The organism is Sinorhizobium fredii, from assembly GCF_002944405.1.
Taxonomy (GTDB): Bacteria; Pseudomonadota; Alphaproteobacteria; order Rhizobiales; family Rhizobiaceae; genus Sinorhizobium; species Sinorhizobium fredii_C.
The window spans coordinates 1,025,035-1,140,377 of sequence record NZ_CP024310.1 but is presented as its reverse complement, the minus strand read 5'-3'; the positions used below and the strand labels follow the sequence as shown (position 1 = coordinate 1,140,377).

General features: G+C 63.3%; 96 protein-coding genes and 1 pseudogene (1 of these 97 running past the window's edge). 60 read left to right on the top strand and 37 right to left on the bottom strand.

Going from position 1 to position 115,343, the window contains the following annotated elements; genetic code table 11:
- Positions 1 to 2, top strand: partial view of a catalase/peroxidase HPI gene (gene katG / locus NXT3_RS28970; RefSeq protein WP_179864677.1) — a 2-nt sliver only. The gene continues 2,197 nt to the left of window position 1, outside the view; just 2 of its 2,199 coding nucleotides fall inside the window; its start codon lies off the left edge, out of view; the stop codon is cut by the window's left edge — 2 of its three bases fall inside, at positions 1 to 2.
- 76 nt (positions 3 to 78) lie between these two features.
- Here katG and NXT3_RS28965 read toward each other — a convergent pair whose 3' ends face one another.
- Positions 79 to 966 carry a helix-turn-helix domain-containing protein gene (locus NXT3_RS28965; RefSeq protein ID WP_037416948.1) on the bottom strand — a complete coding sequence of 296 codons (888 nt, stop codon included), beginning with the start codon at positions 964 to 966 and terminating at the stop codon, positions 79 to 81.
- 152 nt (positions 967 to 1,118) lie between these two features.
- On the opposite strand from NXT3_RS28965, the gene pobA reads away from it, so the two are divergent.
- The 7 genes from pobA to NXT3_RS28930 all read left to right on the top strand — a co-directional run bounded on the left by pobA (position 1,119) and on the right by NXT3_RS28930 (position 8,657).
- Positions 1,119 to 2,291 (top strand): 4-hydroxybenzoate 3-monooxygenase, encoded by a 1,173-nt coding sequence (pobA, locus tag NXT3_RS28960; RefSeq protein WP_104841178.1) that lies wholly within the window; start codon positions 1,119 to 1,121, stop codon positions 2,289 to 2,291.
- A gap of 183 nt (positions 2,292 to 2,474) precedes the next feature.
- On the top strand, positions 2,475 to 3,647 hold the full coding sequence (locus NXT3_RS28955; RefSeq protein ID WP_104841177.1) for an ABC transporter substrate-binding protein: 1,173 nt from the start codon (positions 2,475 to 2,477) through the stop codon (positions 3,645 to 3,647).
- Positions 3,648 to 3,709: 62 nt separating this feature from the next.
- A complete protein-coding gene (locus NXT3_RS28950) occupies positions 3,710 to 4,573 on the top strand; it encodes a branched-chain amino acid ABC transporter permease (protein ID WP_037416953.1) in 864 nt (287 codons plus the stop codon).
- Positions 4,574 to 4,578: 5 nt separating this feature from the next.
- Complete coding sequence (locus NXT3_RS28945; RefSeq protein ID WP_104841426.1) at positions 4,579 to 5,580, top strand: branched-chain amino acid ABC transporter permease; 1,002 nt, start codon at positions 4,579 to 4,581, stop codon at positions 5,578 to 5,580.
- Positions 5,577 to 6,341, top strand: coding sequence for an ABC transporter ATP-binding protein (locus NXT3_RS28940; protein ID WP_097524561.1), 765 nt, complete (start codon positions 5,577 to 5,579; stop codon positions 6,339 to 6,341). Before NXT3_RS28945 ends, NXT3_RS28940 begins: the two co-directional genes overlap by 4 nt.
- Complete coding sequence (locus tag NXT3_RS28935) at positions 6,322 to 7,038, top strand: ABC transporter ATP-binding protein (RefSeq protein WP_037416957.1); 717 nt, start codon at positions 6,322 to 6,324, stop codon at positions 7,036 to 7,038. Before NXT3_RS28940 ends, NXT3_RS28935 begins: the two co-directional genes overlap by 20 nt.
- A 326-nt stretch (positions 7,039 to 7,364) precedes the next feature.
- On the top strand, positions 7,365 to 8,657 hold the full coding sequence (locus NXT3_RS28930; protein ID WP_104841425.1) for an NCS2 family permease: 1,293 nt from the start codon (positions 7,365 to 7,367) through the stop codon (positions 8,655 to 8,657).
- A gap of 117 nt (positions 8,658 to 8,774) precedes the next feature.
- Here NXT3_RS28930 and puuE read toward each other — a convergent pair whose 3' ends face one another.
- A complete protein-coding gene (gene puuE / locus NXT3_RS28925; protein ID WP_104841176.1) occupies positions 8,775 to 10,190 on the bottom strand; it encodes an allantoinase PuuE in 1,416 nt (471 codons plus the stop codon).
- 166 nt (positions 10,191 to 10,356) lie between these two features.
- On the opposite strand from puuE, the gene uraH reads away from it, so the two are divergent.
- From uraH to xdhC, 4 genes are read left to right on the top strand one after another with little or no spacing between them, the layout of a single operon-like run.
- Positions 10,357 to 10,722, top strand: a complete 366-nt coding sequence (gene uraH / locus NXT3_RS28920; RefSeq protein WP_097524563.1) for a hydroxyisourate hydrolase — start codon at positions 10,357 to 10,359, stop codon at positions 10,720 to 10,722.
- 6 nt (positions 10,723 to 10,728) lie between these two features.
- A complete protein-coding gene (gene xdhA / locus NXT3_RS28915) occupies positions 10,729 to 12,210 on the top strand; it encodes a xanthine dehydrogenase small subunit (RefSeq protein ID WP_104841175.1) in 1,482 nt (493 codons plus the stop codon).
- A gap of 12 nt (positions 12,211 to 12,222) precedes the next feature.
- Positions 12,223 to 14,568, top strand: a complete 2,346-nt coding sequence (gene xdhB, locus NXT3_RS28910; protein WP_104841174.1) for a xanthine dehydrogenase molybdopterin binding subunit — start codon at positions 12,223 to 12,225, stop codon at positions 14,566 to 14,568.
- Positions 14,569 to 14,573: 5 nt separating this feature from the next.
- The gene (gene xdhC / locus NXT3_RS28905) at positions 14,574 to 15,458 is read left to right on the top strand and encodes a xanthine dehydrogenase accessory protein XdhC (RefSeq protein WP_104841424.1); all 885 of its coding nucleotides are present in this window, start codon (positions 14,574 to 14,576) and stop codon (positions 15,456 to 15,458) included.
- Between the two features lie 71 nt (positions 15,459 to 15,529).
- Here the strand turns inward: xdhC and NXT3_RS28900 are convergent, their stop codons facing one another.
- A complete protein-coding gene (locus tag NXT3_RS28900; RefSeq protein ID WP_050988214.1) occupies positions 15,530 to 16,261 on the bottom strand; it encodes a TetR/AcrR family transcriptional regulator in 732 nt (243 codons plus the stop codon).
- 196 nt (positions 16,262 to 16,457) lie between these two features.
- On the opposite strand from NXT3_RS28900, the gene NXT3_RS28895 reads away from it, so the two are divergent.
- Positions 16,458 to 16,937 (top strand): RidA family protein, encoded by a 480-nt coding sequence (locus NXT3_RS28895; RefSeq protein WP_104841173.1) that lies wholly within the window; start codon positions 16,458 to 16,460, stop codon positions 16,935 to 16,937.
- 251 nt (positions 16,938 to 17,188) lie between these two features.
- Positions 17,189 to 17,950 (top strand): hypothetical protein, encoded by a 762-nt coding sequence (locus tag NXT3_RS28890; RefSeq protein WP_104841172.1) that lies wholly within the window; start codon positions 17,189 to 17,191, stop codon positions 17,948 to 17,950.
- A gap of 367 nt (positions 17,951 to 18,317) precedes the next feature.
- Here the strand turns inward: NXT3_RS28890 and NXT3_RS28885 are convergent, their stop codons facing one another.
- Positions 18,318 to 19,268 carry a LysR family transcriptional regulator gene (locus NXT3_RS28885; RefSeq protein ID WP_037417012.1) on the bottom strand — a complete coding sequence of 317 codons (951 nt, stop codon included), beginning with the start codon at positions 19,266 to 19,268 and terminating at the stop codon, positions 18,318 to 18,320.
- A gap of 254 nt (positions 19,269 to 19,522) precedes the next feature.
- Between NXT3_RS28885 and NXT3_RS28880 the strand changes: the two genes are divergently transcribed.
- Positions 19,523 to 20,761: a urate hydroxylase PuuD gene (locus NXT3_RS28880; protein ID WP_104841171.1), complete on the top strand. Its 1,239-nt coding sequence runs from the start codon at positions 19,523 to 19,525 to the stop codon at positions 20,759 to 20,761.
- Complete coding sequence (gene guaD, locus NXT3_RS28875; protein ID WP_104841170.1) at positions 20,758 to 22,104, top strand: guanine deaminase; 1,347 nt, start codon at positions 20,758 to 20,760, stop codon at positions 22,102 to 22,104. Before NXT3_RS28880 ends, guaD begins: the two co-directional genes overlap by 4 nt.
- Positions 22,105 to 22,256: 152 nt before the next feature.
- Here the strand turns inward: guaD and NXT3_RS28870 are convergent, their stop codons facing one another.
- Positions 22,257 to 22,736: an Hsp20 family protein gene (locus tag NXT3_RS28870; protein ID WP_097524727.1), complete on the bottom strand. Its 480-nt coding sequence runs from the start codon at positions 22,734 to 22,736 to the stop codon at positions 22,257 to 22,259.
- A gap of 280 nt (positions 22,737 to 23,016) precedes the next feature.
- Here NXT3_RS28870 and NXT3_RS28865 point away from each other — a divergent pair, with 280 nt between their 5' ends.
- Positions 23,017 to 23,322 carry a DUF982 domain-containing protein gene (locus NXT3_RS28865; protein ID WP_104841169.1) on the top strand — a complete coding sequence of 102 codons (306 nt, stop codon included), beginning with the start codon at positions 23,017 to 23,019 and terminating at the stop codon, positions 23,320 to 23,322.
- 77 nt (positions 23,323 to 23,399) lie between these two features.
- Here NXT3_RS28865 and pbpC read toward each other — a convergent pair whose 3' ends face one another.
- From pbpC to NXT3_RS28830, 7 genes are all read right to left on the bottom strand, one after another.
- Entirely contained in the window at positions 23,400 to 25,436 is a 2,037-nt protein-coding gene (gene pbpC, locus NXT3_RS28860) for a penicillin-binding protein 1C (RefSeq protein WP_234828208.1), read from the bottom strand.
- 389 nt (positions 25,437 to 25,825) lie between these two features.
- Complete coding sequence (locus tag NXT3_RS28855; protein WP_104841167.1) at positions 25,826 to 31,276, bottom strand: alpha-2-macroglobulin family protein; 5,451 nt, start codon at positions 31,274 to 31,276, stop codon at positions 25,826 to 25,828.
- 109 nt (positions 31,277 to 31,385) lie between these two features.
- Positions 31,386 to 32,123, bottom strand: a complete 738-nt coding sequence (locus NXT3_RS28850) for an aspartate/glutamate racemase family protein (protein ID WP_037417029.1) — start codon at positions 32,121 to 32,123, stop codon at positions 31,386 to 31,388.
- Positions 32,124 to 32,128: 5 nt separating this feature from the next.
- Positions 32,129 to 32,950, bottom strand: coding sequence for an ABC transporter permease (locus NXT3_RS28845; RefSeq protein ID WP_037417032.1), 822 nt, complete (start codon positions 32,948 to 32,950; stop codon positions 32,129 to 32,131).
- 1 nt (position 32,951) lies between these two features.
- The gene (locus tag NXT3_RS28840) at positions 32,952 to 33,833 is read right to left on the bottom strand and encodes an ABC transporter permease (RefSeq protein WP_234820266.1); all 882 of its coding nucleotides are present in this window, start codon (positions 33,831 to 33,833) and stop codon (positions 32,952 to 32,954) included.
- A gap of 191 nt (positions 33,834 to 34,024) precedes the next feature.
- Positions 34,025 to 35,314 carry an ABC transporter substrate-binding protein gene (locus tag NXT3_RS28835; RefSeq protein ID WP_037417037.1) on the bottom strand — a complete coding sequence of 430 codons (1,290 nt, stop codon included), beginning with the start codon at positions 35,312 to 35,314 and terminating at the stop codon, positions 34,025 to 34,027.
- Positions 35,315 to 35,391: 77 nt separating this feature from the next.
- Complete coding sequence (locus NXT3_RS28830) at positions 35,392 to 36,480, bottom strand: ABC transporter ATP-binding protein (protein ID WP_037417039.1); 1,089 nt, start codon at positions 36,478 to 36,480, stop codon at positions 35,392 to 35,394.
- A gap of 249 nt (positions 36,481 to 36,729) precedes the next feature.
- On the opposite strand from NXT3_RS28830, the gene NXT3_RS28825 reads away from it, so the two are divergent.
- The 14 genes from NXT3_RS28825 (at position 36,730) to NXT3_RS28760 (ending at position 51,342) form a co-directional block, all read left to right on the top strand.
- Positions 36,730 to 37,440, top strand: coding sequence for a GntR family transcriptional regulator (locus NXT3_RS28825; RefSeq protein ID WP_037417041.1), 711 nt, complete (start codon positions 36,730 to 36,732; stop codon positions 37,438 to 37,440).
- 164 nt (positions 37,441 to 37,604) lie between these two features.
- A complete protein-coding gene (locus tag NXT3_RS28820) occupies positions 37,605 to 38,351 on the top strand; it encodes a DeoR family transcriptional regulator (RefSeq protein ID WP_199773462.1) in 747 nt (248 codons plus the stop codon).
- A gap of 147 nt (positions 38,352 to 38,498) precedes the next feature.
- The gene (gene deoC / locus NXT3_RS28815) at positions 38,499 to 39,512 is read left to right on the top strand and encodes a deoxyribose-phosphate aldolase (protein WP_104841165.1); all 1,014 of its coding nucleotides are present in this window, start codon (positions 38,499 to 38,501) and stop codon (positions 39,510 to 39,512) included.
- Between the two features lie 4 nt (positions 39,513 to 39,516).
- Positions 39,517 to 41,901 (top strand): aldehyde dehydrogenase family protein, encoded by a 2,385-nt coding sequence (locus NXT3_RS28810; protein WP_104841164.1) that lies wholly within the window; start codon positions 39,517 to 39,519, stop codon positions 41,899 to 41,901.
- A 133-nt stretch (positions 41,902 to 42,034) separates the two neighbouring features.
- Complete coding sequence (locus tag NXT3_RS28805) at positions 42,035 to 42,490, top strand: RbsD/FucU family protein (protein WP_104841163.1); 456 nt, start codon at positions 42,035 to 42,037, stop codon at positions 42,488 to 42,490.
- Positions 42,491 to 42,530: 40 nt separating this feature from the next.
- Positions 42,531 to 43,463: a ribokinase gene (gene rbsK, locus NXT3_RS28800; RefSeq protein WP_037417050.1), complete on the top strand. Its 933-nt coding sequence runs from the start codon at positions 42,531 to 42,533 to the stop codon at positions 43,461 to 43,463.
- Positions 43,460 to 44,335, top strand: coding sequence for a carbohydrate ABC transporter permease (locus NXT3_RS28795; protein WP_095678078.1), 876 nt, complete (start codon positions 43,460 to 43,462; stop codon positions 44,333 to 44,335). The genes rbsK and NXT3_RS28795 overlap by 4 nt, the downstream gene beginning before the upstream one ends.
- Entirely contained in the window at positions 44,332 to 45,360 is a 1,029-nt protein-coding gene (locus tag NXT3_RS28790) for a carbohydrate ABC transporter permease (protein WP_037417068.1), read from the top strand. The genes NXT3_RS28795 and NXT3_RS28790 overlap by 4 nt, the downstream gene beginning before the upstream one ends.
- Positions 45,361 to 45,407: 47 nt before the next feature.
- Entirely contained in the window at positions 45,408 to 46,862 is a 1,455-nt protein-coding gene (locus NXT3_RS28785) for an extracellular solute-binding protein (RefSeq protein ID WP_097538827.1), read from the top strand.
- 116 nt (positions 46,863 to 46,978) lie between these two features.
- Positions 46,979 to 48,070 carry an ABC transporter ATP-binding protein gene (locus tag NXT3_RS28780; RefSeq protein ID WP_097538828.1) on the top strand — a complete coding sequence of 364 codons (1,092 nt, stop codon included), beginning with the start codon at positions 46,979 to 46,981 and terminating at the stop codon, positions 48,068 to 48,070.
- Between the two features lie 122 nt (positions 48,071 to 48,192).
- Positions 48,193 to 48,621 (top strand): OsmC family protein, encoded by a 429-nt coding sequence (locus NXT3_RS28775; protein WP_097524584.1) that lies wholly within the window; start codon positions 48,193 to 48,195, stop codon positions 48,619 to 48,621.
- Between the two features lie 22 nt (positions 48,622 to 48,643).
- Positions 48,644 to 49,441, top strand: coding sequence for an arginine deiminase family protein (locus NXT3_RS28770; RefSeq protein WP_037417076.1), 798 nt, complete (start codon positions 48,644 to 48,646; stop codon positions 49,439 to 49,441).
- Positions 49,442 to 49,599: 158 nt separating this feature from the next.
- Positions 49,600 to 50,142: a hypothetical protein gene (locus NXT3_RS28765; protein WP_097524586.1), complete on the top strand. Its 543-nt coding sequence runs from the start codon at positions 49,600 to 49,602 to the stop codon at positions 50,140 to 50,142.
- A 423-nt stretch (positions 50,143 to 50,565) separates the two neighbouring features.
- On the top strand, positions 50,566 to 51,342 hold the full coding sequence (locus NXT3_RS28760) for a sulfite exporter TauE/SafE family protein (RefSeq protein WP_037417080.1): 777 nt from the start codon (positions 50,566 to 50,568) through the stop codon (positions 51,340 to 51,342).
- Positions 51,343 to 51,352: 10 nt separating this feature from the next.
- Here NXT3_RS28760 and NXT3_RS28755 read toward each other — a convergent pair whose 3' ends face one another.
- Positions 51,353 to 52,729, bottom strand: coding sequence for an FAD-containing oxidoreductase (locus NXT3_RS28755; protein ID WP_104841162.1), 1,377 nt, complete (start codon positions 52,727 to 52,729; stop codon positions 51,353 to 51,355).
- Complete coding sequence (locus tag NXT3_RS28750) at positions 52,726 to 53,187, bottom strand: DUF4126 domain-containing protein (protein ID WP_097524588.1); 462 nt, start codon at positions 53,185 to 53,187, stop codon at positions 52,726 to 52,728. Before NXT3_RS28750 ends, NXT3_RS28755 begins: the two co-directional genes overlap by 4 nt.
- Before the next feature lie 344 nt (positions 53,188 to 53,531).
- On the opposite strand from NXT3_RS28750, the gene osmF reads away from it, so the two are divergent.
- The 10 genes from osmF to NXT3_RS28700 all read left to right on the top strand — a co-directional run bounded on the left by osmF (position 53,532) and on the right by NXT3_RS28700 (position 63,432).
- Positions 53,532 to 54,449: a glycine betaine ABC transporter substrate-binding protein OsmF gene (gene osmF, locus NXT3_RS28745; protein WP_097524589.1), complete on the top strand. Its 918-nt coding sequence runs from the start codon at positions 53,532 to 53,534 to the stop codon at positions 54,447 to 54,449.
- A gap of 72 nt (positions 54,450 to 54,521) precedes the next feature.
- Positions 54,522 to 55,724 (top strand): ABC transporter permease, encoded by a 1,203-nt coding sequence (locus NXT3_RS28740; protein ID WP_097524590.1) that lies wholly within the window; start codon positions 54,522 to 54,524, stop codon positions 55,722 to 55,724.
- Entirely contained in the window at positions 55,721 to 56,659 is a 939-nt protein-coding gene (locus tag NXT3_RS28735) for an ABC transporter ATP-binding protein (protein ID WP_097524591.1), read from the top strand. The genes NXT3_RS28740 and NXT3_RS28735 overlap by 4 nt, the downstream gene beginning before the upstream one ends.
- Complete coding sequence (locus tag NXT3_RS28730; protein ID WP_097524592.1) at positions 56,659 to 57,396, top strand: ABC transporter permease; 738 nt, start codon at positions 56,659 to 56,661, stop codon at positions 57,394 to 57,396. Before NXT3_RS28735 ends, NXT3_RS28730 begins: the two co-directional genes overlap by 1 nt.
- Positions 57,397 to 57,554: 158 nt before the next feature.
- Positions 57,555 to 58,715, top strand: coding sequence for a Gfo/Idh/MocA family protein (locus NXT3_RS28725; protein WP_097524593.1), 1,161 nt, complete (start codon positions 57,555 to 57,557; stop codon positions 58,713 to 58,715).
- Between the two features lie 11 nt (positions 58,716 to 58,726).
- Positions 58,727 to 59,611: a carbohydrate ABC transporter permease gene (locus NXT3_RS28720; RefSeq protein ID WP_097524594.1), complete on the top strand. Its 885-nt coding sequence runs from the start codon at positions 58,727 to 58,729 to the stop codon at positions 59,609 to 59,611.
- Complete coding sequence (locus NXT3_RS28715) at positions 59,608 to 60,465, top strand: carbohydrate ABC transporter permease (RefSeq protein ID WP_037417102.1); 858 nt, start codon at positions 59,608 to 59,610, stop codon at positions 60,463 to 60,465. Before NXT3_RS28720 ends, NXT3_RS28715 begins: the two co-directional genes overlap by 4 nt.
- Before the next feature lie 28 nt (positions 60,466 to 60,493).
- A complete protein-coding gene (locus tag NXT3_RS28710) occupies positions 60,494 to 61,714 on the top strand; it encodes an ABC transporter substrate-binding protein (protein WP_097538838.1) in 1,221 nt (406 codons plus the stop codon).
- Between the two features lie 84 nt (positions 61,715 to 61,798).
- Positions 61,799 to 62,929 carry an ABC transporter ATP-binding protein gene (locus tag NXT3_RS28705; protein ID WP_104841161.1) on the top strand — a complete coding sequence of 377 codons (1,131 nt, stop codon included), beginning with the start codon at positions 61,799 to 61,801 and terminating at the stop codon, positions 62,927 to 62,929.
- A gap of 2 nt (positions 62,930 to 62,931) precedes the next feature.
- Positions 62,932 to 63,432, top strand: a complete 501-nt coding sequence (locus NXT3_RS28700) for a GNAT family N-acetyltransferase (RefSeq protein WP_037417111.1) — start codon at positions 62,932 to 62,934, stop codon at positions 63,430 to 63,432.
- Positions 63,433 to 63,451: 19 nt separating this feature from the next.
- On the opposite strand, the gene NXT3_RS28695 is transcribed toward NXT3_RS28700, so the two are convergent.
- The 3 genes from NXT3_RS28695 to NXT3_RS28685 all read right to left on the bottom strand — a co-directional run bounded on the left by NXT3_RS28695 (position 63,452) and on the right by NXT3_RS28685 (position 65,966).
- The gene (locus tag NXT3_RS28695) at positions 63,452 to 64,231 is read right to left on the bottom strand and encodes an SDR family oxidoreductase (RefSeq protein ID WP_037417114.1); all 780 of its coding nucleotides are present in this window, start codon (positions 64,229 to 64,231) and stop codon (positions 63,452 to 63,454) included.
- A 74-nt stretch (positions 64,232 to 64,305) separates the two neighbouring features.
- Positions 64,306 to 65,496: an aminotransferase class V-fold PLP-dependent enzyme gene (locus NXT3_RS28690; protein WP_104841160.1), complete on the bottom strand. Its 1,191-nt coding sequence runs from the start codon at positions 65,494 to 65,496 to the stop codon at positions 64,306 to 64,308.
- Entirely contained in the window at positions 65,493 to 65,966 is a 474-nt protein-coding gene (locus tag NXT3_RS28685; RefSeq protein ID WP_037417120.1) for a RidA family protein, read from the bottom strand. The genes NXT3_RS28690 and NXT3_RS28685 overlap by 4 nt, the downstream gene beginning before the upstream one ends.
- Positions 65,967 to 66,076: 110 nt before the next feature.
- On the opposite strand from NXT3_RS28685, the gene gcvA reads away from it, so the two are divergent.
- The gene (gene gcvA, locus NXT3_RS28680; protein WP_104841423.1) at positions 66,077 to 66,985 is read left to right on the top strand and encodes a transcriptional regulator GcvA; all 909 of its coding nucleotides are present in this window, start codon (positions 66,077 to 66,079) and stop codon (positions 66,983 to 66,985) included.
- Positions 66,986 to 67,021: 36 nt separating this feature from the next.
- Here the strand turns inward: gcvA and NXT3_RS28675 are convergent, their stop codons facing one another.
- Positions 67,022 to 68,584 carry a M81 family metallopeptidase gene (locus NXT3_RS28675; protein WP_104841159.1) on the bottom strand — a complete coding sequence of 521 codons (1,563 nt, stop codon included), beginning with the start codon at positions 68,582 to 68,584 and terminating at the stop codon, positions 67,022 to 67,024.
- A 14-nt stretch (positions 68,585 to 68,598) separates the two neighbouring features.
- A complete protein-coding gene (locus NXT3_RS28670; RefSeq protein ID WP_037417127.1) occupies positions 68,599 to 69,087 on the bottom strand; it encodes a hypothetical protein in 489 nt (162 codons plus the stop codon).
- A 113-nt stretch (positions 69,088 to 69,200) separates the two neighbouring features.
- On the opposite strand from NXT3_RS28670, the gene NXT3_RS28665 reads away from it, so the two are divergent.
- The 6 genes and pseudogenes from NXT3_RS28665 to NXT3_RS28640 all read left to right on the top strand — a co-directional run bounded on the left by NXT3_RS28665 (position 69,201) and on the right by NXT3_RS28640 (position 75,985).
- Positions 69,201 to 69,605, top strand: coding sequence for a RidA family protein (locus NXT3_RS28665; protein WP_037417130.1), 405 nt, complete (start codon positions 69,201 to 69,203; stop codon positions 69,603 to 69,605).
- Positions 69,606 to 69,665: 60 nt separating this feature from the next.
- Positions 69,666 to 70,529 carry a MurR/RpiR family transcriptional regulator gene (locus NXT3_RS28660; protein WP_097538843.1) on the top strand — a complete coding sequence of 288 codons (864 nt, stop codon included), beginning with the start codon at positions 69,666 to 69,668 and terminating at the stop codon, positions 70,527 to 70,529.
- Positions 70,498 to 71,325 carry an SDR family oxidoreductase gene (locus tag NXT3_RS28655; protein ID WP_104841158.1) on the top strand — a complete coding sequence of 276 codons (828 nt, stop codon included), beginning with the start codon at positions 70,498 to 70,500 and terminating at the stop codon, positions 71,323 to 71,325. Before NXT3_RS28660 ends, NXT3_RS28655 begins: the two co-directional genes overlap by 32 nt.
- Positions 71,326 to 71,347: 22 nt before the next feature.
- The gene (locus NXT3_RS28650; RefSeq protein WP_104841157.1) at positions 71,348 to 73,267 is read left to right on the top strand and encodes a beta-N-acetylhexosaminidase; all 1,920 of its coding nucleotides are present in this window, start codon (positions 71,348 to 71,350) and stop codon (positions 73,265 to 73,267) included.
- A 10-nt stretch (positions 73,268 to 73,277) separates the two neighbouring features.
- The gene (locus tag NXT3_RS28645) at positions 73,278 to 74,711 is read left to right on the top strand and encodes a M81 family metallopeptidase (protein ID WP_104841156.1); all 1,434 of its coding nucleotides are present in this window, start codon (positions 73,278 to 73,280) and stop codon (positions 74,709 to 74,711) included.
- A 76-nt stretch (positions 74,712 to 74,787) separates the two neighbouring features.
- Positions 74,788 to 75,985, top strand: a pseudogene (locus tag NXT3_RS28640) (MFS transporter).
- Between the two features lie 44 nt (positions 75,986 to 76,029).
- Here NXT3_RS28640 and hutU read toward each other — a convergent pair.
- From hutU to phnC, 11 genes are all read right to left on the bottom strand, one after another.
- Positions 76,030 to 77,703, bottom strand: a complete 1,674-nt coding sequence (gene hutU, locus NXT3_RS28635; RefSeq protein ID WP_172900199.1) for a urocanate hydratase — start codon at positions 77,701 to 77,703, stop codon at positions 76,030 to 76,032.
- Positions 77,704 to 77,815: 112 nt separating this feature from the next.
- A complete protein-coding gene (gene hutG / locus NXT3_RS28630) occupies positions 77,816 to 78,619 on the bottom strand; it encodes an N-formylglutamate deformylase (protein ID WP_037417164.1) in 804 nt (267 codons plus the stop codon).
- A gap of 1 nt (position 78,620) precedes the next feature.
- Positions 78,621 to 80,156 carry a histidine ammonia-lyase gene (gene hutH, locus NXT3_RS28625; RefSeq protein WP_097524605.1) on the bottom strand — a complete coding sequence of 512 codons (1,536 nt, stop codon included), beginning with the start codon at positions 80,154 to 80,156 and terminating at the stop codon, positions 78,621 to 78,623.
- Complete coding sequence (gene hutI / locus NXT3_RS28620) at positions 80,153 to 81,400, bottom strand: imidazolonepropionase (protein WP_104841155.1); 1,248 nt, start codon at positions 81,398 to 81,400, stop codon at positions 80,153 to 80,155. Before hutI ends, hutH begins: the two co-directional genes overlap by 4 nt.
- A 172-nt stretch (positions 81,401 to 81,572) precedes the next feature.
- Positions 81,573 to 82,160: a phosphonate metabolism protein/1,5-bisphosphokinase (PRPP-forming) PhnN gene (gene phnN / locus NXT3_RS28615; RefSeq protein WP_097524607.1), complete on the bottom strand. Its 588-nt coding sequence runs from the start codon at positions 82,158 to 82,160 to the stop codon at positions 81,573 to 81,575.
- The gene (locus NXT3_RS28610; protein WP_104841154.1) at positions 82,157 to 83,296 is read right to left on the bottom strand and encodes an alpha-D-ribose 1-methylphosphonate 5-triphosphate diphosphatase; all 1,140 of its coding nucleotides are present in this window, start codon (positions 83,294 to 83,296) and stop codon (positions 82,157 to 82,159) included. The genes phnN and NXT3_RS28610 overlap by 4 nt, the downstream gene beginning before the upstream one ends.
- Position 83,297: 1 nt before the next feature.
- Complete coding sequence (locus tag NXT3_RS28605) at positions 83,298 to 84,005, bottom strand: DUF1045 domain-containing protein (RefSeq protein ID WP_104841153.1); 708 nt, start codon at positions 84,003 to 84,005, stop codon at positions 83,298 to 83,300.
- A gap of 124 nt (positions 84,006 to 84,129) precedes the next feature.
- Complete coding sequence (gene phnE / locus NXT3_RS28600; RefSeq protein ID WP_104841152.1) at positions 84,130 to 85,647, bottom strand: phosphonate ABC transporter, permease protein PhnE; 1,518 nt, start codon at positions 85,645 to 85,647, stop codon at positions 84,130 to 84,132.
- Between the two features lie 9 nt (positions 85,648 to 85,656).
- On the bottom strand, positions 85,657 to 86,619 hold the full coding sequence (gene phnE, locus NXT3_RS28595; RefSeq protein ID WP_097524610.1) for a phosphonate ABC transporter, permease protein PhnE: 963 nt from the start codon (positions 86,617 to 86,619) through the stop codon (positions 85,657 to 85,659).
- A 106-nt stretch (positions 86,620 to 86,725) separates the two neighbouring features.
- A complete protein-coding gene (gene phnD, locus NXT3_RS28590) occupies positions 86,726 to 87,631 on the bottom strand; it encodes a phosphonate ABC transporter substrate-binding protein (protein ID WP_097524611.1) in 906 nt (301 codons plus the stop codon).
- A gap of 88 nt (positions 87,632 to 87,719) precedes the next feature.
- Positions 87,720 to 88,562 (bottom strand): phosphonate ABC transporter ATP-binding protein, encoded by an 843-nt coding sequence (gene phnC / locus NXT3_RS28585; protein WP_097538854.1) that lies wholly within the window; start codon positions 88,560 to 88,562, stop codon positions 87,720 to 87,722.
- A gap of 330 nt (positions 88,563 to 88,892) precedes the next feature.
- On the opposite strand from phnC, the gene NXT3_RS28580 reads away from it, so the two are divergent.
- Both NXT3_RS28580 and NXT3_RS28575 read left to right on the top strand, forming a co-directional pair.
- On the top strand, positions 88,893 to 90,080 hold the full coding sequence (locus NXT3_RS28580) for an acyl-CoA dehydrogenase (RefSeq protein WP_097538855.1): 1,188 nt from the start codon (positions 88,893 to 88,895) through the stop codon (positions 90,078 to 90,080).
- 11 nt (positions 90,081 to 90,091) lie between these two features.
- On the top strand, positions 90,092 to 91,282 hold the full coding sequence (locus NXT3_RS28575; RefSeq protein ID WP_104841151.1) for a CaiB/BaiF CoA transferase family protein: 1,191 nt from the start codon (positions 90,092 to 90,094) through the stop codon (positions 91,280 to 91,282).
- A 183-nt stretch (positions 91,283 to 91,465) separates the two neighbouring features.
- Here the strand turns inward: NXT3_RS28575 and htpG are convergent, their stop codons facing one another.
- From htpG to NXT3_RS28560, 3 genes are all read right to left on the bottom strand, one after another.
- On the bottom strand, positions 91,466 to 93,352 hold the full coding sequence (gene htpG, locus NXT3_RS28570; RefSeq protein ID WP_097538857.1) for a molecular chaperone HtpG: 1,887 nt from the start codon (positions 93,350 to 93,352) through the stop codon (positions 91,466 to 91,468).
- 163 nt (positions 93,353 to 93,515) lie between these two features.
- Positions 93,516 to 94,991, bottom strand: a complete 1,476-nt coding sequence (locus NXT3_RS28565) for an NAD-dependent succinate-semialdehyde dehydrogenase (protein ID WP_037417203.1) — start codon at positions 94,989 to 94,991, stop codon at positions 93,516 to 93,518.
- A 125-nt stretch (positions 94,992 to 95,116) separates the two neighbouring features.
- Positions 95,117 to 96,385: a 4-aminobutyrate--2-oxoglutarate transaminase gene (locus NXT3_RS28560; protein ID WP_104841150.1), complete on the bottom strand. Its 1,269-nt coding sequence runs from the start codon at positions 96,383 to 96,385 to the stop codon at positions 95,117 to 95,119.
- A gap of 224 nt (positions 96,386 to 96,609) precedes the next feature.
- Between NXT3_RS28560 and NXT3_RS28555 the strand changes: the two genes are divergently transcribed.
- The 5 genes from NXT3_RS28555 (at position 96,610) to NXT3_RS28535 (ending at position 102,850) form a co-directional block, all read left to right on the top strand.
- Positions 96,610 to 97,437, top strand: a complete 828-nt coding sequence (locus tag NXT3_RS28555; RefSeq protein ID WP_037417208.1) for a MerR family transcriptional regulator — start codon at positions 96,610 to 96,612, stop codon at positions 97,435 to 97,437.
- A gap of 347 nt (positions 97,438 to 97,784) precedes the next feature.
- Positions 97,785 to 98,921 (top strand): acyltransferase family protein, encoded by a 1,137-nt coding sequence (locus tag NXT3_RS28550; RefSeq protein WP_104841422.1) that lies wholly within the window; start codon positions 97,785 to 97,787, stop codon positions 98,919 to 98,921.
- A gap of 14 nt (positions 98,922 to 98,935) precedes the next feature.
- Positions 98,936 to 100,039 carry a glycosyltransferase family 2 protein gene (locus NXT3_RS28545; protein ID WP_199773414.1) on the top strand — a complete coding sequence of 368 codons (1,104 nt, stop codon included), beginning with the start codon at positions 98,936 to 98,938 and terminating at the stop codon, positions 100,037 to 100,039.
- Position 100,040: 1 nt separating this feature from the next.
- Positions 100,041 to 101,057: a glycosyltransferase family 2 protein gene (locus NXT3_RS28540; protein ID WP_104841148.1), complete on the top strand. Its 1,017-nt coding sequence runs from the start codon at positions 100,041 to 100,043 to the stop codon at positions 101,055 to 101,057.
- Positions 101,057 to 102,850, top strand: a complete 1,794-nt coding sequence (locus NXT3_RS28535; RefSeq protein ID WP_104841421.1) for an ABC transporter ATP-binding protein — start codon at positions 101,057 to 101,059, stop codon at positions 102,848 to 102,850. The genes NXT3_RS28540 and NXT3_RS28535 overlap by 1 nt, the downstream gene beginning before the upstream one ends.
- 67 nt (positions 102,851 to 102,917) lie before the next feature.
- Here the strand turns inward: NXT3_RS28535 and fba are convergent, their stop codons facing one another.
- A complete protein-coding gene (gene fba / locus NXT3_RS28530; protein ID WP_037417213.1) occupies positions 102,918 to 103,964 on the bottom strand; it encodes a class II fructose-bisphosphate aldolase in 1,047 nt (348 codons plus the stop codon).
- A gap of 752 nt (positions 103,965 to 104,716) precedes the next feature.
- Between fba and NXT3_RS28525 the strand changes: the two genes are divergently transcribed.
- From NXT3_RS28525 to NXT3_RS28510, 4 genes are read left to right on the top strand one after another with little or no spacing between them, the layout of a single operon-like run.
- Positions 104,717 to 106,315, top strand: coding sequence for a peptide ABC transporter substrate-binding protein (locus NXT3_RS28525; RefSeq protein ID WP_050988219.1), 1,599 nt, complete (start codon positions 104,717 to 104,719; stop codon positions 106,313 to 106,315).
- 51 nt (positions 106,316 to 106,366) lie between these two features.
- Positions 106,367 to 107,290: an oligopeptide ABC transporter permease OppB gene (gene oppB / locus NXT3_RS28520; RefSeq protein ID WP_037384901.1), complete on the top strand. Its 924-nt coding sequence runs from the start codon at positions 106,367 to 106,369 to the stop codon at positions 107,288 to 107,290.
- A complete protein-coding gene (locus NXT3_RS28515; protein ID WP_037417216.1) occupies positions 107,283 to 108,413 on the top strand; it encodes an ABC transporter permease in 1,131 nt (376 codons plus the stop codon). Before oppB ends, NXT3_RS28515 begins: the two co-directional genes overlap by 8 nt.
- A gap of 1 nt (position 108,414) precedes the next feature.
- A complete protein-coding gene (locus NXT3_RS28510; RefSeq protein WP_104841147.1) occupies positions 108,415 to 110,016 on the top strand; it encodes an ABC transporter ATP-binding protein in 1,602 nt (533 codons plus the stop codon).
- A 397-nt stretch (positions 110,017 to 110,413) separates the two neighbouring features.
- Here the strand turns inward: NXT3_RS28510 and NXT3_RS28505 are convergent, their stop codons facing one another.
- The 3 genes from NXT3_RS28505 to NXT3_RS28495 all read right to left on the bottom strand — a co-directional run bounded on the left by NXT3_RS28505 (position 110,414) and on the right by NXT3_RS28495 (position 114,300).
- Positions 110,414 to 111,076 (bottom strand): response regulator transcription factor, encoded by a 663-nt coding sequence (locus NXT3_RS28505; RefSeq protein ID WP_234819625.1) that lies wholly within the window; start codon positions 111,074 to 111,076, stop codon positions 110,414 to 110,416.
- 504 nt (positions 111,077 to 111,580) lie between these two features.
- Positions 111,581 to 112,855, bottom strand: coding sequence for a polysaccharide pyruvyl transferase family protein (locus NXT3_RS28500; RefSeq protein WP_050988220.1), 1,275 nt, complete (start codon positions 112,853 to 112,855; stop codon positions 111,581 to 111,583).
- Entirely contained in the window at positions 112,852 to 114,300 is a 1,449-nt protein-coding gene (locus NXT3_RS28495) for a hypothetical protein (protein WP_199773413.1), read from the bottom strand. The genes NXT3_RS28500 and NXT3_RS28495 overlap by 4 nt, the downstream gene beginning before the upstream one ends.
- Before the next feature lie 170 nt (positions 114,301 to 114,470).
- On the opposite strand from NXT3_RS28495, the gene NXT3_RS28490 reads away from it, so the two are divergent.
- The gene (locus NXT3_RS28490; protein ID WP_234828207.1) at positions 114,471 to 115,295 is read left to right on the top strand and encodes a glycoside hydrolase family 16 protein; all 825 of its coding nucleotides are present in this window, start codon (positions 114,471 to 114,473) and stop codon (positions 115,293 to 115,295) included.
- Positions 115,296 to 115,343: the final 48 nt, after the last annotated feature.

Below are 115,343 nucleotides of genomic sequence, written 5' to 3'. Positions count from 1 at the left end.
GATCGCGAGCCGAAAGACATGCGGGCGCGGCCGCCTTGGCCGCGCCCACCTCACTGATGCAGCAGACGGCAAGGCACGTCATACACCGAGCCTTTGCCGCTCGGTGATCCGCCAGGCCCGCGGCGTCATGCCGATGTGGCGGACGAAGAAGCGTGAGAAATAGGCTGCGTCCGAGAAGCCGAGGCGGAAGCTGATCTCCTGGACGCTCGCACGGGTGAAGACGAGCTGGCGCCTCGCGGCGTCCAGCAGCCGTCCGGCGATCACCTCGTGCACGCTCTGCCCGGCGACTGCGCGGACGACGCGATTGAGATGGGTCGGCGACAGGCCCAGCTCGCGCGCATAGTAAGCGGCCGGACGGTGGTCCAGATAGTGCTGCCGGAGCAGGGCGTCGAATCGTTCCATGCGCCGCTCGTTTTCGCTCTCCCCGGCTGGCCCGCTGTCGCGCGGCTCATCCGCGAGCCGCGCCGCCAATCCCAACACCGTCGTCAGATAGGCATCGAGCAGGCCGGTGCGGTGGCTGCGGCGCGCGTCCCATTCCTCGGCCAGGCGCTGCAATGTCTCGGCGATGTAGCGGCCGTCGTCGCTATCGCCGAGTGGCGTCAGGCGGGGTGTCGCCAGCCAGCCGCCGAGCCTGTTGCGGCCACCCGGCGCGACCGGCAGATGCGATGCGAGCACCGTGAACACGAAACCGTCGATATCAGCCGAAAAGCGGAAGCCATGGCTGACGGCGGGCGGGATGGTAATCACCGCCGGCGGCGAAATCGGCCTGGCCGTGCCGTCGAACAGCGCATCGCCTGAACCCTTGGCGATGTAGAGGATCTGAAAGAAGCTCTCGTGGCGATGAAGGCCGATCTCCCAGTGGTGCAGGCGGCTGCGCGAAGGGATTGTCTCGCAATGCAGCCAGAAATCCGGCCGTTCTCCGGATTCCTCGCCATAGAGCTCGTAGGTCGGGACAGGTCGCTTCATCTGGCTCACGCAGCATCGATGTTCGAAAAGTCCAATAACATGGCAGAAATGTCCATTGAGACAAGGGCCGGCGGCGCGCAAACTTCCCTGATAAAGGCAATTTTGCAGCGGGGACATCAACGGCTTCGCCGGCTTGTATGGTGAGGAGATACATGCGAACCCAAGTCGTCATCATCGGTTCCGGCCCGTCCGGTCTGCTGCTTGGGCAATTGTTGACACTGGCGGGCATTGACAATCTTGTCCTCGACCGCGCCAGCAAGGAACACATTCTCGGCCGGGTGCGCGCCGGCGTTTTGGAGGAAGGCACCGTCCGGCTTATGGACGAGGCGCAATCGGGAACGCGGATGCATGCCGAAGGCCTCCCGCATGACGGATTTTCGCTCGCTTTCGACGGCCGTGATCATCGTATCGACCTCAATGGTCTGACGGGCGGCAAACGGGTGCTGATCTACGGCCAGACGGAGCTCACTCGCGACCTGATGGATCATCGCGAACAGTCGGGCGCGTCGTCGATCTACGAGGCGGCAAATGTGAAGCCGTATAACTTTGAGAGCCATGCACCTTACGTCACCTATGAAAAGGACGGAGTCACCCATCGGATCGATTGCGATTTCATCGCTGGCTGCGACGGCTTCCACGGGGTCAGCCGCAGGTCCGTGCCGGAGCGCGCGATCCGCGCCTATGAGAAGGTCTATCCCTTCGGCTGGCTCGGCATCCTCGCCGACGTGCCGCCAGTCGATCACGAACTGGTCTATGCCAATCACCCGCGCGGCTTCGCTCTATGTTCGATGCGGTCCTTGAGCCGCAGCCGGTACTACATCCAGTGCCCGCTCGACGAGAAGCTCGACGATTGGGACGACGAGCGTTTCTGGGACGAGTTGCGTCGCCGCCTGCCGATCCATCATGCCGAACGGGTGGTGACCGGTCCTTCCTTCGAGAAATCGATCGCGCCGCTTCGATCCTTCGTCGCCGAGCCGATGCGCTTCGAGCGAATGTTTCTTGTCGGCGATGCCGCCCATATCGTGCCGCCGACCGGGGCCAAGGGGCTGAACCTTGCGGCGAGCGATGTGCACTACCTGTTCGAGGGCTTGCTCGAGCACTATCAGGACCGCTCCAATGCAGCCGTCGACGCCTATTCGGTCCGGGCGCTCGCGCGTGTCTGGAAGGCGGTTCGCTTTTCCTGGTGGATGACGACGATGATGCACCATTTTCCCGACACCAGCGAATTCGACCAGAAAATCCAGGAGGCCGAGCTCGACTATCTCACCCATTCGCGGGCCGCGGCGACGGCGCTCGCCGAGAATTATGTCGGGTTGCCGTTTTGACCTTGTGCTGTGCCGAGGGAAGGGAGGTTTGATAGAGGAGTATTCATAACTATGCAGTTATGTGGGGCGGCCTATCTTTCATTATTCACCGCCGTCTCAAGTGGCAAACTGACGACGATCAATTCGCAGTTGATCTTGGACGGGCACCGGACGGGAGTGAGCCGAGTGCCGTGGGGAGGAAAAATGAAACGGACTATTCTCGCCGCCTTGGCGGCACTTACGATTGCGGGTGCAGCGCATGCCGACACGATCAAGGTCGGCGTCATCGGGCCGTTTTCCGGCCCGTTCGCGCTGCAGGGCAAGAACTTCAAGGCCGGCATCGATGCCTATATGGCGCTGAACGGCAGCAAGGTCGGCGACGACGACATCGAAATCATCTACCGGGACGTGCCGCAGCCCGATCCCGCTCAATCCAAGGCGCTGGCGCAGGAGCTCGTTGTCAAGGAAGGCGTGCAATATCTCGCCGGCTTCTATTTCACGCCCGACGCGATGGCGGTAACGCCGCTGCTCGAGCAGGCCAACGTGCCGCTCGTCATCATGAATGCCGCAACGTCGGCGATCGTCACCAAGAGCCCGCTGGTCGTGCGCACCTCGTTCACGCTCTGGCAGACCTCGACGCCGATCGCCAAGGTGGCGAAGGACGCCGGCGTCTCGAAAATCATCTCGGTGGTCAGCGACTACGGCCCGGGCGTCGACGCCGAGAACGCTTTCAAGAAGGGGTTCGAAGCCGCGGGCGGACAGATCGTCGAGGCGATCCGCATGCCGCTCGCCACCAATGACTTCTCGCCGATCATGCAGCGCATCAAGGATTCGGGGGCCGAAGGAGTCTTCGCCTTCCTGCCCTCCGGCCCGACGACGCTTGGCTTCGTCAAGTCCTTCAACGAAAACGGCCTAAAGGGCGCCGGCATCAAGTTCTTCGCACCGGGCGACCTGACGCAGGAATCGGACCTGCCGGCACTTGGTGAAGCTGCACTTGGGATCCAGACGACCTTCCACTACGCGGTCTCGCACGATTCGCCGGAAAACATGGCGTTCGTCGAGGCGGCCGGCAAGGCGATCGGCAATCCGGCCGAGCTTTCCTTCCCCTCGGTCGGCGCCTACGACGGCATGCACGTCATCTACAAGATGATCGAGGCGACGGGCGGCGAGCAGGACGCACAGAAGGCGGTCGAGGCCGTCAAGGGGCTTTCCTGGACGAGCCCGCGCGGACCGGTGTCGATCGATCCGGAGTCGCGCCACATCACCCAGAACATCTACCTGCGCGAAGTCGCCAAGGCCGAGGACGGCACCTATTACAACAAGGAGATCGCGACCTTCGAGAAGCAGGGCGATCCCGGTCTGGCGGCGCTGAAGTAGGGCCGTTCGGGGAAAGGGATGCGGGGCCGCTGGCCCCGCCCTAGCGGAACAGGATGGGGTTAATGCAAACCGTCTTCAGCATAGCGGTCGACGCGCTCGCTTACGGCATGGTGCTGTTCGTGATCTCGATCGGTCTTTCCGTCACCATGGGCCTGATGCGCGTGGTCAACCTCGCCCACGGCGCCTTCGCCATGATCGGCGGATACATAGCCTCCTATGCCGCACGCGATCTGGGGCTCGGCTACGGTTTCGCGGTGCTCTTTGCCGTATTCGGAACGATCGCTATCGCCGTGCCGATCGAGCGCCTGCTTTACCGGCGCATCTACGGGGCTCCGGAACTCACTCAAGTGCTGATGACGATCGGCATCACCTTCTGCATCATCGGCATCGCCAATTACGTCTTTGGCCCTACGCTGAAGACCGTTCCCCTTCCTTCGGCGCTTCAGGGGTCGGTCGATCTCGGCTTCCGATCGATCGCCACGCACAGAATTTTTGCCATCCTTTGCGGCCTCTCCGTTGCCGCCGCCCTCTGGTACCTGATCGAAAAGACCGCCTTCGGCGTGAAGCTTCGGGCGGCCGTCGACAATGCCGCGATGGCGGCGGCGCTCGGCGTGCGCACCGAGATCGTCTATGCGGTGAGCTTCGCCGTTGCCGTCGGGCTTGCCGCGCTCGGCGGCGTCGTCGGCGCCGAACTGCTGCCGGTCGAACCCTATTACGCGCTACGCTACATGGTGACCTTCCTCGTCGTGGTTTCCGTCGGCGGCGCGGGGTCGATACCGGGTGCGTTGATCGCCTGCCTGCTGCTCGGCGGCATCGATACCGCCGGCCGCTATCTCGTGCCGGAATTCGGCGAATTTTTCTTCTACCTCGCGGTCATAGCCATCGTCTGCGTCTTTCCCCGCGGGCTTTCCGGAAGGACAAGTTAGTGACCATGGCAACGATGAACGATGCGATGACGAGCGCGCCCGGCAAAGGGCGCAAGCTCGCCCGCGATCTCGCCGGTCTTGCGGCAATTCTGCTCTTGGCCGTGCTCGGCTATCTCCTGTTTCCGAACAATCTGGCGCTGCTGACGCGTATCACCGCGATCGCGCTCCTGGTCCTGTCGCTCGATCTTGTTACCGGCTATTGCGGCGTGGCGACGCTCGGCCATGCCGCGCTCTTCGGGTCTGGCGCTTATGCGGCCGGAATTGCCGCGGTTCACTTCGGCATCACCGATCCGCTGCTGATGCTCGCCTGCGGCATTCTCGGCGGTGCTCTTGCAGGCCTCGTCTGCGGTATCGTCATTCTCAGGGCGCACGGTCTTCCGCAGCTGGTCCTGTCGATCGCGCTCATTCATCTGTTCCACGAGTTTGCCAACAAGGCCTCCTCCTGGACAGGCGGCAGCGACGGGCTCGCCGGCATCGCGCCCGATCCGCTGCTCGCTCACTTCGAATTCGACCTTTGGGGCCGCACCGCCTATGTCTTCGGCATTGTCCTGCTTGCAGTCGTCTTTACGATCTTGCGGCTCATCGTCCGTTCGCCCTTCGGCATGCTCTGCCGCGGCATCAAGGAGGACCCGATCCGCATCCGCGCCATGGGCGCCTCGCCGAAGCTTGCCTTGATGGAGATGTACGTCATTTCAGGCGCGGTTGCCGGAACGGGCGGCGCGCTCAATGCCATCTCGACACAGGTCGTCGGCCTCGACAGCCTGTCCTTCACGCTCTCGGCCGAGAGCCTTGTCATGCTCGTCCTCGGCGGCACCGGCTCGTTGTTCGGCGCGCTCACTGGCACGATCGTCTTCATGTTCTTTGAGGATGTCGTTTCCGCCGCCAACCCGTTTCACTGGCTGACCATGGTCGGCGCCCTGCTGATCGCCGTCGTCCTCTTCGCGCCGAAGGGTCTCTACGGCACCCTTGCCGGTCTGGCGTCCAGATGGCGGAGTACGCCCCGATGAGCGCGATCTTCGAAGTCAGGAACCTGAAGCGATCCTTCGGCGGTCTTGCCGTCACCAACAACGTCAGCCTCGCCATGGCACCGGGCGACCGCGTCGCGCTGATCGGCCCGAACGGCGCTGGCAAGACGACCTTGGTCAATCTCGTGACCGGCAACCTGGCGCCCGATTCCGGCGATGTCCAGCTCGGCGGCGAGAGCATCACACGCATCGACGCGATCGGGCGGGTGCAGCGCGGCCTGGTACGCTCGTTTCAGGTGACGCGCCTCTTCCAGGAGATGACGCCTGCCGAACACGTGGCTCTTGCGGTGTTGCAACGCGACGGACGGGCGGGCCGCCTGTTCGTCCATTTCCTCGCCATGCCCGACGTCATGGCGGAAGTCGGCGAACTGCTCGGCAAGCTCGGGCTTCGCGAGCTGATGCACCGGCCGGTCAGCGAAATCGCCTATGGCCAGCAGCGGCTTCTGGAAATCGCCGTGGCGCTGGCGCTGAAGCCGAAGGTGCTCCTCCTCGACGAGCCGGCGGCCGGCGTGCCGCAAAGCGACACCGGTCGCATCGAGCAGGCGCTCGCAGACCTTCCGGCCGATCTCGCCGTGTTGATGATCGAACACGACATGGACCTCGTCTTTCGCTTTGCCAAGCGCGTCATCGTGCTCGCCGCAGGCACGATAATCTTCGACGGCTCGCCGTCGGACGTCACTAAGGACCCGCGCGTGCGCGAAGCCTATCTCGGGAGCTATGCCAATGCCGGCCACGCCGCTTGAAGTCGAGAACCTGTCGGCTGGCTACGGGCCGACGCGGGTGCTGGAAGGGATCTCCTTTTCGGTGCCTGCCGGGGCGCGGCTCGCCGTGCTCGGCCGCAACGGCATGGGCAAGACGACGCTGCTCGCCACGCTCGCCGGCCAGACGCGGCGTTACGACGGACGCATCCGGATCGGCGAGACGGACGTCACGGCGATGCCGAGCGCCTCTCGCGCGTTGAAGGGCCTCGGTTTCGTGCCGCAGGCGCGCTGCGTCTTTCCGACGCTGACGGTGGAGGAAAACCTCTTCGTCGGCCTCAAGGGACGCCCCAAAAACGCACTCAAGGAAGCCTACGAGATGTTTCCGCGTCTCTACGAGCGCCGCAAGAATCTGGGTTCCCAGCTCTCCGGCGGCGAGCAGCAGATGCTGTCGACCGCCCGATCGATCCTCGGGCGTCCCTCCGTCCTGCTCCTCGACGAACCGCTCGAGGGGCTGGCGCCGGTCATCTGCGAGGAACTGATGAAGGCCTTCGCCGAACTTGCAAAGGTCGGCGACATGACGATCCTGCTCGTCGAACAGCGCATTCAGAGCGCGCTCGATTTCGCCGACCACGTCATCGTTCTCGAGCGGGGAAGGCTCGCGTGGAGCGGAACGCCGGCGGCGCTGACGAAGGATCACACGGCCGTCGAGCGGCTTCTGGGAGTCGGCGGCTTGCATTAGCCGCCGACCGATCGGCGCTGTGGGCCGCTTGGTCGTATCGCCGACTTAAGGAGGATTTTCTCAAGGAAATCCGGCGGGATGCCCTCAAAAATTTGAAAGTCTTTCGCTTTCGCCGTCGAAATGGGCGGCTAGCGATCATGCGCGCGACGCCGCACAATTAGGGCGCTGCATGGGTATCCCATCCGGCGCGGCCCAATGGTCGCCACGACCGCCCGACGAAGAATTCCGGAGAGGGGTCAAAAATGCAACGGCCGGATGCTGGAGGAGCAGCGACCTGGCCTCTGTTGTTCGGCTGCGTCGAGATGACGGCTGCCAAGGGAGGAAATATGCTTGAGCGACTGTTCAAACTGAAAGAGCACGATACGACGATCCGCACGGAGGTGGTCGCCGGTCTCACGACATTCCTGACGATGTCGTACATCATCTTCGTAAACCCCGATATCCTGTCGACCACTGGCATGGACCGTGACGCGATCTTCGTCGCGACCTGTCTGGCGGCGGCGCTCGGTTCCGCCGTCATGGCGCTCGTCGCCAACTGGCCGATCGGCATGGCGCCCGGCATGGGCCTCAATGCCTTCTTTGCCTTCACGGTCGTGGCCGCTCTCGGCTTCACCTGGCAGCAGGCCCTCGGCGCGGTGTTCATCTCCGGCCTCATCTTCCTGTTCCTGACGGTCACCGGGGTCAGAAGCTGGCTGATCGCCGGCATCCCGCATTCGCTGCGCAGCGCCATCGCGGCCGGTATCGGCCTGTTCCTCGGCATCATCGCGCTCAAGAACGCCGGCATCGTCGTCGACAATCCGGCAACGCTGGTCGGCCTCGGCGACCTCAAGCAGACCGGGCCGCTGCTCGCCATTCTCGGCTTTTTCGTCATCGCAGTGCTCGACTCGCTGCAGGTCCGGGGCTCGATCCTGATCGGTATTCTCGTGGTCACGATCCTGTCCATGTTCCTCGGGGTTTCCGAGTTCAAGGGCGTGGTCGCGGCGCCGCCGAGCATCGCTCCGACCTTCATGCAGCTCGACATCATGGGCGCGCTGCATGGTGGCCTCGTTCACGTCATCCTCGTCTTCGTGCTCGTCGAGGTCTTCGACGCTACCGGTACGCTGATCGGCGTCGCCAAGCGGGCGAAACTCGTCGAAGAGGGCAAGCCGAACCGTCTCGGGCGCGCCCTGCTTGCCGACAGCTCGGCGATCATCGCCGGCTCTCTGATCGGCACCAGCAGCACCACGGCCTATGTCGAGAGCGCCTCCGGCGTGCAGGCGGGCGGCCGGACGGGTCTGACGGCGCTCACCATTTCGGTGCTGTTCCTTGCCGCCCTCTTTATCTCGCCGCTGGCGGCCGCCGTTCCGTCCTATGCAACGGCGCCGGCGCTGCTTTACGTGGCCGGGCTGATGATGCGCGAGCTCACCGAAATCGAGTGGGACGATCTGACCGAAGCGGCACCGGCGGCGCTGACCGCGATCGCAATGCCCTTCACCTACTCGATCGCGAACGGGCTGGCTTTCGGCTTCGTGAGCTACGTGGTCCTGAAGATCTGCACCGGCCGCTGGAGCGTCATCCATCCCGCCACGCAGATCGTCGCCGCCCTTTTCGTCGTGCGATTCGCCTTCTTTGGCGGTTGACGGAGTTCTGGAGGGGCGACCAACGCCCCTCTCATGACAAAACGAAATCGGCCGGACCCGTCATATTGCGGGTCCGGCCGATTTTCGTTCAACAAGCAATCGGCTGAAGATGGCGGGTTAAGCCGGCAGCATCTCGCGAAGCCGCAGCAGGGCGATTCTTTCCACCTGACGGCAGGCGGTCTCGAACTCCGTCTCGCGGTTGTTGCGGATGCGGCTTTCGAAGGCGGCGAGGATGTCGTCCTTGCTGCGGCCCCTGACCGCAATAATGAAGGGGAAGCCGAACTTCTCGACATAGGACGCATTGAGCGTCGTGAAGCGCTCGCGCTCGCCGTCCGTCAGGGCGTCGAGTCCGGCTGAGGCCTGCTCGTTGGTCGAGCTCTCGGTCAGGCGCTTTGCCTGGGCGAGTTTGCCGGCGAGGTCCGGGTGGGCGTTGAGCACCGCAAGCCTTTCCGCATCGCTCACCTCTCGGAAGACTGCGGTCAACGCCGCGTGCAGGCCGTTCGCCGTGTCGGTTGCTGGAGAAAGCTCGCCGGCGAAGGCGCGCTCGGCGATCCAGTCCGAATGTTCGAATATGCCGCCGAAGCGGGCGACGAACGCCTCTTCGGAAAGCAGGGACGGGCGGTCGCCGTGCGGCTGGAACGGATAGGCCTCGGCCCAGTAGCGGGCGATGTCGATCCGGCGCGCCAGCCAGACCTTGCCGTGGCTCTTCACATAGTCGATGAAGCGGGCGAGTGCCGCGGCCCGGCCCGGCCGGCCGGCGAGGCGGCAGTGAAGGCCGATGCTCATCATCTTCGGCGACCCTGCCTTACCCTCGGCATAGAGAACGTCGAAGCTGTCCTTCAGATAGCTGAAGAATTGGTCGCCGCTGTTGAAGCCCTGTGCCGTCGCGAAACGCATGTCGTTGGTGTCGAGCGTATACGGAATGACGAGCTGATGCCGGTCCTGATGCTCGTGCCAATAGGGCAGGTCGTCGGCATAGGAGTCGGAAACATAGTCGAACCCGCCGGCTTCGGTGACGAGGTCGAGGGTGTTTTCCGAACAGCGGCCCGTATACCAGCCGCGCGGCCGTTCGCCGGTGACGATCGTGTGGAGCCGGATCGCCTCGGCGATTTCGGCGCGCTCCTGTTCGACACTGAAATCCTTGTGCTCGATCCATTTCAGTCCGTGCGAGGCGATCTCCCAGCCGGCATCCTGCATAGCAGCGACCTGCGTCGGCGATCGCTTCAGCGCGGTCGCGACGCCATAAACGGTGACCGGCACCTGACGTTCCGTGAAAAGCCGGTGCAGTCGCCAGAAGCCGGCCCGCGCGCCATATTCGTAGATCGACTCCATGTTCCAGTGGCGCTTGCCGGGCCAGGCCTGGGCGCCGACGATTTCCGACAGAAACGCCTCCGATGCCGCATCGCCGTGCAGCACGCAGTTTTCGCCACCCTCTTCGTAATTGACGACGAATTGTACGGCGATCCGTGCTTCGTTCGGCCAAACGGCCTTTGGACTGGGGCCGTATCCCAGGAGATCACGGGGATATCTCATGCAACTTTCCTCCTGATTTTGTCGCTGGATAGCCAGTCGTAGCGAGAAATCCGCGGGCTCATTCCCCTCGAAAAATTTGAAAGTCTCGAAGCTCGCGCCCGCTACACAAAGGGACCGGTGCTTTGGATACTTCAGCCGTTGAGAGTGAGTGGGAGGAGCGACACGCATGCGATCTCGAGGCGGAAACCCGGGGCGTCTGACGACCCATGTGCTGGACACGGCAAGCGGCAAGCCTGCGGCGAAGCTGCGCATCGACCTTTACCGTCTGGATGGCGAGTGGCGGGAGCATCTCGTCTCGGCCCGGACGAACGACGACGGCCGCTGCGATGAGCCGCTGCTCAGCGGCGAGGCGATGACGACCGGCATTTACGAGTTGCGCTTCCATACCGGCGAATATCTAGGGGCCGAGAGCGGCAGCAATCCGTTCCTCGATCTCATCCCGATCCGCTTCGGCATTGCCGATCAAAACGCGCATTACCACGTGCCGCTCCTGCTTTCCCCCTACGGCTATTCCACCTATCGCGGGAGCTGACCGGCAATGACGACCGAAATCCGCAATACGATCCGCTTCCTCCTGAACGACCGGCAGGTCGAGCTTGCCGATGTCTCGCCGGTCCAGACGATGCTCGATTTCCTGCGCATCGACCGCAATCTGCGCGGCACCAAGGAAGGCTGCGCAGAAGGCGACTGCGGCGCCTGCACGGTGCTCGTCGGCCGCCTTTACGACGGCAGGCTGAAATACGAATCCGTCAATGGCTGCATCCGTTTCGTTGCCTCGCTCGATGGCTGTCATGTCGTCACCGTCGAGGCGCTCGCCGAGCCGAATGGGCCGCTCCACCCGGTGCAGCGGGCGATGGTCGACACGCACGCGTCGCAATGCGGCTTCTGTACGCCGGGCTTCGTCATGTCGCTCTACGGTCTCTGGATGGAAAACCCAAGGCCCAGCGTCCAGGAGATCGAGAAGGCGCTGCAGGGCAATCTCTGTCGCTGCACCGGATATGCGGCGATCATTCGCGCCGCCCAGGCGATTTCGTCAATCGGCGAGGTCGGAAAGGACCCGCTGGTTGCCGAGCGCGAGAAGATCGCCGGCCAGCTTGCCGCCCTCAGGGACGGCCGCCGCGTCGAGATCGGCAACGAGGCCGATCGCGTGGTGCTGCCGGCTTCGCTCGACGATTTCGCTGATGTCCTGGAAAGCAACCCAAATGTGACGATCGTGGCCGGCTCCACCGATGTCGGGCTTTGGGTAACGAAATTCATGCGTGATATCGCCCCGGTCGTCCACCTCTCGCACCTCGAGGAATTGCGCCGGATCTCCGTCGACGATGAGGGCATCACGCTCGCGGCCGGTGTGAGCTACACCGAAGCCTATACCGTGATCGTCCGCCACCTCCCGCAATTGCGCGAGCTCTGGGACCGGATCGGCGGCGAGCAGGTGCGCAACATGGGTACGATCGGCGGCAATATCGCCAACGGCTCGCCGATCGGCGATACGCCGCCGGCGCTGATCGCGCTCGGCGCCTCGGTGACGTTGCGGAAGGGCGGGGCCCGACGGACGGTGCCGCTTGGATCCTTTTTCATCGAGTATGGCAGGCAGGACCGTCATCCAGGCGAATTCGTCGAGTCCGTCCATATCCCGTTCCTGAGCGGCGCCGACCGGTTTGCCGTCTACAAGGTTTCTAAGCGGCTCGACGAGGATATTTCCTCCGTCTGCGGCGCGTTCCGCGTGACGCTCGATAGCGAGGGCAAGGTTGCGGATGCGACGATCGCCTTCGGCGGCATGGCCGGCACGCCGAAGCGCGCGGCGAATGTCGAGGCCGCGCTCAAGGGGCGAGGCTGGACCGGTGCCGCGATCGAAGCGGCCGTCGGCGCCTTCGAACAGGATTTCACGCCTTTGACCGATTGGCGTGCCTCGGCGGATTATCGCATGCTCGTCGCCAAGAACCTCCTGCGTCGCTTCTATCTGGAGACGCAGGATAAAGGGATTGTCCGTATCGACCGCACGGTTGCGGTGGCTGTCTAGGAGGGTGGACCGATGAATGTGATGCAGCCCATCGACCGCATCCGCGGCGGCGTCCACGAGCAGGAGCGGCACGAATCCGGTCACAAGCATGTGTCGGGCACGGCCGAATATATCGACGACATGGCGGAGCCGGCGGGCACGCTGCACGGCTATCTGGGGCTCTCCCAGCGCGCCCATGCGGAAATCCTGTCGATCGATTTCGAGGCGGTGGAGAGCAGCCCCGGCGTCGTCGGCATTCTCACGGCTGAGGATATTCCCGGCGAGAACGACATCAGCCCGGCCCACAAGCACGACGACCCGGTTTTTGCGACCGGCAAGGTCGAGTTCCATGGTCAGCCGATCTTCGGGGTGATCGCCACCTCGCGCGACGCCGCCCGCCGGGCCGCGGCAAGGGTGAAGATCGAATATCGCGACCTTCCGCATGTGACCGACGTCGTCGAGGCGGCGGCCGCCAATTACCCGCTGGTGATCGATCCCCTGAAACTCGAGCGCGGCGATATCGACGCCGGCTTTGCCAAGGCGAAGAACATCGTCCAGGGCGAGATGCGGATCGGCGGCCAGGACCACTTCTATCTCGAAGGACACATCTCCTTCGCCATTCCCGGCGAAGACGACGAGGTGACCGTCATCGCCTCGACACAGCATCCGAGCGAGACGCAGCACATGGTCGCCCAGGTGCTCGGCATTCCGTCGAACGCGATCACCGTGAATATCCGCCGCATGGGCGGCGCCTTCGGCGGCAAGGAGACGCAGGCCAATCTCTTCGCCGCGGTTGCTGCCCTTGCCGCAAGGAAATACCGTCGCCCGGTAAAAGTGCGTCCCGACCGCGACGACGACATGACGGCGACCGGAAAGCGCCACGACTTCCACGTCGACTACAGGATCGGCTTCGACGACGATGGCCGCATCGCGGCGGTGGACGCGGTCTTTGCGGCGCGCTGCGGATTCTCGGCCGATCTCTCCGGTCCCGTGACCGACCGCGCGCTGTTCCACGCCGACAATTGCTATTTCTACCCGAATGTCCGGCTGCGATCGCGCCCGCTGAAGACGAACACGGTGTCGAACACCGCCTTCCGCGGCTTCGGCGGACCACAGGGCATGGTCGGCGGCGAGCGGATGATCGAGGACATCGCCTATACGCTCGGCAAGGATCCGCTCGAAATCCGCAAGCTGAATTTCTACGGCGGCGAAGGGCGCAACCTGACGCCCTATCACCAGGCGGTCGAAGACAACATCATCGGCCGGGTCATCGAGGAACTCGAAGCCTCGGCCGACTATGCCGCCCGGCGTGAGGTGGTGCTCGCCTTCAACCGCGAGAATCATGTGATCAAACGCGGCATCGCGCTGACGCCGGTCAAGTTTGGCATCTCCTTCACCAAGACCGAATACAACCAGGCCGGCGCTCTCATCCATGTCTATACGGACGGTTCGATCCAGCTGAATCACGGCGGCACCGAGATGGGGCAGGGGCTCTATACCAAGGTCGCCCAAGTGGTCGCGGATGAGTTCCAGGTCGACCTCGACCGCATCAAGGTCACGGCGACCTCGACCGGCAAGGTGCCGAATACCTCGGCGACGGCGGCCTCCTCGGGCTCGGACCTGAACGGCATGGCGGCCGCCAACGCGGCGCAGCAGATCAAGGCACGGCTCGTCGGCTTCGCGGCGCAGCGGTACGGCGCCAGCGAAGCGGATGTTGCCTTCGAGCCGAACGTGGTGCGGATCGGCAGCGAGCGCATCGCCTTTGCCGACTTCATCAAATCAGCCTATGCGGCGCGGGTGCAGCTTTCGGCGGCCGGCTTCTACAAGACGCCGAAGATCCACTGGAGCCGCGCGGAAGGCCGGGGCCGCCCGTTCTACTACTACGCCTACGGTGCCTCCTGCTCCGAAGTCAGCGTTGACACGCTGACCGGCGAGTACCAGGTCGAGCGTACGGACATCCTTCATGACGTCGGCAAGTCGCTCAATCCGGCACTCGATCTCGGCCAAGTCGAAGGCGCCTTCGTGCAGGGCATGGGCTGGCTGACGACGGAGGAATTGTGGTGGGACGCGAAGGGACGGCTGCGCACCCATGCGCCGTCCACCTACAAGATCCCGCTCGCCTCCGACCGCCCGCGCATCTTCAACGTGCGGCTGGTGGAATGGTCGGTCAATCGCGAGGAGACCATCCGCCGATCGAAGGCGGTCGGGGAACCGCCCTTCATGCTGGGGATTTCCGTCCTGGAGGCGATATCCATGGCAGCGGCAAGCGTTGCGGAGTATCGTATTCCGCCGCGCATCGATGCCCCGGCAACACCGGAACGGGTGCTGATGGCGATAGAGCGGCTGCGCGCCGCGACGCGCGGCAAGGCGGATGGGTGACCGGCATGACGGGCAGTGAGGACATTCGACAGTTTCTGAGCGGGGAAGCGGCCTGCATTCTCGTCGAGGTGTCGGGAGCGGCGGGCTCGACGCCGCGCGATACGGATGCCTGGATGCTCGTCTCGAAGGAGCGCACCTTCGCCACGATCGGCGGCGGTCAGCTGGAATATATGGCGATCGACCATGCCCGCCGATTGCTCAAGGGGACGGCCGCCGATGACCGGCTGACGATCCTGCTCGGTCCGGAGATAGGCCAATGTTGCGGCGGGCGTGTGGCGCTGGCGTTCACGGCTGTCGATCCGGAAACCCGGGCGGCATTGATCGAGCGCAGCGACACGGAAATCGCCCGCCGGCCGCATGTCTATGTCTTCGGGGCGGGCCATGTCGGCGATGCGCTCGCCCTGGCGTTGTCGTTTGTGCCGGTCAGGACCGTACTCGTCGACACCCGCGAGGACGAACTGTCGGCGGTCGGCGTGCAGGGCATCGAAACCTGCCTGACGGCGATGCCGGAGGCGGTCGTCCGCGACGCCCCGCCGGGGAGCGCCTTCGTCATTCTCACGCACGATCATGCCCTGGATTTCTTGATCGCCGCGGAAGCGCTTGGCCGCGAGGATGCCTCATATGTCGGCATGATCGGCTCGAAGACAAAGCGGGCCACCTTCAGGAACTGGCTCTCGCGCGATGTCGGCCGCCCCGAACTCTTCGGCCGGCTCGTCTGCCCGATCGGCGGCAGCGCAGTCAAGGACAAGCGGCCCGCCGTCATCGCTGCACTCGCCGCGGCCGAGATCATGACGGCGGTCCTCACGCAGCAGCCAAAGGGCACGTTGGCGGACGAGCCGAAAAAAGCCGACATGCGGGTTTCGACCGGCACCGTCTCCTCCAGGAAATGACGGATGTTCATTAGCCACTGCATGACCCCTTAAATCGAAATCGATTTGAGGATCATGCAGCAATCAAAGTGCTACAGCGACTTTAGCGCGTCCGATTGGACGCGCGGCGCTGTAGGAGTGAGGCCGTCAAGCAGGAAGTCCAGGCCCTTCCTGAAAGCGCCGTCCCAATCATTATCCAGCAGCAGGCGAGAGCGCTCGATCGTTGGGTAGTGTTCGCTGAGACGCGCAAGGCGCTGCTGCGCCGCGGCCCTGTCCTCGTCCGAGAGGTCGAAGTTCGCCCGGGTGATGGTGGCTCCCATTACATAGTTCCAGAGCGACCATATCGCGACGTTCAAATCTGCATCCGCTACACCGGCGCCGGACAGGGTCTTGCTCAAGAGTTCCAAACGATTGAGGATGTTCGGGCCGAGCGCCCGGCGCGGCAGCAGCGATGCCGACCACGGGTGGCGCAGCATGGTGGCGCGCCAGTCTTCAAGCATATGAACGACTTGCCCGCGCCAGTCTCGAGACGCAGCTATTTGTGCCGGTCCGCGATATTCGAGCACGGAATCGAGCGCCAGATCGAAGACCTCTTCCTTGTTGTCGACGTGCCAATATAGGCTCATCGCGCCCGAGCCGAGGCGATCGGCCAGCCGACGCATCGTCAACCCGTCGATCCCTTGAGCGTCCAGCAGTTCCACCGCGGTCGCCACGATCCTTTCGAGGGAGAGAGGCGGTTCGCTGCGCTGCTCTTGCGCGGACGGGAGCGACACGTCTTTCCGTTGAGAGCGGTTGATCCGAGCATCGCTACGTTTGGCTGCCATCCGTCTTCCCTGCCGATCAGACCGTCGATTTAAACCGACAATGCAACGGATGTCGATGCTCGGCGATTGACTCGTACGGTGTACGATGCGATGGAATCGTACACCGTACGAGTCACTCATACGGCAATGTCTGGAAGTTCAATCCTGCAGGCCGCCAGGGAGCGTTGCTCACGGTCTTCAGAGCCAAGAGAAAACCATGTCACGCGCAATCAAGCATCTTATCGGAGGGCTCATCATCATGACCATGGGAATTCCCACTGCAGCGACGGCGAATGATCTCAAGCTGACCATCGTCAATCCGCAAAACCTCTACGACCCCGCGCCGAACGGCTACAGCACGGCGGTGATCGTGCCCCGCGAAGGCCGGGTGGCCTACATCTCCGGACAGGGCGGCCAGGACAGCACCGGAGCCTTGTCACCCGATTTCGCCGTCCAGGTTAAGCAGGCCTACGCGAATTTGCGCAGTGCCCTCGATGCGCTCGGCGCAAAACCGGATCAGGTTGCCAAGCTTACGGTCTTCGTGGTCGATCACGATATGTCCAAGCTTGAGGTGCTGACCAGGAACGTCAAGGACATGTTCGGCGAGGCGCTACCGGCGCAGACTCTCATTCCGGTACCGAAGCTTGCAATCGACCCCATGCTTTTCGAGGTCGAAGCCGTGGTCGTGCTGAAATAGTGACGCTATCGAGCCGTTCGGCGGAACGACGCCGAATGGCCGTTTCCTAAATTTTGCCACCGTAGTGCATGCGAGAGTGGAGCCGAGCAGTCACCCGCGAAACCCGACTGACGCAAGAGACGACATGAAGTCGAACGGTCACACTTTGAGCCTTCCTCAATGCTGAAGAAGTAAGCTTGTTTTCTACCGCCGCACGTTCGCCAAATTCCCCTTGACTTGTTTATGACAGTCTTATGACAGGGGCAGGAGCGATGAGCCGCGAGAATGTTGTGTTTTTCTGTTCGGTAGCCGCCGGAATAGCCTTGTTCTTCGCCCTCGGTTTTTCACGGCCGGATTTGTTGGTCGAGGATAACCTCGTGGAAAATCTCGGCGCCATGGGTTTTGGCACAGCATCTCTGCTCGCATTAGGAACGGCGATTCGAAGGCGCGTGTTCTTGTCCTCAATTGAGACGATCACCCTAGTCTGCACCAGCGGATTGTGTCTGATACTGTTCCTCAGCGAGATAAGTTTCGGCGCCCGCATATTTGATGTGCAGATGCCAAAAATGCGCGGCGGAGGCGAGTTCGACGGCGGTCATGATATCGTCATTGTAGTCTTCCGGCTCTTGAGAGACTCTGGGCCCGCGGGCTACCTTGCGGCAGCGACTGGGGCGCTGCTTTGCCTGACCGTGGCGGTCGTGCTTCTTTACGCGTTTCAACGAACGGTTTGGGCTATCCTGCATCGAATTTTCGCACGGGCGTTTGAATGCCGCTTAGCCGTGGCTGTCGCGATGCTTGCCAGTGCCGTGACGCTCGATCTCGTGACGTCATACAAGGCAGCAATCCTGGAAGAAGTCCTCGAGTTCGGCGCCGGTGGCGTGTTGATCCTTGCGGTTACCGCATTGTGGCGAGAAACGGGAAGCGAGGCGGTCGAACACGCGCCGCCGGGTTCCTCCCGTACGGGCGATCAAAATGCTCCGTCCGTGGGGTGCTCGACGAGCCGACCACCTCGACAGGCACTCACCAAATGTTAGGAGGCCCTCACGCCTGCGCGACAAGTGTATGATGGTAGACCGGAAGAATGCCTGAAGTCATGGAGACCACTCGGCTTCCGAGGAGAATAGGCAGCCCGGTCAAGAACCTGAAACCTGATTCAGGTAATACGCCAGCTATCAATCATTCCCACGGACAGCGAAAACGGATGTTTCCGCCTGTCGGCCGCCGATATGATGTCTTGGGCCCCACGGTATGGCGGCCGTTCTCGCTAGCCGTAGCGGGGTGCCTGCTTCCCACCCCAAGCGGGAGTTCGTCTCCGCGACTAGCGTCGCCACCAAGTCGCTACAAGTACTCCTTCGCCTAGTTGCGTTTCCGGACGAGGCTCTCGTTCCGCCCCGACCCACTCTACGTCACACTCTCCTCCAGCCGCGCCGTCGCGGGCTCGGCCAGCATCTTGCCGATCAGCCGCTGACAGCGCTCGGCCATGAAGTCGATGATCAGGCGCACCTTGGGATCCTGAAACCGTTTGTGCGGGTAAATGGCCGCGAGCTGTGCGCCGAGCGGCGGCGCGTCTTCAAGGATCGGCACGAGCGTGCCATCGTTGATATGCTGCTTCACTTCGAAGAGCGGCTTGTTGATGATGCCGCGGCCGTCGAGCGCCCATTGGGTCAGAACGTCGCCGTCGTCGGAATCGTAGGGACCGCCGACCTCGAACTTGCGTACCCCCTCCGGCGTCTGCAGCGTCCAGTAATATTCCTTCGATCCGGGATAGCGCAGCAGCAGACAGTCGTGGTGCTCGGTGATGAGCTCGTCCGGCGTCCTTGGAACGCCGCGCTTCTCGAGATAGCTTGGAGCGCCGCAGAGCACGCGATCGCAATTCATGATGCCGCGCATGCGCAGGTTGGAATCCTCGAGAATTCCGAGCCGGAAGGCGACATCGATGCCTTCGCTCAGGATATCGACATTGCGGTCGGAAAGCCGCAGCCGCACCTCGATATCCGGATAGCGGTCGTGGAATTCGGGAACGCCCGATGCGATCAGCCGCCGACCTATGCCGAGCGGCGCGGTAATGCGCACGGCGCCCTTGGGATTGCGCGACAGATCGGCGATGGCGCTTTCCGCCTCGTTCACCGCCTCGAGGATCTTTACGGCACCGTCATAGAAGACGCGGCCATGCTCGGTCGGCGTCAGTTTCCGGGTCGTGCGATTGAACAGGCGCACGCCCATATGCCGCTCCAACTCCTTGATCCTGTTGCTTGCGACGGCCGGGGTTACCCGCTGGTCGCGGCCCGCGGCCGACAGCGTTCCAAGTTCCACGACGCGCACGAAGACGCGCACATTATCGAGATAGGACATGCTCCCGCCTCCGCTCCTCCGGGTCCAGACTACCGCGCCTGCCAGGCGCCTATTTTATAGTTTTTTTTGAAAGAGTTGGTGATCTCGCGGCATTTCTCGCGCCTCCAAGCAATGACACATAATGCGGCCCAATGCATGTCGCCCGAAGGTGCGTAAGCGGTTTTGGGACAACGGCATGCATGAAGACAAAGATCTAAAGCGCGTCACGTCAACTCGTTTGAACGCGACGCACTTTAGAGAAATGGGAGGCCTCTATGTACGAATATGCCATTGCCTGGGACTGGCTGACATTCGCGGTGCGGTGGCTGCACGTCATTACCGGCATTGCCTGGATCGGCTCGTCGTTCTATTTCGTCGCGCTCGACCTCGGCCTCAGGCAGCGGCCGGACCTGCCAGCCGGAGCCTATGGCGAGGAGTGGCAGGTCCACGGCGGCGGCTTCTATCACATCCAGAAATATCTCGTCGCGCCGGAAAACATGCCGGAGCACCTGATCTGGTTTAAATGGGAATCCTACGTCACCTGGCTTTCCGGCTTCGGCATGCTGGCCCTCGTCTATTATGCCGGCGCGGATCTCTATCTGATCGATCCGAGCGTGCTCGACGTATCGAAGCCGACGGCGATCGCCATCTCGCTGGCGTCGCTCGCCTTCGGCTGGCTCGCCTATGACACGATCTGTCGTTCGCCGCTCGGCAACGACAACACCCGCCTGATGGTGCTGCTCTATTTCATCCTCGTCGCCGTCGCCTGGGGTTATACCCAGCTCTTCACCGGCCGCGCCGCCTATCTGCATCTCGGCGCCTTCACGGCGACGATCATGTCGGCGAACGTGTTCTTCATCATCATCCCGAACCAGAAGAAGGTGGTCGCCGATCTCATCGCCGGCCGCACGCCGGATCCGGCTCTCGGCAAGCAGGCCAAGCAGCGTTCGACGCACAACAACTACCTTACGCTGCCTGTTCTGTTCCTGATGCTGTCGAACCACTATCCGCTCGCCTTCGGCACCGAGTACAGCTGGATCATCGCCTCGCTGGTGTTCCTGATGGGCGTCACCATCCGCCACTGGTTCAACACGCAGCACGCCCGAAAGGGCGCCCCGACCTGGACCTGGCTGGTCACCGTGTTCCTCTTCATCGTCATCATGTGGCTTTCGACGGTGCCCAAGGTTCTGACCGAGGGAAGCGAGGCGAGGGCGTCGAGCGCCGAGCGGGCGGTCGTGGCCGCGGCGGACTTTTCGAAGGTGCGTGACACGGTGCTTGGCCGCTGCTCCATGTGCCATGCGCGGGAGCCCGGCTGGGAAGGCATCGTCGTACCGCCCAAGGGCGTCATCCTCGAAAGCGACGGCGATATCGTCGAGCACGCCCGCGAAATCTATCTGCAGGCGGGGCGTTCGCACGCCATGCCGCCCGCCAATGTCACCGGTGTCACCGAGGAGGAACGGCAGTTGCTGGCCACCTGGTACGAGACAGCCGTGAAGGAAGGAACGATTCAATGAATGACTTGCTGATCCGCGGCCGCGTGCTGACCTTCGTCAAGGAGCCCGAGGGCATCGACGATGCGACCGCCTACCGCTATCACGAGGACGGCGCCGTTCTCGTCCGCAACGGCAAGGTTGCCGATGTCGGCACCTATGCTGACGTGGCGAAACGGACCGGCCGCGGTATCAGCATCGCCGATCATCGCCCTCATCTCGTCCTGCCGGGTCTCATCGATACGCACCTGCATTTCCCGCAGACGCAGGCGATCGCCTCCTATGGCGCCCAGCTTCTGGAATGGCTGAACACCTATATCTTCGTCGAGGAACAGAAGTTCAGGGAGCGCCGGCACGCCGACTTCGTCGCCGGCCGCTTCATGGACGAGCTTCTCGCGAACGGCACGACGACGGCCGTCGCCTATTGCTCGGTCCATCCGGAAAGCGTCGACGCCTTTTTCACGGCAGCCGAAGAGCGCAACATGCTGATGATCGGCGGCAAGGTGATGATGGATCGCAACGCCCCCGAGGCGCTTCGTGACACGCCGCAGAAGGGTTATGACGAAACGAAGCACCTGATCGGCAACTGGCACGGCCGGGGGCGGGCGCATTACGCGATCGGTCCGCGCTTCGCCATCACCTCGACGCCCGAGCAGATGGAGATGAGCCGGGCGCTCGTCGCCGAACATCCGGACTGCTACGTGCAGACGCATCTTTCCGAGAACAAGGACGAGATTGCCTTTGCCACCTCGCTCTATCCGGAAGCGAAGGACTATACCGACATTTACGCCCGATATGAGCTTCTGGGCCGCAAGACGCTGCTCGGCCATTGCATCTATTTGAGCGACCGCGAGATATCGGTGCTTGCCGAGAACGGCGCCGTCGGCGTGTTCTGCCCGACCTCCAACCTGTTCCTCGGCAGCGGCCTGTTCGATCGCGACCGCTTCGATAAGCTCGGTGCCCGCCATTCAGTCGCAACCGATGTTGGCGCCGGAACGAGCTTCTCGATGCTGGAAACGCTGGACGAAGCCTATAAGGTGCTCCACCTTCAAGGCCAGCGGCTTTCGCCGCTCCGCTCCTTCTACATGATGACGCTCGGCAACGCCCGTGCCCTCGACCTCGAGCATCGCATCGGTTCGCTGCATGCCGGCGCCGACGCCGATATCGTCATTCTCGACAGCCGTGCCAAGCCGGCGATGGAACTCAGGATGCAGGTGGCATCCTCACTTGCCGAAGAGCTCTTCGTCCTGCAGACGATGGGCGACGATCGCTGCGTCGCGGAAGTCTATGTGGCGGGGCAGCCGATGAAGCACGGCAGGAGAGGACAAGGCAAGAACTTGGCCCCGAAGAAGGCGGAACTGGTTTAAAGGCCGGAGGCCGGCAGATCCGGCCCCCGTTTCGAACGGGAAGAAGCGATGGAGCGGGATGAGGCCCGTCGCCGGATTTCTGCACCTCGCCTCCCGTTTGCCCCAAGCCGAAGTGCCGACATCGCCGGCGCTTTGGCGGAATTTCTTCGCCGCTAGGCGGCGTGCTTATCGCCCTTGATCTGCTTGTTCACCTCGCCGGCGGGCAGCACGCCGGCCTGCTGGATATCGATGCGCCGCGGCTTCATCTGTTCCGGAAGCTCGCGGACGAGATCGATCGTAAGCAAACCGTTGGTGAGGTTTGCGCCGGTGACCATCACATGGTCGGCAAGCTGGAAGCGGCGCTCGAAGTTACGAGCGGCAATGCCGCGATAGAGATACTCCGCATTGTCCTCGCCGACCTTCTCACCGCTGACGACGAGCAGCCGCTGCTCGTGCGTGATGGTGAGTTCGTCCGGGCTGAAGCCTGCAACCGACATCGCTATGCGATACTGGCTCTCGCCAACGCGCATGATGTCGTAAGGCGGCCAGTTGTCGGCCGGTGCCATGCGGTTTGCAGAGTCGAGCAGTTCGAACAAGTGGTCGAAGCCCACGCTGGAGCGTGACAGCGGCGAAAAATCGAAGGTTGTTCTCATAGCCATATCCTCCTTGAGCAACATGGACGATGACGAGCGCCGAAGAGGCCGGAGCTCCTCGACCGTGAGACCCCTGAAAGGCGGCCCACACGATCGATTTAGTTACTCGAACCATGGATTCAAGAGGCATTTCACGCCCATTTCACCGCTTCTCGGGCGCCCCGCGGCGGCCTGGAGAAGAAGTGCGCGGCTCGGGCTTGTTGGGTTCTTGAATCTGGCTTTTCGACGCCAAATATCTCTGTGCGTGCGATCCATTGACGGCATCAGAAAGGAGGAAAAAATGCTTCTCAATGAGATTCCCTGGACGATTCCGCTGACAGTGCGCCTCTCAAACGGCCTGGAACGGACCTTCACCTCAGTTTACGAGGCTGTCGATTTTCTCGAGAACGAGTGGCCGCTGCGCAAAGGAGAGCGCTACGAGCGCGCGCTGCGCACCTGCCTGCGGGCACTGAACAGGATGACACCGGCGGCGGTGGCCCGGGAGGCCTTCATCGCGGCCTGCCTGGAGGCGGGCATGCCGCTGGTTATGGTGACGCCGCGCCACGAACTGCGAAGCGCTGAAGCAAAGACTGCGATATCAGCCTGATGAAGGGAATGATTGGTCGGAAGCGCTCCGGCCTTCCGATCAATACCTAACGTCGCTTTATACCCGGACATTGAGCATCATTCGACAAAAACGCGCACCGTAGAGGCCCGGCCCAGCGCGTCGATGACCGTCAGGGTCGAATAGCCGCCGCCGTCGGGCAGCCATTGGCTGACGCGGCGGCGCGTCACGTCCGGCAGCGGGCGGCCGTTCGCCAGCCAGCGGAACGGTGCCCGGCCGCCTTGCAGTTTCAGGGTCAAAGGGATCATTGCCTGGCCGGCGGCGGCACCAAGCTCGACACGCGCGCCTTCCGGCGGAAAGACGATCCGCGGCGCGGCTTCACGGATGGATGTGGACGGCAGGCCGTTCGCCGTCACCGAGAAGCGCCTTTGACCGATCGGCAGGTCGGCCTGCCCCAGGCGAATGGCGCCGGCCGGCGCGTCCGGCAGCGCGGTGATGGCGATGCCGGCCTTGGCAAAGCCTTCGAACAGGATCGGAGCGGCCGCGCCATAGCCGCTCAATCCGGGGACGGCGCCGTTGTCCGGCCGCCCCGCCCAGACGCCGAGCACGTAGCGGCCGTCGAAGCCGACCGACCATGCATCGCGATAGCCATAGCTGGTGCCCGTCTTGTAGGCGATACCGTGCTGACGGGTTCCGGCCGGAGGCAGCACGCCGGAGAGGATGTCGGCGACCTGCCAGGTGGCGACCGTCGAAAGCAGCGGCTCGCCGTCGATCAGCCCCGGCTTGCCTTCGATGCCGTCGCCGAGCCGAACCGGCCAGCCGCGATTGGCAAGCCCGGCATAGAGCTGAACCAGGTCGCGAAGCGTGATGCCGACGCCGCCAAGGCCGATGGCCAATCCCGGCGCTTCGTTCGGCGGCAGCTTCGGGTGCACCTCGGCGCGGCGGAAGCGAACCATCAGACGCGACGGCCCGACTGCGTCGAGCAGCCGAATCGCCGGCACGTTGAGCGAAAGCTGGAGCGCCTCGCGCACGCTGACATCGCCCTGGTAGCTCATGTCGAAGTTGCGCGGCCGATAGCCGAAGAAATCCGCCGGCCGATCCTCGATGATCGTCTCCTGGCTGACGATGCCTTCCTCGAAGGCAAGCCCGTAGATGAAAGGCTTCAGCGTCGATCCGGGCGAGCGGGTGACCCGCGCCATGTCGATCCAGCCGGAGCGGCTTGCGTCGAAATAATCCGCCGAGCCGACCTCGCCGACGATCTCGCCGGTCCTCGCATCGGCCATCACCATTGCTACCGACACCTTCGGTCCCAACCGCTGCGCCCCCTCCCGCGCCACCGTTTCCAGCCCGCGCTGGATGTCGCGGCGGAGCGTCGTCTCGTGGCGGAGCGCCTTCGGCTCCTTGCGGAGCGCGGCTTCCGCCAGATGCGCCGCATGGGCCGGCAGCTGCAGGCGGCGGGTCGGTATGGCGGTCATCGCCGCACGCTCAGATTCGCCTTGGCCGATGACCTTGGCGACCGCGGCGCGGCCGAGCACCCGTTCTCGCGCGGCATCGGCGGCCGCCAGGTTGCGGTCCGGGCGACGCTTCTCGGGCAATTGCGGCAGCGCGACGAGCAGGGCCGCCTCGCCGACCGCGAGGCGGCGCGGCTCCTTGCCGAACCAGGCAAGGCTTGCGGCACGCACGCCTTCGAGATTGCCGCCATAGGGGGCATGGGTGAGATAAAGGGCGAGGATCTGATCCTTGCCGAGCCGCCGCTCGATCTGGATGGCGCGCGCAAGCTGCAACAGCTTTGCCGCCCATGTCCGCCGCTCGCGCGGCTCGATCAGCCGCGCCACCTGCATCGAGAGCGTCGAGGCGCCGGAAACAATGCGGCCATTGGTGACGAATTGCAGTGCCGCCCGTCCGAGCGCCAGCGGATCGACGCCGTGGTGCTCGTAAAACCGCTGATCCTCATAGGCGACCAGCATGTCGAGGAAACGCGGGTCGACATCATCAACCCTCGTCTTCAGCCGCCAGCGGCCATCCGGCGTAGCGAAGGCGCGCAAGAGGTGTCCATCCTTGTCGAGAACCTCGCGGGAGAAGATCTGGGCGCGCTCAAGTGGCGGCGGGAAGGTTCGGTCAGCCCATTCTAGGCCGATCGCCACAAGTCCAGTCATGATAAGGACGATCGCCAGCGTGATCAGGGCACGTACTGGGGAACGCGTTGGGCTTCGAGGAGCATCGCAATGGATCGGGCCGGCGCTATCCCCCTCTGTCCTGCCGGACATCTCCCCCACAAGGGGGGAGATCGGCCGGTTGCTAGGTCTTTGCTTCCAAAACGCGTCGAACTTGGTGGTTCCGTCTACAATCGGCGGATGCGCCTTGAGCGCGATGCCGGTTGTGGAGCGAGCGGTCGCATCCCCGATCTCCCCCCTTGTGGGGGAGATGCCCGGCAGGGCAGAGGGGGGTGATGCCGGGCCGACGCCCTGGCGGCACAATCCTATTCGCTCAAGAAACCGCCCCGGCACACCGATAATGAACTGTCGCCAAATGGACATCGCGCGTTCTACTGTGCCGCCAGCACCTCCATGCGCCCAGTCGCCGTCCAGGCCGAGAACTGTGGCCGGTACATGTCCTCGACGCTTGCGGCCGGATGGTCGTACGTACCGGGGGTCACGGCGCGCACGACATAGGCAAGCGTGATCTCGCGATTGTCGCCGCTCGACCGGTCGAAGGCGGCGACGAAGCGGTCGCTGCGGAACTCGGTGTGGGCGGCCTGAACTTCGCCGATCCATTCGAAATTCGAGAGTTGGGCACTGTCGACAAGACTCGGATTGTCGATCTCGAAGCCGGCCGGCAGGAGGTCGGTGATCAGCACGCGCGACGGCCAGTCGTTGCTCTCCGTTGCCTTGAGCACGACCACGTAGCGTTCGTTCTGTCGCGCCTCACTGACATTCGCCTCGGCGCCGTCGAGGGTGTAATAGGTCCGCTCGATGGTGAAGCCCTCGCCGCCGGCCGAGAGCGGCTGAGCGGGTGCCGCAACGGTCGTCACCACGGCGGAAACGGCGTCAGTGCCGTGGTTGCGAATGACGACGGGGTGCTCGATCAGCGCATCGCCGGTTATCCGGGCAGCGTAGCTGCCGGTGCTCTGGGCGCCGTTGACCTCCAGCTTCATATCCTCGTCGCCGCCCTGGACGGCGCGCGCCGCGAGCAGCATCCAGGCCTGTTCCTGGGTGCTGGTGTAGCGGGCCCGCTCCCATTCCCGGGCGACAATTTTTGAAAGCTCCGGAATGATCGGCGGCACCGGCCGGCTTTCGGCTGCGAGCGCCAGCACCGCCGCGTCGTCGCGCAGCGACGAGCCGTAGTCGGAGCGGGCGAGACTGACATTGACGAGGCCGGTCGACATGTTGACCGCCGCCGCGAAGATATCCTGCGATCGCCCGCCATCGCCGTAGAGCGCGAGTGCCGCGGCGATATGCGCCTTGGCAAGCGGCGTCGGAAAATCGCCAAGCAACGTATCTGCATAGTAGCGAAGGTCGCTGATCGCGGCCTTGCGGTTGCGGGCGAGCACGTAGAGCGCGTAGGCGATCTCGTTGCCGCGGTGCTTGACGTTCGTTTCGTAGCTCAGCGCGTTCTGCAGGTTTTCGAGCGCCTGGACCATCGCCTGTTCCGGCACGTCGAACTTCTGCTCGCGGGCACGGGTCAGGAAGTCGGTGACATAGGCGTCGAGCCAGAGATCGCCGGAACCGGGGCTCCAGAGGCCGAAGCTGCCGGAGGAGGACTGGTAGGAAAGCACGCGGTAGATCGCCTCCTGCACGCGCTTTGCCACCTCGCCGTCCTCCGCAAGTCCAGATTGTTTCGAGAGTTCGCTGAGATAGAGCAGCGGCAAGGCGCGGCTCGTCGTCTGTTCGGCACAGCCATAGGGGTACCGGTCGAGCGACATCAGCAGCGCCGGAACGTCGAAGGCGGCCGAACGGGTCACGTTGAGGCTGACCGAGGCGCCCTGCAGCAGACTGTCGGCCAGCAGTTGATCGTCGACCGTCAGGCTGCTGCCGGCGGCGATGTTGACGACCTGGCGCTGCGTGATCGGCAGTGCGGCCGGGCGAACCGGGATGTTCACCGCCTGCTCCAGTGACAGGCCCTCGGCGTTCGAGAGGGTGACGGTGACAAGGCCGTTGCCCGGATATTGGCCGGTGAGCGGCAGCGTCACTGTGGATTTGCCGCCGGCACCGAGCTGTACGGTCTGGGATGGAGCGATCTGTTCGACCGTGGCCGGACCGTTGGTCGTCACCTGCAACTGATAGTTACCGGCCGGGCCGTCCGTGTTGGCGATGTCGAGCCTGAGGCCGGCCCGGTCTCCGGGCGCCAGGAACTTCGGCAGGCTGGCAGTGACGACGATCGGGTCGCGGACGACGACGTCCTTCACCGCATGGCCGACGCCGGACTTCGTCCAGGCGACCGCCATGACGCGGGCCGTGCCGTTGAACTGCGGGATGTCGAAGCGCACATGCGCCGTGCCTTCGGCGTCGAGCTTCACCGGCCCGGAGAAGAAGGCGACCAACTTTTCGGTCGGCGGGCTGCCCTGCAGCGGCATCTGCCCGCCGTCGCCGCCGGTGCGCAGTCGCCCTGTGGCGCCGAGCGAGCCGTCGATGAGGCGACCGTAGAGGTCGCGGATTTCAAGGCCGAGCCGTCGCTGGCCGAAATACCAGCCGTCCGGGTCGGGCGCCTCGTAGCGCGTCAGGTTCAGGATTCCGACATCGACGGCGGCAACCGTGACGTAAGCGTCCTCGTTGGCGCCCGCGCCGCGGACCTGGAGACTGATATCGAGCGGCTGGCGCGGCTGCGTCCTCTCCGGTGCGTCGAGACCCACAGCAAGCTTGCGATCGGCCGGGTCGACTGCAAGCCACTTGATGCCGATCGCCCGCATCGGCATGCGGCTTTCCTGAGCGTCGCCGGGCCGATAAAGCGTCGCCGTCACGTAGCCCCCGGCGCCCCATTCGGCGGTGACCGGCAGTTCCACTTCACCGCCCGTCTCGGCGATCGTCGCCGTCTTCGTCGTGATCAGGTTTTCGGTGCCGACGGTCACCAGCAATTCGCCGGCAAAACGCGGCGAAACCTTGAGTTTCGCCGTCTCGCCAATCGCGTAGTTTGCCTTGTCGAGGGCGATCTCCAACCCGTCCGGGGTTTCCGTCGACGTGGCTTCGACATACCAGCCGGCGTCGAACTCGACGCTGGAGGTCGGGCCGTCCGCCGCCGCGGTCTCGATCTCCAGACGATAACGGCCCCAGCCGACCGGCACCGCGATCTCGGCGCCGTTCTCGGTCACGTCGACCGTGCCGTTTGCCACCTGCTTCGTGGAGATGACCGGCTCGTATTTCCAGGCGCTGCCGTCGCGATACCATTGATAGTTCCGCTCGACGCTGATCAGCTTCCAGGAGAGGCCGGGCATCGCGACCTTGGCGCCGTTCGCGTCGATGGCGATGACATGGAATTTGCCGACCGAATTCTCGGCGAGCTCGCCGGAAAATTCGGGCTTGATGCCGATCATCGGACCGTCCGGCTTGACCGGCAGCGTCAGGGCGCGCTCGACGGCCCTGCCGCCGCCTTCGCGCATGCGAACCGTGACCGTGGCGTTGAGCAGCTGCGTCGTCGCCGGCACCTCGCCGAGATCGAGGGCAATGACGGCCTTCCCATCCTGGTCGAGCGGTTCGAGCCCTTCGAGCGGCACGCGGTTGTCTTCGCTCGCCTCCTCGTCGGCGAGCCCGAAGACATAGCCCTTGAAGGCTTCGTTCTCACGCGTCGGCCTGACCGTCACTTCGCCTTCCAGTGTCAGGCCCGCAGCCGGTGCGCCATAGAGGAAGCGCCCGTCGACGGCGACCTCGATCGGCGTGCCGACTTCGATCGCCTTCGCATCGCTCGCCAGGTCGAACTCGGTGCGGTCCGGCACGAAATCGTCGACGAGGAACTGCTTCTCGCCGATCGCCGAGCCCTTCGGATCGGTGAAGATCTGCATCGTCCAGGTGCCGCGCATGGCATTTTCCTGGATCGGCAGATCGAGTGTATGGCCGCCGAGTTTGCCGCCATTGCTGACGATCCGCCGATCCTCCACCCCGTCCGGGCGCAGGAAGACGAAAGTGAGCGGCAGGTTTTCGATCGCCTGACCGTTGATGTCTCGGGCAAGCGCTGCGGCATGCACCGTCTCGCCGGTGCGGTAGATGCCGCGTTCCGTCCAGGCGTAGATGTCGATCGCGCCGGGTGCGGCACGGCCGGTGACGCCGCGGTCGGAAAGGTCGAAGCCGGCGCGCGTCATATCGAGAAAGACGTAATCATCCTCGCCTTTCCTGGCCGTGATGACGGCGGGCACCATGCTCGCCGTGCCGCGGATCAGGCCGGCGGCGAAGATCGCTCTGCCTTCCGCATCGGTCGTGGCGGTGCCCAGCACTTCATTGTTCTTGGCGACCAGCTGCAGTTCGACCTCGGCAAGCGGCTTGGCGCTTGCGAGCGAGCGCGCAAAGACGGTGAGCCCGTCGGTTCCGGCATAGGTCGAGATGCCGATATCGGAAACGACGAACCATTGCGTGGCGCGCGCGTCCCAGTCCTGGCTGAGCGCAGTCGCGGAAGCCGCCGTCAGCACATAGACGCCGGGTTTGCGCTTCGGCAGCGCCTCATCGACCGGGAAGCTCGTCACCACTTCCTTGTTGAGGTCGGTCTTGATGTCGATGCTGCCTTGCCAGACGAGCTCTCCGCTCTCGGTCTCGATGCGCTCGGCACTATAGCCGTCGAGCTGGGTAAGGAACTGAGAGCTTGTCAGCAACGACGAGATGCTGCGGTCGCCGACGCGATAGAGCTTGAGGTTGGCGCTTTCCGAGTTCACCGAGACGATCGGGATGCCGCGCCGCGCCGTCGAAGGAAGCACGAAACTGTCGCCGGTGAAGCGCACCATCGGCGCGCGGTCCTTGACATAGATGTCAAGGCTGACCGGCGTCTCGATGACTTCGTCTACAGACGATGGCAGTCCCGGCCTCAAGGCCAGCTTGTAGCGCTGGCCGTGCTTGAGCCCATCGACGCAGATCTCGCTGCCCTTGGCCTCGACCGCCTTCGGGGCGACGCCGTCGAGCGTCACGAAGGAGGCGTAGTCGGGGCCGTTCTTCAGCAGCTGTTCGGAGAATTGCACGCAGGCGCGCGGGCTTGCGCCATCCGCATCGACCGTGTGGCCGGTGACGCGGAAGCCCTGGCGCTCCTTGAGGTCGAGATAAGCCGTCTCGACCGTCTTGGCCTGCACGAGGTCGAGGCTCGCCTTGTAGGCCTGGAGCGCGGCTCGGTAATTCTGCAGGTTGTCGAGCGCCTGGGCGAGGATGGCCAGCGCATCGGCGCGGCTCTGGGCGGTCCTCGTCAGCTGGTAGCCGTTGAGCGCTGCAAGGGCGGCCTCGCTTGCTAGATCCGTGCCGCCGCTGAAGCGGTTGGCTGTTCTGGCGGTCTCCAGCCACAAGTCCCCTTTCTCCGGGGTGATCGCCAGCGCGCCGCGGAAAGCCTTGAGCGCCGCGACGAAATTGCCGGCTGTCAACTCGTTGCGGCCCGCTTCGATCAACCCGTTGACGCCGAAGCCCAGTTGATCGTCTGCCAAGGCGAGCCCGGCCTTGACGTCGCGCGCCTGCTGCAGGAGGTCGTCCGACACGAAGGGCAGTCGTGGCGGGGCGCCGAGATCCGGTTCGCCCGCGGCGGTCTCGACGACCTTGCCGGCGATGGCACCCTTGAACGTGTTCAGCTGGTTGAAGTCGGACTTGAGAAAACACCACTTCACCTTGGGATTGTAGGTGAAGGCCCTGCAGGCGCGGTCGGCGATGCAGCGTGCCTGGCACTCGTCGAGCGAGACATTCTGCTCGGTCCGTAGATCGAAGCCGAAATAATCGGCGTCGCCGGTCACCTCGACCTTGCGGTCGGCTTCGGCGGCCGCGGCCGGAGTGCCGAGGGAAAGAAGCGCGAAGAGAAGGGTGGTAAGGCCGAGAAACGCGCGCATCGACAAAGTCCTCCCAACGCTGCCCGCTTCGAGTGAGCACCACTCTTTCAACCTTCGAAGAGCGTTGTCAACAACCAGCTTTGCAACCATAGGGATTCGTCGGCACGGGTCAGCTGCGAGCCGGCGCAAAGGCCTCCATCGCCCCGGTATAAGCCTTCGCGAGGGGCGAGGCATAGGAGCCGCGCTTGCTGGTCACGAGTCCCTGTGCGACGAGCGCTTCGGCCTGCTTGACCGCCGCCGAGACGCCGTCGATGACCGGAATGTCGTATTCGCGCTGCAGCGATTGCGCGAGGTCGGCCATGCCGGCACAGCCGAGGACGATCGCCTCGGCGCCGCCGTCGTCTAGCGCCCGTTCGATCCGCCGCCTAAGCTTGTCGGAAGCGCTCGACGCCTTGTCTTCAAGCGCGAGGACCGGAATGTCGGCGGCAAGGACCTTCGCCCGGTCGCCCATGCCGTAGCGGCGCACAAGGTTTTCGATGAGGACGCGGGAACGCTCGAGCGTCGTGACCACGGCGAAGCGCTGGGCAACAAGTGCGGCGGTGATCACCGCGGACTCGCAAAGACCGAGCACCGGGATCCCGGCGAGGGCTCGGGCGGCTTCAAGCCCGGTATCGTCGAAGCAGGCGATGATCGCGGCGTTTGCTCCCGCCGCCTCTCCTTCGCGTATTTCCATGAGCACGCCGGGGACGGCGATCGCTCCATCGTAGTGCCCTTCGATCGAGGCCGGCCCGCTCCTTGACGTGGCAGCGATGACTTCGGTGCCGTGCGCCGCCACCGCCCGTGCGGCGGCCGCCGCCTTTTCGGTCATTGAGACGGTCGTGTTGGGATTGACGAGTAGAATGCGCATGGACGTCAGCTTAACCTTGCGTGGCGGCGCCGAAGCACGAGGATAATGGCGAGCGCTGCGAGAATGATGGTGAAGGAGAAGAGCGTCGTGACGGTGCCAAGCGCATAGAGCACCGGCGTCGTAACGTTGGTGGTCATGCCGTAGATTTCCAGCGGCAGGGTGTTGTAGGTGCCGGAGGTCATCAGCGTGCGGGCGAACTCGTCATAGGAGAGCGTGAAGCCGAACAGGCCAACGCCGATCAGACTCGGAGCGATCATCGGCAACACGACGTGGCGGAAGGTCTGCCAGGAGGTCGCGCCGAGGTCGCGGGCGGCCTCCTCATAGGCCGGCGAGAAGCGGTTGAAGACGGCGAACATGATAAGCACGCCGAAGGGAAGCGCCCAAGTGAGATGCGCGCCGAAGCCCGAGGAATACCAGGCAGGTTTCAGGCCGAATTGCTGGAAGACGACGCCGATGCCGAGCGAGATAATGATCGACGGTACGACCAGGCTTGCGACGGTCATGTAGAACAGGGCGGTCGAGCCGCGGAAGCGGTGGCGGAAGGCAAGCCCCGCAAGCAGCGCGACAGCGACGTTCACCACCATGACCATCAGCCCGAGCGTGAAAGAGCGGCGGAACGAGGCGCCGAAATCGCCGACGGCCTGCTTTTCGAAGAGATTGTAGAACCAGTGAAGCGAGACGCCGTTCAATGGGAAGGTGAGGCCGCCGTCCGGCCCCTGGAAAGAGAGGATCAGGACGGCCGAAAGCGGCCCGTAGAGAAACAGCACGAACAGCGCGAAGAAGGCTGCGAGCAGGTAGAATTCCTTGCCGCGTCTCTCGTTCTTCATGTCAGAGCTCCTTGCGGATATCGACGACCCTGAGGATCGCCGCAACCATCAGCAGCACCACGATGAGCAGCACGACCGCATTGGCGGCCGCCGCCGGATATTGCAGCAGCGACATCTGGTTCTTCATCATCAGCGCGACTGATGCACTCTGCCCGCCGGACATCACCTGAACCGTCGAGAAATCGGCCATGACTAGCGTGACGACAAAGATCGAGCCGATCGCCATGCCGGGCTTGGCAAGCGGCAGGACGACGTTCCAGAGCACCTGCCAGCCGCTCGCGCCGCAGTCGCGCGCCGCTTCGATAAGCGAACGGTCGATGCGCATCAGCGTGTTGAAGATCGGCGTCACCATAAACAGCGTGTTGAGATGCACCAGGGCGAGGACCACGGCGAAATCGGAATAGAGCAGCCATTCGATCGGCTTCGCCACGAGGCCAAGCTTGGTCAGGGTGGAGTTGACGAGGCCGTTGCGGCCGAGGACCGGTATCCAGGAGATCATCCGGATGATGTTCGAGGTGAGGAACGGTACGGTGCAGACGAGGAAGAGCACCATCTGCATCGTCGTCGTGCGGACATGGAAGGCAAGGAAGTAGGCGACCCAGAAGCCGATGAATAGCGTCAGCGCCCAGGTGATGGCGGTGAATTTCAGCGTGTTGAGATAGGTCTTCCAGGTGACCCAGGAGCCGAGAGTGTCGGTATAGTTCATCGTCAGGAAGTCGGGATAAAGGCCGGCGAAGTCGTAATCCCAGAAGCTGACGACGATGATCATCAGGATCGGCAGGATGAAGAAAAAGCCGAGGATGAGGAGAAGGGGCGCTACCTGGAGATAGGCGATCAGCCAGGACGGCGCGGCAAGGCCGCGGCGTGCCTTGTCGGCTTTCATTTCTCCTGAGGTTGCGACTGCCGTCATTATTTATCCTTCCGAATACATACAGCTTTGGCAGCCCCTCATCCGCCTGCCGGCACCCTCTCCCCGCAAGCAGGGAGAAGGGAGCTTGCGGCGACGTCTCGGTTCCCTCTCACCGCGAGCGGGGAGAGGGTTAGTTAAACCAGGGAGAGCGCAAAACCTCTCGCTCAAGCCGCGATGAACTCGTTCCAGCGGCGCACCATGTAGCGGTCCTCGTCCATCACCGAGTTCCAGCAGGCGACCTTGCCCATCCGTTCCTCGAAGGAGCCGCCGTCGCGCACTGCCCCGGCCTTTTCCATGACCTTGCCCTCCGGCGAGAGGATGTCGCCCTTGGCCGGCTTGCCCTCGACCCAGAAGCCCCATTCGTCCTCGGACATGTGGGCCTTCGCCGTTTCCAAGGCGGCGGAGTAGTAGCCTTGGCGGTTGAGGTAGGCGCCGACCCAGCCGGAGAGATACCAGTTGATGTATTCGTAAGCGGCATCGAGCTGTGCGCCCTGAAGATGCGCCGCGAGCCCGAGGCCGCCGCCCCAGGCGCGATAGCCTTCCTTCAGCGGCTGGTACTTGCAGGCGATGCCCTTGGAGCGGACGGCGGCGACCGCAGGCGACCACATGGACTGGATGACGACCTCGCCGGAGGCCATGAGGTTGACGCTCTCGTCGAAGGATTTCCAGAAGGCGCGGAACTGGCCGTCCTGCTTCGCCTTGATGAGGAAATCGATCGTCTGGTCGATCTCGTCCGTGGTCATGTTGCCCTTGTCGGCGTATTTGATGTTGCCCATCGCCTCCATGATCATCGCCGCGTCCATGATGCCGATCGACGGAATGTTGAGGATCGCCGACTTGCCCTTGAAGGCCGGGTCCATGATGTCGGCCCAGGTGGTGATCTCGCGTCCGACGAGGTCCGGGCGAATGCCGAGCGTGTCGGCATTGTAGATCGTCGGGATGAGCGTCATCCACTGTGTCGGCTCTTTGGCGAAGCTCTTGGAGTCTTGCGCCTCGACGAAGCCGACGGTGTGCGGCGCGGTGCCCTGGGCGACGACGCTCTCCGGCTTGAGCTTGCCGTTGATGAAGAGCGGCACGATCTTGTCGTAGTATTTGATCTTCGACACATCCATCGGCTGCATGACGCCCGTCGGGAAGACCTTCTTGGCGATCCAATATTCGATGTCGGCGATGTCGTAGGAATCCGGCTGAGTGACGGCGCGCTGGGCGGCGGCATCGGAATCGGTCGCTGTCATCTCGAGGGTGATGCCGAGATCTTCCTTGCACTTCTCGGCGATCGCATTGATGTTCGAAACGCCGGTGCCGAACTGGCGCAGCGTGATAGGGTTCTGCGCCCAGATCGTCGGGAAGCCGGTGATGGCGCCGGAACCGGCGATGGCGCCGACCGCGGCGGCGCCTGTCTTCAGGAGGGTGCGCCGGGATATTCCCTTATCAGTCTTCGTTTCACTAGTCATGCTGTCGTTCCCCTTTTTCGTGGTGCTTGATTGATGGTTTTTGTGGGATCGGGTCGATCGTCGCATTTCGGCGCGCATCAGGCTGCGAGGCGGCCGAGAGGGATCACGTCCTCAAGGGCCCAGCTCAGGGACACCGCGTCGCCGGCCGACAGGGGCTTGCTGAAGTACTCGGTATCGGCAACGACGAGGGTGAATTCGTCGCTGCCGGCGCCGATAACGGTGATCTTCACCGAGGCACCGCGATATTCGACATTCGAGACGACACCCTGGAAGCCGAGTGATTTGTCCGATGCGGGTTCGAGGCGCACGCGGTCCGTGCGGATGCCGATGTCGATCGGCTTGCCGACCTCCTGGGCGACGTCGCGGACGGAAAAGGTCTGGCCTTCCGGCACCGTCAGGGTAACGACACCGCGGCCGATCGCGGTCACGCGGCCGGAAAGAACATTGTGGTCGCCCATGAAACGGGCGACGAAGGCCGTCGCCGGCTTTTCGAACACGGTTCGCGGGGCTGCCGCCTGCTCGATGCGGCCGTCGTTCATGATGACGATCAGGTCGGCGAGCGCCATCGCCTCTTCCTGGCTGTGCGTCACATGGACGAAAGTGATGCCGAGCGTCTTCTGCAGTTTCTTGAGTTCCGCCCGCATCCGGATCTTCAGGAATGGATCGAGTGCGGAAAGCGGTTCATCGAGCAGCAGCGCTTCGGGGTCGGTGATCAGCGCCCGGGCGAGCGCCACACGCTGCTGCTGGCCTCCGGAAAGCTGCGCCGGCCGGCGCGTCGCATAGGCCTCCATCTGCATCAATCGCAGCACTTCGAGCGCCTTGGCGCGGCGCTCTTCCCTCTCGACACCCTTCATCTTCAGGCTGAAGGCGACGTTGTCGACGAGATCGAGATGGGGAAACAGCGCATAGGACTGAAACATCATCGCCGTGCCGCGTTTTGCTGGCGGAAAGTCGGTGACCACGATGCTGCCGAGGCGGATATCGCCGGAGGAAATGCGTTCATGGCCGGCGATCATGCGCAGCGTCGAGGTCTTGCCGCATCCGGAGGGGCCGAGCAGGCAGCAGTAGCTGCCCGCCGGAATCTTCAGGCTGATGGCATGGACGGCGGTCGTCGCGCCATAGACCTTGGAAACGGAAGCGATATCGATCTCTGCTGCTTTGGACATGCCCGCTTTCTCCTTGCAGCTGAGAAGAAGCATCAAGCGTGCCAGTTTGCTAAAGGCCTGAATCCGCGGCTATGTTTTCGTACGTCGCCAAACTGGGCAGCCGGCGGGCCATGTTGGATGCACATTTTGTGGGCGTTCGTGCTCAAAGACTGCCTATCATTGTATACAATATTGAGCTTTGATTGACGGCAAAAAGCGGTTAACTTCCGCTGTACCCACTGTAACGGCATCGTTCGGATTCCCTGCCTCATGACGTCAGTCAATCTAAGCCCGGCGGGAAGCGCCATGGACACCGGCGCCCAGCAGATCCGCGACGCGATCCGCGATGCGATCGTCGAGCGGCGCCTCGCGCCCGGAACGAAGCTCTCCGAGACCGACGTCGGCAGCCTCTTCAATGTCAGCCGGACGCTGGTTCGCGCCGCCCTTCAGGCCCTTTCTTATGAGGGGCTCGTCAGTGTCGAGAAGAATCGCGGCGCCTTCGTCGCCTTTCCTTCCGTGATCGAGGCTCAGCAGATATTCGCGACCCGCCGGCTGTTGGAACCGGTCATACTCCGCGAGGCAGCGCCCCATATCGGCAAGGCTGAGGTCAAGGAACTCAGAAAGCTGCTTGCGGAAGAGCAGCGGTTGATGAATCAGCGCGGCGCACCTGCCCGCCGCGCCGAGATCAAGGCTTCCGGCGATTTTCACCTGGCGGTCGCCGCCATGAGCGGCAATGCCATTCTCAAGCGCTTCATGGATGAGCTCGTTGCGCGCTCCTCGCTCGTGATCGCGCTTTATGGGCAATCGGTGATCTCAAGCTGCGGCCACAATGAACACCAGCATATCGTTGATGCACTGGAAAAGAAGAATGTCGAAGCTGCCTGCGCGCTGATGCTGCAGCATATCGATCATATCGAGGCGGATCTCGACCTTCGGCCGACGAAAAACGCCGGAGGTTTGCGCGACGCTTTTCATTTGTGAGTGTCGCAACGGCGCTTCCTATCCAGATTGTATTGCGCCGGACGACAACGCACAGCGCACTTGCGGTGACGTTTACATTTGTGATATTTCTAACAAAGATTGTTAGGCTGCAGCTCGTCGCGCCCCTGGTTTAAGCCTGCCCAGGGCGCGGACTCCGGATGGAAATGGCCAATCGCAAGACAACACGGATTGTCGCTTTGACAAATGCCCTATCGGCGCGGCGCGTTCTGCATCTGAAAGATGCAGCCGCCTTGCTGGGCGTCTCCGAAATGACCATTCGGCGCGACGTCGCCAACAACCCCGGCCTCTTCGGATATCTCGGCGGGCATATCGTTCCGGCCGCCGATATCGAGGCTGAGGCGCCTTACGATCTCGCGCGTGCGGCCGACAGTCACGCGGCGGCGAAGCGGGAAGCCTGCGTCCATGCCGCCCAGCACATCCGTCCCGACGAGACGATCTTCATCGATTGCGGCACGACGCTTGAGTATCTCGTCGATCTCATCCCGGAAAATTATTCAATTACGGCGGTGTGTTATTCTCTGAATGTGGCCGATCGCCTGACCCGCAGGCCCAATGTCCGGATCGTCATGCTCGGCGGCGTTTACCACCCGTCCTCGGCTTCTTTCTCGGGCAATTCCGGGCTCGAGACGCTCAATCACCTCGGCATCAATGTAGCCTTCCTCTCGGCGGCCGGCGTCGACCCCAGCCGTGGCGCGACATGCGTTCATTTTCATGAAGTGCCGGTAAAGCAGAAGGTGATTTCACTCGCGCGAGAGAATTACCTCGTGGTGGACAAGAGCAAGATCGGCAGGCTGAAGCCCGCCTTCTTTGCGCCGCTCACCACATTCCGGGCGGTGATAACGGAAGACGGAGAGGCGGCGCCTGCGGTGCGTGAGGCGCCGACGGGATAAATGTGATAGTCTCGCCGCTTCGACCGCGTCATCGCTTGACACTCATCAAGCCTGATGAAATGATAACAAAAAATAGATAAAAAAATAACAAGTCGGCGGTTGACCCGCAGGGGCCTGGTCCGGCAGGGAGATACGAGGAGTAATCGCTTGGAAGACCTTGCTGTGAAGAGGGTGCCGGCCGGTGCTGCCGAGCCCGCCGGCGCCGGTCATAACTGGCCCCGCAACGACGGTGTCGATCTCGATCTTTCCTGGGTGCTCGACCAGCGTGTCAACCTTTCCGCCGCCGAGCGTCGTGTCGCGACGCTGCCGGGTCGCCGGACCGTGAAAAAGGATGCGCAGGCTGCCTGGCTCTTGAAGGCGGTCACCTGCATCGATCTGACGACGCTCAATGGCGACGATACGACGGAGCGCGTCAAGCGTCTCTGCGCCAAGGCGCGCCAGCCGGTGCGCCAGGATCTTCTCGAAGCGCTCGGCATGGGCGATCGCGACATCACGACCGGCGCGGTCTGCGTTTATCACCGCTTCGTGTCGACGGCGGTCGAGGCGCTCGAGGGCAGCGGAATCCCGGTCGCCGCGGTTTCCACCGGCTTTCCGGCCGGTCTCGTGCCGCATGACGTCAAGCTCAAAGAAATCGAAGCATCCGTTGCTGACGGCGCCAGGGAAATCGACATCGTCATCACCCGCGAGCATGTGCTGACCGGCAACTGGCAGGCGCTCTATGATGAGATGCGCGATTTCCGCGACGCCTGCGGCGATGCGCATGTCAAGGCGATCCTGGCGACCGGCGACCTCAAGACGTTGCGCAACGTCGCCCGCGCCTCGCTCGTCTGCATGATGGCCGGGGCCGATTTCATCAAGACCTCGACCGGCAAGGAGGGTGTGAATGCGACGCTGCTCGTCACCCTCGTCATGCTGAGGATGATCCGCGCCTATCGGGAGCGGACGGGCGTCAAGGTCGGTTACAAGCCTGCCGGCGGCATCTCGGCGGCGAAGGACGTGCTGAATTACCAGTTCTTCATGAAAGAAGAGCTCGGCCGTGAATGGCTGGAGCCGGACCTCTTCCGCGTCGGGGCATCGAGCCTGCTGGCCGATATCGAGCGCCAGCTCGAACACCATGTCAGCGGCGCCTACTCGGCCCTCAACAGACACCCGATTGGATAATCCGATGAGCGTCGCCAGGTTTTTCGACGAAATGTCATACGGTCCCGCACCCGAAGGCGATAGCGAAGCCCGGGCCTGGCTCGCCCGTCACAACGGCGAGTTCGGCCACTTCATCAACGGCGGCTTTGCCGTGTCCGCATCAGGAAAGACGTTCGACAGCTACGAGCCGGCGACGGGTGCGCTTCTGGCGAAGATCGCGCTCGGCGTCCGCGAGGACGTCAACGCCGCCGTGGCCGCGGCCCGCAAGGCCCAAGGCCCCTGGGCCAAGCTCTCCGGCCACGCCCGGGCCCGGCACCTCTATGCGCTGGCGCGGACGATCCAGCGCCACGCCCGGCTGATCGCCGTCGTCGAAGCGCTCGACAACGGCAAGCCGATCCGCGAAACGCGCGATATCGACATTCCGCTTGCCGCCCGCCACTTCTATCATCACGCCGGCTGGGCGCAGCTCCAGGAAATGGAATTTGCCGATCAGGTGCCGGTCGGCGTCGTCGGCCAGGTCATCCCCTGGAACTTTCCCTTCCTGATGCTCGCCTGGAAAGTGGCGCCGGCGTTGGCGCTCGGCAACACGGTCATTCTGAAGCCAGCGGAGTTCACGCCGCTGACGGCGCTGCTTTTCGCCGAGCTTGCCTCGGCTGCCGGCCTGCCGCCGGGCGTGCTCAACGTGGTGACCGGCGAGGGCGAGACGGGTGCGCTGATCGTCGAGCACGACGACATCGACAAGATCGCCTTCACCGGCTCGACCGAAGTCGGCCGCCTGATCCGCGAAAAGACCGCAGGCACTGGCAAATCGCTGACGCTGGAGCTCGGCGGCAAGTCGCCCTTCATCGTCTTCGACGACGCCGATATCGACGGCGCGGTGGAAGGGGTCGTGGATGCCATCTGGTTCAATCAGGGCCAGGTCTGCTGCGCCGGCTCGCGGGTGCTCGTTCAGGAGGGCGTGGCGCCGCTGTTTCACGAACGGCTGAAGCGCCGCATGGGGACGCTCCGGGTCGGCCATCCGCTCGACAAGGCAATCGACATGGCGGCGATCGTCGCCCCGGTGCAATTGCAGCGGATCGAAAACCTCGTCAGCCAGGGCGTCACGGAAGGTGCCGCGCTGTACCAACCGCAGATCGAACTCCCCAAGGGGGGCAGCTTCTATCCGCCGACGCTGCTGACCGCGGTCCAGCCGACCTCCGTCGTCGCCACGGAGGAAATCTTTGGTCCGGTCGCCGTTTCGATGACCTTCCGCACGCCGGAAGAGGCGATCCAGCTTGCCAATCACAGCCGCTACGGCCTTGCTGCCAGCGTCTGGAGCGAGACGATCGGGCTCGCCCTGCATGTCGCCGCCAAGCTTGCCGCCGGCGTCGTCTGGGTCAATGCCACCAATCTTTTCGACGCTTCGAGCGGCTTCGGCGGAAAACGCGAATCCGGCTTCGGACGCGAAGGTGGCAGGGAAGGCTGCTACGAATATCTGAAGCCCAGGGCCTGGCTCGGCCGGAAGCTCCGCGCGGAGATCGCGCCGCCGGTCCTCAAGGCCGCCGCCGGCGATTTCGCCATGCCGCAGCTCGACCGCACCGCCAAGCTCTTCATCGGCGGCAAGCAGGCGCGGCCGGACGGCAACTATTCTCGCGCGATCCTGACGCCGAAGGGCAAGGTCATCGGCGAAGTCGGCGAGGGCAATCGCAAGGATATCCGCAACGCCGTCGTCGCGGCACAATCGGCCTCAGCCTGGTCTTCGGCGACGACGCACAACCGCGCCCAGATCCTCTATTACATCGCCGAGAATCTGAGCGGCCGGGCGGCGGAATTTGCCGACCGCATCGTCGCCATGACCGGCGCGTCGGGGGCGAATGCGAAGGCTGAGGTGGAGGCCGCGATCGCCCGTCTCTTCAGCTATGGCGCCTGGGCCGACAAGTATGAGGGGGTCGTCCACCTGCCGCCTCTGCGTGGCGTCGCGCTCGCCATGCCCGAGCCGCAGGGCGTCGTCGGGGTGATCTGCCCGCCGGAGGCGCCGCTGCTCGGTTTCGTCAGTCTCGTCGCGCCGCTGATCGCTGTCGGCAATCGGGTGGTCGCCGTTCCCAGCGAGCCGCATCCGCTCGCCGCGACGGATTTCTATTCGGTGCTGGAGACGTCCGACGTTCCGGCCGGCGTCGTCAACATCGTCACCGGTTCGGCGACGGAGTTGGCCAAGACGCTGGCCGGCCACAACGACGTCGACGCGCTCTGGGCTTTCGGTTCGCCGGAGCTATCGACCCTTGTCGAGAGGCTCTCGATCGGCAATCTCAAGCGCACCTTCGTCGATTACGGCAAGGCGATCGACTGGCTGGACCGTTCGGCTGCCGAAGGGCCGGCCTTCCTGCGCCGCGCCGTCGACGTCAAGAACATCTGGATCCCCTACGGCGAGTAGAGGGTCCGCGCATGCCACCTGGCGGAGGAGGCCGACCGGCGGTGTGTACAAGGCATTTGCATATGTGATCAGACCGCCAGCGGCGCCATGCCGCGGCGCGGCAGTCTAATTAATGGTTTGGAGGAGGACCGACATGCTCAAGAATATCGACCCGACGCTCAATGCGGACGTGCTGCACGCGCTCCGATCGATGGGGCACGCCGACACGCTGGTGATTTCCGATACCAATTTCCCCTCGGATGCCATCGCCCGGCAGACGACGCTCGGCAAATTGCTCCATATCGACAATGTTTCGGCCGCCCGCGCGGTGAGGGCAGTGCTCTCCGTGCTGCCGCTCGACACGCCGCTGCAGCCTTCGGTCGGCCGCATGGAAGTGATGGGCGCGCCAGAGGAGATCCCCGCCGTGCAGCGCGAAGTTCAGGCCGAGATCGATCGCGCCGAGGGTAAGCCGACGCCGATGTACGGCATCGAGCGCTTTGCCTTCTACGAGGAAGCAAAGAAGGCCTACTGCGTCATCACCACCGGCGAGACGCGGTTCTACGGCTGCTTCCTCATCACCAAGGGGGTTATTCCGCCGGAAACAGCCTGAAACACCCGGCCGGCAGCTTTTTTGGAAGAGGAGGCTACGCATGAAGACGGGTGTTTCGATCCTCGGGATCTTCGTGGCCGACACGGCCTATCTGGCGTCGCGCATGCCCCGGCTCGGCGAGACGATCACCGGCAGCGGCTTCTCCGTCGGTCCGGGCGGCAAGGGCTCGAACCAGGCGGTGGCGGCGGCGCGGGCCGGCAGTCAGGTCTCGTTCATTTCGAGGCTCGGGCGCGATACTTTCGGCGAGATGGCGCTGAAGACCTATGCCGAGGCAGGCGTGACGCCGAAGGTCCTGCAGATGGATGATCTGCCAACTGGCGCCGCCTTCATCTATGTCAATGACGAGAACGGTGAGAACGCCATCATCGTCTATCCCGGCGCCGCCGGCTCGATCGGCATCGAAGATGTGGAAGCGGCGCGTGGCACGATCGAGAATTCGCGCGTCTTCGTCACCCAGCTGGAACAACCGGCGGCGGCTGCAGAAAGAGCGCTCAAAATTGCCCATACCGCGGGCGTCACGACGGTGTTCAACCCGGCGCCGGCCGAGCCTTTTCCTGAAAGCATCTATCCGCTCTGCGACTACATCGTACCGAACGAAACGGAAGCGGCGGCACTTGTCGGCTTCGCGCTGCCGACGCCTGACGATGCCCGCCGCGCCGGCGATGTGCTGCTGAAGAAGGGGGCGAAAACGGCGCTGATCACGCTCGGCGAGCGTGGCGTGCTCTACCATGCCGACGGTCAGTCGGTGCTCGTGCCGGCGGTCGCCAGCGGTCCGGTGATCGACACCACCGGCGCAGGGGACGCATTCGTAGGCGGCTTTTCCGCGGCTCTGGCACGCGGGGTCTTGCCGGTCGAGGCGGTACGGTTCGGTTGCGCGACGGCCGGCATTGCGGTCACGCGCCGCGGAACGGCCCCGGCGATGCCGAAGCTCGAGGAGATCGAGGCGCTGCTGGCGCGCGGAGCGGCGGCATGACGCGCAACGACCCGATCAAGCATTTCTTCATCTGGCCGGCCCTGATCATCGTTCTGTTGATCTCGATTTTTCCGCTCGTCTATTCGCTGACGACGAGTTTCATGAGCATGCGGCTGGTGCCGCCGATGCCGGCCCGTTTCGTCGGCTTCGGCAACTATGCCGACCTGCTTTCCAATCCGCGCTTCTGGCATGTTGCCGGCACGACGACGCTGATCGCCTTCCTTTCCGTCGGGCTGCAATATGTGATCGGCCTTTCCGTGGCGCTGGCGCTGAATTCCCGCGTGCCGGGCGAGGGGATATTCCGCGTCGGCTTCCTGCTGCCGATGCTTGTGGCCCCGGTCGCCGTGGCGCTCGTCGCGCGCCAGATCCTCAACCCGACGATGGGGCCGCTGAACGAGTTCATGACGCTCTTCGGCTTTCCGAACCTCCCATTTCTGACGCGGACGGCCTGGGCGCTCGGCTCGATCATCGTCGTCGAGGTCTGGCAATGGACGCCGTTCGTCATCCTGATGTTGCTGGCCGGGCTGCAAACCTTGCCGGACGACGTCTACGAGGCCGCGGCGTTGGAGAACGCCACGCCTTGGCAGCAGTTCCGCGACATCACCTTTCCGATGCTGCTGCCGATCTCGACGGCCGTCGTCTTCATTCGCCTCATAGAAAGCTACAAGATCATGGACACGGTCTTCGTGATGACCGGGGGCGGACCGGGCGTCTCGACAGAGACATTGACGCTGTTCGCCTATCAGGAGGGGTTCAAGAAGTTCAATCTCGGCTACACATCAGCTCTGTCCTTCCTCTTCCTGATCTTCATCACGGTGATCGGCCTCGTCTACCTGGCCGTGCTGAAGCCCTATCTGGAGAAGCACAAATGAGCGTGCGCACCCTTCAGGGAAAGCGGCGTTGGCTGGCGCTCGGCGGCTGCCTGGTCTGGCTCGCCTTCACCTTGTTTCCACTCTATTGGGTGGCGATCACCTCGTTCAAGACGCCGATTGCCGTTGTTGGCGGGCCGACCTATCTGCCGTTCGTCGATTTCGAGCCGGTGCTGACGGCCTGGAACGAACTGCTCTCCGGCGAGCGCGGCGCCTTTTACAACACCTTCATCGCCTCGCTGATCGTCAGCCTGTCGGCTGCGGTGCTTGCAACCTTCATCGGCGCCATGGCGGCCTACGCGCTCGTGCGGTTCACCTTTCGATTTCGGCTGCTATCCGCCCTCATCTTCGTGGTGGTCGCCTTCGGCGGCTTTCTGCTCGGGCGGAACGTGCTCGGTTTCGGCCAAGGGATTTCGCTCATCTATTCCTTTATCGCCGCGCTCGCGCTCGCGGTGATCTCCAGCCGCTTTCGTCTGCCGGGGCCGGAACTTGGCAACAACGACATCGTCTTCTGGTTCGTAAGCCAGCGTATGTTTCCGCCGATCGTCGCCGCCTTCGCGCTCTATCTCATGTATACGGAAGTCGGAAAGCTCGGCTTCAAGCTCGTCGACAGCTATATCGGCCTGACCTTCGCCTATATCGCCTTCTCGCTGCCGATCGTCATCTGGCTGATGCGGGATTTCTTCGAAGCGCTTCCGATCGAGGTGGAAGAGGCGGCCATGGTAGACAACGTGCCGTCCTGGCGCATTTTCTTCGGCATCGTCTTGCCGATGTCGAAACCCGGCCTCATCGCGACCTTCATGATCACGCTTGCCTTCGTCTGGAACGAGTTCCTCTTCGCGCTCTTCCTGACGAGTTCGAAATGGCAGACGCTGCCGATCCTGGTCGCCGGACAAAACAGCCAGCGCGGCGACGAATGGTGGTCCATATCCGCTGCAGCACTCGTGGCGATCATCCCGATGATGATCATGGCAGGGATCTTGAGCAGGCTCATGCGGTCGGGCCTGCTTCTGGGAGCGATCAAGTGACCGCACGCATCTCCAGCTTCGCAAGGTTCACTCAGAGGGAGGAAAAAATGAGGAGACTTCTGCTTGCATCCACCGCCGCCGGTTTGCTGGCCGCGGCGGCCAACGGAACGGCCTTTGCCTGCGACCCGGACTTCAGCGGGGTGGAACTGACCGCCACGACCCAGACCGGCCCCTACATCGCTTCGGCGCTTCAGATCGCCGCGAAGGGCTGGGAGGAGAAAACCTGCGGCAAGGTGAAGGTCGTCGAGTTTCCCTGGTCCGAACTTTATCCGAAGATCGTGACCTCGCTGACCTCCGGCGAGGACGCCTTCGACGTCATCGCCTTTGCACCGGCATGGGCGCCGGATTTCACCGACTTCCTCGCCGAAATGCCGGCTGAGATGCGGCAGGGTGCGGCGTGGGAAGATATCGCGCCGGTCTATCGCGAACAATTGATGGTATGGAACGGCAAGGTCCTGTCGCAGACCATGGACGGCGACGCTCATACCTATACCTATCGCATCGATCTCTTCGAGCATCCGGACAACCAGAAGGCGTTCAAGGAGAAATACGGCTACGACCTGGCGCCGGCCAAGACCTGGAAAGAGTATCTCGACATCGCCGAGTTCTTCAATCAACCGGCGAACAACCTCTGGGGTACCGCAGAAGCCTTCCGCCGTGGCGGCCAGCAGTTCTGGTTCCTCTTCAGCCATGTGGCCGGCTATACGAGCCACCCCGACAATCCGGGCGGCATGTTCTTCGATCCGGACACGATGGACGCGCAGGTCAATAATCCCGGCTGGGTCCGCGGCCTCGAGGAATATATCCGCGCCTCCAAGCTTGCGCCGCCGAATGCGCTCAACTTCTCCTTCGGTGAAGTGAACGCCGCCTTTGCCGGCGGACAGGTGGCAGAGTCGATTGGCTGGGGCGACACGGGTGTTATCGCCGCCGACCCGAAGCAGTCGAAGGTCGCCGGCAAGGTGGGCTCGGCGCCGCTGCCCGGAGTAGACGAGATCTATAACTACAAGACGAAGAAGTGGGACAAGTTCGATCAGGTCGTGCAGACCTCCTTCATGGCCTTCGGTGGCTGGCAGGCAGCCGTGCCGAGTTCGTCCACGAAGCAGGAGGCCGCCTGGAACTATATCCAGTATCTGACGAGCCCCGAGGTCTCGGCGCAGGCGGCGATTACCGGCGGCACGGGGGTCAACCCGTATCGCCTTTCGCACACCACCAATCTCGAACTCTGGTCGAAGATTTTCTCGGATCGTGAGGCGAAGGAATATCTCGGCGCCCAAAAGGAAGCGGTCACCGCCAAGAACATCGCGCTCGACATGCGTCTGCCCGGTTACTTCTCCTATACGGAGGTGCTCGAGATCGAACTCTCCAAGGCCCTTGCAGGCGAGGTGACGCCGCAGCAGGCACTCGATACGGTGGCCGAGCAATGGAACAAGCTGACGGACGAGTTCGGCCGCGACAAGCAACTTGCTGCCTATCGCTCGTCGATGGGCCTCCCACAGAAATAAGGATAGGTGCCCGCTCCGGTTCCGGAGCGGGCACCGCACGGGGGCTGGCAGTCGGCGCCCCTCTTTCGCAGTGCGTTCCCCGGCTTTGGGCATGGGGTCTCGAGAAAGGCATTCGAATGTCGCAGGTCCGCCTGGAACAAGTCACCAAATCCTTCGGCAGCGTTACCGTCATCCCGCCGCTCGATCTGTCGATCGCCGACCGCGAGTTCGTCGTTCTCGTTGGCCCCTCCGGCTGCGGCAAGACGACGACGCTCCGAATGATCGCCGGGCTGGAGACCGCGTCTTCCGGCACGATCCGGATCGGTGAACGCGATGTCACGGATATTAGGCCCGGCTTGCGCAACTGTTCGATGGTGTTCCAGAACTACGCCCTCTATCCGCACATGACGGTCGCCGAGAACATCGGCTACGGCATGAAGGTTCGCGGCACGCCGAAGGCCGAGATCGAAAAATCCGTGGCGGAAGCCGCCCGTATCCTGAATCTCGGCGCCTATCTCAGCCGCAAGCCCAGCGCGCTCTCCGGCGGCCAGAGGCAGCGTGTGGCGATCGGCCGCGCGATCGTCCGTCAGCCGGACGTCTTCCTTTTCGACGAGCCGCTGTCGAACCTCGACGCGAAACTCCGGATCGAAATGCGCACCGAGATCAAGCTTCTGCACCGGCGGCTGCAGACCACGGCCGTTTATGTGACGCACGATCAAGTCGAGGCCATGACCATGGCGGACCGCGTCGTGGTGATGAACCAGGGGCGCATCGAACAGGCTGCCGATCCGATCACGCTTTATGAAGCGCCGGCCAATCTCTTTGTTGCCGCCTTCATCGGCGCGCCGAGCATGAATTTTATAGACGGCATTGTCGAACGCGGCGAAGCGGGGCTCTCGTTCCGAGCGCCTGGCCACGTCGCCTTTCCGCTTCCGGAAAACCTGGCCATGAGGCTTGCTCCCCATATCGGCGAGGCGGTTGTGCTTGGCATCCGCCCCGAGCACACGATTGCGACCGATGCGGCTTTTCCGAAGATCAAGCTGCAGGTGCGCGATATCGAACCGCTCGGTCCCCACACGCTGGTGATCGGAAGAGTAGGATCGGCCTCGTTCACCGCCCAGGTGCACGCCGCGGCACGTATCGCACCGGACGACGTGATCGAAGTTCCGATCGACATGGCGAAGGTTCATTTCTTCCTGAAGAACACCGGAGAAGCTGTCGGGCGGTGAAGGTCGCTCGCCCCGGCACGGCCGCGCAGCCAGGGCTGATCCTGAAATCGACTTTGATCTCCATGGCCGAATCCCGAAATAGCTGGAATATTGTCTTCTCAGCAGATGGATGAGGAAGCCCGATGGCCGAGCTCAGAGTGAAGACGAGGCAGACCGGCGCGGGCGCGACCGTCGGGCGAACGGGTTCCCCGCATGTGACCTCGGTGACCGGCGGTGCGCTCGACATCGTCACGAGCCCGTCGCCGGCTGGGTTCGGCCCGCTCGACCTTCTCTACGCTTCGCTTGCCAGTTGCCTGGTGCTCAGCGCACGGATCGCTGCAAGTCGTTTCGGCTTGCTCGACAGGCTCGTGGAAATATCGGCCAACGTGACCGGCGCAAAGGCGCAGGACGAACCGTCGCGCGTGGCACGCTTCGATATCGAATTCGTCATCCGCGGCGATATCGACGACGCAATGCGCCACGCAATCGCCGAAGCGGCGGAAGTGGAAATCTGCACGGTCAGCAATACGCTGCGCGGCAATCCTGAATTCGTCAGCCGGATTTCCGGATAACTGAGAGGGGTAGAGTTTCTCGATGACATCGCGTCCGGTCTATCACTTCAACTCGATCATCGCCCGGGAACCGGCGAATTCCGTTGTCTGCGGATTGCGGGCGCAGGACCGCGGCAGCCCAAGCTATGCGGGCGTCAAGGCCGAACACGACGCCTATCTGGCGGCGATGCGCGAGGCCGGCGTCGAGGCGACGGTACTGCCGCCGCTGGAGGCCTTCCCGGATTCGATCTTCGTCGAAGACCCGGCGCTGGTCTTCACCGAGGGCGCGATTGTTCTGCGCCCGGGTGCCGCCACGCGTGTTCGGGAAACCGAAGAGATCGCGCCGACGCTCCGCGACCTGTTCGACACCGTCCTCGATCTGCCGGCAGGCTATGCCGATGGCGGCGACGTTCTCACGACCCAGGAAAGCGTTATGATCGGTCTTTCTGCCCGCACCGACAAAGCGGGGGCCGAGGCATTGCAGGCTTGCTTGGACAAGCTCGGCCGCAAGAGCGAGATTGTTGAAACGCCGGAGGGCGTCCTCCACTTCAAGACCGATTGCTCGCTGCTCGACGAGGAAACGGTGCTCTCCACCAGCCGCCTGGCGCGCTCGGGCGCCTTCAAGAAACTCCGGCAGATGCTCATTCCCGAAGGCGAGGAACCAGCCGCCAATGCACTTCGCGTCAACGATGTGGTGATGGTCGGCGCCGATTTTCCGCGTACGATCGAGATGCTCGAAAAGGCCGGCTATAAGGTGGTGCCGTTGAAAACGACGGAGATTGGGAAGATCGACGCCGGGCTTTCCTGCATGTCGCTGCGGTGGTTCAGCCGTGGAAGGTGAACGCGTGCCGCACAGGCGACGAGCGTTGCCGATGGCGCCAGCCTTGCCAAATTGTCCGGTTGAGCCCGCTCTGCTATTATTTTAGCGTCAGCTAATGCGGTTAGACACAGCCGCGGGCCGATAGCATGAAACCATGAACACGATCCGGGAGAACGGCCATGAAACGGCTTCTGACGGCTGCTGCCTTTTTGGCGGCGAGCAGTTTGGTCGCAGGGCAGGGCGCAGCCGCCGACGACGCTGCGCTGATCAAGAGCGCCGAATCCGCAGCGCCCGCTGCGGTCGCAAGCGGCGCTGCCATCCATGCCATGGATGAGAAGGGCACGATGCGCACCTTGAGGGAGGGCACGAACGGTTTCTGGTGCATGCCGGACAACCCGGTCACGCCCGGCCCCGACCCGATGTGCGGCGATGCCAATGCGATGGAATGGGCGATGGCATGGATCGGCAAAAAGGAGCCGCCCAAAGGCAAGGTGGGCTTCATGTACATGCTGGCCGGCGGCACCGACGCGAGCAATACCGATCCCTATGCGACGAAGCCCGAAGAGGGCAACAACTGGGTGCAGACCGGGCCGCATGTCATGATCGTCAACGCGACGGACATGATGCAAGGCTATCCGACGGATCCCAAGCCCGACACGACGATGCCCTATGTCATGTGGGCGGGCACGCCCTATGCCCACCTGATGATCCCGGTAAAATAGCGATGGCCAGAAATCGCGGGCGCCAACGGGCGCCCGCAAATGGCGGCCCTGACGGTCAGCTGCTCGTGCTATTTTCGATCGAGAATGTTGGCTCCGAATTTGGCTCAGTCGACTTGTTCCGCATGGCTGAAGCGTGCTCAAAGCGAGTTCGTCTGAGCGACGCGCTACAGCACTTTGAATTGCTGCATGTCTTCCTCTTTAATCGACGCCGATTTAAGAAGAAATGCAGTAGGCACCCTGCGATCCTACAGTATTGAAGAACACGCCCGGATTGAACCATACTCGCGGAACAAGCAGAACGCATGCTCCGTTTATTGCGAGCCCGAGGGCACCATGAACGCAGTTCGGTCGAGCGATAAGCCTCCGTGTCGATGCGCACGCGAGGCTTCGCTATGTTAAACGAATCCTGTTGCGGAGCCTCCCATGGAAGACTTCCTACTGTTCGCGGCGGTCGGGTTTCTGGCTCAGGCTGTCGATGGTGCTCTTGGAATGGCCTATGGCGTGATCTCGTCGACGGTGCTCCTCGCCTTCGGCGTGCCGCCGGCACAAGCCTCGGCATCGGCCCATGCCGCGGAACTGTTCACCACCGCCGCCTCCGGCTCCGCCCATCTCTATCACCGCAACATCGACTGGAAACTGTTCCGGCGCCTCGTGCCCTTCGGCGTCGGGGGCGGCATCCTCGGCGCCTTCGTCCTCACTTCGTTCGACGGCGACCAGGTCAAGCCCTTCGTCACAGCCTATCTCGCCATCATCGGGAGCTGGCTGTTGTACCGGTCGTTTCATCGTATTCCGACGAACCCGGTGAAAATGCGAATCGTTGCGCCGCTCGGCGCAACTGCCGGCTTCCTCGATGCGGCCGGTGGCGGCGGCTGGGGTCCCGTTGCGACGACCGGCCTGCTCGGCGCCGGCGGACAGCCGCGCTTCGTCATCGGCACCGTCAATGCGAGCGAGTTTCTGATTGCGCTTTCGGTCTCGCTGAGCTTCCTCGCCATGATCGTAACCGGCCACTGGGAGGAAGCAGGCCATTTCCGCGACTATCTGGCATCGATTGGCGGTCTGATCGCCGGAGGCGTCCTGGCGGCGCCGCTGGCCGGTTGGATGGTCAAGGCGCTGAAGGAGAAGACACTCCTGCGGCTTGTCGGAATTCTGATCACCCTGCTGGCCGGCTACCAGACGCTCCAACTGACTGGAGTGCTCTAAAATTCTTGCGCTACGTCGCGGGCGAAAGATCGCCGAATACGGTGGGGATCAATTCCGACACGGTCGGGTGGATATGCATGGCGCGGCTGATCGTGGTGTAGGGCCGCTTCGCATACATGACGTCGAGGATGCTCTGGATGGCCTCGTCGCCGCCTGTGCCGAGGATCGAGGCGCCGAGGATGTCCTTCGTGTCGGCGTCGACAATGACTTTCATGAATCCCTGCGTCTCGCCCTTCTCGACGGCACGGCCGACGCGGGTCATCGGCCGGGTGCCGATCAGCAGCTTGCGGCCGGTCCGGCGCGCCTCGTTTTCGGTCATGCCGGCCCGGCCGAGCGGCGGATCGATGTAGAGCGCATAGGTCTGAATGCGGTCGCTGACCAGGCGCGGGTCATTGTCGATGAGGTTCGCGGCGACGATCTCGAAATCGTTGTAGGATGTATGAGTGAAGGCGCCGCGTCCGTTGCAGTCGCCCAGCGCGAAAATATGCGGCACGTTGGTGCGCAGCATGTCGTCGACCTCGATGTATCCGCGTGCGTCGGTCGTAACACCCGCCTTGTCGAGGTCGAGATCGTCGGTGTTCGGGCGGCGGCCGGTGGCAAGCAGCACGTCGGAGCCGACGACTTGCGGGGGGCCCGACGTGCAGTCGACCCCGGCGGCAATGCCGTCGGCGTGCCTGGCGAAGCGGATGCATTCGGCGTTGAGGCGGATGTGGATTCCCTCCTGTTCGAGGATGGCGCGGATCGCATCCGAGACGTCGGGATCCTCGCGCGCAATCAGGCGAGGGCCCTTCTCGATGACGGTGACTTCGGACCCGAAGCGGCGGAACATCTGTGCGAATTCAAGCCCGATATAGCTGCCGCCGATGATGATGAGACGCCGGGGCAGGTGGGCCAGCTCCATGATCGAGCTGTTGGTGAGATAAGGGACCTCGTCGACGCCCGGAAAATCCGGGATCGCGGCGCGTCCGCCGACATTGAGGAAGATCTGCTCTCCGGAAATCCGCTCCTCGCCGATGCGGATCTCGGTTGGACCTTCGAAGCGCGCATGGCCTTCCAGCACCGTGCAGTTCTTCATGCCTTTGAGCCAGGATTCGATTCCCGATCGCGACTCGAGTCGGATTTTTTCCTTTCGCGCCATGACCCGGGCGAAATCGACCGAAACAGGACCGGTCGTCATGCCGTATTCGGCACCGCGGCGCGCCGTGTGGATCGCATAGGCGCTCGCGACCATCGCCTTGGTCGGCATGCAGCCGGTGTTGACACAGGTGCCGCCGAAAAGCTTGCGCTCGATGAGCGCCACGGTCTTGCCGGCCTCCGTCAATCGGCCGGCAAGCGACGGACCGGCCTGACCGGCGCCGATGATGATCGCATCGAATTGCCTGCTCATGACGACACCACCCAATAGGCCAGCAGAATTGCGGCGAGATCTTCGAGAAGGGCGATCGGCAGGTCCTTGCCGCCGGTCATCGCGACGAGCCGCTTGCGCGCTTGATAACCGCCGAGCGTTCCGATGATCGCACCGATAACGCCGGCGATGGCACCGCCGGCCAAGGAGCCGCTTGCCGTGCCGATGACCGCGCCGCAAAAGCCGCCGCTGACAATGCGGGCGCCGAACTGCTGCGGCACCGTGCGGCTCGGCGTGCCCGGCAGCTGGTCGGTGACATATTCGACGAGCGCCAGCAGGCCGAAGATATAAGGCGTGAAGCGGTAGCCCATGAAGGCCGCCCAGGTGCTGGCAATCGGCAGCCAGCCGGCCGCGGCGGCGATGCTGACGGCAGCTGGCGCGGTCATCGCCCGCAACCCTGCGACGACGCCGATGAGAAGCGCTAGCACATAGACGGTCATCACATCCCCCGACTGTTTTCTCAAGGACCGCTGCGGCCGGTGCGGAAATGCCGTTGCCTCAGGCCGACCGGGCTCATGCTGGCATTCTGGAATGACGAAAGTGGCGATCAGCCGCCACCGGGCACGGAGAACTGCTGCTGTAAGGGAGGCCTCGCGTAAGAGTGACCGACTTCGCCATCGATTGCAACCTGTTAGTACGTGTTCTGACCTCAGTCGACCCGAAGCTCAACCGCAAGTACTAAAGGGTCGTTGCCCTGTTCTTTGCGGAACCCTGACATATATGGATGCTCTAACCGGACGCAGCGGAGAGCCGTGGCGGCTGCGATCAATTGAGGGAGACAATCATGCGCCTGACCCTGATGAACACAGTTATCGGCACCGCTCTAGCCCTTGCTCTGAGTACCGCCGCGGCCAAGGCCGACGTCGTGGTTTCCTCCAAGATAGACACGGAGGGCGGCGTTCTCGGAAACATCATTCTCGCCGTGTTGAATGCCAACGACATCAAGACCACCGACCGGGTCCAACTCGGCGCTACGCCTGTTGTCCGCAAGGCGATCACGGCCGGCGAAATCGACATCTATCCCGAATATACCGGCAACGCCGCGTTCTTCTTCGAGAAGGCAGACGATCCCGCCTGGAAGGATGCGGCCAAAGGCTATGAACTGGCAAAGAAGCTTGACTACGATGCCAACAAGATCGTCTGGCTGACACCGTCGCCGGCCAACAACACCTGGGCGATCGCATTGCGCAAGGAGGTGGTCGAGAAGAACAGCCTCAAGACGCTTTCCGACTTCGGCAAATATGTCAGCGACGGCGGCGAGGTCATCCTGGCGGCGTCCGCCGAGTTCGTGAACTCCGCGGCTGCCTTGCCGGCATTCCAGACCGCCTACGCCTTCACGCTGAAGCCGGAGCAATTGATCACGCTGTCGGGCGGCGATACGGCAGCGACCATCGCCGCGGCCGCCAACCAGACGAACGGCGCCAATGCGGCAATGGTCTATGGTACCGATGGCGGCATTGCGCCCTCCGGCCTGGTCGTCCTCGAGGACGACAAGAACGTGCAGCCGGTCTATCAGCCGACGCCGATCATCCGGGAGGCCATCTTGAAGGAAAATCCCAATATCGAGACGCTTTTGAAGCCCGTCTTCGAGAAGCTCGATCTCGTGACGCTGCAGGAACTGAATGGCCGCGTGCAGGTGGGCGGCGAACCGGCGAAGGCGGTCGCCGAGGATTTTCTGAAGAAGAACGGCTTCCTGAAGTAGGCTGATGAACGGGGGGTTGTCCGATGCTGGATCGGACAACCCCCGCGAAAGATGGGGCGAGCGGATCAATTCATGGCGATCGGTGTCATCCGGGAAATAGAGCGCAGACCCCTTACTATTATCGATAAGCTCGGCGTAATCATTGCGGCTCTGGCGCTTTATGGGGCGTTTCTTGCCCCCTTCGCGACATTCCGGGCAAACCGCATCGTCCAGGGGGAGGGAAAGGCGATCCTGGAAGCATTGCCGCCGTCGCTCGGCTACGGACTTCTTGCTCTTGTAATGTCCGGTGCCATCGTTGCGGTCCTGAGAACATCCGTTCTCGTGCGCATGGCGGCGGCCTTTGCGGCCCTCGTCGCACTCTGCTTTCTCATCGGCAGCGCTGCGGCCAGCCTGACGCCGGCGGACAATGCCTATGCCCGCGTCTCGCCGGCCTCGGGCTTTTGGATACTCGTCCTTGCCTTTGCGCTTCTGGTCGCCGATGCGTTGACTCGGTTGAACCCCGGACCCGGCCTCCGGCTTCTATTCCTCGCGGGGGCCTTGGCGCTCATTGGCGCAATGCTCGCCACCGGGCAATGGAATGGTCTGTCGATCCTCAAGGAATATGCGAGTCGTGCCGAGACGTTCTGGGCCGAGGCCGGCCGCCACCTGACGCTGGCGCTTGGATCGCTCGCCGTGGCAACCGCCGTCGGACTGCCGCTCGGCATTCTCTGCCATCGCGTAGATCGGCTGCGGGCGGCGCTCTTGAATGTCCTGAACGCCATCCAGACGATCCCGTCGATCGCCCTTTTCGGCATCCTGATCGCCCCGCTCGGCTGGGTTGCGACGCATGTTCCGGGCGCTCATGCAATCGGCGTGCGCGGCATCGGCGTCGCTCCGGCCTTCGTCGCGCTCTTTCTCTATTCGCTGCTGCCGGTCGTCGCCAACACGGTCGTCGGCCTCGCCGGCGTGCCGCGCGCGGCCAACGATGCCGCTCGCGGGCTCGGCATGACCGAAGGGCAGCGGCTCGCCCGAGTCGAGTTTCCCTTGGCCTTTCCGGTCATTCTTGCCGGGATCCGCATCGTGCTCGTCCAGAATATCGGGCTTGCCACCATCGCCGCACTGATCGGCGGCGGCGGCTTCGGCGTCTTCGTCTTTCAGGGCATCGGCCAGACGGCCATGGATCTCGTGCTGCTTGGTGCCGTGCCGACTGTCCTGCTCGCTTTTGCCGCAGCGATCGTCCTCGACGCCCTGATCGAAGTGACGGGTCCGAAACACAGCCGGGGCAAGGCCACATGATCGAATTCGACCGGGTCACCAAGCGATACGACGAAACCGAGGTGGTGAGCGACGTTTCGCTCACCGTCATGCCGCATACGATCACCGTCATCGTCGGGACATCGGGCTCGGGCAAGACGACGCTGATCAGGATGGTCAACCGTCTGGTCGAGCCGACCTCCGGCATGATCCGGATCGACGGCGAGGACAATCGCCTGGTGCCGGAATTCGAACTGCGCCGCCGGATCGGCTATGCGATCCAGGGGCACGGCCTCTTTCCGCACCGCACGGTCGCCGAGAACATCGCCACCGTACCGACGCTGCTCGGCTGGGAAAGGACGCGGATCAAGGCCAAGGTGGAAGAACTGCTGACCCTCTTCCAGCTCGATCCGGATTTCTTCGGGCCGCGCTATCCGCACGAGCTCTCCGGAGGCCAGCAGCAGCGCGTCGGCGTCGCGCGGGCGCTGGCGGCGGAGCCGAACCTGCTTCTGATGGACGAACCCTTCGGTGCGCTCGACCCGATCATCCGGGCCAAGGCGCAGGACGACCTGCTCGCCATCCAGAAGCATTTCGGCACGACGATCATCCTCGTCACCCACGACATGGAGGAGGCCTTCCATCTCGCCGACCGGATCGCCGTCATGGACAAGGGCGAAGTGGTGCAGCACGGAACGCCGGCCGAGATGCTGGTGCGCCCGGCAACGCCTTTCGTCGAGGAACTGATCGGCGCGACGGAAAGGCCATTCCGCCTGTTGGCCATCGAGACGGCAGGCGACGCCGTCGAACCCGGTGCGGCGGAGGGCACGCCGATACCGGAGGCCTTGAGCCAGCGCGAGGCCCTTTCCGAACTCCTGTGGTCCGGGCGCTCTGCCTTGCCGGTTGCGGCGGCGAACGGCTCCATCCTCGGCAAGATCAGCCTCGACGGCCTGGTCAAACGTGCGGCGAGGCCGCGGTGATGCCGTCGCTCCCGACGCTCCTGCGGCTGGCGGTATTCCTCGTCTTGCTGGCCTTCCTGCTGCAGCCCGGCTGGTTCGAGCCGCTATTCAAGCCGCTGGTGCAGGAGAATGCGCCGGCGGTCTACAATCGGGGCAGCATTTTCTGGCTGACTCTCCTCCATCTTCGAACCGTGCTCGTCGCGACTTTCGCCGCGACGCTTGTTGCCGTGTCGCTGGCGATCCTCGTGACGCGGGAGATGGGCGCCGAATTCCTGCCGCTGTCGCGCAGCCTCGTGAATATCGGCCAGACTTTCCCACCCGTGGCGGTGCTGGCGCTCTCGGTTCCGATCTTCGGCTTCGGCGAGAAGCCGACGCTGATCGCGCTTTTTCTCTATGGCTTGCTGCCGATCTTCGAGAATGCCCTGACGGGGCTGACGACGCTGCCGCCTGCGGTGATGGAGGCGGCGCGCGGTGCGGGCATGACCGAACGCCAAAGGCTTCTTCAGATCGAGCTTCCCCTGGCGCTGCCGGTGATCCTCACCGGCATCCGACTTTCGGTCGTGATCAGCCTCGCGACCGCAACGATCGGCTCGACCGTTGCCGCCAAGACCCTCGGCGAGGTCATCATTGCCGGCCTGCAGTCGAACAATCTCGCCTTTGTCCTGCAGGGCGGTCTCATCGTTGCGGCGCTCGCCGTGCTCATTCACGACCTGCTTCAGGCGCTGGAGCGCACGCTCGCCGGACGCACCCATGCATAGCGTCAGGCGTGCCATTCGGGAGCCCTGACGGGAAGCGGCGTTCGCCGGCCGATGAAAATGAATTTCACATTTTCTCCGAATGTTTGGATTTCTGTTGACGCGATGAAAATTCTATCCCAGTCTACGAAAATAAATTACGAAACGGGAACGGCATCAGCATGAAGGTCGGGATAATCGGACTCGGATTCCGTCTCGGATATCTGGGCTATGTCTTCAAGGCGATCGACGAAAGCTTCGTGATCGCCGGCTATGTCGACCCCGCCCCCGCCGGCCTCGCGACGCTTGCGGAAGAGGGCATTTCGGCGGGAAAGGCCTATGCCAAGCCGGAGGAACTGATTGCCGGCGAAAAACTCGACCTCTTGATGATCGGCTCGCCGAACCACATGCATCTGGATCACATCCGCATCGGACTCGAGGCGGGTCTCAAGGTCTTCTGCGAAAAGCCGATCGTCAGCACCATAGAGCAGAGCGTCGAACTTGCCGCGCTGCTGGCGAAGCATGGGCACGACCGGCTGATGGTGGGGCTGGTGCTGCGTTATGCGCCTATGTACCGCGATCTTCGCGCCGCCCAGGCGGCTGGAACCCTCGGCGAGATCGTTTCGATCGAGGCGGCCGAGCATATCGAACCCTATCATGGCGCCTTCTTCATGCGCGATTGGCGCCGCTACGGACGCTATGCCGGCAGCTTCATGCTCGAGAAATGCTGCCACGACCTCGACCTCTATAACGGCGTCGTCGGCGCCCGGCCGGAGCGGGTGGCGAGCTTCGGCGGGCGCAAGAGTTTCACCCCAGCCAATGATCCCGCCCGCGACGGCATCAACGACCTGCAACTGTTTCACCGCAAGCCGAGCGGCTGGCTCGGCTCCGACAAGGTCTTCGACAGCGACGGCGACATCATCGACTATCAGGTTGCGATCATCGAATACGCCAATGGCGTGGCGATGAATTTCCACACGAACCTCAACGTGCCGGACCAGTTCCGCCGCTTCTGCGTGATGGGTTCGCGCGGCATGGCGGAGGGCGACTTCATCCGCGGCTATCTCGACGTCCACGAGGCGCTCTCCGGCAGGAAGGTCGTCGAGAAGAAATATGCGACGGAAACAGCACTCTCGCAGCACTATGGTGCGGACGAGCAGATGGCGGCCGAGATCATCGCCCATGTCAAGCACGGCGGACCGCTGCCGGTCTCGCCGCTCGATGCGCTGGAGGCAGGCATCCTGGCGCTCTCCATGGACGAGGCGCGCATGAAGCGGCAGGTCATCGATCTCCGGCCGCTCTGGGACCGCTTCGACGAAGCCCTGCACGCCCGTGCGGCCTGAGGGGCAGGGGCATGAGTGTTCGCCGCAGCACCGTCATCTTCGCCTGGATACTGCTTCTTCCGGCCGTCCTCTACGTGACGGTAATCGTCGCCTATCCGCTGGTCGATACGTTCATTCTGTCGTTTACGGATGCCTCGCTCAAGAAGACCACCAAATGGGTCGGCACTGCCAATTACGACAATATTTTCAACGCGACCTTTGCGGAAGTGATCATCCGGACCTTCGTCTGGACCGCCTTTTCGGTGGCGATCAAGATGATCATCGGCACCTTCGGCGCAGTGATGCTGAATGCCGCAGTGCCGGGGCGGGCGCTGTTCCGGGTGCTTACCATGCCGCCCTGGATCGTGCCGATGGCGATCGGCATCTTCATGTGGGGCTGGATGTATAACGGCCAGTTCGGGATGATCTCCGGCCTGCTGCAGAACCTGGGGCTGGTTAGCGGCCCGGTCGCCTTCCTGGCGCACGGCTCGACGGCCTTCTGGGCAACGATCATCACCGATGTCTGGATCGGCGTGCCGCTGGTGACCCTCTATATGCTCGCTTCGATGCAGGCGATCCCGCAGGATCTTTACGAGGCCGCCTGGACGGACGGCGCAGGGCGTTTCTACCGCTTCCGCCGCATCACCCTGCCGCTGCTTGTGCCGTCGATGATCACCATGTCGATGCTGTCGCTGATCGCCACCTTCAACTCCTTCGACATCATCTGGATCCTGACGCAAGGCGGCCCGAACGGCGACACGACGACGATGATCATCGACACCTATCGAACGGCCATCGGCTCGAAGAAATACGGTGAGGGTGCGGCGCGTGCGGTGCTGATCTGCATCTTCCTGTCGATCTTCTGCATCACCTATTTCCGCGTCACGCACCGCCTTGCCTCCGGAGAAAGCCGATGAGCCAGCCGGCCATGATCAACCGCTACCGCTGGTACGAGCTCGTCGGCATCTATGCAGGGATATTCGTCTTCCTGAGCTTCATTCTGGCGCCCTTCGTCGAAGGTTTCCTGGTGTCGCTGAAACCGCTCAGCCTGCTGTTTTCCTCGCCCTATCGCTTCTGGCCTGAGAACGGCTCCTTCGAAGCCTATAGGACCATGTGGGTAAGCGTGCCGGGATTTGCCCGCTACATCTTCAATTCGTTCTTCGTGTCCTTCATCGTCACGGCGGTCGTGCTGGCGCTGGTCGTGCCGGCCGCCTACGCTTTCGCGCGCTTCAGGTTTCGGGGAAACGGGGCGTTGCTCGGCGCCTTCCTCGCGGTCAACATGTTTTCGGGCGCCGTGCTGCTGATCCCGCTCTTCCGGCTGATGCGCAGCATGGGCGTGCTTAACACCTATTTCGCGATGATCGTGCCCGGGGTCGCCTTCCTCATTCCCTCGGCGATCTGGCTCCTGCGCACCTATATGCTGCGCATCCCGCGCGAATTGGACGAAGCGGCCTTCGTCGATGGCGCCAGCCATTTCTATACGCTTCGCCGCGTGATCCTGCCGATCGCCATGCCCGGCATCACCGTGGTCGCGATCACAACGTTCATCGGCTCCTATGCCCAGCAGTTCATCTTCGCGCTGACCTTCAACTCCAAGACCGAATACATGCCGTTGCCGGTCGGGCTCTTTGCCTATTTCGGCCGCCAGGAAGTCGTCTGGAACGAGTTGATGGCCGCAAGCTTCGTCGGCATCGCGCCGGCGGTGATCGTCATCTTCTTCCTTCAACGCTATCTCGTCAGCGGTCTGACCGCCGGCGCGGTGAAACAATAAGCAACCACCAGAGAACGGGAGTCTTACAGTGACCATCGCTTACAAAACCGGGTTTCTTGCGCTTGCCCTGCTAGGATCGACCGCGCTCGCCGCACAGGCCGCCGACCAGGAGATCAGCTGGATCTATTGCGGCGACAAGATCGACCCGATCCACGAGAAATACATCAAGGAATGGGAAGCCAAGAACCCCGGCTGGAAGGTGACGCCGGAAGTCGTCGGCTGGGCGCAGTGCCAGGACAAGGCGACGACGCTCGCCGCGGCCGGCACGCCGGTTGGCATGGCCTATGTCGGATCCCGTACCCTCAAGGAATTCGCCGAGAACGAACTGATCGTTCCGGTGCCGATGACCGAGGAAGAGAAGAAGAGCTACTACCCCAACATCGTCGACACGGTAACCTTCGAGGGCAATCAGTGGGGCGTGCCGATCGCCTTCTCGACCAAGGCACTCTATTGGAACAAGGACCTCTTTAAGCAGGCCGGTCTCGACCCGGAGACGCCGCCGAAGACCTGGGCGGACGAGATCGCCTTCGCAAAGCAGATCAAGGAAAAGACCGGTATTCCGGGCTATGGTCTGCCGGCGAAAACCTTCGACAACACGATGCACCAGTTCATGCATTGGGTTTACACCAACAACGGCAAGGTGATCGACGGCGATAAGATCGTCATCGACAGCCCCGAAGTGCTGGCGGCGCTGCAGGCCTACAAGGATATCACGCCCTATTCCGTCGAAGGCGCAACCGCGTACGAGCAAAACGAAATTCGGGCCATCTTCCTCGACGGCAAGGTCGGCATGATCCAGGCCGGCTCCGGCGCCGCCGCGCGCCTGAAGGAAACGAAGATCAATTGGGGCATTGCGCCGCTGCCGCTCGGCCCCTCGGCCAAGGGCGAAGGCACGCTCTTGATCACCGACAGCCTGGCGATCTTCAAGGATACGGGCGTCGAGGAAAAGGCGATCGAATTCGCGAAGTTCATCACCTCTCCCGGTCCGCAGGGCGAGTACGAACTGCAGGGCGGCGCGGGGCTGACGCCGCTGCGCCCGTCGCCGAAGGTCGATGAATTCGTCAAGGCCGATGCATCCTGGAAGCCCTTGATCGACGGGATCGCCTATGGTGGACCCGAGCCGCTCTTCAAGGACTACAAAGGGTTCCAGAACACCATGATCGAGATGGTCCAGTCGGTCGTCACCGGCAAGGCGGAACCGGCCGATGCCTTGAAAAAGGCCGCTGCCGATCTCGAACAGTACAAGTAAGCCCGAGAGGATCGCGGGGCTCAGCTCCCGCGGTCCCTCCAATTCGCGGATAAGCCGCCTTCGCCGGCGGCCGGAGAGAGTGACTTGGGACAACTCAAACTCAACAAGGTTCAAAAATTCTACGGCACCTATGAGGTGCTGAAGAGCATCGAACTCGAGGTGAAGAACGGCGAATTCGTGGTCTTCGTCGGCCCCTCCGGCTGCGGCAAGTCGACGCTGCTCAGAATGATCGCCGGTCTCGACGAGACGACCGCCGGCGACATCGTCATCGATGGCAAGCGGGTCAACGACCTGCCGCCGGTCAAGCGCGGCATCGCGATGGTCTTCCAGTCCTATGCGCTCTATCCGCACATGACCGTGTTCGAGAACATTGCCTTTCCGCTGCGCGTGGAAAAGATGGCGGAGGAGAAGCTGAAAGCAAAGGTCGAGCATGCGGCGCGCATCCTCCATCTCGACCAGCGGCTGCAGCAGAAACCGGGCATGCTTTCCGGCGGTCAGCGCCAGCGCGTGGCGATCGGCCGGGCGATCGTGCGCGAGCCGAAGATCTTCCTCTTCGACGAGCCGCTCTCGAACCTCGACGCGGCGCTACGCGCCGATATGCGCATCGAGCTCGCGAAACTGCATCGGCAATTGAAGGCAACGATGATCTACGTCACCCACGACCAAGTCGAGGCGATGACGATGGCGGACCGGATCGTCGTGCTGAATGCCGGTGAGATCGCCCAGACCGGCGCGCCGCTCGAGCTCTATCACAAACCGGCCAACATCTTCGTCGCCGGCTTCATCGGCCATCCAAAGATGAATTTTCTGCCGGTCACCTGCATCGGCGTGCGCGAGGACGGCGTTGAAATCGACTACAGAGGACAGACCGCGGTCTTACCGGTTACGGCCCGCAGCGGCATGGTTGGCCGTTCTCTGACGCTTGGCGTGCGGCCGGAGCACATCCAGACGGGCTCCGCCGACCTGACGCTGGTGATCAACCCGTCGGTCATCGAGCGCCTCGGAGCACACACGGTTGCCTACGCTTCGCTCGGTGGCGAGGGCGAGAACTATTGCGCCATGCTGCCGGGTACCGCCGTCATCCGCGCGGAAGAACAGGTGACGACCGGCATCCGCGCCGGCGATTGCCACCTGTTCGACGAAAATGGCGTTGCCTTCGAGCGTCGGGTCGAGATGACCGACATCGATCTGGCCCTCTTCGATCCGGCGGCCTGAGCGTGACCGTGGCGATACGACTGCTGGGCCCCGACGAGGTCGGGACCTTCCGGCGCATCCGCCTCGAGGCGCTGCGCACCGAGCCCGATTCCTTTGCCAGCAGCGCGGCGGATTGGGAAAAGCTTCCAGACGAAGAATGGCGCCGGCGGCTGACCGACAATCCCGTCTTCGTCGCCTTCCGCGGCGGCGAACCGGTGGGCATCATGGGCCTGCTGCGGCAGAGCGCCAGCATGATGGCGCATCGCGCCACCGTGGTCATGGTCTACGTGCATCGGAGCTTGCGCGGCAGCGATGCCGCAGGGCTGCTGCTCGCAGCGGTGACCGACCACGCGCGGCATCAAGGCATCCGGCAATTGGAGCTGTCGGTCAGCGCTGAAAACGCGGCGGCAATCGCCTTTTACCGCCGCGAGCGGTTCGAAGCGGTCGGTCGCATTCCCGGCGGCTGCATCCGCAACGGCCGGGAAGTCGACGACATCATCATGGTCCGGCGGATCGTCGATTGAACAATGAGTGCCGGCGCAGTCAGAGCGTCGAATTGAGCGCGCCGCCGTCGAGCAGCAGGTTCTGGCCGACGATATAGCCGGCATACTGGCTGCACAGGAATGCCGCGGCGGCGCCGAACTCGCTCGGCGTGCCGATGCGCCCGGTCGGATTCTGCGCATATTCCTCGGCGCGAGCCTCTTCGAGCGAAATCCCGCGTGCCTTGGCGGATTTTTCAAGCAGTTTTTCCAGACGCTCCGTCTCATGCGAACCGGGCAGCAGGTTGTTGATGATGACGCCGTGACGGGCGACCTGACGGGCCGTGCCGGCAACGAAGCCGGTGAGCCCGGTGCGGGCGCCGTTGGAGAGACAGAGTTCTGGGATCGGCGATTTCACCGAGGCCGAGGTGATATTGACGATGCGACCCCATTTCCGCTCGATCATGCCGGGGATCAAGGCCTTCATCAGCAGGATCGGCGCCAGCATATTGGCCCTGATCGCCTCCAGCCAATTGTCTTCGGTCACGCTCGACCAGTCGCCGGGCGGCGGCCCGCCGGCATTGGTGACAAGGATATCCGGACGCGGCTCCGCCCGCATGAGCGCTTCGCGGCCATCCTCCGTGGTGACGTCGGCGGCGACGATCCCGACCTCCACGCCATATTCCTTGCCGATGGCGCGCGCCGTCTCGCGAAGCTGTTTCGGCTCGCGCGCATTGAGCGTCAGGATGACGCCCGCCTCGGCGAGCTTTTCAGCGACGCCTCGGCCCAGCCCCTTGGAACCGGCGCAGACCAACGCCCGCTTGCCTTTGATACCCAAATCCATCGTATGCTCCGATTTTCACTTTTGGCCAGTTTGCCCTCACAGGTTCACAAACTGGCGGCTGATATTGAGCGACGTCACACTCGCCTGGCCATGTCGGCCACTGCCTCTGACAGTAAGGCAATCTCCGACGCCGTGTTCAGATAGCTTACCGACGCCCTGGCGATATGGTCCAGTCCTCGTGCGGTCATATCGAGCGGCGTATAGGGAACACCATTCGCACCGATCGCGATTTGCCGTTCGGCGAGTGCCGCACGAATGTCGGCCGCCGGAACGCCCTTGACCGTAAAGGAGACGATACCGGAGAGTTCTGTTCCCAGATCCCGCAGCGTCACATTCGGAATACCGCGCAGATTGTCGCGCAGCGCGCTGGAGAGTCCGCTGATCCGCGCGCGGATCGCTCCGATGCCGAGGGTCCGTGCCTGGCGAATGGCAGCGCCCAACCCGAAAATCAGCGCCGGCGAAATCTCGCCCGCCTCGAACCGGCGTGCGTCGTTGCGGAATTTGACGACCCCATCGACGATCGGCCCCGAAAGCACATCGAGAGAGCGCGGCGCCAGCCGTGGCAGGAACTCTTGTCTGACATAGAGGATCGCCGTGCCGCGCGGCGCCCGGAGGAATTTCCGGCCTGTTGCCTTCAACACATCGCATCCGAGCGAGGCGACATCGATCGGGATCTGGCCGAGGGCCTGGGCGGCGTCGATGAAATAGGGAATGCCGGCCGCCTTGGTCACGCGGCCCACGGCCGCCGCGTCGTTGATGAGGCCGCCATTCGCGGGAAGCCATGTGAGCGATACCAGACGCACGCGATCGTCGATCATCGATGCCAACGCCGAGGCGTCGACGCTGCCGTCATCACGGGCGGGAATTGTCTCGATCCGCGCTCCGGCCCGCGCCGCGGCCTCTTGCATTGTGGCGAGATTGCCGCCCCATTCCTGGCGACCGACGAGAATCCGGTCACCGGCGACAAGCGGCGGCAAGGCCGAGAAAGCCGCGCCCCAGGCGGCCGACCCACTGGTGAGGAAGGCAATCTCGTTCGGATCGGCGCCGATCAGTGCGGCCGTGTCGGCGCGCACCTCTTCCAGAAGCGCGCTCGTTCCACTCGCCGCTTCCATCGGTCCCTCGATCGCTTCCTTGCGCAGGTAGTCCCAGATCGCCGCAAGTACCGCTTGCGAGGGCAGCGAGGCGCCGGAATGATTGAAATGCATTCCGGCCCCACAGCCGGGAGTCTCCGCACGAAGCTGCTCCACGTCGAGTGCTTCCTTCATGCGGCAGGCCCCAGCTCCACCAGTGCGTCGACCTCGACCATGGCACCGGCGGGCAGCGCGGCCACGCCCACGGCGGCACGCGCGTGCCGCCCCGCTTCGCCAAACACCTCGACGAACAGGTCCGATGCGCCATTGGCGACTTGCGAGTGCGCCGTGAAGGCCGGCGTCGAGGCGATGAAGACGCCGAGCCGAACGACACGCCGGACCGCCGCCAACGTGCCATCGGTTGCCGCCGCAATCTGCGAGAGGACGCCGATCGCAGCATATTCGGCCGCGATGCGACCTGCCTCCTCAGAAACGCCGGTGCCGAGGATCCCGGTCAGGACCTCTTCATCCCTCACGCTGATCTGCCCCGAAACGGTGAGGAGGTTGCCGGTTCGAGCCGTCGAGACGTAATTCGCCGCCGGCGCCGAAGCTCCCGGCAATCGGTGGCCGAGGGCAGAAAGTTTGGATGCGATGGTCGCTGACATGGCGGTCTCCCGTTGGAAATGCCGAGAGAATGCGACGGTCCTTCGATTGCTTCCAATTCAAACTGCGCTATGGTGCGATCGATTACGCTAATGCCACGACGAAAGAGCCCATGCGCACATCCCGCACCATGCCGCCGCTGCAGGCCTTGCGGGCCTTCGAAGCGGTGGGTCGCTTGCTCAGCTTCCGCAAGGCGGGCGAAGAGTTGCTGATCACCCAAAGCGCAGTGAGCCACCACATCAAGCAGCTCGAGGAGACGCTCGGCGTGCGGCTGTTCGTCCGCAAAGCCAAGAGCATCGAATTGACGATCGAGGGGGCGGACTATCTCGGCAGGACCACCGAAGCCTTCGGGATTATCGCCGGCGCGACTTCCGAGATTCGCTACCGCGCTGCCAGGCAACGCGTGCGCGTCAGCGTCCTTCCCTCCTTTGCCGCCAACTGGCTGGTCTCCCGTCTTTCCCGGTTCATGATCGAGCATCCTGAGATCGAGGTGGACCTCGAGCCGACATTGGGTCTCACGACCTTCGAAACCGGCGATGTCGACCTGGCCATACGCTTCGGTGCCGGGCAGTGGGATGGGATGTTGGCGGAGCGGTTGATGAACGAAGAGCTGAGCCCCGTGTTGAGCCCGACCCTCTACGGCGATGGATCACGCTTCGCAAGGCCGGCGGATTTGCTCGCCCAGATCCTGCTCGAGTCCAGCAAGCCCGTGGACTGGCAGCTTTGGTGCGGCGAAGCCGGTGTCGACTATCGGCGCGGCCGAATACTTCAGCTGACCGACTACAACATCGTGCTTCAAGCGGCTCTCAATGGGCAAGGTGTCGCGATCGGGCGCCTGCATATGGTGCGCGACCATCTTTCGGCCGGACGGCTCGTGCAACCTTTCGCGCACTCGGTCCGGTCCGATCGGATCGCCTACTGGATCGTCACGCCAAAAGGTCGCCGACCGGCCCCCGCCGCAGAAATCTTCGCTTCCTGGCTGAAGGAAGAGGCGGCATCACCGCCTTCGACGCTCCGCTAACAAGCGACACGGAGGCTGACGTGTCGACGGCGATCATTACAGCAGCCCGTCATCCCCATAGAGGAAGTCCCGACTGCGGGCTGCACTGGGGCCGGACGTGTGCGTTTGGGCTGCGGAGTCGCGTATCGTATCGAGATGTTCACGCCGGTGCGGATCGCTTATGATCGGCCAGATATCGCGCCGCGCCCGCCGATAGGGCGTTTTCGCCGGATCGTTGGGGTAGGGCGTTCCGGCCGAGCAATAGAGGATCTGCGACGCGATCTTGGAGAACGAGGCGTAGAAGTGGTTGGTGGATTTGACCACCAGGATTTTCTTCGCATTCGGATCGATACCCATCACCGAGAACAGGCTCGGGTCGAAGCTTTGGGCGCGAGTCGAATTGAGAATGATGTCGATACCGCGATACTGAAGGTGCGCTGCGTCGCCGAAGGGGGCGAAGCTCTCGCCGAAGCGCATTTCGGCATTGCGCACCAGCCGCACCACCCTGACGATGCCGTCGATCGGATGGCCCGTGCCGGGGGCCGATTTCGCCCCGAAGCGCAAAGGAATTTCGGCGCCTTCGCCCGCCGCCATGCAAATCTGCACGGCCATCGGATCCCAGATGGTGCCGATCGCCGCGTCCGTCACACCGTTCGCGAGCAGTTCCCCGAGCACGACCGTCGCATCGCCCGCCGTGCCGCCGCCGGGATTGTCCCACATGTCGGCGATTACGACCGGACCTGCAGGTGCGGCGATCGCCGCGGCGACCGCCTGCCTTTCGTCGATTTCCGGCATGCGGAAGGTGCCGCGCCTTTCGAAAAGCTCGAGGCCGAGTTCGCGAGCGAGCGCTTGGCCCTTTTCCGGACGGCCATCGGTGACGACAACCGTCTTGGTGCCCATCTCCGGAACGTCGCCGGCCATGAAGCCGTGCACGACCGACAGCGACAGGACGTCCGGATCCTCCCGCTCGATCCGCATCAGCTTGTCGACGAAGCTGCGCATCGGTTCGCGCGACGTCGGAAAGACGTCGATCATCCGGCAGTCGAATACCGACATGACCGGTCGAACGCGCCCTTCGAGCGTGTCGACGGCAATGCGCCAGAGGTCTTCGGCGCGATCGACGAAATCCGTGTGCGGAAATTCCTTGAAGAAGACGAAGAAATCGGCGGCCGCAACACGCTTTTCAGTAAGATGGCTGTGCGGATCGAGCTCGACGCAGACGAGCACCTCCGGCCCGACGATCTCGCGCACGCGCGTCAGGAGATCGCCCTCCGTATCCTCGTAGCCGTCGGCGACCATCGCACCATGCAGCCCGAGCACCACGGCGTCGACGGGGAGGGCTGAACGCAATTGCCCGAGGATCTCGTCGCGCAATGTCTCATAGGTTTGCCGGTTGACCAGCCCGGCGGGGTCCGCCCAGGCCGCGGTGCCCTCGATCAGCTGCCAGCCCTTCTCCGCCGCCACGCGGCGGCCCACGGTGATCGGCGCGGTGCAGAGCGTCGGCGTTTCCGGATGCTTGCCAGGAGGCGCATAAAGCGACGCTTCGAAGGCGCGCCTGTCGATGCAGATGGGAGAGAAGGTGTTCGTTTCGGTTGCCAGGGCCGCTGTAAAAATGCGCAATGCCGTCGCCTTCCTCAATCACCCATCGGATTCGGCAGATAACCGGTGAAGCCAGAGATCTTCCACCGGCCTTCATGCAGCCTGCAATAATAGACCGTTTGCCACTTCAGGACATCGGCGCTGCCGTCGGCTTTCCTGATCTCGCCATCGAACTTCTTTCGGGCGAGCGCCCGATCGCCGTTGATCTCGATGTCCTCGAGCGTCGTGGTGGTGAAAATCGCCGTGCGCGCGTCCTCCGAGAAGGACTGCTCGGCAAAATCCAGGGCTTGGCGCAGCCACTCGTCGCGATAGGCGGCAAGCGACGGAAACGCCAGCCGCCAATTGTCAGGGCTTGCCGTCCGTTTTCCATCGATGCCGATGAAACCCTCTTCGACAAAATCGGCGGCCACCAGCGACCAGTCGGCGGCAAGGAAAGCGTCGATGTCCCGCGTCACCAGCATCTCCCAGATCTGTCGCCGGGCGGCGTCGCTGACGGGGAACGGATTCTGGAAGGGATTCCGCATGTGTTCGCCCCTTATTGAAATTCTTTTCATGATTGGCGTTTTTCTCTGGCCAAAATTGTCTTTCTGTGGTGATTTGTCAACGTAATGCGAAAATAATTTGCACAAGGCTCCTGATGTCCATCAAACGCTATGGCACCGAAGAGATCGGGGCGGGCGGAAAATCGCTGCCTTTCGCGCGGGCCGTGGAGGTAGACGGCTGGCTCCATGTGTCCGGGCAGGTTGCCATGGAAAATGGCGAGATCGTCGACGGGAACATCGTCGCCCAGACCCACCGGGCGATCGGCAATCTGCTGGCCATTTTGAAGGAGGCCGACTACGGTATCGAGCACGTGGTGAGAGTCGGCGTCTGGCTGGACGATCCGCGCGATTTCTGGAGCTTCAACAAGATCTATCAGGAATATTTTGGAGCTCATCCGCCGGCGCGTGCCTGCGTGCAGTCTTCGATGATGGTCGATTGCAAGGTGGAGATCGACTGCGTCGCCTATAAGCCCAAGGACGCCCAATATGTCGCGGGATGAGGAAAAGTGCGTGCGGATTTCCGCCCGCATCCCGCGGCTCAGATAGGAGTGGCCGTCCGGATGGATATATTCGCAACCTTGCAGCATGAAAAGGAGCGGCTCTCGCAGTCGGAGAGCCGCATCGCCGACATTCTGCTCAACGACTTCGAATTTGCCGTCAACGCATCGATCATCGAGCTTGCGGGGAAGGCGGATGTCTCGCCGCCGACGGTGACGCGCTTCTGCCGGCGGCTGGGCTGCGACAGCTTTTCCGATTTCAAGGTGCAACTCGCCCGCACCGCCTATGTCGGGATGCGCTACCTGAAGCCCGAGCCGAAAAGCCAGGAGACCGGCGATGTGGCCCAGGACATCATCGCCAAGGCGCAGAACGCGCTGTTCCTGCTGCATCGTTCGCTCGACCTTGCAGCCCTCGAACAGGCGGCCGACCGGCTAGCCGGCGCGGAAATGATCTACGCCTTCGGGTCGGGCGGCAATTCCTCGATGATTGCCGGCGAATTGCAGAACCGCCTCTTCCGCCTCGGCCTGCGCATCACCGCGAGCTCCGACCACAGCATGCAATTGATGCTCGCGGCAGCCGCCAGGCAGAGCGATGTGATCATCGGCTCGTCTTTTTCGGGTCGCAACGCCGAGCTGGTGCGTGCCTTCGGCCTTGCCCGCGAAGCGAAGGTGCCGACCATCGCGCTTACCCAGACCGGCAGCCCGGTGGCGCGCGCCGCCGACATCACCGTTCCGGTCGACCTGCCGGAAGGCAACAACATCTACCGTCCGACATCCACGCGCATCGCCTATGTGGCTCTGGTCGACATCCTTGCCAGCCTGGTGGCTTACCGTGTCCAGCCGCAGGCCACCGCAACGCTCAGGCGCATCAAGCAGCAGCTGGTCGCGCATAGGGATGGCGACGATCGCCAGCTTCTCGGAGACTGATGTGGCAGAGCGACCGCCCAAGCCGAAATCCGTAGCGATCGTCACCGGCGCAGCCGGCGACATCGGCCGGGCCATTGCCCGTCGCCTGGCGGATGGACACGACGTCGTTCTCCTCGCCGATATGGACGGCGATGCCGGAGCCAAGGTCGCGCGTGAACTCGGCGCAGAGGAACGGTTCGCCGCCGTCGCCTGCGATGTGACGGATGCGGCGAGCGTGGCGGCCATGGCCGCAGCCGCGGGGGAGCGTGGCGTCGTCCATACGCTCGTCAACAATGCCGGCGCGGCGCGCGCCGCCAGCCTGCAGGATACGACGCAGGACATCTGGCGGATGGACAATGCGCTCAATCTCGAAGCCGCCTTCCTCTGCTTCCGGGCGGTCGAGGACATGCTGAAGGAGAGCAGGGGTTCGGTCGTCAATATCGCCTCGGTGAATGGTGTCGGCGTCTTCGGACATCCGGCCTATAGCTGCGCCAAGGCCGGCCTCCTGCATCTGACCCGGCTCATCGCCGTCGAATACGGCAAGTTCGGCATCCGCTCGAATGCGGTGGCGCCGGGCACGGTGCGCACCCAGGCCTGGGAAGCCCGCGCCGCGGCCAATCCGCAGGTCTTCGAGGAGGCCAAGCGCTGGTATCCGCTTCAGCGCATCGTCAACCCCGAAGACGTCGCCAATGCCGTCGATTTCCTGGCCGGGCCGCAAGCCGGCGCCATATCGGGCGTGTGCCTGCCGGTCGACTGCGGCCTGACAGCCGGCCAGGCCGAACTCGCCCGCACCTTCTCGCAGTCCAGCCATTATTGACCAATCCCCTTGGAGGATGCTGATGCAGCCGGTTTCATATCGCCTCGAATCTGCCTGGCAGCCGGATGGCGGCCCCAACGGTCGCTTCACCTTAAGTCTCTTCAACCTCTCCGGCAGGGCGCTGAGCGGCTTCCGTCTCGTCTACACCTCGCTCACTCGCGTCATCGATCCGGCTGCCTGCGAGAACGCCGTCTTCCTGCGCCGCAACGCCAATTTTCATGAATTCGCCCCGCCCGAGGGGCTGACCCTTCAGCCGGGGGAAAGCTGGACCTTCGTGGTCAGCGGTCTGCACCGGCAGGCCAAGCACTGCAGCGACGGGGCGAAGTCGGCTTATCTGACGCTCTCCGATGGCAAGCATGTGCCGGTGGCGGTCTCGGACCTTAGGCTCGAGGGTGCCACGAGCGAACCGCCGCCGGTCCGTCTGCCCGAAGGACGGCTCGACCTGCCCTTCGCGCTGCAGCCCTGGCCGGCGAAGATCGACGCCGTGGCAGGAGATGAATTTCCCGTGGTCCTCTACCCGGCCGCGGGAAGCAGCCCGGAGGATGTCGAGGCAGTTTCGAACGTGCTGGCGCTGTTTCATCGGCTCTTTGCCGCCGGGCACGCTCCCTTCAGCCTCGCACCATCGGAGCAAGGGGTGCCGATTGTCTTCGCAAAGGGTGCTGATTTGGCTCCCGAGGCGTACCGTCTTACCTTCTCCCCCCGCGAGATCCGGCTTGAATATAGCGCGGCAGCCGGACGGCAGTACGGGCTGACGACGCTCGCGCAGCTCCTCGACGGCGCGCGCAGCCATGCCGGCAGATTCCGTTTTCCTGCCTCGGGAACGATCGCCGACCAACCGCGCTACGGTTGGCGCGGCTGCCATCTCGACGTGTCGCGGCAGTTCTATCCGACTGCCGACGTCCTGCGGCTGATCGATATTCTCGCCTGGTTCAAGCTCAATATCTTCCACTGGCACCTGACCGACGACGAGGCCTGGCGCTTGGAAATCAAGGCTTTTCCGACCCTGACGACCCTCGGCGTACTGCGCGGGCCTGACGAGCCGCTGCTGCCGCAGCTCGGCAACGGGGCGGAGCCCTCGGGCGGCTTCTACAGCCAGGAGGACGTCAAGGCGATTGTCGGCCATGCGGCCGGTCTCAATGTCGAGGTGGTGCCGGAGATCGACATCCCCGGCCACAGCACTGCGGCGCTCGTGGCACTTCCCGATCTTGCGGATGGCCAGGAGGCGCCGGAGAGCTATCATTCCGTCCAGGGCTATCCCAACAACGCGCTCAATCCAGCCGTCCCGCTCACCTACGAATTCCTCGAGAAGGTCTTCGACGAAATGGTTGAGCTTTTCCCGAGCCGCTATATCCACATCGGCGGCGACGAGGTGGCGAACGGCTCGTGGCTCGCCTCGCCCCTGGCACGCAGGCTGATGGAAGAGGAGGGCATTTCCGGCACCTTCGCGCTCCAGTCTTTCTTCCTCAAAAAGGTGAAGCAGATGCTGACGGCGCGCGGCCGCAAGCTCGTCGGCTGGAACGAGGTCGCCCATGGCGGGGGCGTCGGAACCGAGGACACGCTGCTGATGGCGTGGGAGAACCCCAAGGTCGGCATCGAACTGGCGCACGAGGGCTACGACGTCGTCATGACGCCCGGCCAGGCCTACTACCTCGACATGGCCCAGGCGGAAGCCTGGCAGGAGCCCGGCGCAAGCTGGGCCGGCACGGCAACGCCGGTGCATACCTATGCCTACGAGGCGGAAGGCGAGTTCCCGGAAGAGCTAAAGAGCCGAATGAAGGGCGTGCAGGCCTGCATCTGGTCGGAGCATTTTCTGTCGCGCGGCTATTTCAACCGGCTCGTCTTCCCGCGCCTGTCGGCGATCGCCGAGGCGGCCTGGACGCCAAAGGCTGAGAAGGACTGGCTGCGCTTTGCGGCGATCGCTCCCCTGAGCCCGATCTTGTAAGTTTTGCGTCATGCGGATCGCCGTCGGCGGAATCCACACGGAATGCAGCACCTATTCGCCCGTCCTGATGTCGGTCGAGGACTTTCGGGTCTTGAGGGGCGAGGAACTGCTGAGGGCCGACAATTTCAGCTTCCTCGACGCTGAGGATGTGGAACACGTTCCGCTGCTCCATGCCCGCGCCGTCCCCGGTGGGCCGGTTTCCCGGCCGGCCTATGTGGCCTTCAAGGCGGAGTTCCTGGAAGGGTTGAAGGCAGCCGTGCCGATCGACGGACTCTATCTCGCCATGCATGGCGCGATCAAGGTCGACGGCTTGGACGATGCGGAGGCCGACTGGATTTCGGCTGCCCGTGACGTCGTCGGTCCCGGCTGCCCGATTGCCGTCAGCTATGACCTGCACGGCAATGTCAGCCAGCGGATCATCGACCAAATCGATATTTTCGCCGCCTATCGCACGGCGCCGCATATCGATTCGCGCGAAACCATGGTGAGGGCGTGGACGATGCTGGTCGAGGTGCTGCGCACCGGCGCTCGGCCGGGCGTCGCCTGGGCGCCCGTGCCGCTGCTCCTGCCAGGAGAGAGGACCTCGACGGAGGACGAGCCTGCGGCAAGCCTTTATCGAGTCCTGCCCGAGATTAATGTTCGGGCCGGCATCCTCGATGCTAATCTGATGGTCGGCTATGTCTGGGCGGACGAGCCGCGGGCCACCGCCTGCGCGGTCGTGACCGGATCGGACCAGGAAGCCACTTTGAAAGCGGCGGAGGAAATCGCCGCAAGCTACTGGGATGCCCGAGAAAAATTCCGTTTCGGTTCGGTGACCGGAGCCCTAGAAGCCATGCTCGACATTGCCGAAGCGGCAACGACGCGACCGATCGTTCTCGCCGACTCGGGCGACAACCCGACCGGCGGCGGCGTCGGCGACCGCGCCGACGTGTTGAAGGCGCTTCTGGCACGTGATTGGCAGGACGCGCTCATTGCCGGAATTGCCGATCGGCCGGCGGTAGAGGCATGCTTTGCCGCAAGCGAAGGCTCGACCCTGGCCCTTCGGATCGGCGGCAGCCTCGACCCCTCGGGTGCTGCCGTCGAAGCCGCGGCGAAGATCGTCAGGCTTTACGATCCCGGCTTGCTTGCGGAACGGCAGGCGGTGGTTCAGGTCGGCGGCATCACCGTCGTGCTTTCGGCCCGGCGGCGGCCCTATCACAATATCGAGGATTTCCGCCGGCTCGGTCTCGACCCGCAGGCGGTCCGCCTGCTGGTCGTCAAGTCCGGTTACCTTTCACCGGAACTCGCGCCGATCGCCAAGCCCAACCTGATGGCGCTCACCGACGGTGTCGTCAATCAGGACATCGAGAAGCTCGCGAGCGAGCGCCGCCAGCGGCCAATCTTCCCCTTCGATCGCGATTTCGACTTCACCCCGAAGGCGCGGCTGTCCGCCCGCTGGACCTGACGCCGCAGCCGCACGACCCCGCTCGATGCCTCGGGCGGACAGAACTGACCTCGCCCCTTCCGCGGAACACCCCTCCATGTCTTCGTCGCTGCTCACGGCCATGCGAAACCCGGTCATTCGCGCGAGCATGCTCGCGATATTCCTCTTCGGCTTCGCCGGCGCCGCGACCTCGCCCTATCAGTCAGTGGTCGGCATCACCGAACTCGGCCTCGGCAACGCGTTCTATTCGGCGCTGATCTTCGCCGCCGCCCTACTCAACGTCATTGCCAGCGTCACCGTCGGCATCGTCGCGGACCGCGTCGGCAATTACCGCACGCTGATGCTGGCGGTCATTCTGTTCGGCGTTGTCGGCTATGGGATGGTCTATGCTTGGCCGGCGAAGGCGAGCTTCGTGATGCCACGCTGCTGCTCCTGCCGATCTACGGCGCCCTCAATTCGCTCCTCTTCGCCAATGTACGCACAGCGGCCAACCACATGGGCGGCAGGGACGCGGCTGCGGTCAACTCGGCAGTGAGGGCCGCCATCTCGCTTTCTTGGGTGCTGGTCCCGGGCGTGGTCGGCTTCGTGCTCGCAGCGCGCGGCAGCATGCTGCCGGCCTATCTGCTGGCGAGTCTCGGCTGCGCCGCCAACCTCATCCTCGTCGCTTTCCTGTTGCCGCCCACAGCCGGTGCCGGCTCAGCCCTCGGCAAACGGCTTTCCTATCTCGCGTCCCTCGGCGAGATCCTGTCGCCGCGGGTACTCGGGCGGCTTGTCGCCATCGCGCTGATTTCCTCGACCCTGCATGTCAATGCGGCGGTCCTTCCCTTGATCGTCACCGGTGCGGCCGGCGGCACCGCTACCGACATCGGCATCGTCGGCCTCGTGGCGCTGTTGGAAGTGGCCTTCATTCTGGTCTGGGGCCGCATTCAATACAGCCTCAGCCATGTCGATGCCCTGGCGCTCGGCACCGCTGTCTACGTGGTCTATCTGGCGCTGCTCGGCTTGTCGGATCGGCCTTGGCACGTCTATGCGCTGACCCTCGCCAGCGGCCTCGGTGCGGCGGCGCTGATCAGCATCCCGATCACCTACCTCCAGGACCTGATCGCCGATCGGCCGGGGCTTGGCAGTTCGCTGATCGCGGTGAACATCTTTTTGGGCGGGGCGTTCAGCACTGCGCTCTTTGCGATCGGCACGCGCTTCAGCGACTATTCCGGGACGGCGCTGCGGCCGGGCTCGCAGGGCTGGTGCTGCTCCTTTTGCTCGACGGCAAGCGTGCCAGGATTGCGACATCGTAGGAGCCGGGCAGCGGGAGGCCGCGGGGCAGCTTCCCGCCATTTCGTCAGTTGCCGAGGATGCCCGGGAGCCGCAGGCCCTGTTCCTTGGCGCAATCGACCGCGATGTCGTAGCCCGCATCGGCATGGCGCATGACGCCCGTTGCTGGATCGTTCCAGAGTACCCGTTCGATGCGGCGGGCGGCATCTTCCGAGCCGTCGCAGCAGATGACGACGCCCGAATGCTGCGAAAAGCCCATGCCGACTCCGCCGCCATGGTGCAGCGAGACCCAGGTGGCACCCGACGCGGTGTTGAGCAGTGCGTTCAGGAGCGGCCAGTCGGACACGGCGTCGGAGCCGTCCTTCATGGCTTCGGTCTCGCGGTTCGGCGAGGCGACGGAGCCGGAGTCGAGATGATCGCGGCCGATGACGACCGGTGCGCTGAGCTCGCCGGTCCTGACCATCTCGTTGAAGGCGAGGCCGAGGCGGTGGCGGTCGCCAAGACCCACCCAGCAGATGCGCGCTGGGAGGCCCTGGAAGGCGATGCGCTCGGCGGCCATGTCGAGCCAGTTGTGCAAGTGCTTGTTGTCGGGCAGCAGCTCCTTCACCTTGGCATCGGTCTTGCGGATATCGTCCGGATCGCCGGACAGCGCCGCCCAGCGGAACGGGCCGATGCCGCGGCAAAACAGCGGGCGGATATAGGCCGGCACGAAGCCAGGGAAGGCGAAGGCGTTTTCGAGGCCCTCTTCCTTCGCCACCTGGCGGATGTTGTTACCGTAGTCGAAGGTCGGGATCCCCATGTCCTGGAAGGCGATCATCGCTTCGACATGCTCGCGCATCGAGGCGCGGGCGGCCTTTTCGACGGCTTTCGGATCGCCTTCACGCTTCTGCTTCCACTCGGCCATGGTCCAGCCCTTCGGCAGATAACCGTTGATCGGGTCATGGGCGGAGGTCTGGTCGGTCACCATGTCCGGGCGGATGCCACGTCGGACCATCTCCGGCAGGATCTCGGCCGTGTTGCCGAGCAGACCGACGGATTTCGCCTCGCCCGCGGCGGTCCAGCGGTTGATCATCTCCATCGCTTCGTCAAGCGTTTCGGCTTTCGCGTCGACATAGCGGGTGCGGAGACGGAAATCGATGGAATCCGGATTGCATTCGACGGCGAGGCAGCAGGCGCCGGCCATGACGGCGGCAAGCGGCTGGGCGCCGCCCATCCCGCCGAGGCCGCCGGTCAGCACCCATTTGCCCTTGAGGTCGCCGTTGTAGTGTTGGCGGCCGGCTTCGACAAAGGTCTCATAGGTGCCCTGCACGATGCCCTGGCTGCCGATATAGATCCACGAACCGGCGGTCATCTGGCCGTACATGGCGAGACCCTTCTTATCCAGCTCGTTGAAATGGTCCCAGGTCGCCCAGTGCGGCACGAGGTTGGAGTTGGCGATCAGCACGCGCGGCGCGTCCTTGTGGGTGCGGAAGACGCCGACCGGCTTGCCGGACTGGACGAGCAAGGTCTCGTCCTCGTTGAGATCCTTCAGCGTCGCGACGATCCGGTCGAAATCCGCCCAGGTGCGGGCGGCCCGGCCAATGCCGCCATAGACGACGAGTTCGTGCGGGTTCTCGGCGACTTCCGGGTCGAGATTGTTCATCAGCATCCGGAGCGGCGCTTCCGTCAGCCAGCTCTTGGCGCTGATCTCGGTGCCACGCGGGCTGCGCACGTCGCGGATGTTGTGGCGCGGATTGTTCATGGTCATGCCTCACTCCCTGTCAATTGCGGTTCCGGCGGGATGCTGGAGAATGTGCTGCGCTATCGGATCAGCATTCCGCCATAAGTGTCTGTGTTTGTTCAATTCTGTAAGTTTAGTTATCGCGAAGACCGAGGGCGATCGCTTCGATCTGTTCCAGGATCGCCCTCAAATGACTGCGGAGCAGCTTGGCCTTGCCTGCGTCGAGGGCGAAGGGCGGCGCCTCCGTCGCCAAATGAGTCGATTGGGCGAGTTCCATTTGGATCGCATGGACGCCGGTCTCGGGGCGGCCATAGTGACGGGTCGTCCAGCCGCCTTTGAAGCGTCCGTTCAGGATGTGGGTGTAACCCTCTGCCTTGCTTGCGATATCCGCCGTCGTACGCTCGATCTGCTGGGCGCAGGTCTTGCCCATATCGGTGCCGATATTGAAGTCCGGCAGCTTGCCCTCGAACAGGAAGGGGATATGCGAGCGGATCGAGTGGCAGTCGTAGAGGACCGCCACGCCATGAATGGCCTTGACCCGGTCGATCTCGGCGGCGAGCGCGGCGTGATAGGGGGCGTGAAAATCGCGCAGTCTCGCGGCAATATCCGCGTCCGTCGGGCCTTCGTCTTCCTTCCAGATAGGCACGCCATCAAAATCGGTTTCGGGAACAAGGCCGGTCGTGTTCTGGCCCGGGTAGAGGCTGGCGCCCTCCGGATCGCGATTGGCGTCGATGACATAGCGATGGAAGGTGGCGCGGACGATGGTCGCTTCCGGCAGCAGGTCTTCATAGAGCTCGTGGATGTGCCAATCGGTATCCGCGAGGATACGGCCGTTGTCGTTCAAGCGCTGCCAGATCGGCGGGGGAACGTCGGTGCCCGTGTGCGGAAAGCCGAGAATGACGGGCGAGGTGCCCTGCCGGACTTCGTAGACGGCCATGTCAAATCTCCAGTCGCGGGAGAATGCCGTCGGAGACGGCGGCTGCGAGCCGCCCGGAGGCAACGAGTTCGCCGGCGGACCTGAGGTCGTCTGCCATGTAGCGATCCTCCTCGACCGTCGGGGAAACGGCGCGCACGACTGCGGCCGCCTTCTGAAGTTCCGCGCTGGTCGCAAGCGGTGCCCGGAATTCGATGCCCTGGACGGCGGCCAAGGCCTCGATGCCGACGATCGAGAACAGATTGTCGGTCATCTGCAGCAGGCGGCGGGCGCCGTGGCAGGCCATGGAGACGTGGTCTTCCTGGTTGGCCGACGTCGGCGTAGAGTCGACGGAGGCGGGATGCGAGAGCTGCTTGTTCTCCGACATAAGCGCGGCCGAGGTAACTTCGGCGATCATCAGCCCGGAATTGAGGCCCGGCTTCTTGGCGAGAAAGGCGGGCAGACCGTAGCTCAAGGCCGGGTCAACGAGGAGCGCAATGCGGCGCTGCGAAATGGCGCCGATCTCACAGATCGCGAGCGCAATCTGGTCGGCGGCGAAGGCGACCGGCTCGGCATGGAAATTGCCGCCGGAGACGACGGAATTGTCGGAGAGCACCAGCGGATTGTCGGTGACGGCATTGGCCTCGGTGGTGAGGGTCGCGGCAACCGAGCGCAGCAGATCGAGGCAGGCGCCGTCGACCTGCGGCTGGCAGCGGATGCAATAGGGATCCTGCACGCGCTCGTCGCCCTCGAGATGGCTTTGGCGAATGACCGACCCGTCAAGCAGCCTCCGGAGTGCGGCCGCCGTGTCGATCTGGCCGCGATGGCCGCGCAGCGTATGGATATCCGGGTGGAACGGGGCTGACGATCCCATGGCCGCATCGGTCGAGAGCGCGCCGGTGATGAGCGCCGCCTGGGCGGCCCTATGGGCACGGAACAGGCCCGCCAGAGCCAGTGCCGTCGAAACCTGGGTGCCGTTGATTAACGCCAGGCCTTCCTTCGCGGCGAGCGTCACCGGGGAAAGCCCGGAGGCCTTTAGGGCAGCATCGCCCTTCATGCGCTCGCCGGCGACGAAGGCCTCGCCATGGCCCATCATCACCGCGGCCATATGGGCGAGCGGCGCGAGATCGCCGGAAGCGCCGACCGAGCCTTTTTCCGGGATCAGCGGGATGACGCCCTTTTCGAGCATCCCTTCGATCAGGCGGACGAGTTCGAGGCGCACGCCGGACGCGCCGCGACCAAGCGAGATGAGCTTCAGCGCCATGATGAGGCGCACGATATTCTCCGGCAGCGGCTGGCCGACGCCGCAGCAATGCGACAGGATCAGATTGCGCTGCAGGGTGGCAACATCGGCGCTGTCGATCTTGATCGAGGCGAGTTTGCCGAAGCCGGTATTGATGCCGTAGACGGGGGCATTGCCGGCGATGATCTCGGCGATCCGGGTTGCGGCCTTTTCGATACCGGCATCATAGGCGCGATCGAGGCGGGCCGGCTTACCCGTCCAATAGATCGCCTCCAGGTCCTTGAGCGGTACCGAACCGGGTTTCAGAACAATGGTCATCGGGCAATCCTTTCACCCTTGAAAATCCGCTCGGAGAGGGGGTTGAACCCGATGCGGTAGATCAGCTCAGCCGGCGCCTCGATGTCCCAGAGAGCAAGGTCGGCCGACTTTCCCGCTTCGATCGTGCCGGTCTCGCCGAGGATACCAAGCGCGCGCGCCGCCTCGCGCGTAACGCCGGCGAGGCATTCCTCCAGCGTCAGGCGGAAGAGCGTCGCCGACATGTTCATGGTCAGGAGAAGAGACGTCAGCGGCGAGGTTCCCGGGTTGCAATCGGTGGCAATCGCGATGCGCGCGCCGGCGGCGCGCAGCGCCTCGACCGGCGGCAATTGCGTTTCGCGAAGGGTGTAAAATGCTCCCGGCAGCAGGACGGCGACGGTACCGGCCTTCGCCATGGCGGTCGCGCCGTCCGCATCGAGATATTCGAGGTGATCGGCCGAAAGCGCGCCATAGGAGGCTGCAAGCTTGGCACCGCCGAGATCGGAAAGCTGTTCGGCATGAAGTTTGACCGGCAGGCCGAGCGCCTTGGCCCGGTCGAACACATGGGCGATCTCGGCCGGTGAGAAGGCGATCCCCTCGCAGAAGCCATCGACAGCGTCGACGAGTCGTTCCGCATGGGCCTGGCTTAGTCCGGGGAGAACGACATCTTCGATATAGTCGGCGTTCCGGCCCTTGTATTCCGGCGGCGTGGCGTGGGCGGCGAGATAGCTGGTGACGATGCGGACCGGGCGCGCTTGCGCGAGTTTGCGCGCCGCCTGCAGCATGTTCAGTTCCGCCTCGATGTTGAGGCCATAGCCCGATTTGACTTCGATCGTCGCAACGCCCTCGGAAAGCAGCGTATCGAGCCGCGGAAGGGCGGCTTCGACGAGCTCGTCGACTGACAGAGCATTGGTCGCCTTTACGGTGGAGACAATTCCTCCGCCGGCGCGGGCAATCTCTTCATAGCTAGCGCCTTCGAGCCGCATCTGGAATTCACGGGCACGGTTCCCGCCATGGACGATATGGGTGTGGCAGTCGATCAGCGCCGGCGTCATCCAGCGGCCTTCGCAATCGATCAGCCGGTCGGCGCCGGACAGCCGAGAGGGGAGTTCGCTTTCGGCGCCGGCATAAACGATCCGACCACCGCGCACGGCCACGGCGCCCGTTTCGACAATGCCGAGCGGGCCCAAATCCTCGCGAAGCGTCGCAAGGCGCACGTTGCGCCAGAGACTGCTGCGTTCCGCTTTCATGTCGGCGTTTTCGTTCATAAGCTTTCCGCCCTTCTCTTGCGATAATGTATATACATAATAAGCCGGCGGCAAGCGGAAAAAATGTTCGACCCTCTGCCAGGAGGTAAGGCGGCCCGTGGACGCAATCGCCAAGAAAAAAGCCCCGGTCTTTCGATCCGGGGCTCGGGCGAAATTGTCCGAGGGTCGGCGATCAGGCGGGGTGGGGGGCCTTGGCGCAATGCTGTTCGACAAGTGCGACGAAACGCTGCCCGGCAATGTCGAGCCGGCCGCTATTGTCGATCACGGTCACGTCCGGCCCGGCCACGACGTCGGGGACCTGCCGCTTCAGTCGACGCAGCACGTCTTCCTCGCTTTCGCGACCGCGTTGGGCGAGGCGCTTTGCGAGCACCGATGCGTCGGCGGTGACCAGGGCAACGGCCACCTTGCCGAAGGCGGCTCGGATGGCGGGAAGGGCTGCGCGACTGCCGTTGACGATTGCCGTCATACCGCTTTCGATCCTGTCGGCGATCTCACGCGGAATTCCGTAGCTCAAGCCGTGCGCCTGCCAGGCAACGGCGAAGGCGCCGACTTGCTGCATCTCTTCGAATTCCGCCGTGGAGACGCTTTCGTGCACTTCGCTGCCGGCATCCGAGGGGCGGGTGATGACCCGTCGGACGAAGAGAATATCCGGCCGCTGCGCGAAGTGGCGGGCGGCGAAACCCATGACGCTATCCTTGCCGGCGCCGCTCGGGCCGACGACGACGATGAGCGTCCCGCCCTGATTTTCCGCGGCCATCATGCGACACGCCGTCCTTCGCGCCATACGGAGCGAACCACCGGAATGCCCTCGGGCCGATGGACACGCGCTACATCGGCGCGCAGGCCGACGCCGATCCGGCCGCGATCGGTGAGGCCGACGGTGCGTGCCGGCGTTGCGGTCACCAGGGCGATCGCGCTCGGCAGGTCGATGCTCTCGACCTCGTCGGCGAGGATGAAGGGTGCATGGATCAGGCTGAAGGGCACGTAATCCGACGAAAGCACGTCGAGCACGCCGCGCTCCGCAAGCTCACGCGCGGCGATGTTGCCGGAATGCGACTTGCCGCGCACGACGTTGGGCGCCCCCATCAGAACGCTCAATCCCGCCCGGTGGGAGGCTTCAGCCGCTTCGAAGCTCGTCGGAAACTCTGCCAGCCGGACGCCGTAGCCGATCGACTCCTCGACATGCGCGAGGGTAGCGTCGTCGTGGCTTGCGACGGTGATGCCGCGTTCCGCGCAGGCTTGCGCGACCGCCGTGCGGTGCGGGGCCGCATAGCGTGCCGAAAGGGCCTGCTGGCGCTCGACGAAAGCGGCGAAAGCCTCGTCGGTCAGGCCGCGCTTGGTCTTATAGTAGAGGATATACTGCTCCATCGTCTGGAACTGGCGCTGGCCGGGGGCGTGATCCATTAGGGAGACGAGGCGAACCTGCGGGTCGTCGCGAAAATCGTCGTAGTGCTCCAGCACGTCGGCGGTCGAAACCTCGCAGCGCAGGTGGATGAGGTGGTCAGCGCGCAGCCGGCCCTCGTCCTTCGCCTGCGCCAAGGCGTCGGCCATGCTGCGCATCTCGCCCTTCGGGAAGCCGCTTTCCTCGTCCGAGCCGAGGCGCAGACAGTCGAAGACGGTGGTGATGCCGGAGGTGACGACCTGGGCGTCGTGCGCCTGGATGGCGGCGATCTTCAGCCAGCGCACACCCGGGCGCGGCGAATAATGCGCCTCCAGGTGGTCGGTGTGAAGCTCGATCAGCCCGGGCAACAGGTAGTCGCCCTCGAAATCTTCGCCAACCCGACTCGCCCCTTCCGAAATGTCGGCAATCTTGCCGTCGCGGATCAGCACCGAACCATCGATGATGTCATTTTCGAGAACGATGCGGGCATTGCTCAGAACCTGTTCGCTGCTCATGTCATGCAATCTTTCGTGCGGATGCGCTGCCGAGTGGCAGCAGGGAATGAACGGTGAAGGGGGCGCCGCGCTGCGGCTCGACGAAAAGAGCGATCGTCGAGACGCTCAGCGGCCGCCCGATAAATTCGTCGAAGGCGGCCTCGAGCGTATCGCGCATCAGGCCGCGCGTCTCCTCCGGCACGGAGCCGGTGAGCGTCAGATGGAACTGGAACTCCTCGAAGACATAGGGGTATCCCCATGCCGCGAGGTAATCCTTTTGAAGCTGCGTCAGTTTTTCCGGATTGCGGCGGGCGAGATCAGCTCCGGAGAGAGGGGCGCGAAAAGGCTCGAAGCGGCGAACCGCCTGCTCCGCCAAATCTTGCATGGGCGCCGACGGCGCGCTCGGTACGAGCGCGAAGAACGGACCGATTTGGTGGAGCCTGATCTCCGGTATCGCGAAGGGCTCGATTTCCGCGGCGAATTCGTCGAAGGCGGCGATCAATTCCGCTTCGCTTCGTCCCGCCGCAAGCGCGAAGGGCGCTTTCAAGGTCCCATGGAAGCCGTAGCGGCGCGGCTCGGCCGTCAGGGTCATGTGCTGTTCCCGTTCGAGTGCCAAGTTGTCCGGCCAGGCCAAGGCGCCGTCGAGGAAGGCATCGCGGCCGAGCCAACGGGACGCGGTCTGCGACAGCCGGTCATCGGCCGGCGGCGCGAAATAGATTGCGTAGCGCACTGGTCTTCACTTTCTTGATCGTCGCCCGGCGGTGAGGCGAGCCGACCACTTGTGGGTGTGATGCGCAGCTAGCCGATTTGCATGACAACATCATGATCGCATCGGTCTGAAGCGCAAAAAGAGTTCAGTGTCCGCTGCGCCCGATCAGCCGGGAGCGGCACGCGTTCGAGATGCTGTCGAAAACGAAGACAACCATCAAGATCAAAAGAACCATATAGGCGACATTTTCCCAATCCGAATTGGTCCGCATGGCTTCCCAGAGCTTCAGACCGATGCCGCCGGCCCCGACGGCGCCGATGATCGTGGCAGAGCGTGTGTTCGATTCCCAGAAATAAAGCGCCTGGCTTGCAAAGACGGGAAGCACCTGCGGCAGCACGCCGAAGCGCTGCACCGCGACCGGCGGAGCGCCGACGGATTTGACGCCTTCGCGCTGCTTGTCATCGATGTTTTCCAGCGCTTCGGAGTAGAGCTTGCCGAGCGTGCCGGTGTCGGTGAAGAAAATCGCCGACATGCCGGCAAGCGGCCCCGGACCGAAGGCACGGGTGAAGAACAGCGCCCAGATGAACATGTCGACCGAGCGCAGGAAATCGAAGAAGCGCTTGGCCAACTGGTTGGTTACACGGCTCGGGGTGATGTTGCGGGCGGCAAGGAAACAGAGCGGGAAGGCGATAAGGGACGCGAACACCGTCCCGACCAAGGCCATGACGACCGTCTGCAGCAGCTTCGTCCAGACATCGAGATGCTGCCATTCGGCATTGTAGAGGACGTTGTCCCAGGCGAGTGACAGGTTCGAGCGCGCCGGGTCGATTCGGTCTCCCGACAGGATCAGACGTGCCACTTCGCCGTAGGATTTTCCGAAGAACGGCGAGTTGGTGTCGAAGAGGAAGTTCGCCCAGCCGAAGAAGCGATTGCGGATCGAGACCTCGTCGCCGGTAACTTCCGCCCAGCCGGTGGAGCCGAAGGAAAGCGTGACCTTTTCGCCCGGCCGCTTCTGCGTGGCCCAGCTTGGGAGGGGTGTCTGCGGCGTGACGGTGTCGACACCGTCAACCGTCATGGTGAGCGTTTCGCCGCCGTGGATGGCGGTGACCAGTTTGTCGCCGACTTCGATGCGCGTCGAACGGTCATAGGTTACGACCGCTCGGGTTACGATTTCCTCGGTACGTGTCTCATCAGCGTTCTGGGCGGCTGCAGCCTCTCCGCCACCGAGTGCCGCCTTCGGAGCCATGAAGTTGAATGAGGAACTCGTCTTCGGCTTCGGCGCCTGTTTCGTCGCAGCCGGTGCCTCGACGGTGCGCGTTGCCGTCCGCTTTTCGAGGGTCACCCATTCCGGGTCGGGATTTCGACCGAGCGGCGAGTTGCGCTGGTAGGAAACGGCCATCGTCCCGTCGGGGGCGACGGCGATCTCGGGTCGAACCTCATAGGAGACCCAGTCGGCGAGATAGGTGCCCGCGATACCCCAATTGGCGTTGGCGAGCACATGGCCGATCGAGAAGAGCCACCAGCTGAATGCGAGATAGAGAACGACGCCGATGCCGATCAGCGCCGTCCTGCGCCGCCTTGCGGTGGATGACTCCAGGAGATGCGGGTGGCGCGCCGCAATGGCTTCCATTTCGAGCGCGCTGGGCTTGGTCGAGGCAATCATGGCGCGCTCCTACTGGGCGAGCTGGAAGGCCTGGTCGCCGACGAGGCGGCGGCGAAGCCAGGCGGAGAACTGATCGACGGCGAAGATCGTTGCGAAGAGCAAAAGCACGATCGCGAGCGTCTTGGCCTGATGGCCCTGGCCGATCGACAGGCGCAGGAGCTCGCCGATTCCGCCGCCGCCGACAGCGCCGATGATCGTCGAGGCGCGCACGTTGATCTCCAGGCGAAGCAGGAAATAGCTGGTGAAGTTCGGCAAGACCTGCGGCACGATCCCGAACCAAACCCGCTCGATCCAGCTGGCGCCAACGGCGCGCAGGCCCTCCTCCGGCTTCATGTCGGCATTCTCGACCACTTCGAAGAACAGCTTGCCCAGCGCACCGATCGTGTGAATCGACACCGCCGCGATCGCGGGGATCGGGCCGAGCGACAGGATCGCCAGGAAGAAGCCGGCGATCACGACTTCCGGAAATGCGCGCAGGATTTCCATGATCCGGCGGACCGGGCCGCGCACCCAAGCGCTGGGCGTCAGGTTGCGGGCCGCGAGGAAGCACAGAATGAAGCCGAAGAACGCACCAATCAGCGTCGAGAAGATGGCGATATTCACCGTCTCCAGCATCTTGTGAAAGTATTCGGGAATGTAGAGGCTCTCGGTGACGTATAGCCGGCCTTCCGGATAGTTGTATTTGAAACTGCCGTCGTCGTAGGGAGAGGGCAGATCGAAGAGCGCCCGAACGATCTCCATCGGCTCGCGCGGCATCAGGTCACCGACGAAGTCGAAGAAATGCGGCAGGCGGACAAGGAATTTCCCGGCATTCGAGTCGTTCGCGAACCAGAGCGAGCCGAAGAGCGCCAGCGCCAGGGCGGCAAGCCCGAGGCAGGTATAGAGGCGACGGCGCGTATTGAGCTCCTGCCAATGACGCTCGATCAGGGCGCCGTTCTCGCTCAAGCGCTGTGACAGCAGGGAGGTGGCCATGGGATTTCCGGCTCGTGCCGGCCTCTTGCGGTGGGTGCCGGCGGCAACCCCGAACAATCAAACGCTGGCCGCGTAACGCGGCCAGCGTAAATCTGGCGGTTCTTGATCAGCCGCCGATCGTTGCCTTGCGAGCGTCGATGATCGGCTTGTAGAAATCGCTGTTGACTTCCGTAAAGCCGGTGAAATCACCGCCCTGGATGGCGGAGAAGCAGGCGGCGTCGGTCTTCGGCAGATCCATCATGAACTGCTTGAACTTCGCCTTCATGTCGTCGTTCATCGTTGTACGCACGACGATCGGGCCGTTCGGAATCAGCGGCGAGCGCCACAGCTCGACGAGGTCGTTCATGTCGAGCACGCCCTTGTCGACCATCTTGCGCAGATTGCCGGAGGTGTAGCCGTCCTTGAACTCGCCGACGCCGGAGCCGAAGGTCGTGCCGGCATCGAAGGTGCCCTTGAGGACTTCGAGGACGAGGTTTTCATGACCGCCGCCGAAGCCGGTCTCTCCGAAATATTCCTTGACCGGTGCGCCGATCGCTTCCGGAAGGGTGACGAGGGGGACGAGGTAGCCGGAGGTGGAGTCCGGATCGGCGAAGCCGAGCTTCTTGCCCTTGAGATCCTCGAGCTTGGTGATGCCGGCGTCCTTGCGGGCGACCATGATCGAGTGGTAGCCGGTGGAGCCATCGGTCTGGACCGTGGTCAAGATCGGCTCGACGGCATCAGCCTTGGCGAGGTAGATCTTGGCGTAGCCGGAAGCGCCGAGTTCGGCATAGTCGAGCGTGCCGCCGAGCAGCCCCTGGATGACGCCGTCATAGTCTGCAGCCGGGAAGAGCGAGACCTTCTCGACGCCGATGGCGGCCGGGAGCTTGTCGACCAGGCACTGGTAGTTGCGCAGGCGGTCGGCTTCGTTCTCGCCGCCCATGATGCCGATGCGGAATTCCTTTAGGTCTTCGGCCTGGGCATGGCCGGCCAGGGCGATGAGCGCAACGGCGCCCAGAAGAGCTTTCTTCAGCATGAGGTTCGTCTCCCGTTTATCCGGCCTCGCCGGATCAGTGGCTGTTTCGATTGGGCGCCCTTGACGCGGGCATTCGATCGCGGCGGCCTTAGAGGCCGGCCAGTGCCAGCGGCTTGTAGCTGGCCGATGCGTTTTCCTCGCGAGCGACAGCCGCGGGAATGTTGATGCTCGTCGAGGTCATCGATTCCTCGATCGCCGTTTCGGCGCCGTAGATCTCGGCGACCGCCGTGGCGGTGAGATCCTTCGGCTGTCCGTCGAAGACGATCCGGCCCTGCGCCATGCCGATGATCCGTTCGCAATAGTTGCGCGCCGTGTCGAGCGTGTGCAGGTTGGTGACGACGGTGATGCCGTCACGCTCGTTGATGTCGCGCAGCGCATCCATGACAATCTTGGCGTTGAGCGGATCGAGCGACGCGATCGGCTCGTCGGCGAGAAGCACCTTCGGCTGCTGCATCAGCGCCCGGGCGATCGCGACGCGCTGCTGCTGGCCGCCGGAAAGCGTACCGGCCGGCTGCAGCGCCGTCTGCTCGATGCCGAGACGCTCGAGTGCGCCGATCGCCATGATCCGTTCCTCCCGGGTGAACAGGTTGAGGATGCTCGAGACCGTCGAACGATGGTTCAGCCGGCCGAGGAGGACATTGGTCAGAACGTCGAGGCGCGGGACCAGGTTGAACTGCTGGAAGATCATCGCGCAGTCGCGCTGCCAATGCCGCAGGGCAGAACCCCTGAGCGAGGATACCTCGATGCCGGCGAATTCGATCGTCCCGGAGGTGGGGTCGACGAGCCGATTGATCATCCGCAGAAGCGTCGACTTGCCCGCCCCGGAGCGGCCGATGACCCCGACCATCTGACCTTGCGGTATGTCGAAGGTGACCGTGTCGACGGCTCGCTTCTTGCCGAACTGGCGGGTCACGTTCCTCAACTGAAACATCGGCGGCAGGTCCTCGTCGGTGGGGCGATCGTTTATTAGTGATCCCTGCCATATCGGCGCTTCGTGAAGGCGCGATGTCAGTTTGTTGTAGCTTCTGTTACAGTTCACAGGCGCGGGCCTGGGCCCTCTCATCAGCGACAACAGAAGCGGATGAAGCAGACGACTGCTTGCAACTGCCCCCAATTCAGGAAACCATGCAGCAGGTGCATGAGTCATTGCCTCAATTGCATTTGAAAGGCTCGACCCCGCTTGCGATAACTCCAGGGAGCGGGATGGGGAAAGGTATGCGGCCTGATTCCCGGTCCTATTTAGATCCGATGGGAGAGAAACATGGCCGGCAAAAGTCAATTTCAGTGGGACGACCCATTCCTCCTCGAGGATCAGCTGAGCGAAGACGAGCGAATGATCCGCGATACGGCGCGCGCCTACGCCCAGGAGCGGCTGCAGCCGCGGGTGATCGAAGCCTATCGTGACGAAAAGACCGATCCGGCGATCTTCCGCGAAATGGGCGAGCTCGGCCTGCTCGGCGTGACCGTGCCCGACACCTATGGCGGCGTCGGCGCCTCCTATGTCGCCTATGGACTCGTCGCCCGCGAGGTCGAGCGGGTCGATTCCGGCTATCGCTCGATGATGAGCGTGCAATCCTCGCTGGTGATCTATCCGATCTTCGCCTACGGCTCCGAGGAGCAGAAGCAAAGATACTTGCCGAAGCTGATAAGCGGCGAGTGGATCGGCTGCTTCGGCCTTACCGAGCCGGATGCCGGTTCCGATCCGGCAGGTATGAAGACCAGGGCGATCAAGACCGGCAGCGGCTATCGGCTGATCGGCTCGAAGATGTGGATATCCAACGCGCCGCTCGCCGATGTCTTCGTCGTCTGGGCGAAGTCGGAGGCGCATGGCAATGCCATTCGCGGCTTCGTGCTGGAGAAGGGCATGAAGGGCGTATCGTCGCCGAAGATCGCCGGCAAGCTTTCGCTCAGGGCGTCGATCACCGGCGAGATCGTTCTCGACAATGTCGAAGTGGGGGAGGAGGCGTTGCTTCCGAATGTCGAAGGTCTCAAGGGTCCTTTCGGCTGCCTCAACCGCGCCCGTTACGGCATTTCCTGGGGAGCGCTGGGCGCGGCCGAATTCTGCTGGCATGCGGCGCGGCAATACGGCCTCGACCGCAAGCAGTTCAACCGACCGCTCGCCCAGACCCAGCTCTTCCAGAAGAAGCTCGCCGACATGCAGACCGAGATCGCGCTCGGGCTGCAGGCGTCGCTGCGCGTCGGGCGGCTGATGGACGAGGGGCGGATGGCGCCGGAGATGATCTCGATCGTCAAGCGCAACAATTGCGGGAAGGCGCTCGACATTGCCCGCATGGCCCGCGACATGCATGGGGGCAACGGCATTTCCGAGGAGTACCAGGTCATGCGCCACATGGTGAACCTCGAGACGGTCAACACCTATGAGGGGACGCACGACGTCCATGCGTTGATCCTCGGCCGCGCCCAGACGGGGCTGCAGGCCTTTTTCTGAGCGGTGTGACGATGGAAGCGCCGCTGAAGGGCATAAAGGTTCTCGAACTCGCCCGCATCCTCGCCGGTCCGTGGATCGGCCAGACGCTCGCCGATCTCGGCGCCGAGGTCATCAAAGTGGAAAGTCCGGCCGGAGACGACACGCGCAGCTGGGGGCCACCCTTCGTCGAAGGCGAGGGGGGCGAGAAGCTCGATGCCGCCTATTTCCATGCTTGCAATCGGGGAAAACGCTCCGTCGTTCTCGACTTCACGACGGAGGAGGGGCAGGAGGCCGTGCGCCGGCTCGCGGCGCAGTCCGACGTCGTTCTCGAAAACTTCAAGGTCGGCGGGCTCGCCAAATACGGGCTCGACTATCAGAGCCTCAGACAAATCAATCCGCGGCTGATCTATTGCTCCGTCACCGGCTTCGGCCAGGACGGGCCCTACGCTCATCGCGCCGGCTACGACTATATCATCCAGGGCATGAGCGGCATCATGGACCTGACCGGCGAACCGGATCGAGAGCCGCAGAAGATCGGCGTGGCCTTTGCCGACATCTTCACCGGCCTCTATGGCGTCATCGCCGTGCAGGCGGCCCTGGCGCAGCGGGAGCGCACCGGAGAAGGCCAACAGATTGACATGGCTCTGCTCGACTGCATGACCGGCGTGCTCGCCAATCAGGCGCTGAACTTCCTCGTCTCCGGCAAGGCGCCGCGGCGGCTTGGCAACGCCCATCCGAATATTGCGCCCTACCAGGTGTTCCCGACCTCGGATGGCCACCTGATCGTCGCGGTCGGCAACGACCGACAGTTTATCAAGTTCTGCGACCTGCTCGGCCGGCCCGACCTTGCCGCCGACGACCGCTACCGCACGAATGCGGGCCGTGTTCAGCACCGTGACAGCCTGACGCCGGAACTCGCCGCGAAAACCCAAGACTTTACCCGGGACGCCCTGCTCGCCAAGCTAGAAGCGGCCGGCGTGCCGGGCGGGCCGATCAACACGGTTGCCGACGTCTTTGCCGATCCTCAGATCGTCCATCGGCAGATGCGGGTCGAGACGCCGCATACGGGTGCGGCGACCGGCACGTCGCCGGGTGTCAGAGCACCGGTCCGGTTTTCCGGCGCAGCGCTGGCCCTGGAGCGCGGCGTGCCGCGTCTAGGCGAGCATACGGCTGAAGTGCTGGCGGGAATTGGAATGGGCGCGCGCGGCCCGGAGAAGGGATGAGGTCGTACAGACTTGCCCTGATTTTGCACGCGCGTGTCTTGATTTGCCCCTCTCCTCGGGTTTAACCGGGGTACTAGCCCTCTCCCCGTCTTGCGGGGAGAGGGAGCTTGAGAGGCGCCGCGAGTCTCCTTCGCCCCGCGTGCGGGGAGAAGGTGGCCGGCAGGCCGGATGAGGGGCAGGATTTTAGCCCTTCAACGCCCTATCAAAAACGCGCGACAGCCGCTCCGCAAAGGCGCGCGGATCCTCCGGCTTGTCGCCGTCCAAAACCCGCGCCTGATCGAGAAGCAGTTTCACTGCGTCCTCTCGGAACGAGCCTTCTTCCGCCGGGCAGTCAGCTAGGGCGGCGATCAGGTGATGCCCGGGATTGATTTCGAGCACAGGCTTTGCCGCTCCTTCGATACGCCCCGCACCTTGCAGCATCTTCTGCAGCTGACGGTCCGGACCGTGTTCCGGCGCCACGAGGCAGACGGCGCTTTCCGTCAGGCGGTCGGAAGCTCTCACATCCGAAACCGCTTCGCCGAGCGTCGCCTTGGCAAAGTTCACGAACTCGGTGACGGCGGGATTCGCCTCGGACGAGGCGGCTTCTGAGTTCTGCCTCGCGATTCCGGCGAGGTCCGCGGCGCCCTGGGTGATCGACTTGAACGGCTTTCCCTCGAAATCAGGCGCCGTCGTCACCCAGAAGCTGTCAACCGGATCCGTCAAGAGCAGCACGTCGATACCGCGGGCGCGAAATCCCTCGAGCTGCGGAGACGCCTTAAGCTGGGCGAGGTTGTCGCCGGTGAGGTAGTAGATCGCCGACTGGCCTTCCTTCATATCCTTGACGTAGTCGCTCAAGGCGCGCGGCTTTTCATCGCCGGCAGTCGTACGGAATCGGGAAAGAGCCAGCAGCTGGCTCCGCCGCTCGAAATCCTCGTAGATGCCTTCCTTGATGACGCTGCCGAAGTTCTCCCAAAGCGTGGTGAAGGTCTCCGGCTCGCCCTCCGCGAGCTTTTCAATGCTCGTCAGCACGCGATTCGTCAGGCCCTTGCGGATGCTCGCAAGCAGCGGGCTTTCCTGGATCATCTCGCGCGACACGTTGAGCGGCAGATCGGCGGTGTCGACGAGGCCGCGCACGAAGCGCAGGTAGCGCGGCAGCAACTCCGCCTCGTCGGTGATGAAGACACGCTTCACATAGAGCTTCATGCGGCCCTTGCGGTCCGGGTCGAACAGGTCGAAAGGCTTCGAGCCGGGAACGAAGGCGAGCGCCGTATATTCGTGGCGCCCCTCTGCGCGGAAGTGGACGGTCACCGCCGGCTCGTCGTACTGCCCGGCAACGCCGCGGTAGAAGTCCGTGTAGTCTTCCTTGCTGATGTCGCTCTTCTGCTTGGTCCACAGCGCCGTACCGTCGGCAACCTGTGCAGGCTCGGCGCCTGGCTTCTCGACGATCGAGATCGGTACCGGCACGTGCCCGGACTGATCCTTGACGATCCGCTCCACGGTCCAGCGCGAGGTGTAGGTTCTTGCGTCCTCCATAAGATGCAGCGTGATGCGGGTGCCGCGCGCCGGCGCATCGGCGAGCTCGACGGCGGAGACCGTGTAGCTGCCCTTGCCGTCCGACGCCCAATGCCAGGCCTTGTCGGCGCCGGCGCGGCGGGAAACGACGTCAACATTGTCGGCCACCATGAAGGCCGAATAGAAGCCGACGCCGAACTGGCCGATCAGCTGCGCGCCGTCCCTGCCCTGTGCCGCCTCGATCCGCTCCATGAAGGCGCGGGTGCCGGAGCGGGCGATCGTGCCGAGCGATTCGACCAGCTCGTCGCGGCTCATGCCGATGCCGTTGTCCTCGACGACCAGGCGGCCGTTCTCCTCGTCCAGCGTTAGCGTGATGCGCGGAGCGGGATCGCTGCCAAGCAGTTCCGGCGCGACGATCGCCTCGTAGCGCAGCTTCTCGCAGGCGTCCGCGGCATTCGAAATCAGTTCGCGGAGAAAGACGTTCTTGTCGGAATAGACCGAGTGCACCATCAGATGCAGCAGTTTCGCCACATCGGCTTCGAAGACATGTTTCTCGACGGACATTTCGACGTCACTCATCGTGCTGCGGGCCTCCTGGGATTAGCTGACTTCGACGGGCCGAAGCGAGCCGACGGATATTCATCCTGCTTCGGTTTTCGCCCCAATTGGCAAGGCGCAGCGTGAATTTCAAGAGCCGGAAGGTTCCGGCAATGCGATGAACCGAGAGGTGCAGCTCGAAAGGTCAGATATTGCCCATACAGAGATATTTCATCTCGAGATAGTCTTCGAGGCCGTGGCGCGAACCCTCGCGGCCGATCCCGGACTGCTTTATTCCGCCGAAGGGGGCTGCCTCGGAGGACATGCGACCGGTATTGATGCCGACCATGCCGTATTCCAGCGCCTCGGCCACATGCCAGACCCGCTTGAGATTCTCCGCATAGAAATAGGCGGCGAGACCGTAGATCGTGTCGTTCGCCTCGGCCACCACCTGCTCGGCGGTCTCGAAGCGGATGATCGGGGCGATCGGCCCGAATGTCTCCTCCTGGGCGACGCGCATGTCGTGCGAGATGCCGGTGAGAACCGTGGGCGCGAAGAAGGTCCCGTTCGTGCCGATTCGCTCCCCGCCGCAGCGCAGTTCGGCACCCTTGGCGAGGGCGTCGGCGACATGCGCCTCGATCTTCTCGATCGCATGGCCATCGATCATCGGACCGATGGTGATGCCGGGCGAAAAGCCGTCGCCAACGCTGAGCTCGCGTACCCGTGCGACAAATTTCGCGGCGAAGGCGTCGTGCACCGCCGATTGCACATAGATGCGGTTTGCCGAAACGCAGGTCTGCCCGGCATTGCGGAACTTCGCCTGAACCGCGCCGTCAACCGCCTCATCTATGTCGGCGTCGTCAAAGACGATGAAAGGGGCGTTGCCGCCGAGTTCGAGGCTGACCTTCTTGATCTGGTCGGAGCATTGCCGCATCAGCAGGCGGCCGACTTCGGTCGAACCGGTGAAGCTGATCTTGCGGACCTTGGGATTGCTGCAGAGTTCGCGCCCGATCGGCGCCCCCTCCGAAGCGTAGAGCAAATTGAGCACGCCTTCTGGAAAGCCGGCCTTCTCGGCGAGCACGAACATCGCACCGGCGACGAGTGGCGTCTGTTCCGCAGGCTTCAGGACGACGGCGCAGCCGGCGGCAAGCGCCGGTGAAATCTTGCGGGCGACCATCGATGCCGGGAAATTCCAGGGCGTGATTGTGCCAACGACGCCGACCGGCTGCTTGATGACGAGCATGCGACGGTCGTTGGCAGGGGCAGGAAAGGTTTCGCCATAGACGCGTTTCGCCTCCTCCGCATACCACTCGACATAGGAAGCGGCGTGCAGCACTTCGCCCTTCGCCTCGCCGAGCGGCTTGCCCATCTCGGCCGTGAGAATGGCAGCGAGATCGTCGACATGCTCGACGATCAGGTCGTGCCAGCGGCGCAGGATCGCGCTTCGGTCCTTGGCAGGCTTTCCCGCCCAGAGCGGCTGGGCGCAGGCGGCCGCATCGATTGCGGCATGGGCGTCCTCGATCTCCATGTCGGGCAGCGTCGCCAGCAATTCGCCGGTCGAAGGATTGAAGACATCGAAGGTCGGGCCGTTCCACTCGGAGGCGGCCCGGGTCACCCGATCGAGCGTTGCGAATTGGTCCGCTGCGCGAAGGTGCTTGGTGAGTGCGGGTGTCAGGGCCATGGCGCGTCCTCCGGCGAGGCGGGCCACGGCTCAGCAAGCCTCGCTCTTTGTTTTGTTGCGGGGCACGCGTCCGCGCGCCCCAAGCCGGTGTCGGACGAGCGCGATAGCGGTCGGCCGGCGTGCCGTCAACCGCGCGCTTCGACGATCGATGCTTCGAGGATATCGAGCGCTTCGGCGAAGACTTCTTCCTGGATGGTGATCGGCGCCAGGAAGCGGATGACATTGCCGTGGACGCCGCAGGTGAGCAGGATCAATCCCTTTTCGAGGGCGACGAGGCGGGCCTTGTTGGCGAACTCCGCGCTCGGCAGGTTCGTTTTCGCGTCATTGAATTCGACGGCGTTCATGAAGCCGGGGCCGCGGATGTCGGCGATCTCCGGCGCCTTTTCGCGGATCTCGGCAAGGCGCTGCTTGAGCCGGTTGCCGAGCTGGTTTGCCCGCTCGCAAAGCTGCTCTTCCTCGATGACGTCGAGCACGGCGTGGGCGGCTGCGATGCCGATCGGATTGCCGCCATAGGTGCCGCCAAGGCCCCCCGGGCCCGGCGCGTCCATGATCTCGGCGCGGCCCGTCACCGCCGCGAGCGGAAAGCCGCCGGCGAGGCTCTTCGCCATCGTCGTCAGATCCGGAGCAACGTCATGATGCTGCATAGCGAAGAGCTTGCCGGTGCGGGCAAAGCCGGTCTGGACTTCGTCGGCGATCAACAGGATGCCGTGCTGATCGCAAATCTCGCGGAGTGCCTTCAGGAACGCGGTCGGGGCCGGATAGAAGCCGCCTTCGCCCTGAACCGGTTCGAGGATGATAGCCGCGACGCGGCCCGGATCGACGTCGGCGGCAAAGAGCTTCTTCAGCGCTGCGATCGACTGCTCGACGCTGACGCCGTGCAACTCGATCGGGAAGGGGGCATGGAACACGTCGGCTGGCATCGCGCCGAAGCCGACCTTGTAGGGCACGACCTTGCCGGTCAGCGCCATGCCCATGAAGGTGCGGCCATGGAAGCCGCCGCCGAAGGCGATGATGGCCTGGCGTCCGGTTGCGGCGCGGGCGATCTTCACCGCGTTTTCGACCGCCTCGGCGCCGGTGGTGACGAAGATCGTCTTTTTGGCGAACGTGCCGGGGGTGAGCGCATTCAGCCGCTCTGCCAAGTGAACGTAGTTCTCATAGGGAACGACCTGATGGCAGGTGTGGGTGAAGCGATCGAGCTGCGCCTTGACGGCAGCGATCACCTTCGGATGGCGGTGTCCGGTATTGACCACGGCGATGCCGGAAGCGAAATCGATAAAGCGATTGCCTTCCTTGTCCCAGATCTCGGCATTTTCGGCGCGCTCGGCATAGATCTGCGTTGTCATCCCCACGCCGCGGGAAATGGCGGCGTTCTTGCGTTCGGTCAGGCTGGTCATCGTCACTGTCCTGTCTGGATTCAGAGATATATTGCATTTTTTCTGCAATTTTCCTCCGGAAGTGGTACATCTTTTGACATGGAAAGCAAATCAAATTTGGTGATGGAGCGAGCACGCCGAGTGATGGCCGCTTCTTGTAAGTCCGCGGGGCGCGCCGCTAGATTGCCGAAAACTGTGCACGAAGGGGAATCGCGCCGTCTTCGGCGTCGGAAGGACGGATCTTGATGAGTGGGCCGGACAATATTCGCTACAAGGTGGCCGAAGCGGCAAGGCTCGCCGGCGTCTCGGCTTCGACGCTGCGTCTTTGGGAAACCCAAGGGCTCGTGGTGCCCGGCCGTTCGGCGACCGGCCATCGGCAATATACCGAGGCCGACCTGGCGCGGTTGAAGCGCATTTCCTGGTTTCGCGCCGAGCGCGGCCTCAACCCGGCGGCAATTCGCGAGGCGCTGGAGGCCGAAGGCGCGGCGAACGACCACGCCAGGCCCGGGCCGTCGGCGGAAGCCAATGCCGACCTCCAGGTCGGGCGCAAATTGAGAAGCCTCAGGCATGCGGCGGGCAAGACACTGGAACAGGTGGCCGGCGATGTCGGCATCGCGCCATCGGTACTCTCGACGCTCGAACGAACCTCCCAGGGCGTCTCGATTGCCGTCTTGCACAATCTCGCCGAACATTTTGGCACCACGGTCTCGAGCCTCTCGGGTGAAGAGGAGCCGCAGGCACGCGCGCTTGTCCGCGCCGGCGAATGGCGCAATTGGCCGCGTACGACTCCAGGCGTGACGGTGCAACTGCTTGCCGAGGGTAAGAACCAGATGGACTGCCACCGCTTCATACTGGCGCCCGGCGCCTCGAGCGAGGGAGCCTATCGGCACGAAGGCGAGGAGTTCGTCTATGTGCTTTCCGGTCGCGTCGAGTTCGTGCTGGATTCGGATCAGTTCTACGACCTGCATCCGGGCGACTCCCTCTATTTCGAGAGCCGCCGCCGCCATGCCTGGTCGAATCGCCACGACGGCGAGACCGTGCTGCTGTGGATCAATACGCCGCCGACTTTTTAGGCGGCTTGGCAAAGAGTTACGGCGGCGACTTCAGGTAAGTAGGCGTACCGCTGCTGCATCTTATTTGGCGTAGTGCCAAGATTCTTGCAACCAACTCAGATCTCGTCTCTCGTTGCAGGCGAAACACACTTCTGCGCGTTCCGATGCCTCCACCGGAATGCTTGCGCGACGCGTGCCAAAGTTTGGCCCTATTCGACTATACAGTCGCCGACCACCGCCTTAACTATTTTTCATATACCTGAACTCACCGCTCTTCCGAAGAGCATCTGGCGAAGCTGCGGCAAAAATCATACCGGCAAGGGATGCCGCCAAGGAGAATCCCGCAAGGTTTTACTCTGGGGATGTTCATGCAGATTGCGCGCGACCGGCAGCTGGACGGCCTAAGAGCCATCGCCGTTTCATTGGTTCTCTACGCGCACTTCTTCGCCGACGGATCCCATCTGGGACATATCGGGGTACGATTGTTCTTCGTTATGAGCGGTTTCCTGATCACCCGGTTGCTGCTCGAAGCGCGCGCTGATGCTCGCTTCGAAACTGCTGCGGCCCTCAAATCCTTCTACGTGCGCCGGGCGCTGCGCATCTTTCCTCCTTACTTCGCGGTGCTAGGCTTCGTTTGGCTGATCGGTTTGGAAGGGTCCAAGCAAGTGCTTGCCTGGCACGCGCTCTATCTTTCGAACTTCTGGTATGCGCTGCAGAACGAGTGGAACCCTTGGGTGCTCTGTCATACCTGGAGCCTGAGCATCGAGGAGCAATTCTACATTGTCTGGCCGCTGGCCGTGCTTATGGCGCCCAGGCGCTCGGTCGCCGCTATCTGTCTCGGCGTAATCGCCCTCTCGCTCGCCTACCGCTTCTATTGGCCCTTGACCGGGACGCCGTCGCTCGCGCGCGACTTGTTGCCGCCGGCCTCGATGGACGCGCTGGCGGTCGGCGCGCTTCTGGCCACCAGACGATCAAGCAGAGAAGCTTGGCCTCGATGGGTTGAGCGAAGCTGGGTGCCGCTTATGGCCATTTCCCTGATCCTCCTATGGTTTCGCCCGACGTCGAAGCCGCCGCTCCTGGAGTGGCTGGCCTGGATGGGGCTCGAGATCCTTCCGCTCCTGCCGCTGGCGCTGCTCGTCGGCAATTGCCCGCGCGGGATCGGAGGCACTCTTGGCCGCCTTCTCGGATGGGGGCCGATGGTCGCCCTCGGCCGCATCAGCTACGGCATCTATCTTTACCATGCGATCGTGCTTGCCCTTGTCGTCAAGGCGCAACCCATCATTCCCGTCAATGTTTCGGAGCAGGGGCCGGGGCGGCTCCTGGTCGCCGGCGCCGGTACGCTGATCCTTGCTTCGATTTCCTGGATCGCCTTCGAGCAGCCGCTCAACGCGCTAAAACGCCACTTCCCCTATGTTCGCCGCGGAAGCGGGAATTCGGAAGGCGCCGCGTATCGGCGCGCGCCGGGTGAGCGCACTGGAGCCTTCCAGGGCTCGGAGGTCCAATAAACATGAGCCGAACCATGCCCAGCCCATTGGTGTCCGTCCTGCTGCCCGTCTACAATGGCGAACCCTACCTCGCTGCAGCGCTCGAGAGCATTCTGTACCAGGACTACAAACACCTTGAGGTCGTCGCGATCGACGATGGATCGACGGATCGTTCGCTCGAAATCCTGGAGACATATCGCAAGGAGGATGGCCGCCTTTCCATTCTTTCGCGGGAGAACCGCGGCCTGATCGCGACCTTGAACGAGGGACTGGCGCTCGCAAACGGCGAGCTCGTGGCGCGGATGGATGCCGATGACGTTGCCTATCCGTCGCGCATCTCCCGACAGGTCGCGCTCTTTGCCGAAGAGCCTCGGCTTGCCTTGTGCGGCTCAGGCGTCGATACGCTTATCGGCACACGCATCATCCGCGGGAAGCCTAGCCCGATATACCGGCGGGAAAGCATGCGCATCCTGTCGATGTTCTTCACCCTCTTCCTCCACTCGACCGTCGTCTACAATCGGAAAGCAATCCCCGAAAGTTTGCTCGTCTATGATCCGGACTATCCGCATGCGGAAGACTTCGATCTGTTCCGTCGGATCGCCGACTGTTGTCCGGCCGCGATGATCGACGAGCCGCTGGTTGCCTACCGCATCCATGGCAACAGCGTGACGAGCAAGCACCAGCGGCGCATGCGTCAGACGCACTTGAAGATCGTCGCTGAAAACCTTGAACGGGATGGTCTTTTCGATGATGCCAGCCCGCTTCGCGAGATCGGAGCCGCGGTGACGAGGCAGACGATCGCGGCCGTTTCCGAATTCATGCTCTTGCTGGAACGCAGGATTTCCACCTGCCCGGCCGAGACACGCAAGGCCTACGAAGACGGCATCCTGTGCTTCTTCTACTTCCTCTATCAGATGATCGTCGATGAAGAACGGCCGGAACTGACGCACGATTTCCTGACACGGACGGGGAAATGGCAGCTCATTCGGCGCCGGGAGCGGTACGGCCTGCTCGCCGGCGCGCGTGCACCCTGGTGCAGCCGACTCTCCATGGCCGCGACCAGGAAAGTGGATTGGCTGGCGCGTTATATGCAATCCGTTCCAGCGGCGACGATCCTTCCTCAACATGGCGCGGTGTGAAATGGCGCTTGAACGTACGCTGGAACCGAGGACGAACCTTTGCGCTGCTGGGGCGCGGACGAGGCCTTACGCGAGCTTCATCGTCTGTACGCGGAACCGCGTACGGGCGCTTAAGGCCTGTATCCGTTCGATAGAGGCGGCTCGCAGCGCTTACCCCGCCGTCACTAGCGAACTCGTGGTGGTCGACAACGGATCGACGGACGACACACCGCTCGAGCTGCGCCGCATCGCCGCGTCTTCAAATATGACGATCACGCTCGTCACCGAGCCGCGCCTGGGCCTTGCGGCCGCGCGCAATGCGGGATTGGAGCGGGCCGGCGGACGGATTCTGGTGTTCGTAGATGATGACTGCGAAATTGATCGAGCCTATTTGCGTGACCTGGAACGGCATTACGCAAGCGGCGACCGGCGCGTTGTTCGCGGCGGCCGCGTCGAGCTCGGCAACGCCTGCGACCAGCCTTTCACAATCAAGCGGTCGAAGATCGCTGCCCGCCTGACCCGCGATGTCCATCCCGGCGGCTTCGTCCTCGGCTGCAACATGACCATGCACCGCGAGGTCGCTGCTCTTATCGGCCACTTCGACGAACGCTTCGGCGCGGGCACGCCGCTCCATTCCGCCGAGGATACCGACTATCTCGTGCGTGCCTTTCAACTCGGCATCCCCGTCGAATACGTCCCGGACATGACGGTTTTTCATCACCACGGACGAACGTCCCGCGCTGCGATCGAAAAGCTCCACCGAAGCTACAGCCTGGGCAACGGAGCGCTTTGCCTGAAACATCTCTTCAAAGCGCCGTGGCTTCTCCGGCATTTCTGTTGGACGGTCAGATCGGCATGTGGCCAGGTCTTTGGCGGTCCCCGTTTCGATCCTGAACTCCAACTGTCCCATTGGCCGATCGTGTCCATGAACCTGTTGGGCGCCGCGAAATTCGCCTATCTCGTTGTGGCAAGCCGGGCCGCGCCGACCGAGCTGCAGCCGGTCGAGGAGAGGACAGCTGAGCTGGAGCGGAGCCGATGATTGTGCGCTTCCTCATGCCCGGCCTGCAGTTTCTGCGTGACGCGCTCGGGCGCCAATTGCACCTGCTTCCATTAGTCGTGGTGCTCGGACTCGCAAGCGCGGCGCTCGAAGGAGCCGGCATCGGTCTCATCATCCCGATGCTCGGGATTATCGCCGGCAGCGACGATTCCCCCGCTCTGAGCGGTATCTCGGCGATCTTCCAGCAGGTGGGATCGGAGCTGGACAAAGGCGACAGGCTGCTGGCACTCGCGGCTGCGATCCTTGCGCTGATCGTCCTTAAGAACCTCCTCGCCTTCGCGAACACCGTACTCACCAATTTTATCTACGGAAAGGCGAGCCATTCGATCCGCAGCGCATTGGCCAATCAGCTCTTGCGTATAGGCTACCCGTTCTTCCTGCAACAGAACCCCGGCCGGCTGCTCAACATCATCTCGAATGAATCCTGGCGGGCCTCGGACGCGATCCAGACCGTGCTCGCGGCCGTGGTGAACGCGTCCGCCGCGGTGATCCTGTTGGCCTTCCTGCTGCTTCTTTCCTGGCAGATGACGCTTTTCGTCGCGCTTGGTCTGGTCCTTGTCCAGGTAGCGCATGCGGCACTATCGGCGACCCTGAGGGGCCCTAGCCGCAATGTGACCTCCTTCAACAGCGAGCTTGCGGCGCGGATGCTGCATCTCGTTCATGCGGGACGGTTGATCCGCGTTTTCGGGCAGGAAGGTCGCGAGAAGGTGGCGTTCGACACGGCCTCCGATTCCGTGCGCCATGCGGGTTTGGTCTTGCAAACGCGACAGGGCATCCTGCCGCCGCTGACGGAAGTACTGCATTCCGCGCTTTTCCTGGGGGCGGTCGTGAGCGCCTGGTCCGTCGGCGTGAGCTTCCCGGTAATCGTTGCCTTCGTCGTGCTGCTCTACCGGCTGCAACCGCATGTGCGAGCCTTGCAAATGTCCTGGAGCCAAATCCAGGGCTGGAGCGGATCGCTCGAAGAAGTGCGCTGGCTCTTGGATTCGTCTGACAAGCCGAAGCCCCCGGCCGGCAGCGAACCGGTCGAGGGCCTGCACCGGGACATCGCATTCGATCGGGTGACCTTTAGATATCCAGGCTTGGAAGCCCGCCCCGTCGTGTTGCGCGCCGCCACCTTTACGATCCGCATGGGCCGTTCGACGGCTCTCATAGGTCGATCGGGCGCCGGCAAGACGACGATCGTCAACCTCCTGTGCCGCTTCGTCGACCCGGACGAAGGCCGGATCCTCGTCGACGGCGTGCCGCTCGATCAGATCGATCCGGCGCAATGGCGGCGCCAGATCGCCGTCGCTAGCCAGGATCTGGAACTCGTCGATGGCAGTATTCATGAAAACATCACCTACGGTCAGGAGGCGACGGCCGCGGAAGTCGAGCGAGCGGCCAAACTGGCCGAAGCGCACAGCTTCATCGAAATGCTGCCGCAAGGCTACGAGACTGTGGTCGGCTATCGGGGAGCGAGTCTTTCGGCCGGGCAACGCCAACGCATCGCGCTTGCAAGGGCGCTGGTGCGCGATCCAGCGATCCTGATTCTCGATGAGGCGACGAACGCCGTGGATGGACTGTCGGAGGCGGCAATCGTCGAGACGCTTAAGCTGCGCGCCGGCCGGCGCACGACCATCGTCATCAGCCATCACAGAAGCACGATTTCCTTTTGCGACGACGTCGTGGTTCTCGGAAGCGGCCGCGTGAAAAGTCAGACGCCGCTCGCCGACGTCGCCTCGCTCAGCATGGATCAGCTCTACGAGCATGAGGCGCCGCTGGAGCGGCTGGACTAAAATAAAGCCGCGCGCCGTGAGTCCGGGTGCGCGGCTTCCGCCTTCCTGTCTGGCAATGAATGCGCCGTCAGGCTGCCTTGGCGTAGCGCTTGGCCATTTCCGGGAGCCGCAGCACCCGGATCTTCGATGCTTGGCCGGCCGCGCGGAAGGCCTCGAAGCGCTCCTTGCAGACTTCGGTCATATGCGCGATGGCCGGCTTCAGGTAGTTGCGCGGATCGAAATTGTCCGGATGTTCGATATGGTGCTTGCGGATCTCGCCGGTGAAGGCGAGCCGGAGGTCCGTGTCGATATTGACCTTGCGGACGCCGAGCGGGATGGCCTTCTGGATCTCGGATACCGGCACGCCCCAGGTCTTCTTCATCTTGCCGCCATAGGCGTTGAACAATTCCTGCAGGTCGGCGGGCACCGAGGATGATCCGTGCATGACGAGGTGGGTGTTCGGAAGCCGCTTGTTGATCTTGGCGATCGTCTCGATCGAAAGGATTTCGCCATCCGGCTCGCGCGTGAACTTGTAGGCGCCGTGGCTGGTGCCGATCGCCACCGCCAGAGCATCGACGCCGGTCTTGGAGACGAAGTCGAGGGCCTGGTCGGGGTCGGTCAGCAATTCTTCACGCGAAAGCTTGCCTTCGAATCCGTGTCCGTCTTCCTTGTCGCCGGCGCCGGTTTCGAGGTTGCCGAGGCAGCCGAGTTCGCCTTCGACCGAAACGCCCGCCGCATGAGCGATCTTCACCACTTCGGCCGTGACTGCCACATTGTAATCGTAGCTGGCGACGGTCTTGCCGTCCTTTTCCAGCGAGCCGTCCATCATCACCGATGTGAAGCCGTTGGTGATCGCCGAAATGCAGGTCGAAGGCTGGTCGCCGTGGTCGAGATGCAGACAGACCGGGATATGCGGATATTCTTCCGCCGCACCGAGGATCAGGTGACGCAGGAAGGCGTCGCCCGCATAGGCACGCGCGCCGCGGCTTGCCTGAAGGATCACCGGGGAGTCGGTCGCATCGGCGGCGCGCATGACCGCCTGGATATATTCGAGATTGTTCACATTGAAGGCCGGCAGCGCGTAGTCGTTCTCCGCCGCATGGTCGAGCAGTTGCCGCAATGTGATCAATGCCATTCGAAATCTCCCTGATGCTGGTGCGCCTCACTCCAGGCGCCGTGAATGAAGCGGCCCACGCGCCGCCACGGTGCGGGCTCGTTCGCCGGCGACGCGGCAGCGTGCGCGCGCGCTCCGATGCCTCCGAACCGGCTTAGCGGCCCAAGTCAGAGGCACAATAGTTGATGAGGACCTTTTGGCAACCGGAACGATGGGCGGGGCGGACAGTTGATTGACGTGCGTCAGAGGAATTTGCTGTGGATGAAAAGCCCTCATGCGAAAAATCGGGGCATTCGCTTTCTGGTTGGTGGTGGCGTCCGCGGAGAAATCCGGTGGGAACGGCGCTTTCGTCGTGCCTGTTCTCTCCTTGTCTCGATCCGTCGCCTGGTTGCGGGGTCTTCGGCCGGCAGCACGCAATGCGCGCGTCCCGCAAAAAGATTGCGAAAGGCGTTCAGAATTTGTACGCATATTACGTAAAGTGCCATATCTATTCATGAAGTTTGCACGGAGTCTTATTTCGCCCTGTCAACAGAGCGCGGGCTCGTTCTCTCTTTCTGATCTAAATCGTTGCAGTTGCGGGTTTCCGGCGCATAATTCGTTGGCTGGACAGGTCTAACAGGCGATGGAATCCCCCGCAAGGGCGCGATGCAACTAAAGCGATTATCAGAGTTTCGTTTTATAAAGGAGGGTGCAAAATCGCCTTGCCTTTGGTGAGGATTTGCACTTCTCTCCTGCGATCAACCACACTCAAAACGAGGGGAAGGAGAAGAAAAATGGCTTCAATGAAACTCAACCTCAGCGCTGCCGCGCTCATCGGCTCGCTGCTTATCGGTGCAAGCCCGGCGCTCGCTGAAGCTGTGTTGCATCGCGGTAATGCCGGCGAGCCGCAGACGCTCGACCAGGCGCACACCTCCATCAACATCGAGGAATTCATCCTCAAGGATCTCTATGAAGGCCTGACGATCTACGATGCCGCCGGCAAGATCGTGCCGGGTGCTGCGGAAAGCTGGGAGCTTTCCGATGACGGCGTCGTCTATACGTTCAAGCTGCGCGCCGATGCCAAGTGGTCCGACGGCTCGCCGGTGACTGCCGAGGACTTCGCCTTCTCGTTCCGCCGCGTCGAGGATCCGAAGACGGCCGCCGAGTACGCCAACATTCTCTTCCCGATCAAGAACGCGGAAAAGGTCAATAAGGGCGAGGTGCCGGTCGACCAGCTCGGCGTGAAGGCCGTCGACGAAAAGACGCTCGAAATCACGCTTGAGCGGCCGACGCCCTTCTTCCTGGAACTGCTGGCGCACCAGACGGCGCTGCCGGTCAGCAAGGCGAGCGTCGAGAAGAACGGTGCCGACTTCGTCAAGCCGGGCGTGATGGTCTCGAACGGCGCCTTCCGCTTGACGGCGCACGTGCCGAACGACAGCCTGACCGTCGAGAAGAATGCGAGCTATTGGGATGCCGCCAACGTCAAGCTCGACAAGGTGATCTTCTACCCGATCGACGATCAGGCGGCCTCGGTGCGTCGCTTCGAGGCGAAGGAAATGGACCTCGCCTACAACTTCTCGGCCGATCAGATCGAGCGGCTGCGCAAGTCCTATGGCGACCAGGTGCATGTCTCGCCGACGCTTGCGACCTATTACTACGCCTTCGACACGCGGCAGGAGCCCTATAACGACGTCCGCGTCCGCCGGGCGCTGTCGATGGCGGTCGACCGCGACTTCCTCGCCAAGGAGATCTACAGCGGCTCGCAAATTCCTTCCTACTCGATGGTACCGCCGGGCATCGAAGGATACGGCGAACCGGCCAAGGCAGACTTTGCGGAAATGTCGCAGCTCGACCGCGAGGACAAGGCGATCGAGCTGATGAAGGAGGCCGGCTACGGCGAGGGCGGCAAGCCGCTGAACATCGAGATCCGCTACAACACTAACCCGAACCACGAACGCGTGGCGACGGCGGTCGCCGACATGTGGAAGAACACTTTCGGCGCCAAGGTCTCGCTGGTGAATCTCGACGTCTCGTCGCACTACGCCTACCTGCAGGAAGGCGGCAAGTTCAACGTCGCCCGCGCCGGCTGGGTCGCCGACTATGCGGACGCCGAGAACTTCCTGGCGCTGAGCCTCAGCACCAACAAGACCTTCAACTATGGCCACTTCGAAAACGCCGAGTTCGACGCGTTGATGAAGAAGTCCTATGAAGAACAGGATCCGGCGGCGCGCTCGAAGATTCTCCACGAAGCCGAGACCCTGCTGATGAAGGAGCAGCCGATTGCGCCGTTCCTCACCCAGGCGGACCTGTGGCTCGTGTCGAGCCGCGTCAAGGGCTGGCAGGACAATGCGCCGAATGCGCATTTGAGCAAGTTCCTCTCGATCGCCGAGTAACGAAATGAGGCGACGCGCGGGAGCCCGCGCGTCGCCTCCGGAGCCACGTCCATGATCTCCTTCGTCCTTCGCCGGCTGGCGAGTGCGGTGCCGACGCTGTTCATCGTCGTCACGATATCCTTCTTCCTGATGCGGTTTGCCCCCGGTGGCCCCTTCAATCTCGAGCGCCCTCTTCCTCCATCGACGATGGAGAACCTGATGAGGACCTATCATCTCGACCAGCCGCTTTGGCGCCAATACCTGATCTATCTCAGCAATGCGGTAACCGGCGACTTCGGCCCGAGCTATATCTACCATGACAACAATGTCGCGCAGCTAATCGGCAAGGGCCTGCCCTATTCGATGGAGCTCGGCTTCTACGCGCTGATACTTGCCGTCGTCGGCGGCGTAATCGCCGGCACCATCGCCGCGCTGAGGCAGAACAGTTTTCTCGATTTCGCCGTGATGTCGATTTCGACCGTCGGCGTCACCGTGCCGAATTTCGTTGTCGGTCCCGTCCTGACCCTCATCTTTGCGATCATGCTGTCGTGGCTCCCGGCCGGGGGCTGGGGCGACGGGTCGTTCCGCTTCCTGATCCTGCCGATGATCGCATTGGCCCTGCCGCAGCTCGCCGTCTTCGCACGGCTTACGCGCGGCTCGATGATCGAGGCGCTTCACACGGATCACATTCGAACGGCCAAGGCCTACGGGTTGCCGTCCCGCGTCGTCGTCGTCACCCATGCGATGCGCGGCGCCATGCTGCCGGTTGTTTCCTATCTGGCCCCTTGCGCGGCGGCACTGCTCACCGGTTCCGCGGTCGTCGAGACGATCTTCACCATTCCTGGCGTCGGCCGCTACTTCGTGCTCGGCGCGATCAATCGCGACTATACGCTCGTCATGGGCACGGTGGTCCTCATCGCCATCTTCGTCATCGTCTTCAATCTTCTGGTCGATATTCTCTACGGCCTGCTCGATCCGAGGGTTCGCCATGACTGATATCGTTCAGGTCCCGGCGGTCTCGCCGGAGACAAAAGGGCGCAGCCTCTTCCAACTCGCGGCGCTGCGCTTCCGCCGCAACCGCGCCGCCATGGCGGGCTGCGTCATGCTGGCACTGATCGCGCTCTTCTCCTTCGTCGGGCCGTTCTTCTCGCCGCACAGCTACGATCAGGTCTTCCCCTCTTATGTGTCGATCGGCCCAAGCCTCGAGCCGCGTCCGGATACCTCGACGCTGCAGGAAGTCATGGAGAATGTCGCGGCGCGCGCCCGCGTGACGCTCGAGGAGTTCCACGTCGAGGGCGAAGCCTTCACTGCCACGGTCACCTCCGAGCAACCGATCGATCCGCGCGCCACGCGCTACTTCGATAGGGCCAACGAGTTCGAAAACACCAAGGTCGTCGCGACCGAGGATGATGGTCGCAGGCTGAAGGTCGAGGGCCAGGTCGATCGCGAATATTTCCCGTTCGGCACGGACTCCAACGGCCGCGACCTCCTTGTCCGCGTCATGCTGGGCGGCCAGATCTCGATTGCGGTCGGCCTGCTCGCCAGCCTCGTCTCGCTCGGCATCGGCGTCGTCTACGGGGCGACCTCCGGCTATATCGGCGGGCGCGTCGACAACGTCATGATGCGCTTCGTCGAGATTCTCTATTCGCTGCCCTTCGTCTTTCTCGTCGTCGTTCTGGTCGTCTTCTTCGGCCGCAGTTTCATCCTGATCTTCCTGGTGATCGGCGCCGTCGAGTGGCTGGACATGGCCCGTATCGTGCGCGGCCAGACGCTTGCCCTGAAGCGCCGCGAATTCGTGGGTGCGGCGCAGGCGCTCGGACTGACCGACTGGCAGATCATCCGCCGGCACATCATTCCGAACACCATCGGCCCGGTGATCGTCTTCGTCACCGTCGTGGTGCCGAAGGTGATCCTGCTCGAGAGCTTCCTGTCGTTCCTCGGCCTCGGCGTGCAGGCGCCGCTGACGAGCTGGGGCGCGCTGATTTCCGAAGGGGCAAACAACATCCAATCGGCGCCCTGGCTGCTGATATTCCCGGCCATCTTCTTCGTCGTCACGCTGTTTTCGCTGAACTTCGTCGGCGACGGCCTGCGCGATGCGCTCGATCCCAAGGACCGCTGACATGGCAGACACCAAGGATTCCATTCTCGCCGTCCGCGGCCTCAAGGTGGATTTCTCTACCCCGGACGGCACGGTCGAAGCGGTCAAGGGCATCGATCTCGAGGTCAATGCCGGCGAAACGCTGGCGGTCGTCGGCGAATCCGGCTCGGGCAAGAGCCAGACGATGATGGGCATCATGGGGCTCCTGGCGAAGAACGGCACGGTTTCCGGATCGGCGCGCTACCGCGGGCAGGAACTCATCGGGCTGCCGCCGAAGGCCCTCAACGACGTGCGCGGCTCGAAGATCACCATGATCTTCCAGGAGCCGATGACCTCGCTCGACCCGCTCTATACGATCGGCCGGCAGATCGCCGAACCGATCGTCCATCACCGCGGCGGCACGTTCAAAGAGGCGAAGAAGCGCGTGCTGGAACTTCTGGAGTTGGTCGGCATTCCCGAGCCCGGGCGTCGCATCGACAGCTATCCGCACGAGCTTTCCGGCGGCCAGCGTCAGCGGGTGATGATCGCCATGGCGCTTGCCAACGAGCCGGACATCCTGGTCGCCGACGAACCGACGACCGCACTCGACGTCACCATCCAGGCGCAAATCCTTCAACTGCTGAAATCGCTGCAGAAGCGCTTCGGCATGGCAATCGTGCTGATCACCCACGACCTCGGCATCGTCAAGCACTTCGCCGAGCGCGTCGCCGTGATGCGACGCGGCGAGGTGGTCGAGCAGGGGAGCACGACTGAGATTTTCGAGCGACCCAAGGCGGACTACACGAAGATGTTGCTCGCCGCCGAGCCGAGCGGCCGCAAGCCGGCGCCGCCGGGCCACGCGCCGATCATTCTCGAGGGCCGCAACGTGGCGGTCGAATACGCTATCGGCAAAGGCCTGTTCGGCGGCTCGTCCTCCGTCTTCCGGGCGGTCGACGGCGTCAACCTGCGCCTGAGGCAGGGCCAGACGATCGGCATCGTCGGCGAGTCCGGTTCGGGAAAATCGACGCTCGGGCGGGCGCTGCTGCGATTGCTGCCGAGCAACGGCTCCTACCGCTTCGGCGCGACCGACATTTCCGGTTTCGACCGCAGCACGATGCGGCCTCTGCGCCGCGAGCTCCAGCTCGTCTTCCAGGATCCCTACGGCTCGCTCTCGCCGCGCCTGACGGTCGGCGAGATCATCACCGAGGGCCTCTATGTGCATGAGCCGGGGCTCGGCCGTGCGGAGCGCGACCGGCGCGCCATTGCCGCCTTGAAGGAGGTGGGCCTCGATCCCGCCTCGCGCAATCGCTACCCGCACGAATTCTCCGGCGGCCAGCGCCAGCGCATCGCCATCGCCCGGGCGATGATCCTGAAGCCGAAGGTGGTGATCCTCGACGAGCCCACCTCGGCGCTCGACCGCTCGGTACAGGGCCAGGTGATCGAGCTGCTGCGCGACCTGCAGCGCAAGCACGGCCTTTCCTACATCTTCATCAGCCACGATCTTTCCGTGGTGAAGGCGATGTCGGACTATGTGATCGTCATGAAAAACGGTCGCATCGTCGAAGAGGGGGAAACGGACGCGATCTTCGAAGCCCCGAGAGAGCCTTATACCAAGACGCTGATCGGCGCCGCCTTCAACGTGTGAGCAGGCGACGGTCTGACGGTTCGTCCTCGGCGACGCAAATTGCCGCAAGGTTCCGGTCGGAGATCACGACAGCGCCGTGCGTCTTATCAGATGCGCAAAGGTCGCTGCAGCACTTTGAATCCCTGCATGTCTTTGTCCCTAAAGCGCGTCGCGTTTAAACGTGTTCACGCGGCGCGCTTCAGGTCTTTGTTTTTGTGCATGTCGTCATCCCAAAACCGCTGCACACTTCTGGGCGACATGCACCAAATCGAGGTCGATTCAAGGAGACATGCAGCGCCTCGGCGCGAGTTCGACTCGCGCCGACTTGAGCGATGGTGGAAACATCCACCGCAGGTCAGGCCCGCGTCCGTGCGGACCGAGACGATAGGATTGCCCTTCGCGGTGAAGCCGCCTCGTCCTACTTCATGAATTCGCGGATCTTGTAGGCGACCTCGGTACGATTGGTCGCGTTCAGTTTCTTCATGATGTTGCGAATGTGGACCTTAACCGTGCTTTCGCACAGGTCCATTTCATAGGCGATGATCTTGTTGGGCTTGCCACGTTGCAATGCCTCGGCGACTTCGATCTCGCGGGGCGTGAAGAAGGTGTCGGAACAACGCGCGCCGTTGACGGCGGAGTTGATCGTTTCGCGCATCGTCAGGATGCTGCTCGCCGGAACGAAGACACCGCCGGCGCGTGCGAGCGCAATCGCCTCCGCCGCGACATTGATACCGACATTGCTTGGAATGTATCCGCGGGCACCGCACTCCAGCGCCTTGAGGATTTGGCCGAGTTCGTCGGTTTCGGCAACGACGATCACCGGGCTGAACTTGAACTTCTCGGCGAGGTTCTCGATCTTCTCGCAGACTTCCTGTTCGCCGATCTTGCTGCCGCCAACGATCAGCAGCACGGCGGACGGATCGGCGTGCAACTTGCGGGCGCGCCACTCGTCGAACGAACCGACCGTCACGATGCTGAGCGTCGGATCATAGTCCAACAAGCTCTTGGCTAGGCACTCCCTGTCCAGGGCGCGTGGATCGATGAGCAGGATGTAGTCCGCATCCTCCGGATGGTCAGTCACGTCCGGGTCAGTCAAACCTGGAGGCGATTGACGGTCGAGCGGCACTTGAAAGGTTGCACGGCTGTTCGTTACGGTTCTTCCGACAGTCGCTGAGAGAATATACATATATAGTACTCCAATTCGTTCTTAAATATAAGAATAATTCAACAATTAACCGGTATCGTCGCTCAATATTACTACCGATTCGTCAGTCTTTTCGGCTGCTTCGCGATCAGCTCATGTCCGGGTGCTCAAGGGGGTGCGCCGGATGGATGCACCTGATAATGCCTCAAGTCGCCCCACCATCGCGCACACTCTCTCTTCGGTCTGCACGATTGTACTTTAGAATATATCAGGCAACCGATGGTTGGGAATATTACCCAAGATAGTTAGGCTGGTGATAAATCGGGGGAGTGTTGCCTAGCCCCCGTGGGGGATTCTCCCGCTCAGGTGCTGTGAAAGGCGAACAAAATCAATGCCAATGCCGGGATTTCAAGCATTGGATTCAGATCCGGGATGAAAGGCTCACGGTCTCACTGATGCGGAAGCGGTGAGTGCGGCGCGTCGGTCGTGGCGCTGGATGCTGCTTCCACCAGCAGTCTTGACCGGCTGCGCGCCTAGCAGGGCAGTTTCGAGCCCGCGCACGCCAGATCGCGCTCGCGAGACGATCTCATCCCGCGCCGTCGGATCGATCCCCTGGCGTGCAGCTTCCGCCAAGGCGACTGCCATCTGCCGGACCGGCATGTCACCGGCAGCGAAGCGGTCCGGTTGCCCTGTAAAGCTGAAGAAGCCCTCGACCTTTTCGTCCCATGCGAGCCCGATCTGCGGCACGCCCAGCGAATAGGCGGCAATGCATGCGTGAAGTCGATGCGCCATAATCACCTGCATCGCGGCAATCGTATCGACGAGCTCCTCGGGTCGGGTCGGACGCGGCGCCAGGCTGAGCCTGTCTTGGGCGACACAGCGGGCGAGGTCCGGCGCGCCGAGGAGTCGCCTTGCAAACGCCTGGTCTTCCTCGGCGCCATTGCTGAAGAGGCGGACATTGTAGCCGTCATCGAGCAGCAGCTTGATGAGTTCCTGATATTCACCCGGACCGCGGAAAGGTATGGTCGACCGGCCCTGTGTCGCGTGCCTGTGGAGGATGAGCGGGTCGGTCACACAGACGCCAATGGTCATGGTCCGCGCCGGTTCACGTCCGTAGTGTCTTGCCAGAAGATCGATGGCCAGGAGGCCGGGATCGGGGACGATCTCGGCGTGCGGGCCGGCGGGAAAATGTTGCGCCCAGTTCCTGGCCGCGATGCGGTCGCGAACGGAGACATGAACCACACGCGCCAGTTCAAGCCTGCGAAACAGCTCGTCGGCGCGCGGCGACCATTGGCGTCCGACCCCGACCGCATAGATCGCGAGCGGCTTTGCGCTGCGCCGCACGCAATCGAGAACGGTTGCGACCTTCAGGGGAAAGTTCAGGTCATCGTCCTGAAAGAGATTGCCGCCGCCGATCACCACGGCGTCGGCGTCGTCTATCAACGCCTGCCAACGATCGCGCAAGTTGCCGAGCTTTCCGGCAAGCCCGCGCGAAACCGCGGTGCGCCGGAGAAAGGAGGGAAGCGTCTGGAGAGCCCGAAGGAACAGACGCCGCCTGGCATTGTTGCTCTCTCCAAAAGCGCTCCGCCCTGCGAGGTCTATCGTCTCGACGGTGAGTTCATCGGATCCGCGCATCAGTTCGCCCTCGAGGCATTGTGCCAACAGGCCGTCTCCGAGGTTCGCACTGTATTTGACGTTGAAGACGAGGACCTTCATGACAGGCTTCCCGAATGTCGCCGTCCCGACGCGCCGGCTAGGTGCGCCCGAGCGGGCTGCGTCATCGTGACGCGAGGATAGGTGAGGGCCGAGATGCTGCCGGCAAGGATGTAGAATGTCAGGCCGAGATCGTAAACCGTGCCTGAAATGAGCGATGTCGTCAGCCCTGCGACCAACCCGGCCTTTGCCGCACGCACCACCGACGCCGTTTCCCCGTCGCCGCTCGGCGCCTTCGGCATTCTGGACCGGAGAGTGGCGGCGACAAAGAGGCAGAATGCCGCCGTCCCCGGGACCCCGACGTTCGAGAGGAGCACGAGCAGATAGCTCGATGCGCGAGCGCTTCCAAGCCCGGCGCCGAGCCCGGAAGTGTCCAGAAATGTCTGGTAGGCGGCGGCGTTCCAGGCCATGCGCTCCCGGCCAGACTGACTGTCTGCCTTGGACAGCAGGATCTCGTCGAGGAACTGATTGATGGACTCGGCGGTGGCCGGGAAGAGGGTTATGGTCATCATAAGGGCGAGGGGCATCAAGGCGGCCACGGCGAGGAGGAAGCCGGTGCGCCCCGCTCGCCGGGAACCGAGCGCGGATGCGACCGAGCGCGACCAGAGAAACGGGACGACGACGGCGAGGCCCACGAGGGCCGTCGCGGACGTGGACAGCACCAATGCGACAAGCAACGCCGCCGCCATCGGTCCGGTCACGCGCGAGCGGATACGGTCGAGCCAGAGGCTGGCAATGGCCGCGAAGAGAACCAGTGTGTAGTCGGCGAAGGCCGACGCCTCGGGAAAGGCGCCGGAAATCCGCTTGAAGCCACCCTTCTCGGAGGCCGTCAACAGCGCGTAGTTGGCCGTCCGGACGAACTCCAGGAGTTGCTCCGTGCCGGTGAAATAGGTCAGGACGTCGGCGACGGCAAAGCCGAGATTGACGGCGGCAACGATCAAGAGAACGTTGATCAGATGCGCGGACGCAGCGGTCCGGCGGATATACGCGTAGCAAAGGCCAAAACAGACAGCACCGCCGAGCGCGTAGATTGCTTGCGTTATGTTGCTGGACGAAAAGCGAAGGGGCACGTGGGCGACGATGCTGCGCGCGCCGACCGAACGCTCGACGGTCAGTACATCGATCGTACCCTGGAACAGGCGCGGCAGGAGGATCGCGGTCATCAGCCCGAACATCGTCAGCACCAAGAGCCAGAACCCCGCCTTTGGTGGGGCGTAGGCCGCAAGCACCGGCCCTTCGCCATAGGCCATGAAGATCCTGGCGCAAAAGAAGAGCAGAAAGACGTTGGGCACAAGCACGGACGCGCCGCCAAGGGCAGGCAGGTTGAACGCAGCCGCGGAACCGAGTGCCGTCGATATGACCATGAACGTAAAGGCCCAATGGACCGGTGCGAACAAGACGCCCAGTCCTACAATCACCGTGATGACGCCGATCAGTTCAAAGTTCATTGCCAAGATCCGGTTGTGCCAGGATCGTAGCAAAGGCTGTTACGCGCGTATTTACGCCCGCGGTTACGCCTTTCGTATAGCCGCTCGACCCGATTTGGTAGTGGATGGCCGCGACGGGCTTGCGCTAGTTTGTTCCGATGTTCTCGCACCCTCGCGATCTCGGGTTTGGATTGAACCGCCGGTTCCTGATCAGGAGGCTCGCTTCGGGGCTTCTGGCATGCGCGCTGGCATCGACCTTCCCCGGCCCGGTGCCGGCAGAAGGCGTTGCTGGCAGCGATACCGGCGACGAGCTCTCACTCGCCAGGATGGAGACGTCTTTCGACGAGAGTTTCGACACCCTCAGCGTATCCGCCTGGGGGCCCGACACGCGCTGGATCGCGCATACGCCCTGGTCGGGCGATTTCGGCGGTGCGCGCTTTGCCAATCCTGAAGCCGGATATCCGTTCACCACCGAGGACGGCATCCTGCGCATCGAGGCCAGGCGCGACGACGAGGGCAAATGGACTTCCGGCCTGCTTGCCTCGGTCGACCCCAAGGGCAAAGGCTTTGCTCAGCAATACGGATATTTCGAGATGCGGGCGCGGCTGCCGACCGGCGCCGGAGTCTGGCCAGCTTTCTGGCTGATCGGCAAGGACCGGTCCAAGGCGACGGCCGAGATCGACGTGCTGGAGTTCTACGGGGACAAGCCGGACGGCTACTCCTCCGTCGTGCATGTGTGGCATCGCGATGGGCGTCACGATTCCCAGTTCAAGCGCATCGATGCTTTTGCTGCCGGCGATCCGGGAGAATTCCATACTTATGGCGTCAAGGTCGACGCCGAGTTCATCCGAATGTACTTCGACCGTCGCCTGGTCTGGAAGGCAAGCACGCGTCCCGAGCATCGCCAGCCGATGTTCATCTTGCTCAACCTCGCCCTCGTCGAGTCGACCGCAGACGATGCACCCGACCCTTCCCACATGTATGTGGACTACGTCCGCGCCTACCGTTTCCGTTGATATCTCGAGATAATTTCACCTCCACGGAGCGCGTGCGCATTTCACGCG

Bases quoted from the DNA above. Each gene is read 5' to 3' on its own strand.
- NXT3_RS28945 (WP_104841426.1), top strand. From the start codon at position 4,579: ATGGCAACGATGAACGATGCGATGACGAGCGCGCCCGGCAAAGGGCGC.
- NXT3_RS28940 (WP_097524561.1), top strand. From the start codon at position 5,577: ATGAGCGCGATCTTCGAAGTCAGGAACCTGAAGCGATCCTTCGGCGGT.
- NXT3_RS28685 (WP_037417120.1), bottom strand. From the start codon at position 65,966: ATGTCAGCGACCATCGCATCCAAACTTTCTGCCCTCGGCCACCGATTG.
- NXT3_RS28775 (WP_097524584.1), top strand. From the start codon at position 48,193: ATGGCCGAGCTCAGAGTGAAGACGAGGCAGACCGGCGCGGGCGCGACC.
- phnE (WP_097524610.1), bottom strand. From the start codon at position 86,619: ATGGCCACCTCCCTGCTGTCACAGCGCTTGAGCGAGAACGGCGCCCTG.
- NXT3_RS28825 (WP_037417041.1), top strand. From the start codon at position 36,730: ATGACGTCAGTCAATCTAAGCCCGGCGGGAAGCGCCATGGACACCGGC.
- NXT3_RS28545 (WP_199773414.1), top strand. From the start codon at position 98,936: ATGCCCAGCCCATTGGTGTCCGTCCTGCTGCCCGTCTACAATGGCGAA.
- htpG (WP_097538857.1), bottom strand. From the start codon at position 93,352: ATGAGTGACGTCGAAATGTCCGTCGAGAAACATGTCTTCGAAGCCGAT.
- NXT3_RS28855 (WP_104841167.1), bottom strand. From the start codon at position 31,276: ATGCGCGCGTTTCTCGGCCTTACCACCCTTCTCTTCGCGCTTCTTTCC.
- NXT3_RS28755 (WP_104841162.1), bottom strand. From the start codon at position 52,729: ATGAGCAGGCAATTCGATGCGATCATCATCGGCGCCGGTCAGGCCGGT.
- NXT3_RS28715 (WP_037417102.1), top strand. From the start codon at position 59,608: ATGAGCCAGCCGGCCATGATCAACCGCTACCGCTGGTACGAGCTCGTC.
- uraH (WP_097524563.1), top strand. From the start codon at position 10,357: ATGCGATCTCGAGGCGGAAACCCGGGGCGTCTGACGACCCATGTGCTG.
- rbsK (WP_037417050.1), top strand. From the start codon at position 42,531: ATGAAGACGGGTGTTTCGATCCTCGGGATCTTCGTGGCCGACACGGCC.
- NXT3_RS28845 (WP_037417032.1), bottom strand. From the start codon at position 32,950: ATGAAGAACGAGAGACGCGGCAAGGAATTCTACCTGCTCGCAGCCTTC.
- NXT3_RS28610 (WP_104841154.1), bottom strand. From the start codon at position 83,296: ATGAGCAGCGAACAGGTTCTGAGCAATGCCCGCATCGTTCTCGAAAAT.
- phnN (WP_097524607.1), bottom strand. From the start codon at position 82,160: ATGATGGCCGCGGAAAATCAGGGCGGGACGCTCATCGTCGTCGTCGGC.
- NXT3_RS28750 (WP_097524588.1), bottom strand. From the start codon at position 53,187: ATGACCGTCTATGTGCTAGCGCTTCTCATCGGCGTCGTCGCAGGGTTG.
- NXT3_RS28760 (WP_037417080.1), top strand. From the start codon at position 50,566: ATGGAAGACTTCCTACTGTTCGCGGCGGTCGGGTTTCTGGCTCAGGCT.
- NXT3_RS28955 (WP_104841177.1), top strand. From the start codon at position 2,475: ATGAAACGGACTATTCTCGCCGCCTTGGCGGCACTTACGATTGCGGGT.
- NXT3_RS28690 (WP_104841160.1), bottom strand. From the start codon at position 65,496: ATGAAGGAAGCACTCGACGTGGAGCAGCTTCGTGCGGAGACTCCCGGC.
- NXT3_RS28780 (WP_097538828.1), top strand. From the start codon at position 46,979: ATGTCGCAGGTCCGCCTGGAACAAGTCACCAAATCCTTCGGCAGCGTT.
- pobA (WP_104841178.1), top strand. From the start codon at position 1,119: ATGCGAACCCAAGTCGTCATCATCGGTTCCGGCCCGTCCGGTCTGCTG.
- NXT3_RS28770 (WP_037417076.1), top strand. From the start codon at position 48,644: ATGACATCGCGTCCGGTCTATCACTTCAACTCGATCATCGCCCGGGAA.
- NXT3_RS28795 (WP_095678078.1), top strand. From the start codon at position 43,460: ATGACGCGCAACGACCCGATCAAGCATTTCTTCATCTGGCCGGCCCTG.
- NXT3_RS28790 (WP_037417068.1), top strand. From the start codon at position 44,332: ATGAGCGTGCGCACCCTTCAGGGAAAGCGGCGTTGGCTGGCGCTCGGC.
- NXT3_RS28930 (WP_104841425.1), top strand. From the start codon at position 7,365: ATGCTTGAGCGACTGTTCAAACTGAAAGAGCACGATACGACGATCCGC.
- NXT3_RS28735 (WP_097524591.1), top strand. From the start codon at position 55,721: ATGATCGAATTCGACCGGGTCACCAAGCGATACGACGAAACCGAGGTG.
- NXT3_RS28865 (WP_104841169.1), top strand. From the start codon at position 23,017: ATGCTTCTCAATGAGATTCCCTGGACGATTCCGCTGACAGTGCGCCTC.
- hutU (WP_172900199.1), bottom strand. From the start codon at position 77,703: ATGAACAATCCGCGCCACAACATCCGCGACGTGCGCAGCCCGCGTGGC.
- xdhC (WP_104841424.1), top strand. From the start codon at position 14,574: ATGACGGGCAGTGAGGACATTCGACAGTTTCTGAGCGGGGAAGCGGCC.
- pbpC (WP_234828208.1), bottom strand. From the start codon at position 25,436: ATGACTGGACTTGTGGCGATCGGCCTAGAATGGGCTGACCGAACCTTC.
- osmF (WP_097524589.1), top strand. From the start codon at position 53,532: ATGCGCCTGACCCTGATGAACACAGTTATCGGCACCGCTCTAGCCCTT.
- hutG (WP_037417164.1), bottom strand. From the start codon at position 78,619: ATGGCCGTCTACGAAGTCCGGCAGGGCACCTCGCCCGTCATTCTCGGC.
- NXT3_RS28695 (WP_037417114.1), bottom strand. From the start codon at position 64,231: ATGGATTTGGGTATCAAAGGCAAGCGGGCGTTGGTCTGCGCCGGTTCC.
- NXT3_RS28510 (WP_104841147.1), top strand. From the start codon at position 108,415: ATGGCAGACACCAAGGATTCCATTCTCGCCGTCCGCGGCCTCAAGGTG.
- oppB (WP_037384901.1), top strand. From the start codon at position 106,367: ATGATCTCCTTCGTCCTTCGCCGGCTGGCGAGTGCGGTGCCGACGCTG.
- NXT3_RS28670 (WP_037417127.1), bottom strand. From the start codon at position 69,087: ATGCGGAATCCCTTCCAGAATCCGTTCCCCGTCAGCGACGCCGCCCGG.
- NXT3_RS28805 (WP_104841163.1), top strand. From the start codon at position 42,035: ATGCTCAAGAATATCGACCCGACGCTCAATGCGGACGTGCTGCACGCG.
- NXT3_RS28495 (WP_199773413.1), bottom strand. From the start codon at position 114,300: ATGAACTTTGAACTGATCGGCGTCATCACGGTGATTGTAGGACTGGGC.
- NXT3_RS28550 (WP_104841422.1), top strand. From the start codon at position 97,785: ATGCAGATTGCGCGCGACCGGCAGCTGGACGGCCTAAGAGCCATCGCC.
- NXT3_RS28950 (WP_037416953.1), top strand. From the start codon at position 3,710: ATGCAAACCGTCTTCAGCATAGCGGTCGACGCGCTCGCTTACGGCATG.
- xdhA (WP_104841175.1), top strand. From the start codon at position 10,729: ATGACGACCGAAATCCGCAATACGATCCGCTTCCTCCTGAACGACCGG.
- NXT3_RS28575 (WP_104841151.1), top strand. From the start codon at position 90,092: ATGGAAGCGCCGCTGAAGGGCATAAAGGTTCTCGAACTCGCCCGCATC.
- NXT3_RS28555 (WP_037417208.1), top strand. From the start codon at position 96,610: ATGAGTGGGCCGGACAATATTCGCTACAAGGTGGCCGAAGCGGCAAGG.
- puuE (WP_104841176.1), bottom strand. From the start codon at position 10,190: ATGAGATATCCCCGTGATCTCCTGGGATACGGCCCCAGTCCAAAGGCC.
- NXT3_RS28935 (WP_037416957.1), top strand. From the start codon at position 6,322: ATGCCGGCCACGCCGCTTGAAGTCGAGAACCTGTCGGCTGGCTACGGG.
- NXT3_RS28655 (WP_104841158.1), top strand. From the start codon at position 70,498: ATGGCGACGATCGCCAGCTTCTCGGAGACTGATGTGGCAGAGCGACCG.
- NXT3_RS28665 (WP_037417130.1), top strand. From the start codon at position 69,201: ATGTCCATCAAACGCTATGGCACCGAAGAGATCGGGGCGGGCGGAAAA.
- NXT3_RS28785 (WP_097538827.1), top strand. From the start codon at position 45,408: ATGAGGAGACTTCTGCTTGCATCCACCGCCGCCGGTTTGCTGGCCGCG.
- NXT3_RS28835 (WP_037417037.1), bottom strand. From the start codon at position 35,314: ATGACTAGTGAAACGAAGACTGATAAGGGAATATCCCGGCGCACCCTC.
- NXT3_RS28765 (WP_097524586.1), top strand. From the start codon at position 49,600: ATGAAACGGCTTCTGACGGCTGCTGCCTTTTTGGCGGCGAGCAGTTTG.
- NXT3_RS28820 (WP_199773462.1), top strand. From the start codon at position 37,605: ATGGCCAATCGCAAGACAACACGGATTGTCGCTTTGACAAATGCCCTA.
- NXT3_RS28645 (WP_104841156.1), top strand. From the start codon at position 73,278: ATGCGGATCGCCGTCGGCGGAATCCACACGGAATGCAGCACCTATTCG.
- NXT3_RS28840 (WP_234820266.1), bottom strand. From the start codon at position 33,833: ATGAAAGCCGACAAGGCACGCCGCGGCCTTGCCGCGCCGTCCTGGCTG.
- NXT3_RS28500 (WP_050988220.1), bottom strand. From the start codon at position 112,855: ATGAAGGTCCTCGTCTTCAACGTCAAATACAGTGCGAACCTCGGAGAC.
- guaD (WP_104841170.1), top strand. From the start codon at position 20,758: ATGAATGACTTGCTGATCCGCGGCCGCGTGCTGACCTTCGTCAAGGAG.
- NXT3_RS28870 (WP_097524727.1), bottom strand. From the start codon at position 22,736: ATGAGAACAACCTTCGATTTTTCGCCGCTGTCACGCTCCAGCGTGGGC.
- NXT3_RS28850 (WP_037417029.1), bottom strand. From the start codon at position 32,123: ATGCGCATTCTACTCGTCAATCCCAACACGACCGTCTCAATGACCGAA.
- xdhB (WP_104841174.1), top strand. From the start codon at position 12,223: ATGAATGTGATGCAGCCCATCGACCGCATCCGCGGCGGCGTCCACGAG.
- NXT3_RS28830 (WP_037417039.1), bottom strand. From the start codon at position 36,480: ATGTCCAAAGCAGCAGAGATCGATATCGCTTCCGTTTCCAAGGTCTAT.
- NXT3_RS28580 (WP_097538855.1), top strand. From the start codon at position 88,893: ATGGCCGGCAAAAGTCAATTTCAGTGGGACGACCCATTCCTCCTCGAG.
- hutH (WP_097524605.1), bottom strand. From the start codon at position 80,156: ATGACCATTGTTCTGAAACCCGGTTCGGTACCGCTCAAGGACCTGGAG.
- NXT3_RS28890 (WP_104841172.1), top strand. From the start codon at position 17,189: ATGAGCCGCGAGAATGTTGTGTTTTTCTGTTCGGTAGCCGCCGGAATA.
- NXT3_RS28650 (WP_104841157.1), top strand. From the start codon at position 71,348: ATGCAGCCGGTTTCATATCGCCTCGAATCTGCCTGGCAGCCGGATGGC.
- gcvA (WP_104841423.1), top strand. From the start codon at position 66,077: ATGCGCACATCCCGCACCATGCCGCCGCTGCAGGCCTTGCGGGCCTTC.
- fba (WP_037417213.1), bottom strand. From the start codon at position 103,964: ATGGCATTGATCACATTGCGGCAACTGCTCGACCATGCGGCGGAGAAC.
- NXT3_RS28740 (WP_097524590.1), top strand. From the start codon at position 54,522: ATGGCGATCGGTGTCATCCGGGAAATAGAGCGCAGACCCCTTACTATT.
- hutI (WP_104841155.1), bottom strand. From the start codon at position 81,400: ATGAACGAAAACGCCGACATGAAAGCGGAACGCAGCAGTCTCTGGCGC.
- NXT3_RS28720 (WP_097524594.1), top strand. From the start codon at position 58,727: ATGAGTGTTCGCCGCAGCACCGTCATCTTCGCCTGGATACTGCTTCTT.
- NXT3_RS28560 (WP_104841150.1), bottom strand. From the start codon at position 96,385: ATGACCAGCCTGACCGAACGCAAGAACGCCGCCATTTCCCGCGGCGTG.
- NXT3_RS28810 (WP_104841164.1), top strand. From the start codon at position 39,517: ATGAGCGTCGCCAGGTTTTTCGACGAAATGTCATACGGTCCCGCACCC.
- NXT3_RS28880 (WP_104841171.1), top strand. From the start codon at position 19,523: ATGTACGAATATGCCATTGCCTGGGACTGGCTGACATTCGCGGTGCGG.
- NXT3_RS28540 (WP_104841148.1), top strand. From the start codon at position 100,041: ATGGCGCTTGAACGTACGCTGGAACCGAGGACGAACCTTTGCGCTGCT.
- NXT3_RS28660 (WP_097538843.1), top strand. From the start codon at position 69,666: ATGGATATATTCGCAACCTTGCAGCATGAAAAGGAGCGGCTCTCGCAG.
- phnE (WP_104841152.1), bottom strand. From the start codon at position 85,647: ATGATTGCCTCGACCAAGCCCAGCGCGCTCGAAATGGAAGCCATTGCG.
- NXT3_RS28885 (WP_037417012.1), bottom strand. From the start codon at position 19,268: ATGTCCTATCTCGATAATGTGCGCGTCTTCGTGCGCGTCGTGGAACTT.
- NXT3_RS28525 (WP_050988219.1), top strand. From the start codon at position 104,717: ATGGCTTCAATGAAACTCAACCTCAGCGCTGCCGCGCTCATCGGCTCG.
- NXT3_RS28730 (WP_097524592.1), top strand. From the start codon at position 56,659: ATGCCGTCGCTCCCGACGCTCCTGCGGCTGGCGGTATTCCTCGTCTTG.
- phnD (WP_097524611.1), bottom strand. From the start codon at position 87,631: ATGCTGAAGAAAGCTCTTCTGGGCGCCGTTGCGCTCATCGCCCTGGCC.
- phnC (WP_097538854.1), bottom strand. From the start codon at position 88,562: ATGTTTCAGTTGAGGAACGTGACCCGCCAGTTCGGCAAGAAGCGAGCC.
- NXT3_RS28725 (WP_097524593.1), top strand. From the start codon at position 57,555: ATGAAGGTCGGGATAATCGGACTCGGATTCCGTCTCGGATATCTGGGC.
- NXT3_RS28565 (WP_037417203.1), bottom strand. From the start codon at position 94,991: ATGGCCCTGACACCCGCACTCACCAAGCACCTTCGCGCAGCGGACCAA.
- NXT3_RS28965 (WP_037416948.1), bottom strand. From the start codon at position 966: ATGAAGCGACCTGTCCCGACCTACGAGCTCTATGGCGAGGAATCCGGA.
- NXT3_RS28515 (WP_037417216.1), top strand. From the start codon at position 107,283: ATGACTGATATCGTTCAGGTCCCGGCGGTCTCGCCGGAGACAAAAGGG.
- NXT3_RS28900 (WP_050988214.1), bottom strand. From the start codon at position 16,261: ATGGCAGCCAAACGTAGCGATGCTCGGATCAACCGCTCTCAACGGAAA.
- NXT3_RS28895 (WP_104841173.1), top strand. From the start codon at position 16,458: ATGTCACGCGCAATCAAGCATCTTATCGGAGGGCTCATCATCATGACC.